At 71.4% G+C, this 112,782-nt stretch carries 104 protein-coding genes and 3 tRNA genes (1 of these 107 cut by a window edge); 63 read left to right on the top strand and 44 right to left on the bottom strand.

The genetic code is table 11. The annotated features are described in order from the left end of the window. The 4 genes from ACZ48Z_RS11350 to ACZ48Z_RS11335 form a co-directional block, all read left to right on the top strand. Positions 1–892: the end of an exo-rhamnogalacturonan lyase family protein gene (locus ACZ48Z_RS11350; protein ID WP_468735573.1), read on the top strand. The gene continues 1,832 nt to the left of window position 1, outside the view; the window shows 892 of its 2,724 coding nt (coding positions 1,833–2,724); the start codon falls outside the window, past its left edge; its stop codon occupies positions 890–892. Next, positions 889–1,971 (top strand): GDSL-type esterase/lipase family protein, encoded by a 1,083-nt coding sequence (locus tag ACZ48Z_RS11345; protein WP_468735572.1) that lies wholly within the window; start codon positions 889–891, stop codon positions 1,969–1,971. Before ACZ48Z_RS11350 ends, ACZ48Z_RS11345 begins: the two co-directional genes overlap by 4 nt. Continuing rightward, the gene (locus tag ACZ48Z_RS11340; RefSeq protein WP_468735571.1) at positions 1,955–2,671 is read left to right on the top strand and encodes a DUF6250 domain-containing protein; all 717 of its coding nucleotides are present in this window, start codon (positions 1,955–1,957) and stop codon (positions 2,669–2,671) included. Before ACZ48Z_RS11345 ends, ACZ48Z_RS11340 begins: the two co-directional genes overlap by 17 nt. A 145-nt stretch (positions 2,672–2,816) precedes the next feature. Continuing rightward, on the top strand, positions 2,817–3,602 hold the full coding sequence (locus tag ACZ48Z_RS11335) for an SGNH/GDSL hydrolase family protein (protein WP_468735570.1): 786 nt from the start codon (positions 2,817–2,819) through the stop codon (positions 3,600–3,602). A gap of 29 nt (positions 3,603–3,631) precedes the next feature. Here the strand turns inward: ACZ48Z_RS11335 and ACZ48Z_RS11330 are convergent, their stop codons facing one another. Both ACZ48Z_RS11330 and ACZ48Z_RS11325 read right to left on the bottom strand, forming a co-directional pair. Next, complete coding sequence (locus ACZ48Z_RS11330; protein WP_468735569.1) at positions 3,632–4,240, bottom strand: TetR/AcrR family transcriptional regulator; 609 nt, start codon at positions 4,238–4,240, stop codon at positions 3,632–3,634. Between the two features lie 52 nt (positions 4,241–4,292). Further along, a complete protein-coding gene (locus ACZ48Z_RS11325) occupies positions 4,293–5,471 on the bottom strand; it encodes a glutamate dehydrogenase (protein ID WP_468735568.1) in 1,179 nt (392 codons plus the stop codon). Between the two features lie 205 nt (positions 5,472–5,676). On the opposite strand from ACZ48Z_RS11325, the gene ACZ48Z_RS11320 reads away from it, so the two are divergent. From ACZ48Z_RS11320 to ACZ48Z_RS11295, 6 genes are all read left to right on the top strand, one after another. Further along, entirely contained in the window at positions 5,677–6,852 is a 1,176-nt protein-coding gene (locus ACZ48Z_RS11320) for an MBL fold metallo-hydrolase (RefSeq protein WP_468735567.1), read from the top strand. Between the two features lie 1,297 nt (positions 6,853–8,149). After that, positions 8,150–10,843 (top strand): sensor histidine kinase, encoded by a 2,694-nt coding sequence (locus tag ACZ48Z_RS11315; RefSeq protein ID WP_468735566.1) that lies wholly within the window; start codon positions 8,150–8,152, stop codon positions 10,841–10,843. 68 nt (positions 10,844–10,911) lie between these two features. Next, complete coding sequence (locus ACZ48Z_RS11310) at positions 10,912–11,346, top strand: roadblock/LC7 domain-containing protein (RefSeq protein ID WP_468735565.1); 435 nt, start codon at positions 10,912–10,914, stop codon at positions 11,344–11,346. Positions 11,347–11,348: 2 nt separating this feature from the next. Next, a complete protein-coding gene (locus tag ACZ48Z_RS11305) occupies positions 11,349–11,720 on the top strand; it encodes a DUF742 domain-containing protein (RefSeq protein WP_328753474.1) in 372 nt (123 codons plus the stop codon). Beyond that, positions 11,698–12,297 (top strand): GTP-binding protein, encoded by a 600-nt coding sequence (locus tag ACZ48Z_RS11300; protein WP_328752020.1) that lies wholly within the window; start codon positions 11,698–11,700, stop codon positions 12,295–12,297. The genes ACZ48Z_RS11305 and ACZ48Z_RS11300 overlap by 23 nt, the downstream gene beginning before the upstream one ends. Positions 12,298–12,358: 61 nt before the next feature. Further along, a complete protein-coding gene (locus ACZ48Z_RS11295; RefSeq protein ID WP_468735564.1) occupies positions 12,359–12,934 on the top strand; it encodes a GAF domain-containing protein in 576 nt (191 codons plus the stop codon). Positions 12,935–13,570: 636 nt separating this feature from the next. On the opposite strand, the gene ACZ48Z_RS11290 is transcribed toward ACZ48Z_RS11295, so the two are convergent. Genes ACZ48Z_RS11290 through ACZ48Z_RS11280 form a run of 3 tightly spaced genes read right to left on the bottom strand, consistent with a single transcriptional unit; the run spans position 13,571 to position 15,700 of the window. Continuing rightward, positions 13,571–14,179, bottom strand: coding sequence for a GOLPH3/VPS74 family protein (locus ACZ48Z_RS11290; RefSeq protein ID WP_468735563.1), 609 nt, complete (start codon positions 14,177–14,179; stop codon positions 13,571–13,573). 13 nt (positions 14,180–14,192) lie between these two features. Beyond that, the gene (locus tag ACZ48Z_RS11285) at positions 14,193–15,416 is read right to left on the bottom strand and encodes a YbfB/YjiJ family MFS transporter (RefSeq protein WP_468735562.1); all 1,224 of its coding nucleotides are present in this window, start codon (positions 15,414–15,416) and stop codon (positions 14,193–14,195) included. After that, positions 15,413–15,700, bottom strand: a complete 288-nt coding sequence (locus ACZ48Z_RS11280; protein ID WP_468735561.1) for a muconolactone Delta-isomerase family protein — start codon at positions 15,698–15,700, stop codon at positions 15,413–15,415. The genes ACZ48Z_RS11285 and ACZ48Z_RS11280 overlap by 4 nt, the downstream gene beginning before the upstream one ends. 116 nt (positions 15,701–15,816) lie before the next feature. Between ACZ48Z_RS11280 and ACZ48Z_RS11275 the strand changes: the two genes are divergently transcribed. From ACZ48Z_RS11275 to ACZ48Z_RS11235, 9 genes are all read left to right on the top strand, one after another. Further along, the gene (locus tag ACZ48Z_RS11275) at positions 15,817–16,746 is read left to right on the top strand and encodes a LysR family transcriptional regulator (RefSeq protein WP_468735560.1); all 930 of its coding nucleotides are present in this window, start codon (positions 15,817–15,819) and stop codon (positions 16,744–16,746) included. Positions 16,747–17,045: 299 nt separating this feature from the next. Further along, on the top strand, positions 17,046–18,074 hold the full coding sequence (gene tdh, locus ACZ48Z_RS11270) for an L-threonine 3-dehydrogenase (RefSeq protein ID WP_468735559.1): 1,029 nt from the start codon (positions 17,046–17,048) through the stop codon (positions 18,072–18,074). A gap of 19 nt (positions 18,075–18,093) precedes the next feature. Then, complete coding sequence (locus tag ACZ48Z_RS11265; RefSeq protein WP_468735558.1) at positions 18,094–19,287, top strand: glycine C-acetyltransferase; 1,194 nt, start codon at positions 18,094–18,096, stop codon at positions 19,285–19,287. 48 nt (positions 19,288–19,335) lie between these two features. After that, entirely contained in the window at positions 19,336–20,238 is a 903-nt protein-coding gene (locus ACZ48Z_RS11260) for a LysR family transcriptional regulator (protein ID WP_468735557.1), read from the top strand. 62 nt (positions 20,239–20,300) lie between these two features. Continuing rightward, the gene (locus ACZ48Z_RS11255; RefSeq protein WP_468735556.1) at positions 20,301–20,885 is read left to right on the top strand and encodes a helix-turn-helix domain-containing protein; all 585 of its coding nucleotides are present in this window, start codon (positions 20,301–20,303) and stop codon (positions 20,883–20,885) included. Next, positions 20,882–21,415 (top strand): GNAT family N-acetyltransferase, encoded by a 534-nt coding sequence (locus tag ACZ48Z_RS11250; protein ID WP_468735555.1) that lies wholly within the window; start codon positions 20,882–20,884, stop codon positions 21,413–21,415. The genes ACZ48Z_RS11255 and ACZ48Z_RS11250 overlap by 4 nt, the downstream gene beginning before the upstream one ends. Before the next feature lie 30 nt (positions 21,416–21,445). Next, positions 21,446–21,805: an MmcQ/YjbR family DNA-binding protein gene (locus ACZ48Z_RS11245; protein WP_468735554.1), complete on the top strand. Its 360-nt coding sequence runs from the start codon at positions 21,446–21,448 to the stop codon at positions 21,803–21,805. A gap of 103 nt (positions 21,806–21,908) precedes the next feature. Next, positions 21,909–21,982, top strand: a tRNA-Pro gene (locus tag ACZ48Z_RS11240). Positions 21,983–22,226: 244 nt separating this feature from the next. Further along, entirely contained in the window at positions 22,227–22,484 is a 258-nt protein-coding gene (locus tag ACZ48Z_RS11235) for a hypothetical protein (protein ID WP_468735553.1), read from the top strand. Here the strand turns inward: ACZ48Z_RS11235 and ACZ48Z_RS11230 are convergent. The 3 genes from ACZ48Z_RS11230 to ACZ48Z_RS11220 all read right to left on the bottom strand — a co-directional run bounded on the left by ACZ48Z_RS11230 (position 22,474) and on the right by ACZ48Z_RS11220 (position 24,519). After that, on the bottom strand, positions 22,474–23,484 hold the full coding sequence (locus ACZ48Z_RS11230; RefSeq protein ID WP_468735649.1) for a glycoside hydrolase family 43 protein: 1,011 nt from the start codon (positions 23,482–23,484) through the stop codon (positions 22,474–22,476). The two genes, ACZ48Z_RS11235 and ACZ48Z_RS11230, sit on opposite strands and share 11 nt — an antisense overlap. Before the next feature lie 65 nt (positions 23,485–23,549). Continuing rightward, positions 23,550–23,837, bottom strand: coding sequence for a DUF1905 domain-containing protein (locus tag ACZ48Z_RS11225; RefSeq protein WP_468735552.1), 288 nt, complete (start codon positions 23,835–23,837; stop codon positions 23,550–23,552). Positions 23,838–23,859: 22 nt separating this feature from the next. Next, positions 23,860–24,519 (bottom strand): TetR family transcriptional regulator, encoded by a 660-nt coding sequence (locus ACZ48Z_RS11220; protein ID WP_468735551.1) that lies wholly within the window; start codon positions 24,517–24,519, stop codon positions 23,860–23,862. A gap of 58 nt (positions 24,520–24,577) precedes the next feature. On the opposite strand from ACZ48Z_RS11220, the gene ACZ48Z_RS11215 reads away from it, so the two are divergent. The 3 genes from ACZ48Z_RS11215 to ACZ48Z_RS11205 all read left to right on the top strand — a co-directional run bounded on the left by ACZ48Z_RS11215 (position 24,578) and on the right by ACZ48Z_RS11205 (position 26,619). After that, the gene (locus tag ACZ48Z_RS11215; protein WP_468735550.1) at positions 24,578–25,255 is read left to right on the top strand and encodes a class II aldolase/adducin family protein; all 678 of its coding nucleotides are present in this window, start codon (positions 24,578–24,580) and stop codon (positions 25,253–25,255) included. Then, positions 25,252–26,181, top strand: coding sequence for a carbohydrate kinase family protein (locus tag ACZ48Z_RS11210; protein ID WP_468735549.1), 930 nt, complete (start codon positions 25,252–25,254; stop codon positions 26,179–26,181). The genes ACZ48Z_RS11215 and ACZ48Z_RS11210 overlap by 4 nt, the downstream gene beginning before the upstream one ends. Positions 26,182–26,289: 108 nt before the next feature. Beyond that, positions 26,290–26,619, top strand: a complete 330-nt coding sequence (locus tag ACZ48Z_RS11205) for a DUF2218 domain-containing protein (RefSeq protein WP_468735548.1) — start codon at positions 26,290–26,292, stop codon at positions 26,617–26,619. A 9-nt stretch (positions 26,620–26,628) separates the two neighbouring features. Here ACZ48Z_RS11205 and ACZ48Z_RS11200 read toward each other — a convergent pair whose 3' ends face one another. From ACZ48Z_RS11200 to ACZ48Z_RS11165, 8 genes are all read right to left on the bottom strand, one after another. Further along, complete coding sequence (locus tag ACZ48Z_RS11200) at positions 26,629–27,165, bottom strand: NUDIX hydrolase family protein (RefSeq protein ID WP_468735547.1); 537 nt, start codon at positions 27,163–27,165, stop codon at positions 26,629–26,631. A 2-nt stretch (positions 27,166–27,167) separates the two neighbouring features. Further along, entirely contained in the window at positions 27,168–28,355 is a 1,188-nt protein-coding gene (locus ACZ48Z_RS11195; protein ID WP_468735546.1) for an amidohydrolase family protein, read from the bottom strand. A 2-nt stretch (positions 28,356–28,357) separates the two neighbouring features. Then, positions 28,358–29,761, bottom strand: coding sequence for a glutamine synthetase family protein (locus ACZ48Z_RS11190; protein WP_468735545.1), 1,404 nt, complete (start codon positions 29,759–29,761; stop codon positions 28,358–28,360). A gap of 39 nt (positions 29,762–29,800) precedes the next feature. Then, positions 29,801–30,613 carry an SAM-dependent methyltransferase gene (locus ACZ48Z_RS11185; protein WP_468735544.1) on the bottom strand — a complete coding sequence of 271 codons (813 nt, stop codon included), beginning with the start codon at positions 30,611–30,613 and terminating at the stop codon, positions 29,801–29,803. An 88-nt stretch (positions 30,614–30,701) separates the two neighbouring features. Next, on the bottom strand, positions 30,702–31,403 hold the full coding sequence (locus ACZ48Z_RS11180; RefSeq protein WP_468735543.1) for a response regulator: 702 nt from the start codon (positions 31,401–31,403) through the stop codon (positions 30,702–30,704). A gap of 578 nt (positions 31,404–31,981) precedes the next feature. Next, positions 31,982–33,967: an FtsX-like permease family protein gene (locus ACZ48Z_RS11175; RefSeq protein ID WP_468735542.1), complete on the bottom strand. Its 1,986-nt coding sequence runs from the start codon at positions 33,965–33,967 to the stop codon at positions 31,982–31,984. A 15-nt stretch (positions 33,968–33,982) separates the two neighbouring features. Continuing rightward, on the bottom strand, positions 33,983–34,666 hold the full coding sequence (locus ACZ48Z_RS11170; protein WP_468735541.1) for an ABC transporter ATP-binding protein: 684 nt from the start codon (positions 34,664–34,666) through the stop codon (positions 33,983–33,985). Positions 34,667–34,685: 19 nt separating this feature from the next. Then, positions 34,686–35,054: a DUF4333 domain-containing protein gene (locus tag ACZ48Z_RS11165; RefSeq protein WP_468735540.1), complete on the bottom strand. Its 369-nt coding sequence runs from the start codon at positions 35,052–35,054 to the stop codon at positions 34,686–34,688. Between the two features lie 172 nt (positions 35,055–35,226). Between ACZ48Z_RS11165 and ACZ48Z_RS11160 the strand changes: the two genes are divergently transcribed. The 8 genes from ACZ48Z_RS11160 to ACZ48Z_RS11125 all read left to right on the top strand — a co-directional run bounded on the left by ACZ48Z_RS11160 (position 35,227) and on the right by ACZ48Z_RS11125 (position 43,749). Beyond that, complete coding sequence (locus ACZ48Z_RS11160; protein WP_468735539.1) at positions 35,227–36,372, top strand: sensor histidine kinase; 1,146 nt, start codon at positions 35,227–35,229, stop codon at positions 36,370–36,372. A 497-nt stretch (positions 36,373–36,869) separates the two neighbouring features. Beyond that, positions 36,870–37,502: a helix-turn-helix domain-containing protein gene (locus ACZ48Z_RS11155; RefSeq protein WP_468735538.1), complete on the top strand. Its 633-nt coding sequence runs from the start codon at positions 36,870–36,872 to the stop codon at positions 37,500–37,502. Positions 37,503–37,554: 52 nt separating this feature from the next. Beyond that, on the top strand, positions 37,555–38,880 hold the full coding sequence (locus ACZ48Z_RS11150) for a M24 family metallopeptidase (RefSeq protein ID WP_468735537.1): 1,326 nt from the start codon (positions 37,555–37,557) through the stop codon (positions 38,878–38,880). After that, complete coding sequence (locus ACZ48Z_RS11145) at positions 38,880–39,857, top strand: thiamine pyrophosphate-dependent dehydrogenase E1 component subunit alpha (protein WP_468735536.1); 978 nt, start codon at positions 38,880–38,882, stop codon at positions 39,855–39,857. Before ACZ48Z_RS11150 ends, ACZ48Z_RS11145 begins: the two co-directional genes overlap by 1 nt. Continuing rightward, positions 39,845–40,825, top strand: a complete 981-nt coding sequence (locus tag ACZ48Z_RS11140) for an alpha-ketoacid dehydrogenase subunit beta (RefSeq protein WP_468735535.1) — start codon at positions 39,845–39,847, stop codon at positions 40,823–40,825. The genes ACZ48Z_RS11145 and ACZ48Z_RS11140 overlap by 13 nt, the downstream gene beginning before the upstream one ends. Positions 40,826–40,847: 22 nt before the next feature. After that, positions 40,848–42,194: an amidohydrolase family protein gene (locus ACZ48Z_RS11135; protein WP_468735534.1), complete on the top strand. Its 1,347-nt coding sequence runs from the start codon at positions 40,848–40,850 to the stop codon at positions 42,192–42,194. After that, positions 42,191–43,063 (top strand): cupin domain-containing protein, encoded by an 873-nt coding sequence (locus ACZ48Z_RS11130; RefSeq protein WP_468735533.1) that lies wholly within the window; start codon positions 42,191–42,193, stop codon positions 43,061–43,063. The genes ACZ48Z_RS11135 and ACZ48Z_RS11130 overlap by 4 nt, the downstream gene beginning before the upstream one ends. Further along, positions 43,060–43,749 carry an SDR family NAD(P)-dependent oxidoreductase gene (locus tag ACZ48Z_RS11125; RefSeq protein ID WP_468735532.1) on the top strand — a complete coding sequence of 230 codons (690 nt, stop codon included), beginning with the start codon at positions 43,060–43,062 and terminating at the stop codon, positions 43,747–43,749. The genes ACZ48Z_RS11130 and ACZ48Z_RS11125 overlap by 4 nt, the downstream gene beginning before the upstream one ends. A 16-nt stretch (positions 43,750–43,765) precedes the next feature. Here the strand turns inward: ACZ48Z_RS11125 and ACZ48Z_RS11120 are convergent, their stop codons facing one another. The 5 genes from ACZ48Z_RS11120 to ACZ48Z_RS11100 form a co-directional block, all read right to left on the bottom strand. Beyond that, positions 43,766–44,560 (bottom strand): SAM-dependent methyltransferase, encoded by a 795-nt coding sequence (locus ACZ48Z_RS11120; protein ID WP_468735531.1) that lies wholly within the window; start codon positions 44,558–44,560, stop codon positions 43,766–43,768. Positions 44,561–44,740: 180 nt separating this feature from the next. After that, the gene (locus ACZ48Z_RS11115) at positions 44,741–45,073 is read right to left on the bottom strand and encodes a DUF3140 domain-containing protein (protein ID WP_468735530.1); all 333 of its coding nucleotides are present in this window, start codon (positions 45,071–45,073) and stop codon (positions 44,741–44,743) included. 30 nt (positions 45,074–45,103) lie between these two features. After that, complete coding sequence (locus tag ACZ48Z_RS11110; RefSeq protein WP_468735529.1) at positions 45,104–45,583, bottom strand: Dps family protein; 480 nt, start codon at positions 45,581–45,583, stop codon at positions 45,104–45,106. Then, entirely contained in the window at positions 45,580–45,858 is a 279-nt protein-coding gene (locus ACZ48Z_RS11105; RefSeq protein WP_468735528.1) for a WhiB family transcriptional regulator, read from the bottom strand. Before ACZ48Z_RS11105 ends, ACZ48Z_RS11110 begins: the two co-directional genes overlap by 4 nt. A gap of 44 nt (positions 45,859–45,902) precedes the next feature. Next, positions 45,903–46,712 carry an alpha/beta hydrolase gene (locus ACZ48Z_RS11100; RefSeq protein ID WP_468735527.1) on the bottom strand — a complete coding sequence of 270 codons (810 nt, stop codon included), beginning with the start codon at positions 46,710–46,712 and terminating at the stop codon, positions 45,903–45,905. Between the two features lie 148 nt (positions 46,713–46,860). Between ACZ48Z_RS11100 and ACZ48Z_RS11095 the strand changes: the two genes are divergently transcribed. After that, positions 46,861–47,634, top strand: a complete 774-nt coding sequence (locus ACZ48Z_RS11095; protein ID WP_468735526.1) for a sulfite exporter TauE/SafE family protein — start codon at positions 46,861–46,863, stop codon at positions 47,632–47,634. A gap of 118 nt (positions 47,635–47,752) precedes the next feature. Further along, on the top strand, positions 47,753–48,499 hold the full coding sequence (locus ACZ48Z_RS11090) for a cobalt-precorrin-6A reductase (protein WP_468735525.1): 747 nt from the start codon (positions 47,753–47,755) through the stop codon (positions 48,497–48,499). A 21-nt stretch (positions 48,500–48,520) separates the two neighbouring features. On the opposite strand, the gene ACZ48Z_RS11085 is transcribed toward ACZ48Z_RS11090, so the two are convergent. The 3 genes from ACZ48Z_RS11085 to ACZ48Z_RS11075 form a co-directional block, all read right to left on the bottom strand. After that, complete coding sequence (locus tag ACZ48Z_RS11085) at positions 48,521–50,611, bottom strand: MDR family MFS transporter (protein ID WP_468735524.1); 2,091 nt, start codon at positions 50,609–50,611, stop codon at positions 48,521–48,523. Between the two features lie 57 nt (positions 50,612–50,668). Further along, entirely contained in the window at positions 50,669–51,442 is a 774-nt protein-coding gene (gene cobF, locus ACZ48Z_RS11080) for a precorrin-6A synthase (deacetylating) (protein ID WP_468735523.1), read from the bottom strand. A 270-nt stretch (positions 51,443–51,712) separates the two neighbouring features. Next, entirely contained in the window at positions 51,713–52,228 is a 516-nt protein-coding gene (locus tag ACZ48Z_RS11075; RefSeq protein ID WP_468735522.1) for a DUF309 domain-containing protein, read from the bottom strand. 98 nt (positions 52,229–52,326) lie between these two features. Here ACZ48Z_RS11075 and ACZ48Z_RS11070 point away from each other — a divergent pair. The 3 genes from ACZ48Z_RS11070 to ACZ48Z_RS11060 all read left to right on the top strand — a co-directional run bounded on the left by ACZ48Z_RS11070 (position 52,327) and on the right by ACZ48Z_RS11060 (position 54,989). Further along, positions 52,327–52,400, top strand: a tRNA-Pro gene (locus ACZ48Z_RS11070). A gap of 187 nt (positions 52,401–52,587) precedes the next feature. Continuing rightward, a complete protein-coding gene (locus tag ACZ48Z_RS11065) occupies positions 52,588–53,634 on the top strand; it encodes a glycosyl hydrolase 53 family protein (RefSeq protein ID WP_468735521.1) in 1,047 nt (348 codons plus the stop codon). Positions 53,635–53,648: 14 nt separating this feature from the next. Then, positions 53,649–54,989: a right-handed parallel beta-helix repeat-containing protein gene (locus ACZ48Z_RS11060; protein ID WP_468735520.1), complete on the top strand. Its 1,341-nt coding sequence runs from the start codon at positions 53,649–53,651 to the stop codon at positions 54,987–54,989. Positions 54,990–55,019: 30 nt separating this feature from the next. Here ACZ48Z_RS11060 and ACZ48Z_RS11055 read toward each other — a convergent pair whose 3' ends face one another. Together ACZ48Z_RS11055 and ACZ48Z_RS11050 are read right to left on the bottom strand one after the other, a co-directional pair. Continuing rightward, positions 55,020–56,570 carry a serine/threonine-protein kinase gene (locus tag ACZ48Z_RS11055; protein WP_468735519.1) on the bottom strand — a complete coding sequence of 517 codons (1,551 nt, stop codon included), beginning with the start codon at positions 56,568–56,570 and terminating at the stop codon, positions 55,020–55,022. Positions 56,571–56,698: 128 nt separating this feature from the next. Then, complete coding sequence (locus ACZ48Z_RS11050) at positions 56,699–58,414, bottom strand: acyltransferase (RefSeq protein WP_468735518.1); 1,716 nt, start codon at positions 58,412–58,414, stop codon at positions 56,699–56,701. Positions 58,415–58,547: 133 nt separating this feature from the next. On the opposite strand from ACZ48Z_RS11050, the gene ACZ48Z_RS11045 reads away from it, so the two are divergent. Continuing rightward, entirely contained in the window at positions 58,548–59,210 is a 663-nt protein-coding gene (locus ACZ48Z_RS11045) for an NUDIX domain-containing protein (protein ID WP_468735517.1), read from the top strand. An 85-nt stretch (positions 59,211–59,295) separates the two neighbouring features. Next, entirely contained in the window at positions 59,296–60,279 is a 984-nt protein-coding gene (locus ACZ48Z_RS11040; protein WP_468735516.1) for an aldo/keto reductase, read from the top strand. 12 nt (positions 60,280–60,291) lie between these two features. Here ACZ48Z_RS11040 and ACZ48Z_RS11035 read toward each other — a convergent pair whose 3' ends face one another. The 3 genes from ACZ48Z_RS11035 to iolC all read right to left on the bottom strand — a co-directional run bounded on the left by ACZ48Z_RS11035 (position 60,292) and on the right by iolC (position 64,071). Continuing rightward, positions 60,292–61,077 carry a GntR family transcriptional regulator gene (locus ACZ48Z_RS11035; RefSeq protein ID WP_468735515.1) on the bottom strand — a complete coding sequence of 262 codons (786 nt, stop codon included), beginning with the start codon at positions 61,075–61,077 and terminating at the stop codon, positions 60,292–60,294. A gap of 35 nt (positions 61,078–61,112) precedes the next feature. After that, a complete protein-coding gene (gene iolD, locus ACZ48Z_RS11030; protein ID WP_468735514.1) occupies positions 61,113–62,987 on the bottom strand; it encodes a 3D-(3,5/4)-trihydroxycyclohexane-1,2-dione acylhydrolase (decyclizing) in 1,875 nt (624 codons plus the stop codon). Between the two features lie 106 nt (positions 62,988–63,093). Then, the gene (iolC, locus tag ACZ48Z_RS11025) at positions 63,094–64,071 is read right to left on the bottom strand and encodes a 5-dehydro-2-deoxygluconokinase (protein ID WP_468735513.1); all 978 of its coding nucleotides are present in this window, start codon (positions 64,069–64,071) and stop codon (positions 63,094–63,096) included. 292 nt (positions 64,072–64,363) lie between these two features. Here iolC and ACZ48Z_RS11020 point away from each other — a divergent pair, with 292 nt between their 5' ends. The 6 genes from ACZ48Z_RS11020 (at position 64,364) to ACZ48Z_RS10995 (ending at position 70,422) form a co-directional block, all read left to right on the top strand. Beyond that, entirely contained in the window at positions 64,364–65,383 is a 1,020-nt protein-coding gene (locus ACZ48Z_RS11020) for a sugar ABC transporter substrate-binding protein (protein ID WP_468735512.1), read from the top strand. Continuing rightward, complete coding sequence (locus ACZ48Z_RS11015) at positions 65,383–66,462, top strand: ABC transporter permease (protein ID WP_468735511.1); 1,080 nt, start codon at positions 65,383–65,385, stop codon at positions 66,460–66,462. The genes ACZ48Z_RS11020 and ACZ48Z_RS11015 overlap by 1 nt, the downstream gene beginning before the upstream one ends. Positions 66,463–66,469: 7 nt before the next feature. Further along, positions 66,470–67,384 (top strand): ATP-binding cassette domain-containing protein, encoded by a 915-nt coding sequence (locus tag ACZ48Z_RS11010; protein ID WP_468735510.1) that lies wholly within the window; start codon positions 66,470–66,472, stop codon positions 67,382–67,384. A gap of 1 nt (position 67,385) precedes the next feature. Beyond that, positions 67,386–68,288, top strand: a complete 903-nt coding sequence (locus ACZ48Z_RS11005; protein WP_468735509.1) for a sugar phosphate isomerase/epimerase family protein — start codon at positions 67,386–67,388, stop codon at positions 68,286–68,288. A 10-nt stretch (positions 68,289–68,298) separates the two neighbouring features. Next, positions 68,299–69,318 (top strand): Gfo/Idh/MocA family protein, encoded by a 1,020-nt coding sequence (locus ACZ48Z_RS11000; protein WP_468735508.1) that lies wholly within the window; start codon positions 68,299–68,301, stop codon positions 69,316–69,318. A gap of 132 nt (positions 69,319–69,450) precedes the next feature. Continuing rightward, a complete protein-coding gene (locus tag ACZ48Z_RS10995; protein ID WP_468735507.1) occupies positions 69,451–70,422 on the top strand; it encodes a hypothetical protein in 972 nt (323 codons plus the stop codon). Between the two features lie 70 nt (positions 70,423–70,492). Here the strand turns inward: ACZ48Z_RS10995 and ACZ48Z_RS10990 are convergent, their stop codons facing one another. From ACZ48Z_RS10990 to ACZ48Z_RS10975, 4 genes are all read right to left on the bottom strand, one after another. Further along, positions 70,493–71,542 (bottom strand): Gfo/Idh/MocA family protein, encoded by a 1,050-nt coding sequence (locus ACZ48Z_RS10990; RefSeq protein ID WP_468735506.1) that lies wholly within the window; start codon positions 71,540–71,542, stop codon positions 70,493–70,495. Between the two features lie 113 nt (positions 71,543–71,655). Continuing rightward, positions 71,656–72,660, bottom strand: a complete 1,005-nt coding sequence (locus ACZ48Z_RS10985) for a Gfo/Idh/MocA family protein (RefSeq protein ID WP_468735505.1) — start codon at positions 72,658–72,660, stop codon at positions 71,656–71,658. A gap of 83 nt (positions 72,661–72,743) precedes the next feature. After that, positions 72,744–73,520 (bottom strand): SDR family oxidoreductase, encoded by a 777-nt coding sequence (locus ACZ48Z_RS10980; protein WP_468735504.1) that lies wholly within the window; start codon positions 73,518–73,520, stop codon positions 72,744–72,746. A 51-nt stretch (positions 73,521–73,571) separates the two neighbouring features. Beyond that, positions 73,572–74,738 carry a phytanoyl-CoA dioxygenase family protein gene (locus ACZ48Z_RS10975; protein WP_468735503.1) on the bottom strand — a complete coding sequence of 389 codons (1,167 nt, stop codon included), beginning with the start codon at positions 74,736–74,738 and terminating at the stop codon, positions 73,572–73,574. A gap of 107 nt (positions 74,739–74,845) precedes the next feature. Between ACZ48Z_RS10975 and ACZ48Z_RS10970 the strand changes: the two genes are divergently transcribed. Further along, positions 74,846–75,865 carry a LacI family DNA-binding transcriptional regulator gene (locus tag ACZ48Z_RS10970; protein WP_468735502.1) on the top strand — a complete coding sequence of 340 codons (1,020 nt, stop codon included), beginning with the start codon at positions 74,846–74,848 and terminating at the stop codon, positions 75,863–75,865. Between the two features lie 185 nt (positions 75,866–76,050). On the opposite strand, the gene ACZ48Z_RS10965 is transcribed toward ACZ48Z_RS10970, so the two are convergent. Then, positions 76,051–77,205: a Gfo/Idh/MocA family protein gene (locus ACZ48Z_RS10965; protein WP_468735501.1), complete on the bottom strand. Its 1,155-nt coding sequence runs from the start codon at positions 77,203–77,205 to the stop codon at positions 76,051–76,053. A gap of 116 nt (positions 77,206–77,321) precedes the next feature. On the opposite strand from ACZ48Z_RS10965, the gene ACZ48Z_RS10960 reads away from it, so the two are divergent. Continuing rightward, positions 77,322–78,326 carry a LacI family DNA-binding transcriptional regulator gene (locus ACZ48Z_RS10960; RefSeq protein WP_468735648.1) on the top strand — a complete coding sequence of 335 codons (1,005 nt, stop codon included), beginning with the start codon at positions 77,322–77,324 and terminating at the stop codon, positions 78,324–78,326. Here ACZ48Z_RS10960 and ACZ48Z_RS10955 read toward each other — a convergent pair. Continuing rightward, positions 78,316–78,660 carry a cupin domain-containing protein gene (locus ACZ48Z_RS10955; protein ID WP_468735500.1) on the bottom strand — a complete coding sequence of 115 codons (345 nt, stop codon included), beginning with the start codon at positions 78,658–78,660 and terminating at the stop codon, positions 78,316–78,318. The genes ACZ48Z_RS10960 and ACZ48Z_RS10955 overlap by 11 nt on opposite strands. 123 nt (positions 78,661–78,783) lie before the next feature. Between ACZ48Z_RS10955 and ACZ48Z_RS10950 the strand changes: the two genes are divergently transcribed. After that, positions 78,784–79,296, top strand: a complete 513-nt coding sequence (locus ACZ48Z_RS10950) for a hypothetical protein (RefSeq protein ID WP_468735647.1) — start codon at positions 78,784–78,786, stop codon at positions 79,294–79,296. 73 nt (positions 79,297–79,369) lie between these two features. Here the strand turns inward: ACZ48Z_RS10950 and ACZ48Z_RS10945 are convergent, their stop codons facing one another. From ACZ48Z_RS10945 to ACZ48Z_RS10935, 3 genes are all read right to left on the bottom strand, one after another. Beyond that, positions 79,370–80,848, bottom strand: coding sequence for an MFS transporter (locus tag ACZ48Z_RS10945; protein ID WP_468735499.1), 1,479 nt, complete (start codon positions 80,846–80,848; stop codon positions 79,370–79,372). 104 nt (positions 80,849–80,952) lie between these two features. Continuing rightward, the gene (locus ACZ48Z_RS10940) at positions 80,953–82,155 is read right to left on the bottom strand and encodes a sensor histidine kinase (protein WP_468735498.1); all 1,203 of its coding nucleotides are present in this window, start codon (positions 82,153–82,155) and stop codon (positions 80,953–80,955) included. 138 nt (positions 82,156–82,293) lie between these two features. Then, complete coding sequence (locus tag ACZ48Z_RS10935; RefSeq protein ID WP_468735497.1) at positions 82,294–83,334, bottom strand: zinc-dependent alcohol dehydrogenase; 1,041 nt, start codon at positions 83,332–83,334, stop codon at positions 82,294–82,296. A gap of 270 nt (positions 83,335–83,604) precedes the next feature. On the opposite strand from ACZ48Z_RS10935, the gene ACZ48Z_RS10930 reads away from it, so the two are divergent. The 7 genes from ACZ48Z_RS10930 (at position 83,605) to ACZ48Z_RS10900 (ending at position 90,276) form a co-directional block, all read left to right on the top strand. Then, positions 83,605–84,129: a MarR family winged helix-turn-helix transcriptional regulator gene (locus ACZ48Z_RS10930; RefSeq protein WP_468735496.1), complete on the top strand. Its 525-nt coding sequence runs from the start codon at positions 83,605–83,607 to the stop codon at positions 84,127–84,129. Positions 84,130–84,572: 443 nt separating this feature from the next. Continuing rightward, positions 84,573–85,223, top strand: a complete 651-nt coding sequence (locus tag ACZ48Z_RS10925) for a GntR family transcriptional regulator (protein ID WP_468735495.1) — start codon at positions 84,573–84,575, stop codon at positions 85,221–85,223. A 48-nt stretch (positions 85,224–85,271) separates the two neighbouring features. Continuing rightward, the gene (locus tag ACZ48Z_RS10920; protein ID WP_468735494.1) at positions 85,272–86,021 is read left to right on the top strand and encodes a PIG-L deacetylase family protein; all 750 of its coding nucleotides are present in this window, start codon (positions 85,272–85,274) and stop codon (positions 86,019–86,021) included. A 67-nt stretch (positions 86,022–86,088) separates the two neighbouring features. After that, the gene (locus tag ACZ48Z_RS10915) at positions 86,089–86,796 is read left to right on the top strand and encodes a 4-carboxy-4-hydroxy-2-oxoadipate aldolase/oxaloacetate decarboxylase (protein WP_468735493.1); all 708 of its coding nucleotides are present in this window, start codon (positions 86,089–86,091) and stop codon (positions 86,794–86,796) included. Next, positions 86,793–87,884 (top strand): 4-oxalomesaconate tautomerase, encoded by a 1,092-nt coding sequence (locus tag ACZ48Z_RS10910; protein WP_468735492.1) that lies wholly within the window; start codon positions 86,793–86,795, stop codon positions 87,882–87,884. Before ACZ48Z_RS10915 ends, ACZ48Z_RS10910 begins: the two co-directional genes overlap by 4 nt. Next, complete coding sequence (locus ACZ48Z_RS10905) at positions 87,884–88,834, top strand: VOC family protein (RefSeq protein ID WP_468735491.1); 951 nt, start codon at positions 87,884–87,886, stop codon at positions 88,832–88,834. The genes ACZ48Z_RS10910 and ACZ48Z_RS10905 overlap by 1 nt, the downstream gene beginning before the upstream one ends. A gap of 134 nt (positions 88,835–88,968) precedes the next feature. Beyond that, positions 88,969–90,276, top strand: coding sequence for an MFS transporter (locus tag ACZ48Z_RS10900; RefSeq protein ID WP_468735646.1), 1,308 nt, complete (start codon positions 88,969–88,971; stop codon positions 90,274–90,276). 279 nt (positions 90,277–90,555) lie between these two features. Here ACZ48Z_RS10900 and ACZ48Z_RS10895 read toward each other — a convergent pair whose 3' ends face one another. Both ACZ48Z_RS10895 and ACZ48Z_RS10890 read right to left on the bottom strand, forming a co-directional pair. Further along, positions 90,556–91,497 carry an alpha/beta hydrolase fold domain-containing protein gene (locus tag ACZ48Z_RS10895; RefSeq protein ID WP_468735490.1) on the bottom strand — a complete coding sequence of 314 codons (942 nt, stop codon included), beginning with the start codon at positions 91,495–91,497 and terminating at the stop codon, positions 90,556–90,558. A 59-nt stretch (positions 91,498–91,556) separates the two neighbouring features. Next, on the bottom strand, positions 91,557–92,135 hold the full coding sequence (locus ACZ48Z_RS10890; protein ID WP_468735489.1) for a TetR/AcrR family transcriptional regulator: 579 nt from the start codon (positions 92,133–92,135) through the stop codon (positions 91,557–91,559). A gap of 176 nt (positions 92,136–92,311) precedes the next feature. On the opposite strand from ACZ48Z_RS10890, the gene ACZ48Z_RS10885 reads away from it, so the two are divergent. Together ACZ48Z_RS10885 and ACZ48Z_RS10880 are read left to right on the top strand one after the other, a co-directional pair. Next, the gene (locus ACZ48Z_RS10885; protein ID WP_468735488.1) at positions 92,312–93,739 is read left to right on the top strand and encodes an MFS transporter; all 1,428 of its coding nucleotides are present in this window, start codon (positions 92,312–92,314) and stop codon (positions 93,737–93,739) included. Positions 93,740–93,819: 80 nt separating this feature from the next. After that, positions 93,820–93,893, top strand: a tRNA-Pro gene (locus tag ACZ48Z_RS10880). Between the two features lie 59 nt (positions 93,894–93,952). Here the strand turns inward: ACZ48Z_RS10880 and ACZ48Z_RS10875 are convergent. Further along, positions 93,953–96,913, bottom strand: coding sequence for a GH59 galactosidase (locus ACZ48Z_RS10875; protein WP_468735487.1), 2,961 nt, complete (start codon positions 96,911–96,913; stop codon positions 93,953–93,955). 168 nt (positions 96,914–97,081) lie between these two features. On the opposite strand from ACZ48Z_RS10875, the gene ACZ48Z_RS10870 reads away from it, so the two are divergent. Further along, on the top strand, positions 97,082–98,896 hold the full coding sequence (locus ACZ48Z_RS10870) for an ABC transporter ATP-binding protein (protein ID WP_468735486.1): 1,815 nt from the start codon (positions 97,082–97,084) through the stop codon (positions 98,894–98,896). 11 nt (positions 98,897–98,907) lie between these two features. Here ACZ48Z_RS10870 and ACZ48Z_RS10865 read toward each other — a convergent pair whose 3' ends face one another. Genes ACZ48Z_RS10865 through ACZ48Z_RS10855 form a run of 3 tightly spaced genes read right to left on the bottom strand, consistent with a single transcriptional unit; the run spans position 98,908 to position 102,220 of the window. Continuing rightward, positions 98,908–99,957 carry a TolB family protein gene (locus ACZ48Z_RS10865; protein WP_468735485.1) on the bottom strand — a complete coding sequence of 350 codons (1,050 nt, stop codon included), beginning with the start codon at positions 99,955–99,957 and terminating at the stop codon, positions 98,908–98,910. A gap of 31 nt (positions 99,958–99,988) precedes the next feature. Continuing rightward, the gene (locus ACZ48Z_RS10860; protein ID WP_468735484.1) at positions 99,989–101,341 is read right to left on the bottom strand and encodes an MFS transporter; all 1,353 of its coding nucleotides are present in this window, start codon (positions 101,339–101,341) and stop codon (positions 99,989–99,991) included. 27 nt (positions 101,342–101,368) lie between these two features. Beyond that, a complete protein-coding gene (locus ACZ48Z_RS10855; protein WP_468735483.1) occupies positions 101,369–102,220 on the bottom strand; it encodes a glycosyltransferase family 2 protein in 852 nt (283 codons plus the stop codon). A 345-nt stretch (positions 102,221–102,565) separates the two neighbouring features. Here ACZ48Z_RS10855 and ACZ48Z_RS10850 point away from each other — a divergent pair, with 345 nt between their 5' ends. The 7 genes from ACZ48Z_RS10850 (at position 102,566) to ACZ48Z_RS10820 (ending at position 112,654) form a co-directional block, all read left to right on the top strand. Further along, on the top strand, positions 102,566–103,909 hold the full coding sequence (locus ACZ48Z_RS10850) for a sugar transferase (RefSeq protein ID WP_468735482.1): 1,344 nt from the start codon (positions 102,566–102,568) through the stop codon (positions 103,907–103,909). Positions 103,910–103,932: 23 nt separating this feature from the next. Further along, a complete protein-coding gene (locus ACZ48Z_RS10845; protein ID WP_468735481.1) occupies positions 103,933–104,988 on the top strand; it encodes a Gfo/Idh/MocA family protein in 1,056 nt (351 codons plus the stop codon). A 69-nt stretch (positions 104,989–105,057) separates the two neighbouring features. Then, positions 105,058–106,044, top strand: a complete 987-nt coding sequence (locus ACZ48Z_RS10840; RefSeq protein ID WP_468735480.1) for an NAD-dependent epimerase/dehydratase family protein — start codon at positions 105,058–105,060, stop codon at positions 106,042–106,044. Further along, entirely contained in the window at positions 106,041–107,180 is a 1,140-nt protein-coding gene (locus ACZ48Z_RS10835) for a DegT/DnrJ/EryC1/StrS family aminotransferase (protein WP_468735479.1), read from the top strand. The genes ACZ48Z_RS10840 and ACZ48Z_RS10835 overlap by 4 nt, the downstream gene beginning before the upstream one ends. Beyond that, a complete protein-coding gene (locus ACZ48Z_RS10830) occupies positions 107,177–107,866 on the top strand; it encodes an acetyltransferase (protein WP_468735478.1) in 690 nt (229 codons plus the stop codon). Before ACZ48Z_RS10835 ends, ACZ48Z_RS10830 begins: the two co-directional genes overlap by 4 nt. Beyond that, entirely contained in the window at positions 107,863–108,981 is a 1,119-nt protein-coding gene (locus tag ACZ48Z_RS10825) for a DegT/DnrJ/EryC1/StrS family aminotransferase (RefSeq protein ID WP_468735477.1), read from the top strand. The genes ACZ48Z_RS10830 and ACZ48Z_RS10825 overlap by 4 nt, the downstream gene beginning before the upstream one ends. A gap of 70 nt (positions 108,982–109,051) precedes the next feature. After that, a complete protein-coding gene (locus ACZ48Z_RS10820; RefSeq protein ID WP_468735476.1) occupies positions 109,052–112,654 on the top strand; it encodes a DUF4082 domain-containing protein in 3,603 nt (1,200 codons plus the stop codon). Positions 112,655–112,782 lie beyond the last annotated feature (128 nt).

Raw genomic sequence — 112,782 nt, 5'->3', positions numbered from 1 at the left:
CGTCTACCACCTGGGCAAGTGGGCGGGCCTCGGCACCCGCCACGGCGTGCAGCACTGGGCGGACAGCGCCAAGCAGGTCCGCATCTCCACGGCCGCCAACCGCCGCTTCTTCTACTTCCTCACAGGCGACGAACGCACCGGCGACCTGCTGAGCGAACTCGTCGACGTGGAGCTGACGTTCCTGGAGGTGGACCCGCAACGCAAGGTCCGCACCGACGGTTACGAGCCCGGCGACCGGCACGCCCTGTCGGTGGGCTTCGGCACCGACTGGGGCGGGGTGTCGGCGGCCTGGCTCACGGAATGGGAGCGGGGCGGCCCGGGCGCGGCCGAGGCGAAGGCGAAACTCGTCAACTCCCTGCGGACGATCGCCGCTCAGCCCAACGGCTTCTTCACGGGAACGGGTCTCCTCGACGCCGACACCGGCAAGTTCGCCGTGACGACCGACACGGCCGTCAACGTCTCGCATCTCAGCGCCGTCTTCGGGCTCGTCGAGACCAACAGCGAGATCGTCTCGCTGCTGGGCGACGAGGAACCGGAGTTCCGCGCGGCCTGGCTGAACTACGCGCAGTACTACAACGCCACCGACGCCCAGAAGAAGCAACTCACCGGCTCCACCTGGAAGTCGGCCCTGCCCGCCGCGCACTCGCGCATCACCGCGTACGCGGCTCAGCGCAAGAACGATCCGGCTCTCGCCACGCGCGCGTGGAACGAGTTCTTCACCGGTAACGACACCTACTTCCCGTCCAACGACTGGAACCCCGTCACGATCAAGACCCCGGCGGTCCTGCGGACCACGAAGGAGATCCCCTGGATCTCCACCAACTCCTCCGCCCAGTGGGCCCTCGCCGCGATCCAGAACCTGGCCCTGATCGGAGACCGGATCCCATCATGAGACGCACACTCCTGACCGCGGCGACCCTGGTCGGGCTGCTCGTCGGCGCGGTGCCACCCGCCGTCGCCTCCGGTGGCGACAACGTCGTGCGTCCCGACGACGGCCGTATCGCCTACGAGGGCCACTGGGGCCGGACCGCCGAGGCGGCCGTCACCGTCAACTCCGGTTCCAGGCTGCGCTTCCGCTTCACCGGCCCGGCCGTCCACGCCCTCTTCGACGTCTCGTCGATCACCGTGCCCGCGCAGATCTACGTGTCGGTCGACGGCGGCCCCAAGGAGGTGTACGCCGTCGGCCGGCCCGACCTGGAGATCAGGGCGGCCGGCCGTGGTCCCCACTCCGTCGAGATCTCCGTCAAGGATGTCTTCTCGCGGGCGAACCGGTGGATCCCGCCACTGGAGACCGGGGTGGTGCTGACCGGCATCCGTGGCCATCTGCTGTCTCAACATCGTGTGCAGAAAACTCAGTTGGCGTTCTACGGCGACTCGATCACCCAAGGCGTCATGGCCCTGTGCGACGTGAACACCTCCGACTGCGCGGACGGTACGGCCGCCTACCCCACCCTGGTCGCCGACGCCCTGCACGCCTCACTCACCCAGGTCGGGTTCGGGCGGCAGGGCGTGATCCGGACCGGCAACGGGGGAGTGCCCGCGGCGGCGGACGCCTACGGGTGGAACTACGCCGGTTCCAGGGCGGATTCGGACCGCCGGGCCGACGCGATCGTGGTGAACCAGGGCACCAACGACGCCGCGTCCGGGTCGGCCGAGTTCAAGGCCGCCTACCGTGCGCTTCTGACCCGGCTCCGGGCCGCCGCGCCGCACGCCCGCATTCTCGCCCTGCGCCCCTTCGACGGCACCCATGCAGTCGACATCGCGGCTGTCGTCGCCGAACTCGCCGATCCGCGCATCGAGTTCGTCGACACGACCGGCTGGCTCGACGCGGCGCAGGGCGACTTCAACGGCACCGTCCACCCGAGCGCCCAGGGCCACCGCAAGGCGGCCGAGCGACTGATCGACCTCATCTCGAAGAAGCCCGTGACCACCACCCCGGAAGGAACAGTCTCCAGTGACGACCACGCGTAGAGCCTTCGGAGCCCTCGCCGCCGGTGCCGCCCTGGCCGCCCTCGCCCCCGCGGCCACCGCGAACGCCTCGCCCCGCCACCGCCGTCTCATCGCCCACGACGACTTCCGCCACGGCCTCGGCCAGTGGGCCGTCGAACTGGAGCAGGGCGGCAGCGTCACCGCGAAGCGCGGGACCCTGGAGGTCGACGTACCCGCGGGCGCGACCATCTGGTTCAGGAAGCGGCTCGAAGGCCCGTACGTCATCGAGTACACCGCCACCCCCGTCTCCGCGGGCGGGGTCAACGACCGGGTCTCCGACCTCAACAACTTCTGGAACGCCGTCGACGTCCGCTCCCCGGACGACCTCTTCGCCACCCACAGGGGCGGGACGCTCGCCGAGTACGACTACCTGAAGACGTACTACTCCGGCTACGGCGCGAACTACAACACCACGACCCGGCTGCGCCGTTACGTCGGAGAGGCCGGAGTGCGGCCGCTGATCTACGACTACACCGAGCCGCTGCTCGTCGCCAACCGGCCGAACCGGGTGCGGATCGTCTCCGACGGTGCCACGGTGCAGTGGTGGAACAACGGGCGGCTCGTCTTCGACTACACCGACCCGGAGCCCTACACGAGCGGCCACTTCGCGTTCCGGACCACCTGGAGCCATTTCCGGATCAACGACTTCCGGGTGTGGCGGTCGCATCATGAACATTCCTGATGAGCGACCTATTCCAGGTTTGGCGAACACTTTAGAAGTGGCTTATCTCACCGCCCGTCAAGTGCTTCCTACGGTCGCGTAGGTCACATTCGAAGGTGAATCATGAACTGTTGTGGCAGACGATTCGAAGAATGACAGCAGATCAGTGATCGGGTCGTACGTGGCGCTGGGGGACAGCTTCACCGAGGGCGTCGGCGACCCCGGCCCCGACGGGGCGTTCGTCGGCTGGGCCGACCGGTTCGCGGTACTTCTCGCGGACCGGCGGCCCGAAGGCGACTTCAGGTACAGCAATCTCGCCGTGCGCGGGAAGCTGCTCGACCAGATCGTCGAGGACCAGCTTCCGCAGGCCGTGGAACTGGCACCGGACCTGGTGTCGTTCTGCGCGGGCGGCAACGACATCATCCGGCCCGGCACCGACCCCGACGAGGTCGCCGAGCGCTTCGAGCGGGCGATCGCCCGGCTCACCGCGGCGTGCGGCACCGTCATGGTGACGACCGGCTTCGACACCCGTGGCGTGCCCGTGCTCAAGCATCTGCGCGGCAAGATCGCCACGTACAACGGGCATGTGCGGGCCGTCGCCGACCGCTACGGCTGCCCGGTCCTCGACCTGTGGTCCCTGAAGACCGTCCAGGACCGACGGGCCTGGGACGGCGACCGGTTGCACCTCTCTCCGGAGGGCCACACGCGTGTGGCGCTTCGCGCGGGTCAGGTGCTGGGGCTGGAGGTGCCCGCGGACCCGGACCAGGCGTGGCCGCCGCTGCCGCCGCGGGGATCGCTGGATGTCCGGCGGGACGACGTGCACTGGGCGCGCGACTACCTGGTGCCGTGGATCGGACGCCGGCTTCGGGGGGAGTCCTCCGGGGACCATGTGACGGCCAAGGGTGTGCTGTCGCCGGACGACATCAAGACCCGGATCGCTTCGGTGGCCTGAGGACACGCGGGGACTGCGGCCGGACGCGGCTACGACGTCGGCGCCGCCTCCAGGCCCAGTTCCCGGGCCAGCGCCTCGTCCACCCACTTCTGGGCCCGGCTGCGGGGCACCGCCCCCGCGTAGGACGTCAGTTGGACCGCCAGCCCGTCCAGGAGAGCGGTGAGGCGCAGAGCCGTGGCCTCGGGGTCGGGGCAGTGGAACTCGCCTGCGGCGACGCCCTCGGCGATCACCTCTGCGAGCGCCGCCTTCCAGCGCCTGTCGAGGTCCCTGGTGACCTCCTGCAGTGCCGGTTCGCGCAGCGCCACCGCCCAGCCCTCGATCCACAGACGCCAGCCCTTGGCCTGGCCCGTCGGGGCGTACCAGCGTACGGCCGCCCGCAGCCGGCGCAGTGCGCTGGTGCGGCGGCCCAGCAGCTTGCGCAGATGGGCCAGGTCCTCCTCGGCGGCATAGGTGAACGCGGCGGCGACCAGCTTCTCCTTGGTCGAGAAGTGATAGAGCACCAGGGCGTTGCTCACTCCGAGCGCCGAGGCCACATCGGCGATCCTGACGGCCGCCACGCCCCGCGCCTCGATCTGCTCCATGGCGGCCCGCAGCAGCTCCTCGCGCCGCTCGGCGACCGTCAACCTCACTCTTGCCACAAGGTCACCCTATTCCGTCACCGAGAGTGGCACCGCTCGGCGGCGGACGAGGTCAGCGGTACCGGCCGAACCGCTCCGCGATCACCGGCAACCGGTCCGCGACCAGCGCGTGGGCCGCGGCGCGCGGTGAGGTGCCGTCCGCCTCCGCGCGGGCCAGCAGCTGCTCGACGAGGGCCCGCATGGAACGCCGTACGTGCGCGAACGCCTCGTCCGCGTCGGCGCCGATGTCACCGAACAGGGTCCACCACCACCAGGCGTTCGTCGCGGAGTTGACGACCACGTCCGGCAGTACGGTGACCCCGCGCGCGGCCAGCAGCGTCTCCGCGGCGGGCAGGACCGGCATGTTGGCCGCCTCGACGATCCAACGTGCCCGGATCCGCGCCTGGTTGGCGGAGTCGATCGTGTACGAGACCGCCGCGGGGACCAGTACCTCCGCGTCGAGTGACAGCCAGGCCTCGCCGGGCAGTTCGCGGTCGGTGGGACGCAGGGCCGCGCGGTCCACGGTGCCGTAGGGGTCCCTGGCGGCGAGCAGCGTCTCGACGTCGAGTCCCGAGGGGTTGAAGACCGTGCCCTTGATGTCGGCGACGGCCACCACGGTGAGCCCCGCGCGCGTGAGGAAGCGCGCGGTGGCGCCGCCCATGGTGCCGAGGCCCTGTACGGCCACGCGCGTGCCCTCGTACGGCACTCCGGCCCGGTCCAGGGCCGCCAGCAGCGACTCGGCCACCCCGCAGCCGCCCGCCAGTTCGCCCAGCCCGATGCCGTCCACCTCGACGGCGAACGCGTCCGCGAGCCGCTGCCGGGCCGTGGCCTCGTCGTCGAGCAGGGGGTAGACCGCCTGGATCGAGGAGACGAGGCCGGTCTCCGCGGCCGCCCGTTCCACCAGGTCCTGGCTGAGACCGAGGTCCTCGCCGGTCGTCCAGAAGCTCTCGATGTACGGCCGCACGGCGCGCAGGTAGCGCACGAGGACGCCGTACGCCTCGGGGTCGCGGGGGTCGCAGTCGATGCCGCCCTTCGCGCCGCCCAGCGGGACGTAACGGGCCTCGGGGTCGTAGTGCAGCGCCTCTTTCATGGTCATGCCACGGGCGAGCCCGGTGACCTCCTCCAGCGTGCAGCCCGGGCGCATCCGCAGACCGCCGCTGGCGACGCCCCGCACCAGCCGGTCGACCACGAGGAAGCCCTGGCGCCCGGAGACGTGGTCGGTCCAGGTCAGCGACAGCAAGGGGATGGTCACGCGGGCTCCGGGGGTGGACGGGCGGCTACTGAACGGGGGGTCAGTATTGGCATCGGCGTGCGCCCTGTCAACGTGATCCGCTCCTGCGGCGTCCTTACCTGTGTGAACCCGTGTGGCTCCGTGTGGACCCGTGACCGGACAGACCCCGGCATTGTCGGAGGGGCGGACCATAATGGATGCCTCAGCAATTCCATCTGGAGGTACCGTGACCGGTTTCCGTTCCCTGAGCTCCGGGCTCCGCGCGCTGCAGCCCGCGGCCTTCGGCGCGGATCCGAGCGGTGAGCGCATGGCGCGTATCCGCAGATCCCCCCACTTCAAGGACGGTGTCTTCCAGAACCCCGGTGGGACCCCCGCGCGGATCCGGCCCGACGGGCTGCTGGATTTCGCCAAGGTCTTCTTCGATGGCGACAGCCGGCCCCGCAGGGCCCCCGAAGGCCGGATCCCGGTGCACGCAACGACTCTCGCCGACCTCTCCAAGCCGCCCGTCACCGGGCTGCGGCTCACCTGGATGGGACACGCCAGCGTGCTCGCGGAGATCGACGGGCGGCGGGTGCTGTTCGACCCGGTATGGGGTGAGCGGTGCTCCCCGTTCCCCTTCGCCGGGCCCAAGCGGCTGCACCCCGTGCCGCTCCCGCTCGCCGCGCTCGGGCCGGTCGACGTGGTCGTCATCTCCCACGATCACTACGACCATCTGGACATGCCGTCGATCAAGGAACTGGCCGGGACGGACACCGTCTTCGCCGTGCCGCTCGGGGTGGGAGCCCATCTCGAACACTGGGGGGTCCCCGCGGACAGGGTGCGTGAGCTGGACTGGCACGAGTCGACCCGGGTCGCCGGACTGACGCTCACCGCCACACCGGCACGGCACTTCTGCGGCCGGGGCCTGCGGAACACCCAGCACACGCTGTGGGCGTCCTGGGTCGTCTCCAGCGGGGAGCACCGGGTGTATCACAGCGGTGACACCGGGTATTTCGACGGGTTCAAGGACATCGGTGCGTCCTTCGGGCCCTTCGACGCCACGATGATCCAGCTCGGCGCCTACTCCGAGTTCTGGCCGGACATCCACATGACGCCCGAAGAGGCCCTGCGGTCTCACCTGGATCTTCAGGGCGGGGACGCGGCGCAGGGGGTGCTGTTGCCGATCCACTGGGGGACGTTCAATCTCGCGCACCATCCTTGGGTCGAGCCCGCGGAGCAGACGATGTTGCTGTCCCACAAGGCCGGGGTCGCCATGGCCACGCCTCGACCGGGGGAGCCGTTCGAGCCGGGGGCGGTGCCGGCGGTCGATCCCTGGTGGCGGGGAGTGGCGAAGGTGCCGGCCGGCGGGTGGGACGCCCTGCCGACGGTGGCGGAGGAGGCGGAGGCTGTGGTCGAGCACTGACTTCGTTCTGCGGGTGCGGGTGCGGGTGCGGGTGCGGGAGTGGGAGTGGCCCGGCGGGGTGGGTTCTGGAGCGCCGCCCATGCCGGGCCTAGCGGTCCTGCCGGTCCGCGGGTGCTTGACCGGGTGGGTCTGCGGTCGGCGCGCAGGCGGGGTGCGCGCCGTGGATGCCGTGGTGTCGGGTTCGGTGGTGGACGGTCTGTCGGTCGTGGACGGTCGGTCGGGGGTGGCGGTGTCCTGGCGGGAGGTGCCGCCTAGTCCGTGTCGGGGGGTGGGGCGGCCTCGGCGGTCGGATTGCGCGGGGCCCTGAATTGTCGGGCCGCCCGGTCTGTGGGTGCTGCTCGACGGTGCGTGAACTCTTCGGCTCCGAGAGGCACTTGCCCGGGTCGCGGGGGCGCGTAGGTCACCGCTGGGCGTCAGCTGGGGTGTTGCTCCCGAGTGGGCGAGTGGCGGGTGCGGTCCGGGCCGAATAGTGCTGCCGCCGCTGCCGGTGGCTGCGTGTACCCCCCCCGTGGCCGTCGATGACGGAACGCGGTGCTTTGCTGGGCCCTCCATGCGCAGAACGTCAGTTCGTGACCGGTGGGCGACTTCGTCATGCGATCTCCCCGGCTGCGTGATGTCGCGTGGACGGACGCGTCGATTGTCCTCGCCGGAGCGGGAGTCGTGCCGTGGCTTGGTTACGACGAGGTCCGACACGCTCAGTGACATTCGGGAAGGCTCGGGCCAACGCTTCGAGCGGTCATTCATGGGCCTGTCGTGTTGCCGTATGTGCGGAAGCGACTGGCTGAACGAGCGGGACGCCTGGACGTCCGGTACTCCCGTCGCTTGTTCATGACCGCTTCTGACCAGGCCTGATCGGTATTCACTCGTTCGAGGGTGCCTGTCCGGTCGGCTTGTCGGTCTGTCGTGCGAAGCCTCATACCAGAGTGGGAAGCGCTTCGAGGGACTTTGTCAACTGCCCACCGCACATGATGCGTTGGCGACTACTGTGAGTGTCCGCCGGGCAACAGAGGGCCGAAGATTTCGGTTCTTCCGACCGGCACCGCAATGACGTACGCCCCACGCCCACGGCGCGGAGCCGCGAACCGGAGGAGGGAGTCGACGCCATGGGACCTCCTCCTGCCCGACCGCGGCCGGGAACCCGGCGGCGCCGGTGACCGACGATCACGCCGAGGCGGAACCCGCCCGGCACGGACGCAGCCGACAGCCCGCGGCAGCGCACGCCGGAGCCCGCAGGGCCGGGCACGTCAGCCCGGCCCCCTCCGGCCATCAGGACCGACGGACGAGTACAAGGACACCGATGTCTCACCTCCGTGCACCGGCCGCACGAGCAGACCGCCGCGAGGGCGGGCGACACGGGCGGCCGGTCGCCCGCCCCGCCACCTCGCTGCCGGAGACGCACATACGGCCGCAACTGCTGCGCCTGGCCGTGCTCCCACCGGTCGCGGTCGCCCTCAGCGGCTGCGCGGCCGTCCTGTTCACCGTTCGCTCCACGGGGGCCCAGCCCGGCCTCATCCTGTGGGGTGTCCTGGCCGGCGCGTTCTCGGTGGCGCTCGCGGGCATCCTGATCGCCGCCGTGGCCGCCGACCGCGCCGCCAGGACGGTGAGCGACCGCGTGGGCGCACTGCGCCGCAGCAGCGCGCGCCGCGAGGTCGATCTGCGGGCACTCGTCGAAGGGCTGCGGCGCGGAGAGGTCCCGCCGGGGCGCAGCCCGCGCAGCGGTCCGCCCGACGACGCCGACGACTTCGACCTGCTCTCCGCCGACCTGGCCCGGGCCCACGACGGGGCCGTCACCGCCGTCGTCCAGGCCGCCCAGCTCTCCAGCCAGGCCGGCAGCGAACAGAAGCTGGAGGTCTTCGTCAACCTCGCGCGGCGGCTTCAGTCGCTGGTGCACCGGGAGATCTCCATCCTCGACGAGCTGGAGAACGAGATCGAGGACCCCGATCTCCTCAAGGGCCTCTTCCACGTCGACCATCTCGCCACCCGGATCCGCCGCCACGCCGAGAACCTCGCCGTCCTCGGCGGTGCCGTCTCGCGTCGGCAGTGGAGCAACCCCGTCTCGATGACGGAGGTACTGCGCTCCGCCATCGCCGAGGTCGAGCAGTACTCGCGGGTCAAACTCGTGCCCCCGATCGACGGCACCCTGCGCGGGCACGCCGTTGCCGACGTCATCCACCTGCTGGCCGAACTCGTCGAGAACGCCACGGTGTTCTCGGCGCCGCACACCCAAGTGCTGCTGCGCGCCAACCTCGTGACCTCCGGGCTCGCCGTCGAGGTCGAGGACCGCGGACTCGGCATGCCCGTCGGCGAACAGCACCGGATGAACGCGCTGCTGACGGACCCGGATCAGGTCAACGTCGCCAGCCTGCTCGCGGACGGCCGTATCGGACTGTTCGTGGTCTCCCAGCTCGCCAAGCGGCACGGCATCCATGTCCGGCTCCAGACCAACATCTACGGCGGGGTGCAGGCGGTCCTCGTCGTGCCGCAGGCGTTGCTCGGATCGGCGCCGGGGGCGGTCGGGGCGCAACTGCCGGACGCTGCCGGGACGACCGGGACGACCGTACCCGCAACGCGCCCGGGACAGCCCGGGGCCGGCCATGAGGCACGGCACCGGGGGGCACCCGCGGAGACGCGTCCCGGGGCCGATCCGAACCGGCGCGAGTCCAGGGGTGCGGGGCCGGCCCTCATCGGCAGCGCGGCGCCGCCGGCGCAGGGCGCCGGGGCCTCGGCCAGCGGGCCGGGGGCGGTGTCCAACGGCAGCGTGCCCCCGAGGAACGGAAGTGGGCGCGGGCCGGGTGGCGCCGGTCGTGCGCCGGTCGAGGGCGGACGCGGGTCCGGGCGCGTCGGTGCGTCGGCGAACGGCATCGGGGACCTGCTGGACGGCGATGCGGCTGTCTCACATGGCGGTGGGCGCGAGGCTGCCGGCAGTGATTCACCGCCGAGCACCAGTGAGCCTCTCGTGAACGGTGGTTCGGGGGCGGCGAGTGGTGGCGGTGGCGCGCCGAACGGTAGTGGGGCGCGTTCCGGGCGTCCCCTGCCGCTGCCCGTACGCGGGGCCCGTGCGGAGCGGCCCAATCCCGCCGAGGCCATGCCCGGGATCAGGCCCGACGACCGGCGGCTGGTCGCGGAGCACCGGACCACGCCGCCCACCCCGCGCACCGGGACCGTGCGCGGCACCATGGGCAAGCCCCAACTGCCCCGGCGCCGCGCCCAGGAACACATCGCGCCCCAACTGCGCGGGGGGCCTGCGCCCAGGCAGGACACCGAGTACCTGGCCGACCACGACCCGGGGCTGATGGCGGCCTTCCAGCGCGGCATCAGCCTCGCCGAGACACAGCAGCAACTGGAGCCGACCTCCGGCGAACCGGCCACGCCCATGGTGCCCATGGTGTCGTCACGAGGGGTGCCGCACCTTACAGACGCTGACCATACGGGTCCGTCACCTATGGCCTCCGGCTACATTGACCCGCTGGCGCAGGGCTCGGCCCCTATGGCGTCCGGACACATGGACTCCTCGGCTCTGGGCTCGGCTGCCCATACGGCGTCCGCCCACATGGACCCAATGCAGATGGACCCAATGCACATGGACCCCATCCGCCTGGACTCCGCACACATGGGGTCCACCCACCCGGACCCCACGACCTCTGGTCCGGCGCACACGGATACGACCTACATGGGCAGCGGCGCCGCAGGCGCGACCACAGGGACAGGCCGTACCCACACCGGCCGCCCGGACGCCGGACGTACGGAGACCAGCCCTACGGACACCGGCTCCCTGTCCTTCGGGCTCTTGGAGTCCCGCCCCGCCCCGTCGCCGAAACCCTCCGCCTCCTTCGACTTCGACCTCGACGCGAGCCACACAGAGCCCACACCCACGACCGAGTCCTCCGCCATAGATGCCACCCCCATGGAGCGGCCCCACATATCCGAGGTGCACGGTCTCGACCTCGACCGCACCACCCCCCGGCACGACGGGAGCGCACCCGCCGGATGACCACCCCCGCGTACACCCCACCCCCCAGCGCTCCCGCAGACCTTCGTACCTCAAGGAGTCGATCCACCATGGCGAGCGAAGCGCCGACCGGCCATGTATCCGATCTCGACTGGCTGATGAGCGGCCTCGTGCAGCGCGTCCCGCACACCAGCAGCGCGGTCCTCCTGTCCTGCGACGGGCTCGTGAAGTCGGTCCACGGCCTCGATGCGGACAGCGCCGACCACATGGCTGCCCTGGCCGCCGGCCTCTACTCCCTCGGCCGCAGCGCGGGCATTCGTTTCGGCGACGGCGGAGACGTACGCCAGGTCGTCGTCGAACTCGACTCGACGCTGCTGTTCGTGACGACCGCGGGGTCCGGCACCTGCCTTGCCGTGCTCGCCGGCCGCGAGGCCGACGCGGCGGTGCTCGGCTACGAGATGGCGATGCTCGTCAAGAGCGTCCGCCCCTACCTGGTGACCGCGCCCCGGCAGCACGCCGTCGATTCCCCGGCGATGAGGCCTTGAGCGTGGCGGCGGCCGGCGACGGGCCCTGGCTCGACGATGCGGCAGGGCGGCTGGTGCGGCCCTTCACGGTCAGCAACGGCCGCACCCGGCCCACCATCGCGCTCGACCTTCTGTCGCACGTGATGGCCACCGGTGCCACCCCCCTCGGCTACCTCGGCCCCGAGCACGCGCAGGCGCTCGACATGTGTCGCGCGCCTGTCTCGGTCGCCGAGCTCGCCGCCCATCTCAAGCTGCCGGCGGTGGTCACCAAGGTGCTGCTGTCCGACCTGGTGGATTGCGGGGCGCTGACCACCAAGCCCCCCGAGTTCACCCACAACCCGACTGACCGGGCTCTTCTGGAGGCAGTGCTCGATGGACTACGACGACAACTCTGACCCGTTCCCCACCGCACTCAAGATCCTTGTGGCGGGCGGGTTCGGAGTCGGCAAGACGACCTTCGTGGGAGCGGTCAGCGAGATCGCCCCCCTCAGCACGGAGGAACTGCTCACCACGGTCAGCGCCGCGACCGACAGTCTCGACGGTATCGAGAACAAGGTCGAGACGACGGTGGCCATGGACTTCGGGCGTATCACCCTCGACCCGGAACACGTCCTGTACCTGTTCGGCACGCCCGGACAGGAGCGGTTCTGGTTCATGTGGGACGAGCTCTCCGAGGGCGCGCTCGGCGCGGTGATCCTCGCCGACACCCGCAGACTGGAGGACTGTTTCGCGGCGGTGGACTTCTTCGAGCAACGCGGCCTCGGGTTCATCGTCGCGATCAACGAGTTCGACGGGGGGTACCGCTACGACCCGGAGGAGGTCCGCGCCGCGATCGACCTTTCGCCGGAGATCCCCGTCGTGCGCTGTGACGCCCGGATCTCGAGTTCCGGCGTGCAGACCCTGCTCACCCTTGTACGACATCTCATCGCCCACAGCCCGGCACCCGCGCCGAGCCATGGCGCCCACATGTGACCCCCGCACACACCGCCTCGGAGCCGCATATGACCGACGTCCACAGTGACGGAATCCGCCCATGAGCTATGACCCACCGCGCCCGGCCGGTCGTCTGCTGCTCACCCCGGAGGACAAGGAGGCCCCGGACCGGGAGCGACGGCTGCGCCTGCTGGGACTGGGGGAGCATCCGGAACCCGCGCTCGACGCCTTCGCCGGGCGGCTCGCCGAGCACGCGGGCGCGCCGTACGCGATGGTCAACTTCGTCGGTGAGCAACGCCAGTTCTTTGCCGGTCTGCGGATCCCTGCGGCGAGGCCTCTGGCGGACAGTGGGGAGCCCAAGCCGGAGGTGGGCCGCTATATGGAGCGCGACCATGGGTTCTGCCCCCATGTGGTCGTCCGCCGCAAGGCGCTGGCTCTGGAGGACGTCCGTGACTACCCACGGTTCGCGGGCAACCCGGTCGTCGACGAGTTCGGCATCCGTTCCTATCTGGGCGCACCGCTCATCGACTCCACGGGGATGGTCCTCGGCACGGTGTGCGTGGCGGACGTGGAGCCGCGGACCTGGGGGAGGCCCGGTCTGGAGACCATCAAGTCCTCGGCGGCGGAACTCGTGGCACGACTGGAGCGGGGGGAGGCCGACGGGCTCCCGCTGTGAACGTCCCGTACGCTCTACGGCCCGCCCGCGTCGGCGCGCCGCCTGTCGTGGCCAGGTCCACGCGCTGCGGGCCTGGTCTCCGTTCCGCATGCCGCCTGCGCCGACGCGATGCGGCCCACGTCCGCGTCCTTGCGCCGCAGGCTGCGCCGCGTTTACGCGACGCCGGTCGCGCCCCACGTGGACGTGCGGCCTGCCACGCTCGCATCCGCGCGCCGAAGCCCGCACCCGCGCGCCGCAGGCCGCACCCGCGCCCACGCGCCGTCGGCTGTGCCCGCGTCGGTTCGCCGTCGGCCATGTCTGGACCCGTGCCTGCTGACCATGACGGCGTCCATGCGCCACTCACCACGCCCGTGTCCACGCCCGCGTCCACGCGCCGTCCGCCGTGCCTGCGGCGGTGCGACGCGTTTCGGTCCCGCGACCGTGCGACGCAGACCACGCCCGCGTTCACGTACCGCCCGCCGTGCCTGCGGCCATGCGACGCGTTCCGGCCCTGCCTCCATCCGCCACTGACCACGCCCGCGTTCACGCGACGCAGACCACGGCCGCGTTCACGTACCGCCCGCCGTGCCTGGGGCCATGCGACGCGTCCTGCCCCCGCCCCCTTGTCCGCGCCGACGCACCCGGCTCACCCGCCCGTCACACGCCTCCCCGCCAGAGGTTGTCGAACGCGGCGCTCTCGATCGCCCGGCGTTGGCGTACCGCCTCCAGTTCCATCACGGCGTCTCCGACGGCGGCCAGCACGGTCGTGATCGCCTCGCCGATGCGGTCCTCGCCGAACTCCGGCCCCTTGTCGTCGACGCCGGCGGCTGCGGCCAGGGCGGCGAGGACGGGCTCGCCCGAGGTCCGGCGTTCTGCGGCGCCGGTGCGGGCGGGTGAGTCGACCGGTACCGTCCGTCCCGCCCTGGGCGGGAACCGGCGGCCGTGCTCTCGGGTGACCAGTCCGGTCTTCTCCAGGTCGTCGACGTAGGCGGCGGAGAGCTCGCGGCCCCGGCGCCACAGCCAGTCCTCGACCGTCTCGTAGGGTTCCCGCCGGATGAGCGTGGCGGCGGCATCGTCCAGTAGCCGGTCTCCCGTGGCCGTCTGTGGGCCCGGCACGATCCGGTCGCCGTCCAGGGTGAGTGCCTCGGCCTCGACGAGGTCGATGACCTCGGCCCCCGCGAGCGCGAGCGACAGGTCGCCCTGCTCCACGGAACGGTCGGGCGGCACATCCAGAGCGACGATCGCGAGGTCCCGTGCGGTGGTCATGAGCGGCTCCACGTCAGTCGGCCGAGTGCGGGGCGAGGGCGCCGGGCCCGAGGTGCGTGGGCCGGGCGTCCTTGGTCGATTGTCTCCGCGATCCGCCCGCCGTGACCATGTGATGGGGGAATCCGATCCGGAGGACGACGGTCGCCGCGGCCGAGGCGAGCACCATGAGGGCGGCCAGGGACAGCGCCGAGCGGTAGCCGTCGTGGAGCAGCGGCGCCACGGCCGGCGGGCCGAGGAGCTGGCCGACGGAGTACCCGGCGGTCAGCAGCGCGACGGAGCGCGGGAAGCGCAGCTGGTTTCCGGTGGCCAGGGCGAGGGTGCAGATCCCGAGGAAGGTGGCGCCGAACAGCACCGCGGAGACCAGTGCGGCCACCACGCCGCCGACCAGGGCGGGCAGGGCGATGCCCGCCGCCTGGATCAGCAGGGCGGCCGACAGCAGACCGGGACGCGACCAGCGGCGCGCCAGCCGGGCCCACAACGCCGTCGACGGTACGGCGGCCAGCCCCACGAGCACCCACGCGGCGGCGCCGACCCGGCCGGGGGAGTGCTGCTCGATCGCGACGACCAGGAAGGTCCCGGCGACGATGTACCCGGCGCCCTCCAGGGCGTAGGCGACCAACAGCGTCCAGAACCAGCGGTGGGTACGCTCACCTGCCCTCGCGGCGGGACCGGAGGTGGCTTCCTGCGGCCGTAGCGTCCACGCACCGGCGGTGAGCAGCGCGGCCAGTGCCGCCGACGCCCACCACGCGGCCCGCCAGTCGGACGCCGTGCCCGGCACGAGGACCAGCAGACCGGACAGCGCGATCCCGGCGCCCACGCCGCCGAAGGCCCAACCGGACAGATGCGGCAGGTGAGTTCGCGGATGCTGCAGGAGCGAACCGGCCGCGACGACGAACACCAGGGCGCTGGCCACGCCGGCCACCAGCCGCAGGGCCGCCCACACCGTCGTGCTGTGGGTGAGGGGCATCCCCGCGAGGGTCGCGGTGAGCACGATCAGCGAGCCGCGCAGGACGGTGCGCGAGCGGACCAGGGCCGGGACGAGGATGCCCGCGAGCGCTCCGAGGAGGTAGCCGGCGTAGTTGGCGGTGGCCAGATCGGCCCCGGCGGCGGCGGAGAGCCCGGCGCGGGTCTGCATGAGGGGCAGGATCGGGGTGTAGACGAAGCGGCCGACGCCCATGCCCGCGGCGAGCGCGGCGGCGGCCCGGGCCACGTGCGCCCACGGCGACGGAGTGCTCATCGGGCGGGATCGTTGGGATGGGGCTCCAGCGGGGTGACCGTGAGGGTCATCCACGGGCGCAGCGGCAGCGTGCCGAGCACCTTCTCGTGAAGCTCCTCCTCGTCCGCGGCCCGCCACAGACCGATGCTGCGCAGCTCGCCGACAGGACGCCACAGACGGGCCAGGTGCCCCGCGTCGGCCAGCTCCGCGGCCCGGACGGCCTCGGCGGCGCGCCGGCGGTCGACCTCGTCCTGTCCGGTGCCCTCGGGGACGGTGGTGGTGATCTCGACCAGGAACTCCCGCATGATGTCCTCCACTCGGACAGCGCATCCGCTGATGCCCTCATCCTGGACCCGTCACCAGCGCCGATGCCACGACCGGTTGCCTCGCTGCTGAGAGGCGCAGCCTCGCAGCCCGTAGCATGGCGGGCGTGGAGCTGCGCCAGTTGCGGTACTTCGTCGCGGTCGCCGAGGAGCTGAACTTCGGCCGGGCCGCCGAGCGGCTGCTCATCGCGGGCCCCTCGCTCTCCCAGCAGATCAAGGCGCTCGAACGCGACCTGGGCGTGCGGCTGTTCGACCGGGACCGGCGCTCGGTCTCCCTCACCCCGGCCGGTGCCGCCCTGCTCCCGCACACCCGCGCCCTGTTGGAGCGCGCCGACGACCTGCGGCTCCGCGCGAGCCGGCTGTCCGGGTCGCAGGCGGTACGCGTCGGATACGTCAACTGGCTGCCACCGGACCTGACATCGCGAACAGCGGCGGTGGCGCAGGTGCATGTCGACGCATGGGTCGCGCCCTCGCACACCCAGGCCGCCCGGGTCGCCGACGGAAGCCTGGACCTGGCCGTGTGCTGGGTACGGACCGAGGATCTGAAACGGCTCGCTCTGCGGGCCGAACTCATCGGTGCGGACCGGCTCTTCGCCGTGGCCAAGGGCGCCGACACCGGTGACGTCCGGGCCCGCGACACCGATGTCCTGATCGACGACGACGTCACCGCCTGGGCGTCCTGGAACGAGTACGCCGAAGAAGCGGCGCGGGCCACCGGATCCCGTGCCGTGCCGATCTCCGACGGCGGTGTCACCGGACCTGCCTTCTTCGACCACGTCCGCCGCAGCAGCCGCCCGGTTCTCAACTGCCCCAAAGGGCAGACCACTTCGCTCCCTCCGGATCTGGTCCGCCGCGAGGTCGTCGCGCCGAGGATCTACTGGACCTGGTCCCTGGTCCGCCGTGAGAGCGAGGACCGGGCCGGGGTCCTCGCGGTCGTCGACGCCCTCCGTGACGCTGTGGGTGACCTGGGGATCCACGCCCCGGACGCCTGGCTGCCCGAGGACGACCCGCACGCCCTGGCGGACTGACCCCGCCCGACTGCCCCGCGACCACGGCAACGATCACCAGGACCGATCCGCGCCGCGTGCCCCGGATGCGGAAAGCGCGCTCCGCCAACCGCCACCGCACCCCACCGGACCCCGCCCGGGACGTACCGACACCTCGCCGCTCGTCCCGTGTGAAGCCCAGCTGTGGCTGCGCTTAAGAAATCCTCGATGGACCCGGACGGGTTCGTACGGCAGATTGCTGAGCGATTCCACCCCTCACCCGGCCGCGGGCTGCTTCCGGCATGCCCGCGGCCCGGGATCGCACCGACAGGAGCCGTCGCGTGAAGGCGCTGGTCAAGGAGAAGGCGGAGCCCGGGCTGTGGCTCACGGACGTCCCGGAGCCGTCCGTCAGGCCCGGTGACGTGCTGATCAGGGTGCTGCGCACCGGCATCTGCGGAACCGACCTGCACATCCGGTCGTGGGACGGCTGGGCACGGCGGACGATCAGCGCCCCGCTCGTCCTCGGGCACGAGTTCGTCGGCGGGGTCGTGGAGACCGGGCGCGACGTCACGGAGATCGGCATCGGCGACCGGGTGAGCGGCGAGGGGCACCTCGTGTGCGGGAAGTGCCGCAACTGTCTCGCCGGGCGACGGCACCTGTGCCGGGCCACGGTCGGGCTGGGCGTCGGCCGGGACGGGGCCTTCGCGGAGTACGTCGCCCTGCCCGCCGCCAACGTGTGGGTGCACCGGGTTCCCGTGGAGCTCGACGTCGCCGCGATCTTCGACCCGTTCGGCAACGCCGTGCACACCGCGCTGTCCTTCCCGCTGGTCGGGGAGGACGTGCTGATCACCGGTGCGGGGCCGATCGGCCTGATGGCGGCGGCCGTCGCACGGCACGCGGGTGCCCGCAACGTCGTGATCACCGACGTCAGCGAGGAGCGCCTGGAGCTGGCCCGCAAGGTCGGTGTGAGTCTCGCGCTGAATGTGTCGGAGACTCGGATCGCGGACGGGCAAAGGGAGTTGGGGCTGCGGGAGGGCTTCGACATCGGCCTGGAGATGTCCGGGCGGCCCGAGGCCCTGCGCGACATGATCGCCAACATGACGCACGGCGGCCGGATCGCGATGCTCGGTCTGCCGGCGGAGGAGTTCCCGGTCGACTGGGCCCGGATCGTCACCTCGATGATCACCCTCAAGGGCATCTACGGCCGGGAGATGTTCGAGACCTGGTATGCCATGTCGGTCCTCCTGGAGGGCGGCCTCGACCTCGCTCCCGTGATCACGGGACGCTATGACCACCGCGACTTCGAGGCGGCGTTCGCGGATGCCGCGAGTGGCCGCGGCGGCAAGGTCATTCTCGACTGGACCCACTGAACCTCTTTAGGGACTGATGATGTTCGACTCCGTGCGCGACGACCTGCGCGCCACCCTCGACGAGATCCGCGCCGCCGGCCTGCACAAGCCCGAGCGGGTGATCGACACCCCGCAGTCCAGGGCCGTGAACGTCTCCGCGGGCGGCCGCCCCGGTGAGGTCCTCAACTTCTGCGCCAACAACTACCTCGGCCTCGCCGACCACCCCGAGGTGATCGCCGCCGCACACGAGGCCCTGGACCGCTGGGGCTACGGCATGGCCTCGGTCCGCTTCATCTGCGGCACCCAGGAGGTGCACAAGGAGCTGGAGGCGCGGCTCGCCGCCTTCCTCGGCCAGGAGGACACGATCCTCTACTCCTCCTGCTTCGACGCCAACGGCGGTGTCTTCGAGACCCTCCTCGGCCCCGAGGACGCGGTGATCTCCGACGCCCTGAACCACGCGTCGATCATCGACGGCATCCGGCTGTCCAAGGCCCGCCGCTTCCGGTACGCCAACCGTGATCTGGCCGACCTGGAACGGCAGTTGAAGGACGCTTCGGACGCCCGCCGACGTCTGATCGTCACCGACGGGGTCTTCTCGATGGACGGCTACGTGGCGCCCCTCGGCGAGATCTGCGACCTGGCCGACCGCTACGACGCCATGGTCATGGTCGACGACTCGCACGCCGTCGGCTTCGTCGGCCCCGGCGGCCGCGGCACCCCCGAGCTGCACGGCGTCATGGACCGTGTCGACATCATCACCGGCACCCTCGGCAAGGCCCTCGGCGGCGCCTCCGGCGGTTACGTCGCCGCCCGCGCCGAGATCGTCGCGCTGCTGCGCCAGCGCTCACGGCCGTACCTCTTCTCGAACACGCTCGCCCCGGTGATCGCCGCGGCCTCCCTCAAGGTGCTCGACCTCCTGGAGTCGGCGGACGACCTGCGCATCCGGTTGCGCGAGAACACCGGCCTGTTCCGCCGTCGTATGGCCGAGGAGGGCTTCGACGTCCTGCCCGGCGATCACGCCATCGCACCCGTCATGATCGGGGACGCCTCCGAGGCGGGCCGGCTGGCGGAGCTGCTGCTGGAGCGCGGGGTGTACGTCATCGGCTTCTCGTATCCGGTGGTGCCGCAGGGGCAGGCGCGGATCCGCGTGCAGCTGTCGGCGGCGCACTCCACGGACGACGTGAACCGCGCTGTCGACGCCTTCGTGGCGGCCCGGGCGGAGATGAAGAGCTGACACGGGCTGACCTGACGGCGGTCTCGGACATATTGAGATAATCGATCCATGATCGAAGCGCGGCGGCTCCACATCCTGCGTGCGGTGGCCGACCACCGCACGGTGACGGCGGCTGCCGCCGCGCTGTACCTCACGCCCTCGGCGGTCTCCCAGCAGCTCACCGCTCTGGAACAGGAGACGGGGCACCGCCTCGTCGAGCGCGGCGCCAAGGGCGTACGGCTGACTCCGGCCGGTGAGATCCTGCTGTGCCACACCAACGCGGTCCTCGCCCAGCTGGAGCGGGCGGAGGCCGAGCTGGCCGCGTACAGCTCGGGCGCCGCCGGCACGGTCACCGTCGCCTCCTTCGCGACCGGCATCGCCCTGGTCGTGGCGCCCGCGGTGGCCCGCCTGGCCACAACAGCACCCGGAATCCACATCCGCGTCCAGGACGCGGAGGGCGACGCCAGCCTGCCCATGGTCCTGGACCGGCAGGTCGACGTCGCGGTCGCGGTCGAGTACCGCGGGGCTCCGCCGGCCGACGACCCCCGCCTGGCGCACGTGCCGCTGTACGCCGAGCCCTTCGACGCGGTCGTGCCGGTGAGCCACCGGCTCGCCGACGCGGGCGAGGTGCCGCTGGCGGAGCTCGCCAAGGACCCCTGGATCGGGCCCTACCCGGGCAACCCCTGCCATGACGTCGTGGTCCTGGCCTGCGAGAACGCCGGTTTCCAGCCGAGTCTGGAGCACTCCTCGGACGACTTCCGCGCGGTCGTGGCACTGGCGTCGGCGGGCGCGGGAGTGGCGTTGGTGCCGCGCTCGGCGCTGCGGGGGATGGACCTGGCGGGAGTGGTCGTACGGCCGGTGGACGGGCCGGCACCCACGCGGCGGGTGTTCGCGGCGGTACGGCGGGGAGCGGAGGCGCATCCGCTGATCCGGCCGGTGCTGGAGGCGTTGGGCGAGGCGGCGGAGGCGTAAGGGCGGGCGTATCGCCCTCACTCTCACTCCTCGTGTTTCATATCCGGGATATCATCCCGGATATGAAACACGATGTAGCCGACGGCGGAATGGATTCCGTCGACGCCAGGCTGGCCGCCAGGCTCGCCGTGCTGCGGACCGAACACGGCTGGTCCCTGGGGGAGTTGGCGGAACGCAGCGGGGTCAGCAGGTCCACGCTCTCCCGCGCCGAGCGGGCCGAGATCAGCCCCACCGCCTCGCTTCTGAACCGGCTGTGCGGGGTGTACGGGCGCACCATGTCGCATCTGCTCAGCGAGGTCGAGGCTGAGCCCGCGATGGTGGTGCGGTCCGCCGAACAAGCCGTGTGGGAGGACCGCGCCTCCGGCTTCGTACGGCGGTCCGTGTCGCCGCCGCACCCCGGGCTGCGCGGCGAACTCGTCGAGGGGCGCCTCGCCGCCGGCGCCGACATCGCCTACGACCGGCCCCCCGTGCCCGGTCTGGAACAGCACATCTGGGTGCTGGAGGGCGCCCTCGACGTCACCGCCCAGGACGTCCGTCACCAGCTCGGCACCGGGGACTGTCTACGGCTGCGCGTGTGGGGGCCGACGCGGTTCCGGTGCCCGGGGTCCGACGCGGTGCGGTACGTACTGGCGGTGGTTCTGCCGTGATCGTCACCAGCCTGAACGAGGAGCAACTTGCGTCCCGGACAGCCGAGTTGGCCGACCTGCTGATCGACACCGTGAGTGGCGGCGCCTCGATCGGATTCCTCGCACCCCTGGACCGGTCCACCGCCGTCGCCTGGTGGCAGGAGCGCCTGGCTGCGGTGGCCGCGGGTCATCTGACCGTCCTGGTCGCCCACGACGGTCACCGCGCGGTCGGCACGGTCGCCCTGGCCTACCCCGACAAGCCCAACTCCCGCCACCGCGCCGAGCTGGTCAAGCTGATGGTCCACAGGGACGCACGCGGCCGGGGTCTCGGGCACCGGCTCCTCGGCGCCGCGGAAGAGGCCGCAGCCGCGTCCGGAATCACCCTGCTCCACCTCGACACCGAGACCGACAGCCCCGCCGAGCGCCTCTACGGCTCGGCCGGCTGGACCAGGGCCGGCGTCATCCCCGACTACGCCGCCGATCCCACCGGAGTGCTGCGGCCGACGACGCTGTACTACAAGCGGCTGGGTGCGACCGCTCCCACCAGGTGATTGTCAGTGCGGACGGATACGGTGCCTGTCATGCCGGACGCCGAAGACGTACGCCGTGTCGCCCTGTCCCTGCCGGACACGACGGAGAAGATCGCCTGGAACATGCCCACGTTCCGGGTCGCGGGGAAGATGTTCGCCACGCTGCCCGAGGACGAGACCTCCATCGCCGTGCGCTGCCCGAAGGAGGAGCGGGACGAGCTGGTGCTGGCCGAGCCGGGGAAGTTCTGGATCGCCGACCACGAAGCGCAGTTCGCCTGGGTGCGCGCCCGCCTCGCCGCGGTCGAGGACGAGGAGGAGCTGCGGGACATCCTCGCCGACTCATGGCGCCAGGCGGCCCCGCCCCGGCTGCTCGACGTGTATCCGGAACTGGGGCGGCCGGGCTCCGACTGACGGCCCGGGGTTCGGCCGGGAAAGGGGTGCGCGACCACCGACCCGAGTGCGGTATGGTTTCTTTGCGCGTTCGGCCAGGGGAAACCCCAGGTCAGACAGGCACCGGGACGTGGCGCAGCTTGGTAGCGCACTTGACTGGGGGTCAAGGGGTCGCAGGTTCAAATCCTGTCGTCCCGACGGTGCGAAGGGTCTTCGCAGGCGAGAGCCTGCGGGGCCCTTTTTCGCGTGCTGTGGGATTGAGCCTCGTGCTGTGGGGCCGAGTCGTGCGCCGACCTCGGCGTAGGTCGGTCGGCGCACGGCCGTGACGTTGCCCGAGTGGCGGGCGGGACCTCCTATTCGCCCGACGGTGACGTCAACGGGACGCCCAGCGCCACCGGAGTGCCGAAGTTCGGGGTGCCGTCGGCGTTCCAGGTGAACTTCTGTGCCCTGGTGGTGCGGTTCCGGTCCAGAACCGGTGATCGTCTTCGGCGGAGCCGACTCGGGCGTCCCGAACCGGTCGCGCGGCGACGGGCTGACGTTCCTGGACGTGTTGCGGGCGCGGGCGCCCTTCGCGGCGGCGGCAGCTTTCATGCAGGAGGTACGCGCTCTCGCCGAAGTCTGGCTCTCCGCTGGGCTGTTGAGCGCCGCCGATCGGGACCGGGTGATCTCCGCCGCGCAGAACGCGGACCTCAGATGCTGATTTCGTCGCCGTCGAGGTCGGTGCACTGCCGCAGCACCCGCAGCTCGTCCCCTTCGAACCCCACCTCGTACAGCTTGCCCCGGGCGTTCTCGAAGGGACGGTGAAGGATCATCATCAGCCGGCCGTCGAAGGCCCGGAACAGCATGCCGTGCCCGCTGTCGTCCCGGACCAGCGGCCGGCGCTGCTCCCAGGGGCCGGTCAGCGCACCGGACCTGGAGACGGCGTAGGTCTGCACGTACCCACCGCTGACCGTGCCGTCCGCACCGGCCGTGTCCTTCTCGTACGTGGACCACAGCATGAGGAGGGCGCCGTCCGGGGTGCGGTGGAGCTGCGGGCCGTCGGTGACGTAGGGCGCGAGCTGGTGCGGTACGCCCGCGGGGATCTGCTCACCCAGCCAGAAGGCGTCCGATCCCTTGAACAGGAACACCGGATCGCCGATCGTCCCGGTCAGGTCCGGAGCCAGCCGGATTGCCTCGATGGTGCCGTCGACGGTCTGCAGCCACTCGTGCGCGTACACCATCCAGGGCTGCCCGGCCGGATCGACGTACAGCGTGCCGTCCAGGGTCATGAGATGCGCGGGCGGTGTGGGCCCGGTCGGGTCGACGACGTGGAACGGCCCCAGCAGGGAGTCGGACACGGCCGTGATCGTGCCGCGCGCATGGTTGGGCAGCTGAAAGGGTGTACCCCACCGGCCGGACGGCGGCACCGGAAGCGGGCTGTTCTCGTCGTGCAGGGTGGTGAACAGGTAGTACCTGCCCGCCCATGCGTGCACCTCCGGCGCCCAGCCGCCGTCACCCGCCCAGATCCCCTCCTGCTCACCGGTCCGGAACACCACGACCGGCCGCGTCCAGTCCCGCAGATCACGGCTGCGGTAGACCATCGTGCCGACGCCCTCCACCCCGGACACGGACGGCTCGTTGGACGTGTACAGGTAGTACGTCCGCGTCTCCTCGTCGGCGACGACGAACGGGTCGTGCAGCGGCATGTCGGGCAGGCGCATCGGCTCGGTCTGGATCACAGCTGAACGATACGTGGACGTGCTGACCGGGCGAGGTGCCGTGGGCGTCAGAAGCGGACCGTCAACTCCACACGCACGTCGTCCCCGACGGCCAGCCCCTGCGGTGTGCGCACCGCCTGCTTGAGCGGCAGCAGATAGCCGCCGTCCTTCGGGAAGAGCGACGTCGTGAACGTGACCTCGCCGATCCGGGCCTCGACCGGGATCACGCCCCAGCCGTACGTGGCCATCCGGGCCACCTCGCCGATGTCGGCGCACTCCTGCTCGGGCACGGGGACGAAGTAGAACGGCGCCGGGCCGCGCCATTCGATCACCCGGCCGGTGAAAGCGAGTCGCATGGGGCCCCGTCTCTCGGACACGTCAGGACACGTCGTACCGCGCCGCGATGTCCGTCAGATAACCACGCAGCAGGATCTTCGCCTCCTCCAGCAGCGCCGCGTCCCCCTTCGTGTCCCGGCGGAAGGCCTCCTGGGCGAGGACGTCGGCGGCGAGCATGGCGGCGTGGCAGACGCGGGCGAGGTTCTCGTCGTCCTCGGCGAGGTGCAGGGCGAGCAGGATGCGGCGGATCCCGTCGGCCATCCGGCGCTTGTGCTCACGGTCCGCGGCCCGGGTCCGCTCGGTCAGACCGTTGCCGAACCACAGGGCGCGGAAGCCGTGTTCGGTGCGGTAGATCTCGGCGTACGCGTCGATGAGGACGCCGACCGGGTCCGTCCAGCGCTCGGCGGACGCGGCCCGGACGAGCTCGTCCATCGCCGCTTCCAGCTTGGCGAAGTAGCCGGCTGCGAGCGCCTCGATGATCGCCCCGCGGTCGGGCAGGTACTGGTACAGGGACCCGACCGACACCCGCGCCTCGGACGCGATCCGGGTCGTGGTGAGCGACTCGACGCCCTCCTCGACCAGGATGCGTTCGGCGGCGTCCAGCACCCTGGCCAACCGGGCCCGGCTGCGGGCCTGTTGGGGCGTGCGGCGCAGCGACGCGATCCAGGCCGCCGAGTCGGCGTCCGGGGTGGGCTCACCCACGTGACAACCTCCGAATGTGAACGTGACTTTGTTTCAGGTTTAGGTTAGCGTCGCGCGCATGACCGACTCAAGCCCGGCGCTGGACCAGGAGCGGGCCGCCGTGGCGGACGCCTGCCGCCGTCTTGGAGCCGAGGGCCTGCTCATCGGTACGGCGGGCAACGTCAGCGTACGGGCCGGGGATTACGTGGCGATCACCGCGACCGGCGCGGTCCTCGCCGAGCTCACCCCGGACCAGGTGACCGTCGTCGACCTCGACGGCGAGATCGTGACCGGCAGTCTGCTGCCGACCTCGGAACTCGATCTCCACCTGGGCGTCTACCGCCGGTACGGCACCACCGCGGTCGTGCACACCCACGCCCCGATGGCCACCGCGCTCTCCCTCGTCCTCGACGAACTGCCCTGCATCCACTACCAGTTGCTGGCCCTCGGCGGCACCGTCAGGGTCGCCCCGTACGCCACCTTCGGCACCCCGGACCTCGCCGAGTCGGTCCTCACCGCCCTGGACGGCAGGGGCGCGGCACTGATGGCCAACCACGGGGCCGTCACCCACGCCCCGAGCCTGGACAAGGCGGTCGAGCACGCGCTGCTCCTGGAGTGGGCCTGCGGTGTGTACCAGCACGCGGCCGCGCTCGGGAAACCGCGCGCCCTCGACGAACAGCAGCAGATCGCGGTGATCGAGGCAGCCCTCGCCCGCAACTACGGCACCACGCAATCCGCTCAGGAGGGGAACCGATGAACGTCGTCACCATGGGTGTGCACGTACTGGACGTCCTGGTCCGGCCGGTCGAGGAGATACCCGAGGGCCAGGGCACGACCCTGGTCGAGGACATCCGCATGACCGCCGCCGGCACGGCCGCCGGCACCGCCCTCACCCTCGCCAAGCTGGGCGCCACGGTGCGCACCGCCGGAGCGATCGGCACCGACCCGACCGGCGACCTGCTCACGCAGCTCCTCGACAGGGCGGGCATCGACACCGCGCTGCTCGTCCGCCGCATCGACACCTCCACTTCCGCGACCGTCCTGCCCATCCGCCCCAACGGCGACCGCCCCACCCTCCACCTGCTCGGCGCCAACATCACCTACGGCCTCGACGACGTGCCCTGGGACGCGGTCGCCGAGGCGACCCACCTGCACCTGGGCGGTCCTGAGCTGATCGGCGCCGAAGTCGCCGCGCGCATCCTGGCGCACGCCAAGGACCACGGCGTGGTCACCTCGGTGGACCTCCTCGCCCCCGGCGAACTCGGCACCTTCGACCAGATCGAACCGCTGCTGCCGCACGTCGACTTCCTGCTCCCCAACGAGGACCAGGTCCTCGGCTTCAGCGAGGAACAGGACCTGGTGACCGGCGCGAAGAAGTTCCTGGCCGGCGGAGTGGGCCTGGTCGCGGTCACTCGCGGCGGCGACGGCGCCCTCCTCGTCACCGCCGAGGGCACGGAGACGGTCCCCGCCTTCGACGTCGAGGTCATCGACACCACCGGCTGCGGCGACGCCTTCTCCGCGGGGTTCCTGCGGGGGATCAGCCTGAACCGGACGCCCCGTGAGGCGGCCGTACTCGGCAGTGCCGCCGCGGCACTGGTGGCGCAGGGACTGGGCAGCGACCACGGCGAGTTCGACCTCGCGGAGGCCGACGAGTTCTCGATGACGCACAAGACGCGCGCCTGATCCGCACACCTCCCCGCGATCTGTGACGGGAGGGGAATGGGCCCACGGTGCCCGGTGTTGCGGGAGCATCGAGCCGTCCCGCAGCACCGCACCACAGGGAGTCGTCCCATGCCCCGCTCCGAAGCGCGCGTCGCCACCGACCGCCCGCACCGCTACGCCAAGCAGCTCGCCTCGCACCTGGGCCGCCGCAGCGAGACCAGCTGGGACGAGGACAGCGGTGCGGGCAGCATCGCCTTCCAGAACGGCGGCAGGGGCACCCTCACCGCCACCGAGGGAGCCCTGCTGCTCGCCCTGGAGACCGAGGCCGACCACCTCGACCTTCTGGAGGGCGTCGTCGGCAGCCACCTGGTCCGCTTCGGCAGCAAGGACGAACTGGTCGTCGAGTGGACCCGGGACACCGGCGAGCCCGGCACGACGCAGCGCAAGGACACCGACTGACGGGCGGCCTCAGACGACGCAGCCCACGTGGGCCAGCGCCTGCTTGAGCAGCACCCCGTGACCGCCGGGCATCTCGCCCCTCACCGCCGGTGACAGGGCCTCCTCCGGGCTGAACCACACCAGGTCCAGGGCGTCCTGACGGGGCCGGCAGTCACCGGCCACCGGGACGACGTAGGCGAGGGACACCGCGTGCTGCCGCGGGTCGTGGTACGGCGTGACCCCGTGGGTCGGGAAGTACTCCGCCACCGTGAACGGCTGGAGCGAGGCCGGGACCCGGGGCAGCGCCACGGCTCCCAGGTCCTTCTCCAGGTGGCGCAGAAGGGCGTCCCTGACCCGCTCGTGGTGCAGGACGCGGCCGGAGACCAGCGTCCGGCTGACCGTTCCGTCGGGGCCGATACGCAGCAGCAGGCCGACGCTGGTGACTTCGCCGCTGTCGTCGACGCGCACGGGCACGGCCTCGACGTACAGGATGGGCATCTGGGCGCGCGCCTGCTCGAGGTCGTCGGCGCTCAGCCAGCCGGGCGTGGTTTCGGTCAAGTCAGACATTGCTAGATCATACTTTCCGGGGACGGCGGGCGCTGAGTCGCGCTCGCCTGGTGGGACGGGGGCGGGGCAGGAAGTCCGTAGAGGCGGCGGGCGTTGTCGCCGCTCGTCCAGGCCGCGACGCGCAACGCGTCCGGCAGGCTCAGCTCGTCGGCGTCCACCCGCTCCTGGAGCAGTCCGGCCAGTCCGTGCCGGAAGGACAGCGCGCCGAGCAGATGGAATTCGGCCACTCCGTACGCGTCGGAGCTGTACAGCAGCTTGCGGAACGGCGTGATCTCCAGCGCCTCCGCCAGGATCGCCCGGGACCGCGCGGGGCCGACGTAGTGCAGGGTCAGACCGACATCCAGGTACACCTGCTCGAACACCGCGGCCAGATAGGCGGCCTGCCGCTGATACGGCCAGCAGTGCAGCAGCAGGACCGGGATGGTGCCCGCGGTCAGGTGCAGCCAGTCCGTGAGGTGGGTCGGGTCCACACGGTGCATCCGGATGTCGCTGTCCCCGAACCCGGTGTGCAGCTGCAGCGGCAGCCCCAGATCCACGGCGGTCCACAGCAGATGCCGTACGAGCACCGGATCGGCCAGTCGCCCGCCCCGGGCCAGCCAGCCGGCGGCGGCACGGGTGACCTCCTCGTCCGAGGGACGCGCCGGGTCCAGGTCGAAGCCGGTCCGGTAGGCCGCCACGGACTTCACCGCGACCACGCCCGGGCGCCCCACCGCCTCCAGACAGGAAGCGCGGAACACGTCCGCGTACGCGTCGGGCTCCACGCCCCGCGCCGCCACCGCCTCCGCGACACCCTCCAGCCGTACGATCTCGTACGCCGTCCCGCCCGCGGCCTCCGCCAGCTGCGCCGGAGTGGTGAGACGTTCCGCCGCGTACCCGGTGTCCACGCAGAACACGTCCGTGCCCGCGGCGGTCAGGAAGCGGCGGTTGACCTCCCGCGCGCCGAGCTCGGCCCGCCGGGCCAGATACTCCTCGGGCGGCGCGTGCCGCGGCAGATCCAGCAGGGGAGCGCAGTGCCGACGCACCGCCACGCCGACCGGGCTGTCGAAGGGGGAGATCCCCGGCCAGACCGCGCCCTCGGTGATCAGTGACGCGAAGCCCGCCCCGTCGAGGCCCTCGGTGACCACCCCGTGGCAGTGGTGATCCACCAGCCGGGCGGCGCCGAGGGCCTCGTGGACGGCGTGCGCGCTCATGGTCAGTACGTCCAGCGGTAGGCGGCCGCGATCTGCTCGTCGTCCAGCTCGGCCACCGAATCGACCTCGCCGAACCGGACGGCGACCACGGCGTCGGCGAGCACCGGGCCGAGCGCGGCCCGCAGTCGTTCGTCGGCACGGAACGCCTTGACCGCCTGGGAGAGGGAGGTCGGCAGCCGTCGTACGCCCGCGGCGGCCGCCGCATCGGCCGCCAGCAGAGCCGGGTCCCCGGTGATCTCCTGGGGCAGCCGGGCGGACGAGGTCAGGCCGTCGAGTCCGGCGGCGATCAGGCCGGTGAACGCCAGATACGGGTTGGCGGCCAGGTCGACCGGCTTCAGCTCCAGGTTCGCGGCCCGGTCGGTCAGGCCCACCGTGCCGGTGATGATCCGCACGGCCGCCTCCCGCGTCTCGCGGCCCCACGCGGTGAACACCCCGGCCCACTGGGACGGCTTGAGGCGCAGATAGCTGGCCGGGCTGGGCGCGGTCAGAGCCGTGAGCGCGTGCAGGTGGGCGACGACGCCCGCCACGAACGACTCGGCCTCGGGCGTCATGCCGTAGCGGCCCCTGCCCGAGGAGTGCAGGTTCACGCCCTCGCGCCAGGCGGAGAGGTGCAGATGGCCGCCGTTGCCGACGCCCTCCGCGAAGACCGACGGGGCGAAGGAGACGACGAGCCCGTGCCGCTGGGCCACCGCCCTGATCGTCTGCCGTACGAGCACACTGATGTCGGCCGCCGCCACCGGGTCCAGGGCGGCCGTCGAGATCTCGAACTGCCCGGCCGCGTACTCGGGGTGCAGCTGCTCGACCTCGATGCCCTGCTCGGCGCAGGCCGCCAGCAGGTCGGCCGCGTAGTCGGAGAGCTCCACCTGCCGGGTGGCGCCGTACGCCGGTCCCGACACCGCGGGCACGAAAGCGCCGTCGGCCGCCGGGCCCCGGCCCACCGCCCACTCGATCTCGACGCCCGCCTTGAAGGTGATCCCGTGCCGCTCGGCCGCCTCGGTCACGATCCGCCTGAGAGCCGTGCGGGAGCACCCCGGATGCGGTGCGCCCTCCTGGGTGATCCTGTCCACCGGCGCCCACGCCCAGCCGGGCTGCCCGGCCAGTGCCACGAGCCGGTCGAGGTCGGGATACAGGCGCAGGTCGCCGTCGGGGGAGCCCAGGGTGTCGGTGGTGACGATGGAGTCGTTCGCCAGGAAGGTGTCGAACACCGGGGACATGCCCACGCCCCAGGCCGCGGCGGAGGCCAGCTTCGCCGTGGGGATCGTCTTCACCCGGCAGACGCCCGCGGTGTCGACGTAGGCCAGGACGATGCCGCGCACCCCTTGGTCGGCCAGGTCCTCGGAGAGCGCGCCGGCGCGCTTCACGTCACCGGGACGGCCGCCGGGGACGGGATCGGCAAGGGTGGTCATACGTCCTCCACGACGGGCTCGGCTGGTTCGGATCCCGCGTCAGGGTTTCACGGCCACCGCGCCGAACTGCGGTACCACGACCGGGGTTCCGGACTCGGCACGCCACTGCGAGCAGGAGACCAGACCGGGTTCGAGGAGGTCGAGGCCCTCGAAGAACGTGGCGATGTCCTCGCCGCTGCGGGCGGTGATCGGCGGAGTGGCGTTCTCGTTCCAGAACTTCATCGCCGGGATCTGGCCCTCGCCGCCGAGGTCGGCGTCGAACGTGGGGTGCGTCAGGGCGAGATGGCTGCCCGCGGGCATCGCGGCCATGATCTCGCGGGCGATCCGCCGCGCCTCCTCGGTGTCGAGGACGAAGTTGAGGATGCCGAGCATCATCACCGCGACCGGCTTGGTGAAGTCCAGGGTCCGCGCGGCGCGTTCGAGGATGGCGGCCGTGTCGTGGACGTCGGCGTCGATGTAGTCGGTGACGCCCTCCTGGGTGCTGGTCAGCAGGGTGCGGGCGTGGACCAGGACGATCGGGTCGTTGTCGACGTAGACGATCCGCGACTCGGGGGCGATGCGCTGGGCGATCTCATGGGTGTTGTCCACCGTCGGCAGCCCGGTGCCGATGTCGAGGAACTGCCGGATGCCCCGCTCCTCGGCGAGGAAGCGCACCGAGCGGCCCAGGAACCAGCGGTCCGCGCGGGCGATCTCCCGGATGATCGGGAACATCCCGGCGACGTGGTCGCCGACTCCCTGGTCGACCTCGTAGTTGTCCTTGCCGCCGATCCAGTAGTTCCACACGCGCGCGTTGTGCGCCACACCTGTGTTCAGCCTCGCCGACGCACCCGAGGGGGTGTGGCTGTCGCTCACGACTGTGCTCCTTCTCGTGCCTTCGGGCGTTGCCGCCATTGTGCCGCCCGATGATCAGCGTGTCCCGGAAACGGGAGTGACTCAGCCCTCAGTCCTCAGGCCGCGCGTGGCCGTTCTGCCAGGCCCAGGCCGCGATCTCGACGCGGTTCCGTGCGGCGAGCTTGAGCTGGACGCTGGAGAGGTGGGTCTTGACCGTGGAGAGCGACACATACAGTTCGGCGGCGATCTCGGCGTTCGTACGGCCGAGGGCGACCAGGCGGACCACGTCGAGCTCACGGTCGGTCAGGGGTTCGGTGACCGGCGCCGGACGAACCGCGACGACCGGTTGTGGCGCCGCGTCGGCCGTGAGGTGACGCAGCAGGCGCACGGTGACCGAGGGGGAGACCAGCGAGTCACCGGCCGCAGCCGCGCGGACCGCCTCCGCGAGGAGCGTGGGTCCGGAGTCCTTCAGCAGGAATCCGCAGGCCCCGCCGCGCAGCGCGCCGTAGACGTACTCGTCCAGGTCGAAGGTGGTGACCACGACCACCCGCATCGGGTCGGCGACCTCGGGCCCCGCCAGCATGCGGGTCGCCTCCAGCCCGTCCAGTCTCGGCATCCGGATGTCCAGCAGACAGACATCGGGCCGCAGCTCCCGCGCCAGCCGCACCGCCGCCTCCCCGTCCGCGGCCTCGGCGACCACCGTGATGTCGGGCTGCGCGTCCAGGAAGAAACGGAATCCGGTACGGACCATGTCCTGGTCGTCGGCGATCAGCACGCGGATGGGCGCGGCCGGCGGGGTGGGGCTCGTCATGGGTCGATCATGCCTCAGGTGCGGTGGGGGGAGGGGTGGGTGCGGTGGCGCCGGGGCGGTGGGGGAGGTGTGAGTGCGGTGGCGCCGGGCGGTGGGGCAGGTGTGGGTGCGGTGCCGCCGGGACGGATGGTCCGGGGTGTTGTCCGAGCTCGGTGCGGGGCGGGGTGCCTGGGGTGAGCGGCGGCACCCCTGGACCGCTGTTCCTGGCGGGAGTTGTCGGCGGACACGGGCTGCGTCCCGCCCCACCACGCCGTACCGGAGAACGCTGTTTGTGGGCGGAGGGAGGGTGGTTCCGGTCGGCCCGCCTCCTCCCACGGCGAACCGGCTCGCGGTCTTGGTCCGGCCTCGCGGTCTTGGTCCCGGCCTCGGTCCCCCGCTTCCGGTCTCGACCCTGGCCCTGGTCCTGGGCCCGGCCCTGGTCTCGGCTCTGGTCTCGGTCTCGGTCTCAGCTTTGGTCTCGGCCTCCGTCCCGGCTCCGGCTCCGGCCCCGCCCCGCCCCCCGCCCCGGTCCCGGCCCCGCCCCGGCCCTGGCCTGCGGTGTCGTTTCCGACGGACGTCGGTTGCTCTCGGGCCGTGATTCAGGCCGTGTTTCTCGCCGCGTCCTCCGTCACTCTTCGCAGCAGGGGGCGGCTGCCGCCGATCGCTGCGAACATGGCCAGCGCGCCGACGGCCACGCAGACCGCGAGTTCCAGTGCGCCGGTCACGTCGAGGGAGGCGCCGAAGGCCTTGTTGAGCCGGTATGAGGCGTAGACGCCCATGGCGGTGGTGCCACCGGCCAGGACGACCAGGGGGATCACCGTCTCGCGGGCCCGGGCCCGGTCCAGCACCTTCAACGGGGTGCCGGCGAGGCGGAGGAGGCCGTAGATCCGGCGCCGGTCCAGGACGCCCGCGGCGGCGGTGAGGCCGGCGGACGTCGTGGCGACGAGGAAGCTGAGGGCCAGCGTCGCCGTGCTGACCTCGGCGAAGCGGCCGATGGCCGAGCGGTCTCCCGCTGTCGCGTAGTCCTGGGTGTACGGGAGGCGTCCCGGGTTCGCGTCGGTGAGCGCGGTGACGGCGGTGTCGAGCCGTGCCCGGCCGCCGCCGGTGATGTGGGCGATGACGCCCGGCGTGCCGCTGAGCAGCCCGTCCCAGTCGTCCTCACCCACCGTGCGGACGCTCGCGTCGATGCCGGCGTCACGCAGGAGCGTACGGACCTCGGAGGCCTGGGCACCCGCCACGGCCACCTGGTCCCGGTGCTCGGAGCCGTCCGTGCCGATCATGCTCACCGCGAAGAACCCCGCCGCGAACCCGGCCAGCACCAGACCGCTGACCGTACGCCAGGCGCCACGGGGGTCATCGCTCAGGCGGCGGCCCGCCAGCAGCGTCGCCGGGCGGCGGGCGAAGCGGCTCACCAGCCGGCCGACCCGGTCCACCACCCACGGCCCGAACAGCCAGAACGCCCCGTAGAACAGCAGGAGCAGAACGACCACCTGCCGGGTCGACACCTGGCCGCCGGTGGAGCTCCAGACGTAGATCAGGACCGCCACGAACAGTGCGAACCGGATCCAGCGGGTGCGCCGGGGATTCGCCTGCTGGGCGACCCCCAGCGGCGAGGTCGCGACCTGGCGCAGCATCGACACCGCGCTGACCGTGATGAGTCCGGTGACCGCGAGCACCACCGCGGCCAGCCACGGCAGTCCCACCCACAGCTCGCCCGTGTACCAGCCGCCGATGCCGTACGGGACCTCGGCGAGCAGGGGCAGCAGCACCCCGTACAGCGCCGCACCCGTCAGGGCGCCGGCCGCGCCCAGCGCCGCGGTCTCCAGCGCGGTCATCCCGACGATCTGCCGCGGGGTCGCCCCGGCCAGCCGCAGCGCGGCCAGCTGCTGTTCGCGCCGGGCCGCGCCCAGCCGCCCGGACGCCGCGGCGAGCACCACCACCGGCATCACCAGCAGGGCCGCACCCAGCAGCGCGGTCGGCTGGTCGGTGTAGGTGAACAGACTCCGGTGCGTGCCGGAGAATCCGGTGATCTCGGCACGCGCGGCCTGGTCGATGTCGTACACCGAGGAGTCCGCGGCCTTGTCGGACACCGCCGGATCGGTCGGGGCCCGTCCGACGACGGCCACCAGTTCGTCCGGCGAGGCCAGACCGGCGGTGCCGATCGTGCCGTACGACGACACCTTCGGGAAGCGGTCGGCGAGCTGGTCCGCGGGCAGCCTGTGCAGCAGCGAGGCCAGGGCCGGGGAGACGTACACCGACCCCTTCGCCGGGAAGGCGTCGAGGCCGGGCGGGGCGGGGGTCCCGGGGCGCCCGGCGAGCTGGGCGAGGGAGACGACGGTGACGGGCGCGTGGCGTACGTACGTCGTCGCGAGTGCTTGGACGGCGGTGCCGTGCTTCGAGGGCTCCGGGGTCCGCCAGGCGGTGCGGTCGGCTCGGGTGCCGGAACCGAGGGCGGCGGCGAGCATCACCAGCAGCACGAACGCGCCGACGGCGGCGGCACCGGCCGCGAGCAGCCGGCTCTGCAGTCCGCGGCGGCCGGAGGACCGCACGAGGTGCCAGGTCAGGGAAGGGACGAGGGAACGCATGACATCTCCTGCCGCTCAGGCGACCGTGTACTGGGTGTGGCCGCTGATACGGCCGTCGCGGACCTGCAGGACGCGGTCGCAGTGGGCGGCGACGTCCGCGTCGTGGGTGACCATCACCAGGGCGGCGCCCGAGTCGCGGGTCACGGACGTCAGCAGCCGGACCACCTCCGTGCTGGTGGCCTGGTCGAGGGCGCCGGTCGGCTCGTCCGCGAAGACCACGTCCGGTTCGACTGCCAGGGCGCGGGCGATCGCCACACGCTGCGCCTGGCCGCCGGAGAGCTGCCCGGGTCTGCGGTGGGCGAGGCCGTCGAGGCCCAGGGGCGCGAACCAGCGGCGGGCCCGCTCGACGGCCTGTCTGCGGGGCATGCCCTCCAGCATCAGCGGCAGTGCCACGTTCTCGTCGGCGGGCAGCTCCGGGAGCAGCTGACCGGACTGGAAGACGAACCCGAAGCGCCTGCGGCGCAGCGCGCTCAGCAGGTTCTCGCCGAGCCGGTCGATGCGGTCGTTGCGCAGCAGCACCTCGCCGCCGTCGGGGCGGACGATGCCCGCGAGAGTGTGCAGGAGGGTGGACTTGCCGGAGCCCGACGGGCCCATGATCGCCAGCGATTCGCGCTCGCCGACCTCGACGTCCACCCCGGCGAGCGCGGTGGTGGTGCCGTACTTCTTGACGAGGCCGTAACCGGCCAGGACGGTGTTCATGACGTGAGCCGGTCCTCTGCTAGCGGTCGAACTTCCAGGTGACGGACGTGCCCGAGGCCTTGACCACGGTGACGGGTATGTCGACGGACCCGCCGTCGCTCTTCTTGCCGGTGCAGGTGACGGAGGCGCCGGCGACGGCCTTCAACCCGCTGGGACAGGTGACGTCCGAGACCTTCACCCCCACCCAGGGCAGCGGGTGGTACTTGCTCTGGGTGCGGCCCTCGACGACGTACGCGGCGAGCGCCTTGTGACCATCGACGGTCGCCGTGCTCCGGGCGTCCAGCGCGGTGGTCGACTCGGTACCGGCCAGAAAGTGGCCGCCGAGTCCGACCACGACGGCCGCTCCGGCCACCGCACCGACGGTGCCGACGACGTACTTGCTGTGCATCACGTGCTCCTGAGGACAGGGGAGGAGGGGTCTCCCGGGGAAGTGGCTCCACCCTCGCCCGCGGGACCGGGCGCCCGCCTCGGCCGAACGGCCACGGTTCCGGGCCCGGCGCGGCGGTGCCTCGACCGTTCGGCCGATCCCGGCGCCGTCGGCTGCGCATACCGTGATCGGCATGAAGTCCGTTTCCGTCCGTGGCTGCGTAGGGGGCGCAGGTTTCGGTGCCCTCGTCGCGGCGGCCGTCGTCGACCTCCTCGCCTCCGGCGCCGACAACGGCGTCCACTGGCCGCAGGTGGCCGTCCTGCTGCTCGGCGCCGCCGCCGTACTGTGGCCGGCCCACCGGCGTCCCCCCTGGCTCACCCCGCAGGTGCGCACGGCCGCACCGGCCGTGGCCTCCCTCCTGTGCACGGTCGATTCGGTGGTGCGGTCCGGCGCCGACTTCGGCCCGGGTGAGCCGGCCATCCTGCTGTGCCTGCTGTTCATCGCCGTACGGCACTGTCCGCGCAACGCGGTGGTGGCGTGCGCGTCGCTCGACGGGGGCGCCGTGCTCGCGCTTCCGGTACGGCCGTTCCTGCACGAGTCGGACATCATGCTGGCGTACATGCTGGTCGGGCTCGCCCTGGTGGGGCTGACCGTGGCGTTCGCGGCGTATCTGCGCTCGCAGGACTACCGGCGGACCGTCGCCGTCAGCGAGACCCGGCGCTCGGAACGCCTCGCCATCGCCGCCGACCTGCACGACTTCGTCGCCCACCACGTCACCGGCATCCTGGTGCAGACCCAGGTGGCGCGGATGATGGCGGACAACGACTCCGACGACCTCGACCCCGTGCTGGCCGGCATAGAGCGTGCCGCGACCGAGGCGCTCGCCTCGATGCGCCGCACGGTCGGCGTGCTGCGCGACACCGACGACGCGGCGGACCGCCACCCGGTGGGCGACCTCGCGGGCATCGCCGGACTCGTCGACGGATTCGCGAGCCCCGTCCAGAAGGCCACCCTGCTCCGCGGCCCCGCCGTGTCCGACGCGCTCCCGCACGAGGTCCAGGCGGCGGCCTTCCGTGTGGTGCAGGAGGCGCTGACCAATGTACGGAGGCATGCGGGCGACGCCACCCAGGTCACCGTCGATCTGCGGTACGAGGAGGCCCGCCTGGGGGTGACCGTGTCCGACGACGGTCGCGGCGGCAGCCAGTTGCCCGCCGCGGCCCACGGGGGCGGGTTCGGGCTGGTCGGCCTCAAGGAGCGAGTGACGGCGCTGGGCGGGGAACTGCACGCGGGGCCGCGGGCCGGACACGGGTGGGAGGTGCGAGCGGTCTTCCCGGGGTGACGCGAGCGGTCACCGCCGGGTGCCCCGGTGCGGTCGTCTCCCGGCGGGGCCACGGCTCCTCATGGGTGACGGCGGTCTTCGCTGGACAGGGTGGTCGGTCATCGCCGGGTCAAGCGGGTGGGGTCTTCCCCTCCCCTGGGTGGGGCCGTGGCTTGTCAGGGGTTAGGCGGGCGGTCTTGCCGGGGCACCGCGGGCGGTCTTCGCCTTGTGACCCGGTGCGGTCGTCTCCCGGCGGGGCCGCGGCCCGTCCCGGGTGACAGCCGTCTTCTCCGGGTGCGCGCGGTCATCGCCAAGTCGGGCGGCCGGTCGTGCCCCGAGTGGGGCGAGCCGTCTTCCCGGGTGACGCGGGCGGTCCCGAGTGGGGTGAGCCAGCTGCCCCGGGTGACGCGAGCGGTCCCCCCGAGTCGGGGCGCCGTCCGTCCCGCGTGGGGCGGGCGCTCTGTTCCCGGTGGGGTGCCGGGATGTTCAATGGGGCTGAACAAGAGAGGAGCCCGCCCGTGTCCCCTGCCCCCGTGCCGTCCGTCGGCGCACGCATCCGGCAGGCGCGTCTGGAGCGCGGCCTGGGTCTGCGCGCCATGGCCCGTGAGGTCGGCGTCTCCGCGAGCCTGGTCTCCCAGATCGAGACCGGGAAGAGCCAGCCGTCGGTGAGCACGCTGTACGCCATCACCACGGCTCTCGGCATATCCGTCGAAAGCCTCTTCGAGGTCCGGGAGGCCGCCGCGACGGCGAGTTCGGCACCGGTCGTGCACGCCCTGGCGGCCTTCGCCGCCGACCCCGGCCGACGGATCGGCCCCCTGGTCACCCCCGGTGAGCGGGAGGTGCTGGAACTGGATTCCGGAGTCGTGTGGGAGCGGCTCGGGCACGTGCCCGGCACGGACGTCGACTTCCTGCTCGTCACCTATCGGCCCGGCGGCTCCTCCTCCGGCTCGGGGGGCCTGATGCGGCACGGCGGCACGGAGTACGGCTGTCTGACCTCGGGCGAACTCGTCCTCACCCTCGGTTTCGACGAGCAGGTCCTGCACCCCGGGGACGCCGTCTGCTTCGAGTCCACCACCCCCCACCGCTACCGCAACGACGGCGACGAACCGGCCGTGGGCGTCTGGTTCGTGACAGGCCAAAGTGTTCAGTGACACTTGACACTCCCCGCGGACGGTCGTTGACTCGATGGTGGGGGTGGTCGCGATGGCGATCCGCACTTACGGCCCCAATGCCGTCGACTGGGAAGAGCGCGTCGACCTGGACCGGCTGCGCCGACAGCGCCTGGCCCGGCTGCACGACACGCTGAACCGTTCCGAGCTGGGTGCCGTGCTCAGCTTCGACTTCGCCAACATCCGCTACATGACCGCCACGCACATCGGTACCTGGGCGATGGACAAGCTGATCCGCTTCGCCCTGCTGGTCCGCGGCGGCGAACCGGTCGTGTGGGACTTCGGCTCCGCCGCCCGCCACCACCAGCTGTACAACCCCTGGCTCGACCACGGCGACGGCAAGGACGGCCCGCCCACCGGAGCCCGCGCCGGCATCTCCACCCTGCGCGGCGCCTTCCACCCGGACGCCGGGATCGCCGAGGACGTCGCCGCGAAGATCGCCACCGAGCTGCGCGCCCACGGCCTCGCCGGTGAACCGCTCGGCGTCGACGTCGCCGAGATGCCCGTCCTGGCCGCCCTGCGCGCCGAGGGCATCGACGTCGTCGACGGCCAGCAGGTCTTCCTGGAGGCCCGCCGCATCAAGACCGGCGACGAGATCTCGCTGCTCGCCCAGGCCTGCGCGATGGTCGACGCGGCCTACGAGGAGCTCTACGGCTACCTGCGTCCCGGCGTCCGCGAGAACGAGTGCGTCGGACTCGTCAGCAAGGTCCTCTACGACCTCGGCAGCGAGTACGTCGAGGGCGTCAACGCCATCTCCGGGGAACGCTGTTCACCCCATCCGCACGTCTACAGCGACCGCCTGATCCGCCCCGGCGACCCCGCCTTCTTCGACATCCTGCACAGCCACCTCGGCTACCGCACCTGCTACTACCGCACCTTCGCCGTCGGCAGTGCCTCCCGCGCCCAGCGCGACGCCTACGTGCGCTGCCGGGAGTACATGGACGAGGCGATCTCCCTGGTCCGGCCGGGCGCCACCACCGCCGACATCGTCCGGGTGTGGCCGCGCGCCGAGGAGTTCGGCTTCGCCGACGAGACGGCCGCCTTCGCCCTCCAGTACGGCCACGGGGTGGGCCTGTCGATCTGGGAGAAGCCCATCTTCAGCCGTCTGGTCTCCCTCGACCACCCCGAAGTCCTCGAAGCGGGCATGGTGTTCGCCCTGGAGACCTACTGGCCCGCATCGGACGGCTGGTCCGCCGCCCGGATCGAGGAGGAACTGGTCGTCACCGCCGACGGCTGCGAGGTCATCACCAAGTTCCCCGCCGAGGAACTGCTGGTGGCGGGCCGCAAGTACTGGACGGTGGGCGGCGAGCTGAACACCCGCCGTGAGTCGCAGTCGCATCTCAACAACGGGAAGCACTGATGGAGCCGGCCGAACTCCTCACCCTGTACGAGCAGATGGCCCTCATCCGCCGTACGGAGAAGGCCGCCCACGACCTCTTCCTCCAGGGCCTGGTCAAGGGCACCACCCACCTCGCCGCCGGCCACGAGGCGATCGCCGTCGGCGCGAGCGCCGCCCTGCGCGACGACGACTACGTCTTCGCCACCTACCGCGGCCACCACCACGCGCTTGCCCGGGGCGCCACCCCGGAGGAATGTCTCGCCGAACTCATGAGCAGGGCAACGGGGTTGTGCAAGGCCAAGGGCGGCTCCATGCACCTCACCAAGGCCGACGCGAACATGCTCGGCTCCTACGCCATCGTCGGCGCCCACCTCCCGATGGCGGTCGGCGCCGCCTGGTCCGCCCGGCTGCGCGGCACCGGACAGCTCGCGGTCGCCTTCTTCGGTGACGGCGCCACCAACATCGGCGCCTTCCACGAGGCGCTCAACCTGGCCGCCGTATGGAAGCTGCCCGTGCTGTTCGTGTGCGAGAACAACCTGTACATGGAGTACACGCCGATCGCCGACGTGACCGCGGTGCCCCGGCCCGCCGCCGACCGGGCGCCCGCGTACGGCATCCCCGGCGAGGTCGTCGACGGCAACGACGTCGTCGCCGTACGGGAGGTGGTGGCACAGCTGGCGCGGCGGGCCCGGGCCGGAGACGGGCCCGCCGTGCTGGAGGCCGTGACCTACCGCCACTTCGGGCACAGCCGGACCGATCCGGCGACCTACCGCCCGGCCGAGGAGGTCGAACGCTGGCTCAGGCACGACCCGTTGGACATCGCGCGGGGCCGGCTGACCGAGGCCGGGGTGCCCGAGGAGACGGTCACCGCGGCCGACGAGCGCGCCCGTGAGGCCGTACAGCAGGCCGTCGAGGCGGCGAAGAGCGCGCCGCCACCCGATCCGCGCGAGGCGTTCACCGACGTATGGGCCGACGGAGGTGCCGCATGGCGGACGTGATCACGTATCGCGAGGCGGTCGTCGAGGGCATCGCGCGGGAGATGCGCCGGGACCCGGCCGTGGTGTGCCTGGGGGAGGACATCGGCGAGGCCGGCGGGGTGTTCAAGACGACCGCCGGGCTGTTCAAGGAGTTCGGACCCGAGCGGGTGTGGGACACGCCGATCTCCGAACAGGCCATCGTGGGTGCGGCGATGGGCGCCGCCATGACCGGGATGCGGCCCGTCGCGGAGATCATGTTCTCCGACTTCCTGGCCTGTTGCTGGGACTACCTCGCCAACGAGATACCCAAGGTGCGCTACATGACGGGTGGTCAGGTCACCGTGCCCCTCGTCGTTCGCACCGCCAACGGCGGTGGGCTCGGTTTCGGCGCCCAGCACTCCCAGGCGACCGAGAACTGGGCGCTGACCGTCCCAGGGCTGAAGATCGCGGCGCCTTCCACGCCGGCCGACGTGGTTGGGATGATGGCGGCGGCGATCCGCAGCGACGACCCGGTCGTCTTCTTCGAGCACAAGGGACTGTTCGCCACCAAGGGCCCACCCGCACCGCGCGACCACGTCGTCGAGTTGGGCAGGGCGGCCGTCGTGCGTGAGGGCGCCGACGTGACGCTGGTGGCGCTCGCGTCGATGGTGCCGGTCGCGCTGAAGGCGGCCGCACTCCTCGCCGCGGACGGCATCGACGTCGAGGTCGTCGACCTGCGCTCACTCGTCCCCCTCGACATGGCCACCGTCCTCGCCTCGCTCGGCCGGACGTCCCGGCTGGTCGTCGTCGAGGAGAACCCGTACCAGGGCGGCTGGGGCGCCACCGTCGTCTCCGTCGTCGCCGACGAGGGGTTCGGGCTGCTGGACGCGCCGGTGCGGCGGGTGGCGGGGGAGTGCGTGCCGCTGCCCTTCGCCGACGCGCTGGAGGAACAGGTCATTCCCACCGTCGACAAGGTCGTGGCGGCCGTCAGGAGCCTGGCCGCGTACTGAACACCCCTGAGGAGGAAGCGCGATGACCCGTCGGACACTCCTTCGTGCCGGACACGTGCTCTCGATGGACCCCGTCGTCGGGGACCTGCCGAGGGGGGACGTCCTCATCGAGGACGGCAGAATCACGGCGGTGGACCGCGAGATCAGCGCGGACGCCGAAGTCCTCGACATGACCGGCCGGATCGTCATCCCCGGCTTCGTCGACACCCACCGCCACACCTGGGAGGCCTCGATCCGCAATGTGGCGCCCGACGCCACCCTCGACGACTACTTCGTCGACATCCTCGACACCTTCGCACCCCTCTACACACCCGAGGACGTGTACGCCGCCAACCTCGCGGGCGCCCTGGAATGCCTCAACGCCGGCATCACCACGCTCGTCGACTGGTCCCACATCAACAACACGCCCGAGCACCCGGACGCGGCGATCCGGGCCCTCACGGAGAGCGGCATCCGCGCCCAGTACGCGTACGGCAGCGCCAACACCTCACTCGCCGACTACTGGTTCGAGAGCAAGATCGCGATTCCGGGCGACGACGTACGCCGCATCCGCACCGAGCACTTCGCCTCCGACGACGGCCTGCTCACCCTGGCCCTGGCCACCCGCGGGCCCGGGTTCTGCGTCAACGACGTCGTCACCTCCGAATGGGCCCTGGCCCGCGAGCTCGGCATCCCGATCACCGTGCACGTGGCCATGGGACGGCTTGCCGGCCGCTTCGGCATGGTCAAGCAACTCCACGACCTCGGCCTCCTGGGCCCCGACACCACCTACATCCACTGCTGCCACCTCAGCGAGGAGGAGTGGCGGCTGGTCGCCGACAGCGGCGGTACGGTCTCCATCGCGCCGCAGGTCGAAACGCAGATGGGGCACGGCTGGCCGCCGGTGATGAAGGCGATCGAGCACGGTCTGCGGCCGTCGCTCAGCATCGACGTCGTGACCACCGTGCCCGGCGACATGTTCACCCAGATCCGCGCGGCCTTCGGCGCCGAGCGTGCCCGCGTCAACGCGGCCAGCTGGCAGGCCGACACCCCGGTCCCCGAAACGATGTTGACGGCACGTCAGATGCTGGAGATCGCCACCCGCAACGGCGCCCACGTGGCCGGCCTGGAGGACCGCACCGGCTCGCTCACCCCGGGCAAGCGCGCCGACATCGTCGCCATCGACGCGACCGCCCTGAACGTGGCCCCTGTTCACGACGCCGCCGCAGCGGTGGCACTGAGCGCCGACGTCTCCAACGTGGAGACCGTCATCGTCGACGGGATCGTCCGCAAGCGCGACGGCAGGCTCACTGCCGACGCGGCGCGCGCCCTGCGGCTCGTCGAGGAGTCCCGCGACCGGCTGCTGGCCGCCAAGGAGGCCCGGGCGTGACCCGGCACCTGGTGCGCCGTGCCGACGACACCCCGGAGCCGGCGTACGACGAACACGGCTACCGGCGACGGGAGTTGGTCGGCGAGGGCGACGGCAGCTCGCACACCGGTTTCGGGGTGTGCGAGCTGCGCCCCGACGGCGTGGTCGCGGCTCATGTGCACTCGTACGAGGAGAGCTTCCACGTCCTCGACGGGACCGTGATCCTCGATGGGCCCGAGGGGTCGTATCTGCTGGAGGAGGGCGACTACGGGCTCCTGCCGACCGGCGTCCCGCACGCCTGGCGGGGCGCCGGGGACGGTGTCGCCCGCTGGGCGGACATGCTGGCGCCCGTACCGAGGGCCAGGTACGGGTACGACACCCAGACGGTGCCCTCCTGGCCCCTGCGTGAGCCCGTGCGCATCGACGTCCGCGACCCGCGCACCCGGTCCTTCGGCCATTTCGAACCCGCCCAGATGGATCCCGGCAAGCAGTCCCAGGACCTGCTGGCGGTGTCGGCCAGCATGCGGACCGCGCTGCTCGTCTACAGCGGGATCACCGTGAAGATGATGGTCGACGGCGATCTGGGCGCGGTGGCCTCGACGATGTTCATGGTGCAGTACGAGCCCGACGGCGTCGCGGGCGCCCACGACCATCCCTTCGAGGAGACCTATCTGTTCCTCGAAGGCGAGGTGGACGCGGTCTTCGACGGCACGCGGTACCGGCTCGGTCCGGGCGACTGCGCCTGGGCGGGCGCCGGTTGTGTGCACGGCTTCGCCAACGCCGGTGACGGGCCGCTGCGTTGGCTGGAGACACAGGCACCGCAACCGCCGGTGCGGCACTCGTACCGGTTCACCCGGGACTGGGATTACCTGAGGGAGGCGTCCCGATGAGCAGCGTCGTGGTGATCGGCGGGACCTCCGGCATCGGGCGGGAGTTCGCCCGGGTGCGCGCGGCACGGGGCGACGAGGTGGTGATCACCGGGCGCGATGCGCACCGTACCGACACCGCGGCCAAGGAGATCGGCGCCCTGGGACTCGCCCTCGACCTCGCCCGGCCCAAGGGGATCGCCGACGCGCTGAGCGACGTGGGACACGTCGACCACCTCGTGATCGCGGGCGTCTCCCGCGACGAGAACCGGGTGAGCGACTACGACATCGACGCGGCCGTCCACCTCGTCACGCTCAAACTCGTCGGCTACACCGAGGTCGTGCACACCCTGCGGTCCCGGCTGCACGACGAGAGCGCCGTCGTGCTGTTCGGCGGCCAGGCCAAGGAGCGCCCCTATCCCGGCGCGACGACCGTGGCCACCGTGAACGCCGGGGTGACCGGGCTGACGCACACCCTCGCCGTCGAACTCGCTCCCGTCCGGGTCAACGCGATCCATCCCGGTGTGGTGGGGGACAGCCCCTACTGGCGGGCAAAACCGGAGGAGGTCCTGGCGGGAGTGCGGGCCAGGACACCGACGGGACGGCTCGCGACCGTGGCCGACGTGGTGGACGCCGTCGACTTCCTGCTGCGCAACGGCTCCGTCAACGCGGTGGGGTTGAGCGTGGACGGCGGATGGCTGCTGGGATGAGGGCAGGCCTGCGGGCTCAGCGCTTGATGCCGACCGCCCCGTACAGCGACACCGGCTCGCCGTCCTCGCGTTCGTCCGGGCGCCACCGCGACAGAGACACGACCCCTGGCTCCAGCACCTCAAGTCCCTTGAAAAGGCGGCTCACTTCGTCGTGCGAGCGGGCCACGAGGGTTACCCCGCTCGCCGTGTACGCCGCGATGCCCGCCTTCACCCTCTCCGGATCGAAGTCCGCCGTCATCGCCGACAGCACCAGACAGCTGCCCGGGGCGAGCGCGCCCACCAGCTTGTCCACCAGCTCCTGGGCGCCGTCCTCGTCGGAGACGAAGTGCAGCAGCGCGACCAGCGACAGCGCGACGGGCTGCTCGAAATCGATGACGGCCGAGGCCCCCTGGAGGATCCGCTCCGGCTCACGGGCGTCGGCCTGCAGGTAGTGCGTCGCCCCCTCCGGCGTGCCGTGCAGCAGGGCCGCCGCATGGGCGAGGACGATCGGGTCGTTGTCGACGTACACCACCCGCGCGTCCGGTACGGCGGACTGGGCGATCTGGTGGAGGTTGGGCTCGGTGGGGATGCCGGAGCCGATGTCCAGGAACTGGCGGATTCCCGCCTCCCGTACGACGACTCGCGTGGCCCGCTCCATGAACCGGCGGTTGGCCCGCGCCTGCCGGGGAGCGTCACCCTGGGCCGTGATCCGCCGTCCGAGCTCCTCGTCGACGGGGTAGTTGTCCTTGCCGCCGAGGAACCAGTCGTACACCCGTGCCGAATGCGGCCTGCTCGTGTCGATCCGCCGGCCGGCCGACTCGGTCCCGGTCACACACGGCTCCTCTGCTCGATATCGGCACTGTGTGCGAGCAGTGTGCCACGATCACCCGGCACGGAGGCCGTCTTCGGCCACCTCGCCGCCGTTCGCCGCACCCGTCAGAAAACACGACAGCACCAGCAGCCGGTACAGGGGCTGCTGGTGCTGTTTCGCGGGTGGTCGGACCCGACCGCCTCACGCCTTGGCCGGGTCGTGCCCGAGCGACATCAACCGGCGCCGGCGGCGGGTCTCCTCGGCCTCGGGTTCGTGTCCCACGTCGGCCTCCGCGGTGACGGTGTCCACGACCTCGTACATCACCTCGAGGTCGGCGTCGGTCAGGTCCGTCCGCCGCTTCTGGAGGATCGCCAGGACATGCTGTCCCGTCGGCTCGCCCGCGTGTTCCGGCAGCGGCTCCGCGGACTCGTCGGTGTCGACGACCCGCAGCCAGGCGGCGAGTTCCTGAGAGGTCATGTTCACCGCACGGTGGAAGTCCTCCCACAGCGCGTCGAGTTCGAGGGCGTCGGTCATCGGGGATCCCTTCCTTCCGTACGTCCGCCGTCAGTCCTTGGGCCAGTTCTCCGCGTCGAACATCCAGCGCTGCTTCTCCAGTTCCGCGGTGATCCCGATCAGCAGGTCCTGGGAGACCGGGTCGGCCTTCTCGGTCGCCTCGATGCGCTCGCGCAGTCGGACGATGGCCGCCGTCAGGCACTCGACCATGACCTCGACGACGTCGGTGTCCCGCACCCAGCCGTTCTTCGGGCTGGGCAGCGTGAAGGCGGACGCGATCGTCTCCGGCCGGCCGTCGGGCGGCAGGCCGAGCGCGGCGGCGCGCTCCGCGACCGTGTCGGAGAAGTCGCGGGCGGCCGTGACCACCTCGTCGAGCTGGAGATGGATGGAACGGAAACGCGGCCCCACCAGGTTCCAGTGGGCCTGCTTCCCGATGAGGGAGAGCCCGACGAGATCCACCAGGGTGCTCTGCAGCGCGTCCCCGGTGACCTGACGGGCGTCGTCGGGAAGGGTGCTCTTCATGACAGTCATACGGTGCTTCTCCTTCCGGCGTCGGCCGTGGACGTCCGGGTGCGGTCCCTGGACGTCCGGAGCAGTGCGTCGCGTTCCTCCTCGCAGGTCCCGCCCCACACACCTGCGGCCTGTCGGCTGCTGAGGGCGTAGGACAGACACTGGACCGACACCGGGCAGCGGGCGCAGACGCGTTTCGCGGCCGCCGCGTCCCGCAGCGCCGGTCCCTGTGTGCCCACGGGAAAGAACAGCTCGGGGTCCTCTCCCACGCAGGCAGCTCGACGCAACCACTCCATGGAGGCGCGGGTGCCCTGGGCGAACCCCCGCAAACGGCGTCGTCTCAGCGTGTGAGCACAGCGTCGATGAAGTCCGTCACATCCGCGAAGACGGCCGCCCTGTTCGTCTCGTTGAACACCTCGTGCCGGGCACCGGCGTAGATCCGCTCGGTGAACCGCTCGCCCCTGATCTCCTCGACGCCGACCCGGCTTCCGGCGAGCGGGACGAGCCGGTCGTCGTCGCCGTGCAGCCACAGAAGCGGAAGCGGGCCCACGTCACCGCCCCGGGACACGGCCTTCAGGGTGCGGGCGAACGACTCCACGGTCGGCCGCTTCATCGGCCCGTGCCAGACCAGGGGATCCGCCACGTAGGCCGCGCCCACCTCCGGATCGCGGGAGAGCGAGGCCGGGCTGATGGGCGTGGCGGGGATCTCGTCCAGGGCGAGCAGCGCCCCCGGCAGCTCCCAGGCACCGATCACCGGCCCCGACAGCACGAGAGCGGCGAGCTCGGCGCCGTACCGCTGGGCGAAGCGGGCGGCGATCAGGCCGCCCATGGAGTGCCCGATCATGACGAGCGGTACGCCGGGGTGGGCGCCCCCGACCAGGTCGGCCACCGTGTGCACATCGGCGACCACGTCCTCGAAGTCCTCGATCAGGACCCGCTCGCCGGCCGATTTCCCGTGGCCGGTGTGATCCGGCCCGAAGACGGCCGCGCCGTGCGCCACGAGGACCTCGGCGAGTTCCCCGTACCGGCCGATGTGCTCGCCGTAACCGTGCACCACGAGGGCCACGTACCGCGGCCGGTCGTGCGGCCACTCGCGCACGGCGAGGGTGCCGTGGGTTCCCGTGAGGGAGTGTTCCCGGGAGCAGGTCATATGTCCTCCGGCTGCGTCGTGGTCCGAGATCGGCGAGGCTCGTCGAAGCCCTCCGGCTGTCCTTCCCACCGTCGGCCCGATCAACAGGACCACAAGGCGAGACGACACTTACACCACCCCGCTGCCTGCACCTACCATCGGTCTCCGCATGAACACCATGACCCTCTGGCACATCTCCGGCTGGCAGTTCGCCGCGCTCGCCGCCGCGGCCGTGCTCGTCGGCTTCTCCAAGACGGCCGTGAGCGGGGCCAACACGGTGAGCCTCGCGATCTTCGCCGCCGTGCTGCCGGCCCGTGCCTCCACCGGCGTGCTGCTGCCCATCCTGATCGCCGGGGACGTGCTCGCGGTGCTCACCTACCGACGGCACGCCCACTGGCCCACGCTGTGGAAACTGTTCCCCGCGGTCGCCGTCGGCGTGGTCGCCGGAACGCTGTTCCTGGAGTGGGCGGACGACGGGATCGTACGGACGTCGATCGGCGCGATCCTGCTGCTGATGGCCGGAGTCACGGTGTGGCGCCGCCGCACGGCCGACGCGGAGGAGGACCCCGACTCGGTCGCCACCCGGACCGGCCGCGTCAAGGCCCGTTCCTTCGGCGTCCTCGGCGGGTTCACCACGATGGTCGCCAACGCCGGCGGCCCGGTGATGTCGATGTACCTGCTGTCGGCGGGCTTCCGCAAGCTCGGCTTCCTCGGCACCTCGGCGTTCTTCTTCCTCATCGTCAACGTCTCCAAGGTGCCCTTCAGCGTCGGCCTCGGCCTGATCGACGGCCACTCGCTGTTGCTCGACCTCGCGCTCGTGGCGTTCGTCGTGCCGGGCGCGTTCCTGGGCAAATGGGCGGTGAACAAGATCAACCAACGGCTCTTCGAGCAGCTGGTGATCGCGGCGACGGTGGTGGGCGGCGTGCAGCTGCTGATCGGCTGACACCGCGCAGGTGACGTCGGCGGTGGTCACTGCGGGTCCTCATGGACCCGTCGGCGCTCGCTGCCGGACCGGCCACCCACCGTGCCGCCCGTGCTCCCGGCCTCGTACGCTACCCGCCATGTCCCCGCACGTCCTGATCCTCGGCGGCACCACCGAGGCCCGCGAACTGGCCGCCGCGCTCACGGCCCGCCCGGGAGTACGGGTCACCACCTCCCTCGCGGGACGTGTGACCCGGCCGGGGGGCATCGCGGGGGAGCTACGGATCGGCGGGTTCGGCGGAACTCAGGGACTGGCCGAGTGGCTGCGCCACGAACACGTCGACGCCCTGGTCGACGCCACGCACCCGTTCGCCCGCACGATCACCGCCCATGCGGCGGACGCGGCCGAGGCGACCGGCGTGCCCTCGGTGGTGCTGCGCCGCCCGGGCTGGCGGCCAGGACCGGAGGACCGCTGGCACCCGGTCGGCTCCCTCGACGAGGCCGCGCAGACACTGCCGGGCCTCGGCCGGCGGGTGTTCCTGACCACCGGCCGCATGGAGCTCGCCGCCTTCGCCCACCACACCGGCCTGCACTTCCTCGTACGGTCGGTGGAGCCGCCCGAGCCGCCGATGCCCCCGCACACCGAAGTGCTCCTGGCCCGCGGCCCGTTCACGCCGGCCGACGAGTCGGCGCTCCTCCGGAACCACCGCATCGACGTCCTGGTGACCAAGGACAGCGGGGGAGCGGCGACGTCCGCCAAGCTCACGGCCGCCCGTGAACTGGCCCTGCCCGTGGTGGTCGTACGCCGACCGCCGCTCCCGGACGGCGTGACCGCGGTGCCCGACGTGGCGGCGGTGGTGCAGTGGCTGGGCGACAACGCGTCGTGACGCGGCCCGCCGTACGAGGCGTCACGACGTGGTGCTGCCGGCCAACTCCCTTGCCCGCTGCGGCAGTCCGCTGTTGAGGTCCTCCACCAGGAGCCGCTTCGCGATCGTGTCCACCGCGGCCCGCAGGTCCGTGCCCGACGGGCGGCCGAGGTCCCGCTGAACGCGTTCCGCCAGCCAGGAGCCCCACGCCTCACCGATGACCCGGGCCTCGCGTGCGCCTCCCTCGGTGTGCGAGAACAGGGTGCCGTCGCGGGTCAGATAACCCTCCTCGACCATTCGGTCGAACACCGGCAGCAGCACCTCGGGAGGCAGATGGCGGCGCGCGGCGATCATGCCGAGGCCGGCATGGCCGACCATCCGCGTGTGCAGCTCGACCTGCATCACGGCCCAGGCGCCGGCGACATCGAGCCGTGTGTCCGAGTCCGTCATGATCCGGCGCACCGTACTCCGGTCCGTACCGCCGATGATCTTCGCCACGGCGGTCTCCAGCAGCCGCTGCGAGTCCGCGCCGGACGGTGACGCGAACCCCTCGCCCAGGTCGGTCGAACCGGCCCGCGCGCTGTCGCGCAACTCGACCTGCTTGAGGAACAGAGCGACGACGAAACCCAGGCCGGCGACCGGCACGGTCCACAGGAAGACGGTCTGGATCGTGTCGGCGTACGCGTCGATGATCGGCGCGGCGACGGCCGACGGGAGACCGTGCAGCCCGTCCGGGCTGGTCGCCGCTCTGGTGACCGCGGCCGGGTCCAGGCCGTCGCCCGCTTGCACCGCGGAGGCGATGCCCTCCTTGAGATGGGAGGTCAGGGAGTTGGTGTAGATCGTGCCGAAGACCGCGGTGCCGAAGGAACTGCCCAGCGTCCGGAAGAAGGTGACGCCCGAAGTGGCGGTGCCGAGGTCGGCGTACTCGACGGTGTTCTGCACGGCGATGGTCAGGACCTGCATGCACAGTCCGATGCCGGCGCCGAGCACGAACATGTACAGCGACTCCAGCCAGGTCCCGGTGGACGGCCCCATCAGGGACATCAGGAACAGCCCGAGCGCCATCACCAGGGAGCCCGCGATCGGGAAGAGCCGGTAGTGCCCGGTCTTGCTGACCACATTGCCGCTCACGACGGACGCGATGAGCAGGCCGATCACCATGGGCAGGGTCCGCACGCCGGAGATCGTGGCCGAGTCGCCGTCGACGTACTGCAGATAGGTGGGCAGATACGTCATCGCGCCCAGCATCGCGAAGCCCACGATGAAGCTGAGGATCGAGCAGACCGTGAACACCGGGTTCGCGAACAGCCGCATCGGCAGCATCGGTTCGGCCGCCCGGGTCTCCACCCAGCAGAACAAGCCCAGCGCGACCGTGCCGCCGATGAACAGGCCGATGATGACGCCCGAACCCCACGCGTACTCGTTGCCGCCCCAACTCGTCGCCAGGATCAGGGCGCTGGCACCCACCGCGACGAACGCGATGCCCAGATAGTCGATCACGGGGCGTACGGCCGACTTCACCACGGGGATGGTGCGCGCGGCCGCGAAGACCACCACGATCGCGATCGGGACGTTGACGTAGAACGCCCAGCGCCAGGTCAGATGGTCGGTGAACAGCCCGCCCAGCAGCGGCCCGATCACCGTGGCCACCCCGAACACGGCACCGATGGCGCCCTGGTACTTGCCGCGCTCACGCAGCGGGATGACGTCGGCGATCAGCGCCATCGCCGTCACCATCAGACCGCCCGCACCGACGCCCTGCATCGCCCGCCAGACGATCAGCAGCGTCATGTCGGAGGCGAGCCCGCACAGGAACGAACCCGTGATGAACACGATCGCCGAGACCTGGAAGACCACCTTGCGGCCGAACAGGTCACCGAACTTGCCGACCAGCACGGTCGAGACGGTCTCCGCGAGGAGGTACGACGTCACGACCCACGACATGTGCTCGGCGCCGCCGAGATCCGACACGATCGTCGGGAGCGCGGTGCCCACGATGGTCTGGTCGAGAGCGGCGAGCAGCACCCCCAGCATGATCGTCACGAAGACGACGTTGCGGCGCCGCGCATCCAGCACGGGCGGCGGGGAGGCGGCGGGCGGTGCGGTGTCCGCGGATTCCTCGGCGACTGTCACAAGGGCACGATCACACCGCTGGGCCATCCGTGCATGCCGGACGGTCCGGCCGGGTGGCTACCCCCGCCGCGGGTTCCGGCGCAGCAGATACGTGTCCATGATCCAGCCCTTGCGCTCCCGGGCCTCGGCCCGCAGCCGCTCGATCCGGGGCGCGGCCTCGGCGATCGGTCCGGAGGCGAGGATCTCGTCCGGCGTGCCTATGTAGGCACCCCAGTAGATGTCGATGTCCTGGTCGGCGTACGCCCGGAAGGCCTGGTGGGCGTCGAGCATCACCACCACGTCGTCCACCCCCTCCGGGAAGCCCTCGGCGAGACGCCGGCCGGTGGTGATCTGGACGGGCCGGGCGACCCGGTTCAGACCGGTGCGGTGCCGGGCGACGAGCGCCGACACACTGCTGATGCCCGGCACGACGTCGTACGCGAAGGACACCGAGCCCCGCTCCAGGATCTCCTCCAGAACGCCCAGCGTGCTGTCGTACAGCGCCGGGTCGCCCCACACCAGGAACGCGCCGCTCTCCTCCTCGCCCAGCTCCTGCGTGATCAGCCGCTCGTAGATGTCGGCGCGGGCGCTGCGCCAGTCCCCGACGGCAGGGGAGTAAGCGGTGCCGTCCGCACGGCGGTCCCGCTCCGGATCCCGGGCCTCGACCACGCGGTACGACCCCTCGGGCAGGTGCGCGTCCAGCATGTCCCGGCGCAACCGCGTCAGGTCGCTCTTCACCTCGCCCTTGTCCAGGACGAAGAACACGTCCGTGCTCCGCAGCGCCCCGACCGCCTGGAGGGTCAGCTGCTCGGGGTCTCCCGCGCCGATACCGATGACATGAATCTTTCGCACACCCCGAGTCTGCCGCACGCCACTGACAGCGCGTGCACCGCGTCCTTCGGCGCCGTTCGCGAGGCCGGGGCGCGCCCGTCACCGACGTGCCCGTGTCCACCGGCACTAGGGCCCTTCTGATGGATCTCCGCGGCGTCGCGACGCCCGGCACGCCCCCTCGCCGCACGGCGCGAAGGGCCAGGTGGCTCCGCCACATGACCCTCCACACCGCACGCCGAGCGCACGCACCGAACGCCGCTCCTTCTCCCACGGAGATCCATCAGAAGGGCCCTAGCCCCGCAGCCGCGGTGCCCGTGCCGTCGCGTCGATGCCCGTGGCGGTGTCCTCCACGGATCGCGCGAGTCGCCGGGCCCAGTCGGTCAGCCCGGCCAGGTCCATCCCGTGCGGCCGCGCCTGCCCGGTCTGCGACGTCCACTCATCCAGCGCCCCGGCGCCCCGCCGCAGCAGCCGCGCACCGCCGGTGACGTTCCCGCGGGCCGCGTGGGTCAGCCCCACGGCGAGCTGGGCCAGGCCTCGCCACAGGGCGCGCTCCTCGTCCGGGCCCGACTTCCAGGCGTCCTCGAAGACCTCGTGCGCATGGAAGGGGCGCCCGGCGTCCAGCAGCTCCTGGGCCTCGGCCACGGTCTCCAGCGGGCTGCGCACCACGCCCTCCGGCTGTCGGGCGACACCGTCGGCGCCGTACGGCAGGGGCCGCCCGAGCCCGTCCCGCGGCCGGGCGTTGCGCGCCCGCCCCTCGCCGTCCCGGTCCCGCGCGTCCGCCTGTCGTCCTGAGGATGTACTGGCCATACGTCGATTGTCGCGCGCCCGGTGCCCGCGTCGGCCCGGCCCCCGACGTGGGGTAAAGTTCCGTACGCGTGTCCCCGGTACGTCCCGGGGCAGCGCACCGGGACGTGGCGCAGCTTGGTAGCGCACTTGACTGGGGGTCAAGGGGTCGCAGGTTCAAATCCTGTCGTCCCGACGGTGCGAAGGGTCTTCGCAGGCGAGAGCCTGCGGGGGCCCTTTTCGTGTGTCCGGTGCTCATGGGGTCGTCCGCACCGGGGATCGGTGATCACCGCCGGAGGTTTCGGACTCGGCGGCAACCTCGCTGGAGCCGACGGCGACCTACGGGCGAACCTTCGGATGACGGACGACCTGAGGATCCCCCCATGACCGACACCGAACGAAACGAACCCACCGGATTACGGCGGCGCAGCGTGCTGCTCGGCGCGGCGGCCGGCGCGGGCGCGCTCGCCCTGGGCGCCGGCCCCCTGGCGACCCCGGCGCAGGCCGCCTCCTTCGTCAGGGGCGCCGACGTCAGCTGGCTGCCGCAGATGGAGGCGCAGGGCTACTACTGGAACAACGCCGCCGGAGTGCGGCAGGACCCGTTCACCGTCCTCAAGGGCTACGGCATCGGCGCGATCAGCCTGCGGACCTGGGTCAACCCCTCCAGCGACCCGGCCGACGGACACTGCTCCATCGAGGAGACCGCGCAGCTCGCGAAGCGGGCCAAGGACGCCGGGATGCAGGTCCTCGTCGGCTTCCACTTCGGCGACACCTGGAACTCGGTCGGCGTGCAGAACCCGCCGGCGGCGTGGGCGAACATGACCTACGGCCAGATGCTCGACGCCATGTACGACTACGTCCACCACGCGTGCAACGTCATCAAGTACTACGGCGTGACCCCGGCCTGGGTGAAGATCGGCAACGAGACCAACTCCGGTATCTGCAAGCCGGTCGGCAGTGTCAGCCGCCCCGCACAGATGACGGGCCTGCTGAACGCCGCGTACGACATGTCCAAGAGCGTCTTCCCCAACACCCCGGTGCTGGTGCACCTGGCGCAGCCGCAGAACCTCACCGGCGTCCGGACCTTCCTCGACGCGTACGCGGCCAACGGCGGGAAGTGGGACATCACCGGCCTGTCCTCCTACGCGCAGGGCGGCAACGTGCCCGTCGTGCTGGCCAACATGAAGACCATCCAGTCGAGTTACGGCAGGCCCGTCATGCAGGTCGAGTACGGCGGCCCGGTCGGCAAGCCGGCCCAGGTGCGCGACTCGCTGCGGGCGTTCATCACCGGGCTCCAGGGCTTCGGCGGCCTCGGCACCTTCTTCTGGGAGCCCGAGGGCTACCCCTCCTTCAACAACTACAACAGCTCGGCCTGGGACGAGGGCACCCACCGGCCCACGGCGGCCATGGACGGATTCCTCGGCGCATGAACACGGAGGCAACGATGAGTTCTGTCCAGCTCGTGGGGCGGGCCCTGCTGATCACGGCGGTCGCCCTGAGCCCCCTCGCGATCCCCGAAGGTTCGGCGGCGGTGAGCGACGCGGCGGCCGCGACCGCCTACTACGTCGCCCCCGGCGGCAACGACAGCGCCGCCGGAACACAGTCCGCTCCCTGGGCGACGATCGCCCACGCGCAGGCCGCCGTCCAGCCCGGTGACACGGTGTACCTGCGGGGCGGCACCTACCGCTACGCCCGCGCGAACAGCACCTGCACGAGCCGGACGGCCAGGGTGGACGCCATCACCCTGAACAGGAGCGGCAGTTCGGGAAGCCCGATCCGCTACTGGGCCTACCCGGGGGAGAAGCCCGTCTTCGACTTCTCCGGCATGACGGACGACTGCCGGATCAAGGGCTTCGACGTCACCGGCAGCTGGATCCACCTCAAGGGCCTTGAGGTCACCGGGGTCCGCCAGAACAACAACCTCAACCACGAGTCCTGGGGCATCTGGATCTCGGGCAGCAACAACACCTTCGAGCAGATCGACACCCACCACCACATGGGCCCCGGTCTGTTCATCCAGAACGGCGGCGGCAACCTCGTCCTCGACTCCGACGCGCACGACAACTACGACACCAACTCCTCCAACGGGGCAGGGGAGAACGCCGACGGGTTCGGCGCGCACATCTCGGCGGGCAATCCCGGCAACGTGTTCCGGGGCTGCCGTGCGTGGTGGAACGCCGACGACGGCTTCGACCTCATCAGCGCCTACTCGTCCGTGACCATCGAGAACTCCTGGGCGTGGCGCAACGGGTACAAGCCGGGAACGACCACGGCGGCCGGCAACGGAACCGGCTTCAAGGCGGGCGGCTACGGGGGCGTCTACGACGCCGGCGCCGTCAAGCACACCGTCCGCACGTCGGTGGCCTTCCTCAACAGGGCATCGGGCTTCTACGCCAACCACCATCCGGTCGCCAACGACTACTTCAACAACACGGGTTACGGCAATCACCCCGACTTCAACATGCTGGGGATCGACTCAGCCGGCGCCGCCGTCGGCCGGGGCACCCTGCGCAACAACCTCGCCTACACCGGCACGTTGACGTCGAACATGACCGGCACGAGCGCCGCGAACAACTCCTGGAACCTGGGCGTCGCACTGTCCGACGCGCAGTTCCAGAGCGTGTCGACATCCGGCTGGGACACGGCCCGCCAGGCCGACGGCAGCCTGCCCGTGCCGCCCGCCCTGCGCCCCGCGGCGAACAGCACCCTGATCGACAAGGGCGTCGGTGTCGGGCTGCCGTACCGGGGACAGGCGCCGGATCTCGGTGCCTTCGAGGTCTCGTGAGGTGAGTGCCCGCCGCGTGCGGCGGTCGGGTCAGGGCTGTCCGCCGGTGCCGAAGTGGCTGCCGGTCACCTCACCGTCCTCCGTGACCGCCGCCGCGACGCACCGGAAGACCCGCAGACCCTCGGACCACTGGGTGGCGGACGGCGGAATGATGTCCACGTTCCATTCGGCGGCGGCCTTCGCGCCGGCGGCGTTCATGGAACGCTCCCTGACCTGCCGCGAGCACAGCGCCTTCACGTCGGGATGCCTGATCAGGTCCCGTGCGTTGTTCGTCATGCCGTCCGCGGGCAGCGGGGCGACGGCGAACGTCTCCCACACATGGCTGGTGTGGCAGTCCGCGGCGCTGACGGTCACGCTGCCCGAGATGTCGGTGATACCGCTCCAGCACTCGGGAGTGAGGACACACCGCCCGCCGACGCCCCCGACCCCGGCGGCGGGGCAGTTCTCCGTGGTCGTCGCCACACCGCCGAAGGCGGCCTTCTCGCCGGAGGCGGCCCGGCCGGAGCCGCCGGACGGGGACGCGGTCGCCGAGGGTGAGGTGTCCGCCTGCTGGTACTCGTTCACGACCACCGAGACGGACACGGTCACCGAGACCGCCACCGCGGCGAGCCCGGCGACCAGCCACGGCCGCCGCCCCTTCGTCTCGCCCACGGTCGGCGCCCCGGGCGGCACCGGCGGCACGGTGTCGTGAGGGGCCGGCGGATACGGCGACGAGGGCGCGTCCCGGTGCGCGGGGACCGTGTTCACGGTCGGGCCGCCGTCCAGGTCCACCGCGGCCAGGGCGTCACGCAGCACCGCGGCGTCCTGCATGCGCCGCGCCGGATCCGCCGCCAGGGCGTGCCGCAGCACCTCGTTCAGGGGCTGTGGTACCCCGGGCAGGTCGGGGTAGGGCCAGGTGTGCCGCACGATCAGTTCGGCGAGGCCGAGTTGGCTGCCGTCCTGGGGGTGGTAGGGCGGGCGGCCCAGCAGGAGGGCGTAGACCGTGGCGGCGAGGGAGTAGACGTCGCCGGCCGGTGAGGGTTCGGCCAGGTGGAACGCCTCGGGCGGCGCGTAGGCGGGGGTGAGCGCCTCCCGGGTGACCGACAGTTCGCGGTCGGGCCGGGGCATGGCCGCGAGCCCGAAGTCGGCCAGGGCGACACCGCCGTACCGGTTGACCAGGATGTTGCCGGGCTTGATGTCACGGTGCAGCACACCGGCGGCATGGGCCGCGGCGACCGCGTCGGCTATGCCCACGCCGACGTCCCGTGCCTCCTTGAGGGGCAGCGGGCCGTGCCGGTGCAGACGGTCGCCCAGGGAGCCGCCCGGGCACAACTCCAGCACCATGTAAGGGCGGTTGTCGGCGAGCACCCCGGCGTCGTACACCGGGACCACGTGCGGATGGCCGGACAGCTGCCCGGCCGCGGTGACCTCCCGCAGGAAACGCTGCCGGTCCCGGGGCGAGGTCAGCATCCTGCTGTCGACCTTGAGTGCCACCTCCCGGCCCACGGCGAGCTGCCGCGCCCGGTACACGGTGGCGAAACCGCCCCGGCCCAGGGCTTCCTGGATCGTGTACCCCGACAGTTCCACGTCGTCGAACCGCATCGTGCCGTCAGCCCCCAGCGCAGACCACCCGCGGCAGAACATCCGCTCGGGGACGGCGCGACTCTAGCCCAGGGCTCCGACAGCGGTGCGAACTCCCCGACCCGCGCGAGACTGACGGGAGCGCGGGGTCAGGTGTCGCGCGGGACCGGTTCGGGGCGGTGGATGCCGCGCGGGCGGTAACCGAGTTCGTCGGCACGGCCCAGCAGGTCGGCGAGGTACCAGACGATGGCCAGCCACATCTCCGTGCCCTGGAGTCCGGGCTCGGGTCCCGGACCGGCGGTGCCCGGGCCGAAGCCGAAGCCCCGGCCGTCCTGCCAGCGCGGCAGGGCCACGGCCAGCTGCCGCTCGGCCCAGTCACGGATCTCGCCCGAGCGGTAGCCGTCGGCGCCCCGGCCGAGCTGCCGCGTGCTCAGCCACAGGGGATGGGCGACGTCGAGCACGTTGCAGGCGTTCTCCCGTCCGGGACCGAAGTGCCGCGCGTCCCGCGCATGGTCCAGTACCGCGTCCACGACCCGCTCCGGATACGGCACCGGAAGCCCGAACTGGGCGAACGATCCCCGCGTCAGCCGGTAGTAGCCGTTGACCACCTGAAGCCTGCCGGCCCCGGCCGAGGGACTGCCCCACATCCCGGTCCACGGGTCGGCCCGGGTCAGCAGCCAGCCGAACAGTGCTTCCAGCGTCGCGTCGCCGCCGTGCCCCTGCCGCAGGTTCCCGTGGGCCGCCGTGGCCCAGGAGTCGACCCACGCCCCGGCGCCCCACGCACCCGTCTCCCACGGCAACGCATTCAGCCGCGCGACGAGTTGACTGGCCGTCATGTCCCGTACGCCGGACACCGGATGAGGGAACCCGGCGCCCAGCAGGTCGAGGGCGTAGCCGACGCACAGCACGTGATAGAGCGCCGGTCCCGCACCGATGAACCCGTCCCCGTCCACGACGGGCGACGGCTCGCCGAACTCCGGCACGAGACCGCTCTTCGGATCCTGGAGCCCGCTCAGCCGCTCGACGTGCTCGTCCGCGGACAACTGCTCCGGCACGGACCCCAGCAGCAGGTCGGCGATCTCCACGGCGTCGCAGTGCGCCCGCACGGTGGGGGCGGCACCAGGCCGGTCGACGTACCGCTCGCCGTCCCGGCAACGGTCGAGAAGCTCCGCGGCCTGGGCACGGGCGGCGTCGGCGAAGGCGGCCAGGGCGCCGGTGCCGGAGCCGGTCACCGGGCGGACCGCGGACGTACGGCGGCCCTCCCTGCCCGCTGCGCCGCCGGTGACCGCCGTCCCCGCCTCCCGTCGGTCCCGCAGCACCCGCGCCGGATTCCCCGCCGCCACCGACCACGCCGGCAGGTCCCGCGTGACCACGGCACCCGCCCCGACCACGCAGTGATCACCGATGCTGACGCCGTCCACCACGACCACGTGCGAGCCGATCCACACGTCGTCGCCGACCCGGATGCCCCGACTGGTGAGCGGCTGCCGGTGAACGGGCCGGTCGGGCGCCATGGTGTGGTTGAAGCCGAGCAGCGAGGTGTGGGCGCCGACACGTACCCCGTCGCCCAGTTCGACGGTCCCGCGCACCGTGGTGAACGGGTTGAGCGTGCAGTCCGAACCCGTGCTCACCTCCCCGGTGACATAGGCGTGCGCGGCGATGTAGGAGTCGCCGCCGAGCCGCAGCCGGTCCGGGAACACCGCCGCGGACCCGGCGACGTAGCACCGCTCCCCGATCTCGGTGTCGCCGCCGATGTTCTGCTGCACCTCCCGTTGCGCGACGCGCTGCTCCTCGGTGGCCTCCTCGGCGAAGAGCCAGGGGCAGTGGTCGAAGTGGCGTGCGGACTGCTGCCGGCGATGATCCATACCCGCACGCTAAGCAGTGCCGTACAGGCAGCGGAAGAGGTAGCGCACGCGACGCGGCCGGCCCCGAAATGGTAGAAGCGGGCATGACCAACTCGCACCACTCCCGCTTCTCCCTCCGCCCGGCCGGTGCCCGATGACCGAGGGCGTCGACACCCCCGACAGCCGCGGCCGCACCGGACTCGACCGCACCGGCCTGGACCTGACGGGCAACCCGCGCGTCAAGGTCCGGGACGTGAAACTGCTGTCCAGCCACTGGTACGTCGAGCGGGCCACGACCTTCGACCTCCAGCGCGCCGACGGCACCTGGAGCACCCAGCAGCGCGAGACCCACGACCGCGGCAACGGCGCCACCATGCTGCTGTACGACACGGACCGCGAGACGGTGCTGCTCACCCGCCAGTTCCGCTTCCCGGTGTATGTCAACGGGCACCCCGACGGACTGTTGATCGAGACCCCGGGCGGCCTGCTCGACGACGATGACGAGCACCCCGAGATCGCCGTGCGGCGTGAGGTGGTCGAGGAGACCGGGCACACCATCGGCGAGGTCCGGCACGTCTTCGACGTCTACATGAGCCCCGGCTCGGTCACCGAACGCGTCAGCTTCTACGCCGCCGAGTACGCCCCCTCCACCCGCACCCACGAGGGCGGCGGCCTCGACGAGGAGGGCGAGGACATCGAGATCCTCGAACTGCCCTTCCGCAGGGCCCTGGAGATGATCCGCGCCGGGGAGATCACCGACGCCAAGACCATCATGCTGCTCCAATGGGCCGCGCTGGACGGCCCGTTCGCCAAGTGAGCGCGCGGGGCCTTGACTTGGAGTGCGCTTCAAGATGAAGACTCCCGGGTGTGCCCGAAGACGGGTGCACACGGGAGGAATCATCATGAAGTACCGCACCATCGGGACCGATCCGGCGACCCGCCGCGAGGTCAGCGTCCTCGCCCTCGGCGCGATGCTGTTCGGCTCACGGACCGACGAGAAGACCGCCTACGCCGTCCTCGACCGCTATGTCGAGGCCGGCGGCACCTTCATCGACACGTCCGACAACTACGCCTTCTGGGAGGACGGCGGCCAGGGCGGCCAGAGCGAGGAACTGCTCGGCCGGTGGCGGCGCAGCCGCGGCATCGGCGACGAGATCGTCATCGCCACGAAGCTGGGAGCCCGCCCCCTGGCCCCCGGCACGAGCTACGTCGACAACGCGGAGGGACTGTCGGCGAAGGTGATCCGCGAGGCCGCGGAACGCAGCCGCGAACGCCTGGGCGTGGCCAAACTGGACCTGCTCTACGCGCACATCGAGGACCACGAAGTCCCGCTGCGGGAAACGGTCGAGGGATTCGCCGAGCTGGTGGCCGAGGGCACCGTGGGCCTGCTGGGCGCGAGCAACCACGCGATCTGGCGGGTCGAACGGGCCCGTGCGCTCGCCGCCGCGGCCGGGCTCCCCGGCTATGAGGTCCTCCAGTACGCGCACAGCCATCTGCGGCCCCGCACCGACATCCCCGACGCGCTGTTCCCCGACGGGAGCCTCGGCCACGCGGGCGCGGAGCTGCTGAGCTATCTGCGGGCCGAGCCCGGCCTGACCCTCGTCGCGTACTCGCCGCTGCTGAAGGGCGCCTACACCCACCAGGACCGGCTGCCCCCGGACTTCGACCACCCGGGCACCCCGGCCCGTCTGAAGACCCTCGGCGAGGTCGCGAAGGAGACCGGCGCGACCGTCAACCAGGTCGTGCTGTCCTGGCAGATCGGCGCCGGCCTCCCGATCGTCCCCCTCGTCGGCATGTCGTCCGTGGCCCAGCTGGACGAGAACCTGGCCGCCGTCGACCTGGAACTGACACGGGAGCAGCGGGACCGGCTGGACGCGGCCCGCTGAACCCGCCGCCCCTCAGGGCCTGACCAGCAGCTGGAAGTCGAACGCGTACCGCGAGGCCCGGTAGATGTGGGTGCCGTACTCGACCGGGCGGCCCGTGTCGTCGTAGGCGGTGCGCTGCATGGTCAGGACCGCGGCGCCCGCCTGTTCGTCGAGGCGGGCGGCCTCCTCCGGGGTGGCGGAACGGGCGCCGATGGTCTGGCGGGCGCTGTGCAGGGCGATGCCGGCGGTGCGCAGCATGCGGTAGAGACCGGTGGACTCCAGACGGTCGTCGTCGAGGTGGAGAAGGGTCGTGGGGAGGTGGTTGCACAGCAGGGCCACGGGCTCGCCGTGCGCCAGCCGCAGCCGCTCCAGCAGGGTGACCTCGCTGTTCTCCGGGACGGACAGCGCGGCCGCCACCTCGGCGGAGGCCGGCACGGTCTCGTTGCGGACGACCCGCGTCGCCGGACCCTGTCCCGCCGCCTCCAGGTCGTCGTAGAGGCTGCTGAGTTCCAGGGGGCGCTTGACCTGGCTGTGCACCACCTGGGTGCCCACGCCGCGCCGGCGGACCAGCAGGCCCTTGTCGACCAGGGTCTGGATGGCCTGGCGGACGGTCGGGCGGGACAGGCCGAGGCGGACCGAGAGGTCGATCTCGTTGCCCAGGAGGTTCCCCGGGGCGAGTGCCCCGTGCTCGATCGCCTCCTCCAGCTGCCGGGCGAGCTGGTAGTACAGCGGCACCGGACTGCCCCGGTCCAGGGCGAAGTCCAGGGCGTCGAGCGCGGGGACCGTCGCGGCACGTGAGGTGTCGCGGAGCTTCGCCATGGGGGTACCTCCCTCAAGGGGTCGGGGGCGGGCCATCACAGGTGGGTGCGGCGGGCGGCGGTCTGACGGTCGTACTCCGTACGGGCCCTGACGGCGGCCTCGCGTGAGGCCGTCTGCGCCACCGGTACGTCCCACCAGGCCTCCGCTGGGGGAGCGGTCGGAGTCGCGGTGTCCGTCTCGACGTAGACGCACGTCGGGCGATCCGAGGCGCGGGCCGTGGCCAGGGCCTCGCGCAGCTCCCGCACGGTCTTGGCGCGCAGTACGTCCATGCCGAGGCTCGCCGCGTTGGCCGCCAGGTCGACCGGCAGCGGGGCGCCGCCGAAGGTGCCGTCGGCGGACCGGTAGCGGTACGCCGTGCCGAAGCGCTCGCCGCCCACCGACTCCGAAAGGCCGCCGATGGAGGCGTACCCGTGGTTCTGGATGAGGACCAGGTTGATCGGCAGGCCTTCCTGGACCGCGGTGACGAGTTCCGTCGGCATCATCAGATAGGTGCCGTCGCCGACCAGCGCCCATACCGGGGTGTCCGGGGTCGCCTGCTGGACGCCGATCGCCGCCGGGATCTCGTAGCCCATGCAGGAGTAGCCGTACTCCAGGTGGTACTGGCGGGGGCTGCGGGCCCGCCACAGCTTGTGCAGGTCGCCGGGGAGCGAGCCCGCCGCGTTGATCACCACGTCCTCGTCGCCCACGACCGCGTCCAGCGCGCCCAGCAGCTGGGTCTGGGTGGGGACGGCGTTGTCGTCCTCGGCGTGGAAGGCCCGCGTCACCACCTGCTCCCAGCGCTCCTTGCCGGTGCCGTACTCGGCCTCGTAGGCCGTGTCCACGCGATGGCCTTCGAGCGCCGACGCCAGCGCTTCCAGACCTGCCCGCGCGTCGCACACGAGCGTCCTCGCGGCCAGCTTGTGGGCGTCGAAGGCGGTGATGTTGAGGTTGAGGAAGCGGACGTCCGGGTTCTGGAAGAGGGTGCCGGAGGCCGTGGTGAAGTCGGAGTAGCGCGTACCCACGCCGACGACCAGGTCCGCGGTGCGGGCGAGGTCGTCGGCGACCGCGGTGCCGGTGTGGCCGATGCCCCCCAGGTCGGCGGGGTGGTCGTGGCGCAGGGAGCCCTTGCCGGCCTGGGTGGAGGCGACCGGGATGCCGGTGGCGTCGACCAGGGCCTTCAGTGCCTCCTCGGCCTCGCTGTGGTGGACTCCGCCGCCCGCGACGATCAGGGGGCGGTCGGCGGCCCGGATCGCGCGTACCGCCTCGGCCAGCTCCACCGGGTCGGGCGCGGGGCGCCGTACCCGCCACACCCGCTCGGCGAAGAACTCCTCGGGCCAGTCGTACGCCTGCGCCTGCACGTCCTGGGGGAGGGCGAGAGTGACCGCGCCGGTCTCGACCGGGTCGGCGAGGACCCGCATGGCCTGGAGGGCGGAGGGGATCAGCGCCTCGGGGCGGTGGACGCGGTCGAACCAGCGGGAGACCGGGCGCAGGGTGTCGTTCACGGAGACGTCGGCCTCCGTCGGGTGCTCCAGCTGCTGGAGGAGCGGGTCGGCGGCCCGGGTGGCGAAGTAATCACCCGGAAGGAGTAGTACGGGCAACCGGTTGATCGTCGCCAGGGCCGCGCCGGTCACCAGGTTGGTGGCGCCGGGGCCGATCGACGTCGTGACCGCCTGGGCGGACAGCCGGTTCAGCTGGCGGGCGTGGCCCACGGCCGCGTGCACCATCGCCTGCTCGTTGCGGCCCTGGTGGAACGGCATCGCGTCCTCGCCCGCCTCCAGGAGGGCCTGGCCGATACCCGCCACGTTGCCGTGGCCGAAGATTCCCCAGGTCCCGGCGATCAGCCGGTGCCGTACGCCGTCCCGTTCCGTGTACTGGACGGCGAGGAACCGCACCAGGGCTTGGGCGACGGTCAGGCGGGTGGTGGTGCTCATCAGGACTTCTCCGGTGCCGTGTCGAGGGGGAGGTGGGGGAGGTGGGGCGGGTCGTGCCACGGACTGCTGTCCGGGTGTCTGTCGAACGGGTCCGCCGCCCGGCGGGTCACGACGGGACGCCGTCGAGGAGGTGCTCGACCTCCGCCGGTGTCGGCATCGCGGACGAGCAGGCGAGGCGGGCGGCGACGTGTGCGCCGGCCGCGTTGGCGTACCGGACGGTCCGCTCCAGTTCCCAGCCGGACAGCAGGCCGTGGCACAGCGCGCCGCCGAACGCGTCGCCCGCGCCGAGACCGTTGACCACCTCGACCGGGACCGGGGGGATCTCGGCCGTGGTGCCGTCGCGGTGCGCGGCGAGGACGCCCTTGGGGCCCTGCTTGACGACGGCCAGTTCCACGCCCGCGGCCAGCAGTGCCTCGGCGCAGGCCCGGGGCTCGCGGACCCCGGTGGCGATCTCGCACTCGTCGAGGTTGCCGACCGCGACGGTCGCGTGCCGCAGGGCCTCGGCGTAGTAGGGCCGGGCCTCCTCCGGCTCGTGCCGGGCCGTGCCGTTCCACAGCGCCGGACGCCAGTCGAGGTCGAAGACCGTGGTCCCCGTCCTGTCGCGGCACTTGAGGGCGGCCAGCGTCGCCGACCGGCTCGGCTCCTCGCTCAGACCGGTGCCCGTGATCCAGAAGATCCGGGCCGCGCGGATGGCGAAGTAGTCGAGCTCGTCGGTGTGTATCTCCAGGTCGGGGGCCTTGGGGCGGCGGTAGAAGTACACCGGGAAATCGTCAGGGGGGAAGAGCTCGCAGAAGGCGACCGGCGTCGGAGCGGAGTCCACCGGCGTCACCCAGCGGTCGTCGACGCCGAGCTCGGTGAGGGTCTGGTGGAGATAGGTGCCGAAAGGGTCGTCACCGGTACGGGTGATGACCGCGGCGGAGCGGCCGAGGCGGGCTGCGGCGACCGCGACATTGGCGGCCGAACCCCCGAGGAACTTCCCGAAGGACCTGACCTGGGCCAGTGGCACCCCCGCCTGCAGCGGGTAGAGATCAACTCCGATTCGGCCCATACTGATCACGTCGAACTGCTGAACCGGTTCGGTCATGCGCGACGCTCCTCGATCCGACCTGGGGACGTGCGGGCCCGAAGGGCCTGCTGCAACCCCAGGTGTAGGACTCGGAGGGCAACACTGTCAATAGTTTGTACTTACATTCGGACCTGCTCGTGAAATGATGTCTTAACAAAGTATTGACAGCGGACGCGCTCGGGGATTGGATTCCGTCCCAACGCAGTTGCGTGATGTCGCGGCCCCCGACCCGGAACCCCCGGTCCCGGGCCCTGGATCCCACCCCCTTTCCCGACGTTCTCCCCCGTCGCACAGTGAGGTGCAAGGAAAGATGGACCGCTCTTCTCTCTCCCGCTCGCGGAGATTCGCTCCCGCCGTAGCCCTGGCCGCGGCCGCGGCACTGACGCTCGCAGGCTGCTCAAGCAGCTCCGGCGGCAAGAAGTCCGAGGAGAGCTCGGACGGCGCCTCCGCGGGCAAGGCCACCACGCCCCGGATGACGATCGCGCTCGTGACCCACCAGTCGCCCGGCGACACCTTCTGGGACATCGTCCGCAAGGGCGCCGAGGCCGCCGCCGCCAAGGACAACGTCAAGCTGGTCTACTCGGCCGACCCGAGCGCGGGCGGCCAGGCCAACCTGGTGCAGAACGCCATCGACCAGAAGGTCGACGGCATCGCGATCACCCTCGCCAAGCCGGACGCCCTCAAGGACGTGGTGGCCAAGGCGAAGGCGGCGAACATACCCGTCGTCGGCCTCAACTCCGGTGTCAGCGACTGGCAGAAGCTCGGCCTGATGGAGTTCTTCGGCCAGGACGAGACCGTGGCCGGTGAGGCGCTCGGCAAGCGGCTGAACGAGGAGGGTGCCAAGAGTGCCGTCTGTGTCATCCAGGAGCAGGGCAACATCGGCCTCACCCAGCGCTGCGACGGTGTGAAGAAGACCTTCTCCGGCAAGTTCCAGACGCTGAACGTCAACGGCGCCGACATGCCGTCGGTGAAGTCGACGATCACCGCCAAGCTCACGCAGGACAAGTCCATCGACTACGTCGTCGCCCTCGGCGCGCCCATCGCGCTGACCGCGGCGCAGGCGACGTCCGACGCGAGCAGCAAGGCGAAGATCGCCACCTTCGACCTCAACAAGGACCTGACGGGCGCCATCAGCAAGGGCACCATCGCGTTCGCCGTCGACCAGCAGCCCTACCTCCAGGGCTACCTGGCGATCGACTCGCTGTGGCTCTACAAGAGCAACGGCAACTACATGGGCGGTGGCGAGCAGCCGGTCCTGACCGGCCCGGCCTTCGTCGACAAGTCCAACGTCGACGCGGTGGCCAAGTACGCCGCGAAGGGCACCAGGTGATGGGTATGACCCAGCACGCCGAGCCGGCGGTGAGCTCACCGCCGGCCCCCGGCCCGGGCACGGTGAAGGACGGGCGGACCGCTGAACGGCCCCTGGCGCTGCGCCTGTTGGCCCGCCCCGATGTGGGTGTCTTCCTGGGCGCCATGGCGGTGTGGGTGTTCTTCCTGATCGCCGCGCCGCCGGTCCGCGAGGGCCACTCGATGGCGACGATCCTGTACCAGTCGTCGACGATCGGGATCATGGCCCTGCCGGTCGCGCTGCTGATGATCGGCGGGGAGTTCGACCTGTCGTCCGGCGTCGCGGTCATCACCTCGGCCCTGACGGCCAGCATGACCGCCTTCCAGCTCACCATGAACGTGTGGGTGGGCGTCCTCGCCGCCCTGATCGTGTCGCTGGCGGTGGGCCTGTTCAACGGCTGGATGGTGGTCAAGACCGGCCTGCCCAGCTTCCTGGTCACCCTCGGCAGCTTCCTCATCCTGCAGGGCGCCAACCTCGCCGTCACCAAGCTCGTCACCGACAACGTCGCCACCGACGACATCAGCAACATGGACGGCTTCGGGCAGGCCAAGAAGGTCTTCGCGTCGTCCTTCGACGTGGCCGGCGTCCAGATCAAGATCACGATCGTGTACTGGCTGGTGTTCGCCGCGATCGCCACCTGGGTGCTGCTGCGCACCCGCTACGGCAACTGGGTCTTCGCGGTCGGCGGCAACAAGGACTCCGCCCGTGCGGTGGGTGTACCGGTGACGTTCACGAAGATCTCGCTGTTCATGCTGGTCGGCCTCGGCGCCTGGTTCGTCGGCATGCACAACCTGTTCTCCTTCAACACCGTGCAGTCCGGCGAGGGCGTCGGCCAGGAGCTGATCTACATCTCCGCGGCCGTGATCGGCGGCTGTCTGCTGACCGGCGGCGCCGGCTCCGCGATCGGCCCGGTGTTCGGGGCGTTCATGTTCGGCATGGTCCAGCAGGGCATCGTCTTCGCCAACTGGAACCCGGACTGGTTCAAGGCCTTCCTCGGCGTGATGCTGCTGGGCGCCGTCCTGATCAATCTGTGGGTCAGCCGCACCGCGACCCGGAGGTAACCCCGCTATGACCACTGAAGAAACCGGCACCCACGGCGCCATCCTCGCCGACACCCCCGACACCGACACCGGCGACGGGGTGATCGTCGAACTGCGCAACGCAGGCAAGTCCTACGGCAACATCCGTGCCCTGCACGGGGTCAGCCTGAAGGTGCATCCCGGCCAGGTCACCTGCGTGCTCGGTGACAACGGCGCCGGCAAGTCCACCCTCATCAAGATCATCTCGGGACTGCACCAGCACACCGAGGGCGAGTTCCTCGTCGACCACACCCCGGTGCGCTTCTCCACCCCGCGTGAGGCGCTGGACAAGGGCATCGCCACCGTCTACCAGGACCTCGCAGTGGTCCCGCTGATGCCGGTGTGGCGCAACTTCTTCCTCGGCTCCGAGATGACCAAGGGCCCCTGGCCCGTGCGCCGTCTCGACATCGAGGCGATGAAGAAGACCGCCGACCACGAACTGCGGGAGATGGGCATCGTCCTGGACGACCTGGACCAGCCCATCGGCACCCTCTCCGGGGGCCAGCGCCAGTGCGTGGCCATCGCCCGCGCCGTCTACTTCGGCGCCCGCGTCCTCATCCTCGACGAGCCCACCGCGGCCCTCGGTGTCAAGCAGTCCGGCGTCGTCCTCAAGTACGTGGCCGCCGCCCGCGACCGCGGCCTCGGGGTCATCTTCATCACCCACAACCCGCACCACGCCTACATGGTCGGCGACCACTTCAGCGTGCTGCGCCTGGGCACCATGGAACTGTCCGCCTCCCGTGAGCAGATCACCCTGGAAGAACTCACCAACCACATGGCGGGCGGCGCCGAACTCGCTGCCCTCAAGCACGAGTTGTCCCAGGTCCGAGGTGTCGACACCGAGGCCCTCCCGGAGGCGGCGGACCTCGCCGTCCCCGTGGCCGGCGGCGAGGGGAAGTCCTGACATGGCGGCCTCCCTCGACCGCATCCGTGTCGGTTCGGCCCCCGACTCGTGGGGCGTCTGGTTTCCGGACGACCCGCAGCAGGTGCCCTGGGAACGCTTCCTGGACGAGGTCGCCGAGGCGGGCTACTCCTGGATCGAGCTGGGTCCGTACGGCTATCTGCCGACCGACCCGGCCCGGCTCACCGACGAGATCGCCAGGCGTGACCTCAAGGTCTCGGCGGGCACCGTCTTCACCGGTCTGCACCGCGGCCCCTCGGTCTGGGAGGCCACCTGGGAGCACGTCAGCCAGGTCGCGGCGCTCACCCAGGCCATGGGTGCGGAGCATCTCGTCGTCATCCCGTCCTTCTGGCGCGACGACAAGACCGCCGAGATCCTGGAGCCGGCGGAGCTGACCCACGAGCAGTGGGCCCACCTGACCAAGGGCATGGAACGGCTCGGCCACGAGGTGAAGGAGGCGTACGGCCTGGACATCGTCGTCCACCCGCACGCCGACACCCACCTCGACACCGAGGACCACGTCGAGCACTTCCTCGACTCGACGGACTCCGACCTCGTCAACCTCTGCCTGGACACGGGCCATTACGCCTACTGCGGCGGCGACAGCGTCAAGCTCATCGAGACCTACGGCGAACGCATCGGCTATCTGCACCTCAAGCAGGTCGACCCGGAGATCCTCGCGGACGTCGTCAAGAACGGGGTCCCCTTCGGCCCGGCCGTGCAGCGCGGAGTGATGTGCGAACCGCCCTCCGGCGTACCCGAGTTGGAGCCGGTCCTGGTCGCGGCACAGCAGCTCGGCGTGGAGCTGTTCGCCATCGTCGAGCAGGACATGTACCCCTGCGAGCCGGACAAGCCGCTCCCCATCGCGGTGCGCACCCGAAAGTTCCTGAGGTCCTGCGGCGCCTGAAGGGACGACCATGACCGAGCGAGGCACCCTGCGCGTCGCCGTCATCGGCACCGGCAAGATGGGCGCCGACCACGTCCGCCGCATCCACGAGGTCGTCAGCGGAGCCCGGGTGAGCGCCGTCGTGGACGTCGACGCGGAGCGCGCCGAACGCATCGCGGCCCGCGTCGACGGCTGCACCGCCTACACCGACCCGGCCTCCGCGATGGCGGCGGCCGACGTCGACGCCGTCCTGATCGCCTCACCCGGCCCCGCCCACGAGGCGGCGCTGATCCAGGCCTTCGAGCACGATCTGCCGGTGCTGTGCGAGAAGCCGCTCACCCCCGACGCGGCCTCCGCGCTGCGGGTCCTGGAGGCCGAGCGGCGACTCGGGCGCCGGCGCGTCCAGGTGGGCTTCATGCGGCGCTACGACGCCGAGTACATGAAGCTCAAAGCCCTGCTGGACACCGGCCAGTTGGGGCGGCCGCTCATGCTGCACAACCGGCACCGCAACGCCGCGAGCCCGTCCTTCTTCACCAGCTCCATGCTGATCAGCGACTCCGTGGCCCACGAGACCGACGTGACCCGCTGGCTCCTCGGACACGAGATCACCGCGGTCACGGTACTGCGCCCGACCCCGTCGGCGAACGCCCCCGACGACCTCCAGGACCCGCAGTTCGTCGTCTTCGAGACCGACGGCGGCGCCCTCTCCGACGTGGAGATCTTCGTCAACTGCGGCTTCGGCTACCAGGTCCGGGCCGAGGCCGTCTGTGAACGCGGCACCGCCCGCATCGGCGACGGCCACGCCATGGTCACCGACATGGCGGGGCGATGGGGCGGCACCATCGCCCAGGACTTCGTCGAACGCTTCGCCGACGCCTACGACCGCGAGGTCCAGGCCTGGGTCGACGCCACCCGCCGGGGCGAGGTCACCGGCCCGAGCGTCTGGGACGGCTACGCCGCGGCCGCCGTGTGCGAGGCGGGCGTGCGCTCGCTGACCGAGGGCGGCCGGGTGCCGGTGGAACTGGTGGAGCGGCCCGCGCTGTACGGCTGACCCCGGCCCGCGCGGGGGGAGTTCGGCGAAGTTCCCCCATGCTCGCTACGTACCCCGTGAATCGCGGCCCCGGCGGGACCCGCTGTGCGACCATGACGCGGCTGTCCTCGGCGGGGCGGCGAGGGGGTGCGTATGGGGCTCGTAGGGATACTGCTGCCGTTGCCGCGCGCGGCGGCCAGGCTGGCGCCGGAGAAGGCCGGAGGGCTGCTCGGCGCCGGTCTGCTGCACAGTGTGACGCCCGGCCGGGTGGCGCTGTGGCCGCCGTCGCCCACCCGGAGACTGGCCTGGGCCGAGGAAGCCGTCGCGGTGTACGGCTCACTGGCCGACGGGGCCGACGGGCTCCGCCGCGCCCAGGCCCTGCGCGCCTACGCGCTGCTGCTCAACGACCGCCAGGACGAGGCCTGCGCGGCGGCCGACGCCGCACTGTCCTCGCCGGACGCGCCCCGGTCACCGGCACTGACCGCGTTCGCCGTACACCTGCGGGCGCAGGCACTCACGGACGCGGGACGGATCGAGGAGGCCGAGGCGGCGGCCCGGGAGGCCGTGGAGCTGTACCGCGCCCACCCCGTCCCGGGGCGCGGGGAGCGGTCCTTCGGCACCCTGTCCGGCGCGCTGCGGACGTACGGGCTGGTGCTCGCCGCGGCCGGCCGTGCGGAGGAGTCCGTGGCCGTGTACGAGGAGTGCGCCGCGCTCCTCGCCGCCATGTCGCTCAGGGAATCGGCGCGCGTCGCGCTGGTGCGGCCACGGGTCCTGGCCGAACTGGTCGGCGGGCTCACCCGGTTGGAGCGGTACGAGGACGCGCTGGGCGTGGGCCCCGAGGCCAGGGAGGCCGCGCGGGGCGCCGTCGCCTGGACCGTGCCCGCGATCGTCCTGCCGCTGCGGGTACGGCTCCTGATCGACCTCGCCCGCTGTCACAGCGCCACCGGCGACCCGGCGGAGGCCCGAGCCCGCGCCGGGGAGGCGGTGGCCGAGGCCCGCAAGCCGCACGGCACGAGTGTGCTGCCGTCGGCTCTGGACTGCCTCGCCGACGTGCTCGGTGAACTCGGGCAGACCGAGAAGGAGTTGAGCACCCGGCGCGAACTGGCGGAACTGCGCGACGCCTGAGGCGTGTTGGGGTAGCCCCGCCTGCCCGGCGGGCGGACGGGCCCACGTTCGGAGCACGCCCTCGGCGGTGTCACCGCACCGCCTCCGAACGCGGCCGCGGCTCGAACCCGGCCGCCCGGTAGGCGGCGTCGATCAGCGTCATCGTCGTCAGCGCGTCGTCCGCGTCCAGCGGCAGCGGCGTACCCCCGCGCACCCGGTCCGCGAACGCCTCCAGCTGGTAGGTGTACGACGACCGGGTGCCGAGCCGCTCGGTGCGCTCGCCGTCGGCCGTGCGCACCACGACCCGGTCGTCGCGCTGCGGCAGCACGAAGTTCGGCGCGAGCACCTCGCCCAGGGAACCGACGATCCGGCAGCTCATCTCCAGCCGGTCGTACGCCATGTGGCAGCGCGCGGACCCGGTCGCGCCGCCGGGGAAGGCCAGGTCGGCGTCCAGCCACTCGTCGACCCCCGGCGCCGCCGCCCTCCCCCAGACTCCGTCCGGGGGGACCCCCATCTCGCTTCGCTCCCCGCCGCGCGCGGCCACCAGCTGCGGTGCGCCGCCCGCCCACGGCGCCAGCATGCGCAGCGCGTGCAGGCTGTAGCAGCCGAGGTCCATCACCGCGCCACCGGCCAGTGGCAGCGACCAGCGCGGGTCGGTGTCCGGGGGCGCGGGGATCGCCACCAGGGCCTCGGCGTGCCGCAGTTCGCCGATCTCACCGCTCCCGAGGATCTCGTGCAGCCGCCGGGTGAGCGGGTGGAACAGGTAGTGGAAGGCCTCCATGAAGACCGTCCCGGCCTTCGCGGCCGCCTCCCGCACCTCCACGGCCTCCTCGGCGTTGCTCGCCGACGGCTTCTCCGACAGGACGTGCTTGCCGGCGGCGAGCGCCGCGAGATTCCACGGCCCGTGCAGGCCGTTGGCGAGCGGGTTGTAGACGACCTCGACCTCGGGGTCGGCGATCAGTTCGGCGTACGACCCCGCCACCCGCTCCACACCGTGCCCGGCCGCGTAGGCCTCGGCGCGGGACCGGTCGCGCGCGGCCACCGCGACGACCCGGTGGCCGAGCGCCCGGGCCGGGCCGATCAGCGAGCTCTCGCTGATCCGCGCGGCTCCCAGCACTCCGATGCGCAGCGGTTCGCTCATGTCGGGGGTTCCTCCTCGTTGGTGCGGGACGGTGACCGTGAACGGGCGCCGGGAGCGGAGCGTTCACACACCTGTGCCCCGGGGCCTTGTGCACCCGGGACACAGGGGAGGGGTCAGGCGGAGCGGACCTCGGCGATCGTCACCGGGCGGTGCTCGTGCAGCGACAGCGTGCACGCCTCGGCGATCCAGCCCGCCTCCAGGGCGTCCGAGATCGTGCACGGCGAGGGCCGGGTGCCGGCCACGACCTCGGTGAACGCGGTGAGTTCGGCGCGGTAGGCGGCCGTGAAGCGGTCCATGAAGAAGTCGTGCGGGGTGCCCGCGGGGAAGGTCACACCGGGCTCGACCGAGCGCAGCGGCAGCTTGTCCTCCAGGCCGACCGCGATGGAGTCCGTGAAGCCGTGGATCTCCATGCGGACGTCGTAACCCCGGGCGTTGTGACGGGAGTTGGAGATCACCGCGATCGTGCCGTCGTCGAGAGTGAGGAGCGCGCCGGTGGTGTCGGCGTCGCCCGCGTCCTTGATGTAGTCGGCGCCCCGGTTGCCGCCGACGGCGTACACCTCGACGACCTCGCGGCCGGTCACCCAGCGGATGATGTCGAAGTCGTGGACCGAGCAGTCCCGGAAGATGCCCCCGGAGGCGGCGACGTACGCGGCCGGCGGCGGGGCCGGGTCCAGCGTCGTCGAGCGCACGGTGTGCAGCTTGCCCAGCTCACCGCTCTGCACGGCGGCCCGGGCGTTGACGAAACCGGTGTCGAAGCGGCGGTTGTAGCCGATCTGGATCGGCACGTCACTGCCCTCGACGGCCCTGAGGACCTCGACGCCCTCGCTCATGTGCTTGGCGACGGGCTTCTCGCAGAAGACGGGGATGCCGGCCTCGACGCCCGCCAGGATCAGCCCCGGGTGGGCGTCCGTCGCCGCCGCGATCACGATGCCGTCCACGCCGGCGGCCAGCAGGGCCTCGGGCGAGTCCACGACCTCGCCGCCGAACCGCTCGGCGGCGGACTTGGCGGCCTCCGCGAAGGGGTCGGTGAGGACGAGCGACTCGACGGCGTCGAGTCCGGAGAGGGTCTCGGCGTGGAAGGCGCCGATGCGGCCGAGGCCGAGGATTCCGATGCGCATGGGGGTGCAGCTCCTAGAAAGCGGTACGTGCGAGCGGTTTTTTCGAGGGAAACGCAGAGAGCGGAGAGCGGGGAAGGGGGAGGTCAGTCGAGGCCGCCGAGGACGTTCTGGTCCCAGTCGATCACCGATCCGGTCACCACGCCCGACCGGTCGGACAGCAGGAGGACCACGAAGTCGGCGATCTCGTCCGGCTGGCCGAGCTTGCCCATCGGGAGCCGGGCGGCGGCCTCGTCGAGCCAGTCGTCACCGGCGCCGTGGAAGGCCTTCTGGGTGGCGTCCTCGCCCTCGGTCGCCGTCCAGCCGATGTTGAGGCCGTTGATCCGGACCCGGTCCCAGCGGTGCGCGTGCGCGGCGTTGCGGGTGAGGCCGATCAGACCGGCCTTCGCGGCGACGTAGGGAGCGAGGAACGGCTGCCCGCCGTGCGCCGAGGACGTGATGATGTTGACGACCGTGCCGGGTGCCCCCCGGCCGACCATGTCCGCGACCGCCGCCTGCATGGCGAAGAACGGCGCCTTCAGGTTGATCGCGATGTGCTGGTCGAACAGCTCGGGCGTGGTGTCGAGGAGCGTGCCCCGGGAGGTGAGCCCGGCGGAGTTCACCAGGCAGTCGACCCGGCCGTACGCCTCGACGACCCGCGTGACGGACGCCTTGGCCTGCTCGGCGTCGGCGAGGTCGGCGCGGACGAACATCGCCTTGCCGCCGGCCGCCGCCAGCTCCGCCACCAGCGCCTCACCGGGCTCCGGCCGGCGCCCGGTGACGGCCACGACCGCCCCCTCACGGACGGCGGCCCGCGCGATGGCGGCACCGACGCCCTGGCTGCCGCCGTTGACGAGGACGACCTTGTCGTCGAGAAGTCCCATGAATGTGCCAGTCCCTTTCGGATGTCGTACCGACCTGCCGCCCGTGGCGGGTCAGCTGATGCGCCGGTCGGCACCTGCCCGCAGCGCGTCCCGCAGCACTCGCGCGATCCAGCCCTCGGCGAGCGCCCGTCGTACGAGGTCCGCCTGGGAGGGCGGGGCCAGGCCGTCGACCGGTGGGTCGCTGTCGAGGTTGGTGGGGAAGGGGTAGCCCTCGGCGCTCGCGGCGATCACGTTGTCGAGCCACTCCGCGTCGGCACCCTCCGCCTTGCGCCGCAGCAGCACGGGGTAGACGGCGTTCGACACCGCCTCCCGGTCCACGGTCTCCATGGCCCGCCCGAACGCCGAGGACACCTGGAGCAGGTTGACCATGCGCCGTACGTCCGTGGTGCGGTTGGTCCCGGCCGCGTGGAACAGCGCCGGGTTGAAGAACACGGCGTCGCCCTTCGCGAGCGGCAGCTGGACGTGGTGCTCCTTGAAGTACGCCTGGAACTCCGGCCGCCGCCACGCCAGGTAACCGGGCTCGAACCGCTGCGAGAACGGCAGGTACAGCGTGGGCCCCGACTCGACCGGCATGTCGCAGTGCGCGACGGCGCCCTGGAGCGTCAGCACGGGGGAGAGGCGGTGCACATGCGCCGGATAGGCCGCGGCGACCTCGTCGGAGAGGAAACCGAGGTGGTAGTCGCGGTGCACGGTCTGGGCGAGGCCGCCCGGGTTGACCACGTTGACCTGCGAGGTGACCTGGTAGCCCGGGCCGAGCCAGGCCTCGCAGACCAGGGCGACGACGGGGTTGGCGTAGTAGTCGGCGAACGCCGAGGGGTCGTAGAGGGCCGCCTTCTCCAGCGCGTTCCACACCCGCTCGTTGGCTCCGGGCTTCGCGAAGTGGTCGCCCGCGGTCGTGCCCGCCGCATACTGCTCGCGGATCAGTGAGTCGAAGACCTCGGTGAACCGGTCGACGACCGCGTGATCGGCGAACGCCCCTTGGAGGACCACGACCCCGGGGCCGTCGGTCAGGGCCCGCACCAGTTCCTCCTGCACGTCCCGGCGGTCCTTGGCGCCGAGGACACGCTCGGCGTCGTACAGCAGGACGTTCCGCTCCGCACCGGCGGCGTGCGGGTAGTCGGCGGGGTCGGCGGTCCGCTCGACGAGCGTGCGGAAGGAGTCGAGGTCGCAGTCCTGCTCGGACAGCCAGGCGCGGTGGTGTACGGCGGTGAAGGACATCGGCGTCCTCTCGGTGACAGGGGCGACTCAGCGCTGTCATTCTTGTCATGACAAACGCGTCGAACAACCAGCAGGCGGCCATCAAAAACCCCTCAAGGAGCAGACTCGTGGGACACCCGTTCCCGATCCGGGAAATCGCACGACAGGCGGGGCTGAGCGAGGCCACCGTCGACCGGGTCCTGAACGACAGGGGCGGCGTCCGGGCGAGTACGGCCCGCGAGGTCCAGCAGGCGATCACAGACCTGGACCGGCAGCGCACCCAGGTCCGGCTGGTCGGCCGCACCTTCATGATCGACATAGTGATGCAGACGCCGGAACGCTTCTCCACGGCCGTGCGCGCCGCTCTGGAGGCCGAGCTGCCCGCCCTGCACCCCGCCGTCGTGCGCTCCCGCTTCCACTTCCGCGAGACGGGCCCGGTGGCGGAACTGGCGAAGACCCTCGACCGGATAGCGCGGCGCGGCTCGCAGGGCGTGATCCTCAAGGCCCCGGACGTCCCCGAGGTCACCGCGGCCGTCGGCCGGCTCGCCGAGGCGGGCATCCCCGTGGTCACGCTGGTCACCGACCTGCCCTCCACCGCCCGCCTCGCCTACGTCGGCATCGACAACCGGGCGGCGGGAGCGACCGCCGCCTACCTCATGGGCCAGTGGCTCGGCGACCGCCCCGGCAACGTCCTCACCAGCCTGAGCAGCGGCTTCTTCCGCAACGAGGAGGAGCGCGAGATGGGTTTCCGCAGCGGCATGCGCACCCGGCACCCGGATCGCAGCGTCGTCGAGATCGCCGAGGGACAGGGCCTGGACGCCACGCAGTACGACCTCGTGCGGGCCGCCCTGGAGCGGGACCCGGAGATCCGCGCGGTGTACTCGATCGGCGGCGGCAACATCGCCACCCTGCGGGCCTTCGAGGACCTGGGCCGGGAGTGCGCGGTGTTCGTGGCCCACGACCTGGACCACGACAACGACCGCCTGCTGCGGGAACACCGGCTGTCCGCCGTGCTCCACCACGACCTGCGGCAGGACATGCGGGAGGCGTGTCAGATCGTGATGCGGGCGCACGGGGCGTTGCCGCCCGCGGGGGTGACGGCACCTTCGGCGATACAGGTCGTCACGCCGTACAACATGCCGTACTAGGTACCGGGGCGGCCTTCTTCCCGCGGGCACCCGGCGATCGCCCGCTTCTCGGCTTCCCGTACGGCACCGGATTTCCGGCGCGCAGGTCGGCGGGCGCGGGCGGGGCGGTCACGAGCGCCCCGGCGCTCCGGGCCCGAACGCCGATTCCGGGGTCGTCGCCGCGCGTCACTCCACCCCGGGGACCGTCACACCGACACCTCCACCCACGAACGGCTCTCCGCGGACCGGGACATGGCGTCCAGTACGGCGGCGCTGTGCACGGCGTCCTGCAACGTGGCCCCGTACGACGTGTCCTCGGCGATCGACCGCAGGAAGCGGTACGCCTCCACGACCTTCAGGTCGTCGTAGCCCATGGCGTTGGCCGCGCCCGGCTGGAAGGCGCCGAACTCCCCGTCTCCCGGGCCGACATACGTGGTGCTGACCGGCTGGTCCTGGTACGTCGTCCCGCGGCTGACACCCAGCTCGCCCATGCGGCGGAAGTCCCAGAACACCGCGCCCTTCGTGCCGTGCACCTCGAAGCCGTAGTTGTTCTGCTCGCCGACCGAGACCCGGCAGGCCTCCAGGACTCCCCGGGCGCCGGAGGCGAAGCGCAGCAGACAGTTGACGTAGTCCTCGTTCTCGACCGGCCCGAGCTCTCCGGTCGCGAGGGTGTGCCCGGCGGTGGCGCCGGTGGGGCGGGCGCGCTCCGGCAGGAAGATCGCGGTGTCGGCCGTCAGCGAGACGATGTCGCCGAGCAGGAAACGGGCCAGGTCGGCGCCGTGCGACGCGAGGTCGCCGAGCACTCCGCTGCCGCCGCGCTCCCGCTCGTAACGCCAGGTCAGGGCACCTTGCGGGTGGGCCGCGTAGTCGCTGAACAGCCGGACGCGGACATGCGTGACCGTCCCGATCTCCCCGGCGGCGATCAGCTCACGGGCGGCCTCGACGGCGGGCGCGTTGCGGTAGTTGAAACCGACCGCGCTCCGCACCCCCATGGTGGCTGCCGCGTCGGCCACCGCCCGGGCGTCCGCGGCGGTCAGGCCCACCGGCTTCTCGATCCAGATGTGCTTGCCCGCCTCGGCCATCGCGACACCGATCTCGCGGTGCAGGAAGTTCGGGGCGGTGATGCTGACGGCCTGCACGCGCGGGTCGGTGACGACCTCACGCCAGTCGCGGGTCGTGGAGGCGAACCCGAACTGCGCCGCGGCCTCCTCGGCCCGTCCCGGGACGTCCTCGGCGACGGTCACGAGCCGCGGACGCAGGGCGAGCCCGGGGTAGTGGTGCGGGACACGGGCGTAGGCCTGGCTGTGCACCCGCCCCATCCAGCCGAATCCGACGACGGCGACGCCCAGCGTGTCCACCATGACTGACAGCCCCTCTTTGGACCGGTCCATATTCTGTCCAGGTCACCTTGGGTGCCGTCTCCGCAAGCTGTCAACCCTTTGACAAGCCGCACCGGGCCATGGAACGGTCCATGCTCATGAGACCGCCGACGATCCGCGATGTGGCCGACCGGGCCGGTGTCTCGAAGTCACTCGTCTCGCTCGTCCTGAGGGGTTCCGACCAGGTGCGCCCGGAGAAGCGGGAGGCCGTGCTGCGGGCCGTGCGCGAGCTCGGCTACCGCCCGAACGCCGCCGCCCGCAGCCTCAGCGAGCAGCGCACCCGCACGGTCGGCGTCCTCCTGAACGACCTGCGCAACCCCTGGTTCGTCGACCTGCTCGACGGCCTGAACTCCCTGCTCCACGACAACGGCCTGCGCATGCTCCTGGCCGACGCCCGCCTCAACCGCCGTACCGGACAGGACCCGGCCGGTCCCTTCCTGGACCTCGGCGTGGACGGCCTGGTCGTGGTCGGCACCCTGCCCGACCCCGCCGCGCTCGGGCCGGTCGCCGAGCGCCTCCCCGTGGTGGTGGCGGGCGCACGCGAGCCGCACCTGCCGGGCGTGGACGTCGTCGCCAACGACGACGAGCGCGGCGCCCGCCTGGTCACCGAGCACCTGATCGGCCTCGGTCACCGGCGCATCGCGCACATCGCCGGCTACGGCGCGGTCGGCGAGCTGCGCCGGCGCAGCTTCGAGGCGGCCATGCGGGCGCACGGCCTCGCGGGGGAGGCGGTCGTCGAGGCGAGCGACATGACCGAGGAGGGCGGCTACCGCACCACGGTCCGGCTGCTGAGCCGCCCCGACCGGCCGACCGCCGTCTTCGCCTTCAACGACATCGCCGCCATCGGCGCGCTGTCGGCCGCCGAGGAACTGGGCCTGGCCGTCCCGCGCGACCTGTCCGTCGTCGGCTACGACAACACGAGCATCGCCCGGCTGCGCCACGTCTGGCTCACCACCGTGGACAACGCCAGCCACGAGGTCGGCCGCCGCGCGGCACGCTGTCTGCTGGACCGGTTCGAGGGGCGCGGCGGAGCGGGCCGTACGGATCTCGCCGCCCCGGCGCTCGAGATCCGGGGGACGACGGCGAGCCCGCTCACAGATTGATCGCGTACGCCTTCCGCAGTGTCTCGTGCACCGTCCAGGTCGTCCGGTCGCCCTCCCGCAGCACGGCCATGTCGCCGGGCCCCACCCGCAACGTGGGGCCGCCGTCGACCTCGATGGTCGCCGAACCGCTGATCACGACGAACAGCTCGTCCGCCTCCGTGTCGGTGACGACCCCGGGGGTGATCTGCCAGATGCCGCGGATCTGGCGGCCGTCCTCCGACTCCCAGACCACCTTCCCGGTCACCTCGGGAGTCCCGGAGACGATCTGCTCCCGGGCGAGGGGCTCCGAATCGAGCTCGGCGTCGGGGATGTGGAGTACGAAGCTGTGGTCCATGAAGCGACCCTAGCCGGGCCGTTCCCGACCCGGCCGTCGACAGTGTGCGCAGTGTCGGCGCAGGTGGCAGGACACTTCGTCGTGGACTGGCGGCGTGCCTCGCCCCAGGTGATCGTGGAGGGCATGGCGGACACCGAGTGTGCCGCGGCCCGGCCGCACCTGCACGACACCCGTGAGGCCGTCCTCTTCGGCGGCGTCTACGGCTCGGTCCTGGCCTGCTCCATGGTCGCGGCCCTCACCCAGTACGGGCACACCTCCCGGGACAGCCGCAGCTACGACGCCCTCTGGCTGCTGGTGACCGCCCTCGCCTCCGCCCTCGCGCACGGCTACGCCCACTACATCGCCGAGCGCGCCCCGCACCGCCGCTGGGACGCCCTGCGCGTCCTCGCCGACGAGTGGCCCCTGGTCGCCGCGGTCCTGCCGACGGTTCTCCTGCTGGCCGGCGCCGGCTGGGGCTGGTGGCCGGCGAACGGCGTCGAGTACGCGGCCTTCGTCCTCAACATCACCCTCCTGTTCACCCTCGGCCTGGTCACGGCCCGCTGGTCGCACCGGCCGTGGGCCGTCGCGGTGACCATCGGGGTGGTGGACGCGATGCTGGGAGTGGTGGTCGTGGTGGCGAACGCCCTGATCAAGTAGGCGTACGGAGCCGGAGTCGTGCATGCCGGACGGCCGCCACCCCGAAGAAGGGTGACGGCCGTCCGGCCCGGGCCTACGCCTTGGCGGTGACGTCCGAGGGCTCCACCGGACCGTCGGCCGGAGCGTCCTGCGCCGCCCGCCGCTGACGCGGAATGAAGGTCGCGGCGAGGAAGGCGAGCAGTGCGGCCCCGGCACCGATGGCCATGACGACCTTGAAGCCGTTCTCCGAGGGCAGCGCGACCCCGCCGAAGTCGGTGGTCATCTGGGCCAGGATCACGCCGGCGAGAGCGCTGGCGAAGGAGGTGCCCAGTGACCGCATCAGGGTGTTGAGGCTGTTGGCGGCACCCGTCTGGGTGGGGTCCACGGCACTCATGATCAGGGCGGGCAGCGCGCCGTAGGTGAAGCCGATGCCGGCGCCGATGATGCAGGAGACCAGGACGAGGTGCCAGACCTCGGACATCAGGACGATGTTGAGGCCGTAGCCGGCGGCGACGATCAGGGCGCCGATCATCAGGGTGACCTTGGGGCCCTTGGCCTTGGTGACGCCCGCGGAGACGGCGGACATGGCCATCATGACCAGGCCCTGCGGGGCCAGCACCAGACCGACGGTCAGCATCGACCTGCCCAGGCCGTAGCCGGTCTGCGAGGGCAGCTGGAGCAGCTGCGGGAGCACCAGGGACATCGCGAACATCGAGAACCCGAGGGCCACCGAGGCGAGGTTGGTGAACAGCACCTGCGGCTTCGCGGTCGTACGGAGGTCGACCAGCGGCTGCGTGCTGCGCAGCTCCCACCGGCCCCAGCTGAGGAAGATCACGACCGCGGCGATGCCGAGACCCAGCGTGGAGGCGCTGGTCCAGCCCCAGTCACCGCCCTTGGAGACGGCCAGGAGCAGGGAGACGAGACCGGCCGACAGGCCCATGGCGCCGACCAGGTCGAAACGGCCTCCGGCGCGCACCTTCGACTCGGGGACGACCAGCAGTACGAGGGCGAAGGCGACGGCGCCGAGGCACGCGGAGACCCAGAACAGGATGTGCCAGTCCCACTTGTCGGCGATGAACGCGGCGGCGGGCAGTCCCACCGCACCGCCGACCCCTAGCGAGGCGCTCATCAGCGCGGTGGACCCGGCGAGCCGGTCGGCCGGCAGCGCGTCCCGCATGATGCTGATGCCGAGCGGTACCACCGCGGCGGCGAGGCCCTGCAGGGCACGTCCGATGATCATCGGGACGAGGGAGTCGGCGAGGCCGCAGACCACCGAACCGGACACCAGCAGCACGATGCTGAGCAGCAGCATCCGGCGCTTGCCGAACATGTCGCCGAGCCGTCCGACGACCGGGGTGGCCACGGACGCGGCGAGCAGGGTGGCGGTGACCGCCCAGGCGGTGTCGGAGGCCTCGGCGTTCAGGAGCTTGGGGAGCTCGGGGACGATCGGGATGATCAGGGTCTGCATCAGCGAGACGACGATTCCGGCCAGGGCCAGCACCGCCACCACGGCGTTCGGCTTCGGCGGGGAGAACGACCCCGCTTCGGCGGGTCGGGCAAGGGCGTCGGACATGGCTGGGGCCTCCGTCGGGACAAAGGAGTTGCTTGACTTACTCAAGTGAATCGTAATTGATTGAGTTAAGCAAGTTCAATCTGCTGTGGTCTGGGCGACACGGCTCAGACGGCCGGTTCCGCCACGCGGTACGGCAGTTCGACGACCACCTCGAAACCGCCCTGCGGACGGTGCCCCGTCCGGATCCGGCCGCCTGCCGAACGGACCCGCTCGGTCATGCCGATCAGGCCGTAACCGCCGCCGGGGGAGGGGGAGTCGGCGTACGCGGTGCCACCGTCGGTGACGGACATGAGCAGGCTGTCGGCGCGGTGGACGAGCCGTACCTCCGCCGTGTCGACGGCCGCGTGCTTGGTGACGTTGGTGAGGGCTTCCTGGACGACGCGGTACGCCGTGAGGTCGGCACCGGCGGACAGGGGTCTCGCCGTTCCCTCGGTGATCAGGGTGACCGTGAGCCCGGTAGGGCGGAAGGAGGCGGCGAGTTCCGGCAGCCGGGCGAGTCCCGGGGTGGGCTCCGGTGTTCCGTCGCTGTCGGTCGCGTGATCGGTGTCATGCCGCAGCAGGCCCACGGTGGCCTTGAGCTCGCGCAGCGCCGACGAGGTGGTGCCGGCCAGCTCGGCGGCGATCCTCCCGGCGTCGCCGGGCCGTGCGGGCAGCAGGCGGCCGACCGCGGCGGCCTGCATGTTGGCCAGCAGGAGGTGGTGGGCGACCACGTCGTGCAGATCACGGGCGATCCGCATCCGCTCGGCGGTGACCCGGTGCCGGGCCTCCTCCTCCCGGGTGCGCTCCGCGTGCTCGGCCCGGGCCTGCACGGCTTCCAGGTAGGCGCCGCGAAGCCTGGTCGTGGTGCCGAGGGCGATGGGCAGCAGCAGCCAGGCGGCGGGCCCGAGCAGCTTGAGGATCAGGGGTTCGTCACCGGGACCGGCCGGCACGGCCGCCGAGATCAGGCAGACGATGCCCGCGAGCGCGAAGGTGTTGGCGGTCCTGCGGTCCGTGCGCAGGGCCAGACCGTAGAGAGCGGTCATGAGCGGACCGAGCAGCAGAACGGTGACGATGTAGCCCAGCGCGGACACGACCGTCGCGCAGACGATGGCCACGGCCGTGGTGACACGAGGCCGGCGCCGGCGCCACAGCAGCGCCGTGCACGCGACCCCGGTCAGCAGCACCCCGGGCCACCAGCTGACCACGGGGTCGTCGCCCGGCAGGGTGACGAGGCTCCCGGGAAGGGAGCAGACCAGGAGGGCGAGGGGCAGGGCCGTGTCGCAGCGGCCCGGACGCTCGCGGGGAAGAGCCCGCGGGTTGTCGATCATGGGGTGGGGGTCCCTGTTCACTCCGGTGCGTCCACTGCCGCGCGCTCGCGCGCCTGGAAGGGGCGCGGGGAACCGTGCCACCAGCCACACGAAGCCGCGGACGCCGGAAGACGCATCGTGGCACTGTCTGCGGCGTACCTACGCCTGGTCGCCGTCGAAGGTCACGACGACCTTCTCCGCGGCCCCGGGCGTCAGCGCCAGCTCGAACGCCCGCCCCACCTCACCGAACGGCACCCGGTGGCTGATCAGCTTCGAGAACCGCTCCCTGTGCTCCACGAGTTCCGCGGTGACCTCGAAGATCTCGGTCGGATACCCCTGCGAGGCGATGAGCGTGAGCTCGCTGCGCAGCATGCCGCCGAGGTCGACCTCCCCCTTCTTCTGTACGGCGACCATGACCAGCTTCGCGTGCCACTTGGCGTTGGCGATCACGGAGTTGAAGACCGCGGGCGCCCCCGCCGCGTCGAGGTAGATGTCCGTGCCGACCCGCGGCTGCCCCAGGGCGTTGACGGCCGCCCCGTGCAGCTCCGTCAGCCGGGCCGTGAGGTCCTCCGTGGCGGAGTTGACGACCGCGTCGGCGCCGACCGCCAGCGCGGTCTCCAGCCGCTCGGGGATGATGTCGACCACGGTCACGTGCTCCACGCCCCGCAGCTTCAGCCAGATCGCGGCGCCCAGACCGATGGGCCCGGCGCCGAACACGACCACCTTGTCCGAGGGCTTCGCCCCGGAGCGGTTTACGGCGTGCCGGGCGACCGCCATGGGTTCGTTGAGGGAGGCGACGTCGAAGGGCATGTCGTCCGGGAAGACGGCGACGCTCGTGCCGACCTCTGCGTTCTCGATGAGCACGTACTCGTCCATGCCGCCGATGTCGCCGCCGCAGCCGATGATGCCCGAGGGCACGCCCTGCGGGTTGACGACGACGCGGTCGCCGACCTTCAGACCCTGCACCTCGGCGCCCAGCGCGACGACCTCGCCGGCCGGCTCGTGGCCGAGCGGGATGGCCCGCATCGATCCGTCCGCGCCGGCGGGCATGCCGCCCATATGGAGGAAGAAGGTGTCCGTACCGCAGATCCCGCAGGCCCGGATCCGCACGAGGGCGTCCTTGGGGCCGGGTGCGGGCTGCTCGACGTCCACCACGTCGACCTTGTCCTTCGCGGTGCGGACGGACTTCATCGTGGCCATGGGGTGTCTCACTTTCCGGAGTACTGAGAGGCGGTGCTGAGGAGTTGTGCCACCGGGCCCGGGCGGCGGACAGGGGGGAGTGGTCCGCCTCCGGGCCCGGCGACCGCGCCTTTCCCCTGTCCCCACAGGTTGGGCGCGAGGGCCCGCGTCCGCTCAACGCGGGCCCCGTCCGTGTCGCCTTGCTTGACTTAGGCAAGCACGTGCGAGTTACTTAAGTCAAGCAATCATCTGGATATTGCTTAAGTTAGGCAACTACGCCGAGGGGGCGCCATGCCCGCACAGGATCCCGCGTCGGCAGTAGCCGTGTCGGCGAACGTGGTCGAGATCGAGCACGTCCTCAGCCGGATGACCTATCTGGCCGGGAGGGCCCGGCAGCACGAGCGGCTGATGGCGGCGGCCGGCCTGGACCTGGACCGGGCCGCGGTGGCCATCCTGCGCAACATCGCCGCGAGCGATCCGGTACGGCCCGGGGTGCTGGCGGTCCGGCTCTCCGTGGAGGCCTCCCACGTCACCCGCCAACTCGGGCAGTTGGAGCGGAGCGGGTACGTCGTGCGGATCGCGGACCCGGACGACCGCCGGGCCCAGCGCGTGCAGCTCACGGACGCGGGCCTGGCCGCGGTGGAGCGCATACGGGAGGTGAGCCGTCAGGGAGTGGAACTGGCCCTCGCGGACTGGGCGCCCGAGGAGCTGGAGCACCTCGCCGTGCTCTTCCGCCGGATGGTCCACGACTTCCTCGCCCACACCGAGACCCCGCTCGACCTCCCGGCCCGGACGCCCACCACGAGCCCCGCCTGACCGGTCCCGCCATGCACGTGAACGACGCGGGTGCGCCCCGGTCGCCGCTCCGCGGCAGCGGACAGTTCGTCTTGGTCGCCGGCGCGACGGACACCGGTCTCGAGGGCGTGGCCTGCCTGGCGTGACACCGGTTCCACCCGGGCCGACCGAGAAGATCCGGCGCTGATCCACGCCCGCGGCGGCTCCGGCTGCCGGGTCGGCCACGGGGCGCCCGGGTCGTACGCCCGCCCTATGCGTCACAGGTCCCGCGGCTCGCTGCTCGCGTCCCGCGGCCTCGCGGTGAGGACGCTGACCCGTGTGCCGCCGTGGTCGGCGCGGTCGCCGTCGTCCCGCCCGTTCCGCCTGTGGAGGCGAGCCGTGTGGGCGATACGGCAGACAAAATTGTTGACAATCTTGTTTGGCTAGATTTAGGTTCGACAGGCACTCACTCAGGGAGGGCAACGATGCCGAAAGAAGCCCGTCCGAGCACCGGAGAGCAGGCCAAGCAGCATGCGTTCGCGCAGCTGCGGCAGGCGATCCTGCACGGCGAGATGGCACCGGCGCAGCGGCTGGTGGAGAACGAGCTCGCCGAGCAGTTCGGGGTGACACGGGCCAGCATCCGGGCCGCGCTCATCGATCTGGAGGCCCAGGGCCTCGTCGAGCGGATCCGCAACCGGGGTTCCCGGGTGCGGGTGGTGACCGTCGAGGAGGCGGTCGCCATCACCGAGTGCCGCATGGTCCTCGAAGGACTGTGCGCGGCCAAGGCGGCGACCCTGGCCAGCGACGAGCAGCTCGCCGAGCTGACCGAGCTGGGCACGGCGATGACCAAGGCCGTGGCAGACGGCGAGCCGGTGACCTACTCCGAGCTCAACCAGGAGCTGCACGCCACGGTGCGGGAGTTCTCCGGTCAGCAGACCGCAGTGGATCTGCTGGAGCGGCTGAACGCCCAACTGGTGCGGCACCGATTCCAGTTGGCGCTGCGGCCGGGACGCCCGCAGCACTCCCTGAACGAGCATCTGGCGATGATCGAGACGATCAGGTCCAGGGACCCGCAGGCGGCCGAGAAGGCCGTCCGCGCCCACCTCGCCAGCGTGATCGAGGCGCTGCGCGACTGAGCCGCGCGAGGCGGGCGCACATCTGTCGACGCCAAGGAGATCCGAGTGATGACGCAGTCAGGCGCGCCCGCCGACCCACGTTCGACCCTTGTCATCACCGCGCACGCCGGGGACTTCGTGTGGCGTGCCGGCGGTGCCATCGCCCTGTCCGCCGCCCGCGGTGAGAAGGTCACCATCGCCTGTCTGACCTTCGGCGAGCGCGGGGAGTCCGCCAAGGCCTGGCGCGAGGGCAGGACACTCGACGAGATCAAGGCGATGCGCCGGGACGAGGCCGAGCATGCCGCCGCCACCCTGGGCGCCGAGGTCCGCTTCTTCGACGCCGGCGACTACCCGCTGGTCGCGACCGCCGAACTGACCGACAGACTCGTCGAGGTCTACCGGGCCACCCAGCCCGACGTCGTGCTCACCCACCCGGTCGAGGACCCGTACAACGGTGACCACCCGGCCGCCAACCGTATGGCCCTGGAGGCCCGTGTGCTGGCGCAGGCCATCGGTTATCCGGGCGAGGGCGAGATCATCGGCGCCCCGCCGGTCTTCTACTTCGAGCCCCACCAGCCCGAGATGAGCGGCTTCAAGCCCGAGGTCCTCCTCGACATCACCGAGGTCTGGGACATCAAGCGCAAGGCCATGGAGTGCCTCGGCGCCCAGCAGCACCTGTGGGACTACTACACCGACCTCGCCGTGCGCCGGGGCGTCCAGCTCAAGCGCAACGCGGGCCCGAACCTGGGCCTGGCCCACAAGACCATGGCCGAGGCGTACATGCGCCCCTACCCGCAGATCGCGAAGGAGCTGGCGTGAGCGAGCTGAGGTGCAGCGGAGGCTGGGGGTCCGCGGAGCGAAGCGGAGCTCCGCAGAAGGAGGAAGCATGAGGAGCGGCGTCATCGTCACCAACCCGCCGAAGGCGCAGCTGAAGGACGTCGACGCGCTGGCGCGGTACGGCGTGGCCACCGTCAGCGAGGCGATGGGCCGAACGGGCCTGCTGGGCCCGGACGTCCGCCCCGTCCAGCAGGGCGTACGGGTCGCCGGGACCGCCGTCACCGTGATCGGCTGGCCCGGCGACAACCTCATGATCCACGCGGCCGTCGAGCAGTGCGGCGAGGGCGACATCCTGGTCGTCACCACCACCTCGCCGTGCACGGACGGCCTGTTCGGCGAGCTGTTCGCCACCGCCCTGAAGCAGCGCGGGGTGCGCGGTGTCGTCACCAGCACCGGTATCCGCGACACCCAGGAGCTGCGCGACATGGGCTTCGCCGCCTGGTCCCGCGCGGTCTCCGCGCAGGGCACGGTCAAGGCCACGGGCGGCTCGGTCAACGTGCCGATCGCCATCGACGGCCAGGTGATCAACCCCGGTGACGTGATCCTCGCCGACGACGACGGCGTCGTGGTCGTCCCGCGTGCCAGGGCCCGGGAGGCGGTGGAGAGGTCCGAGGCCCGAGAAGCCAAGGAGGCCGCCACCCGCGCCGCCTTCGTCGGGGGCCAACTCGGCCTGGACCGCTACGGATTGCGGGACACTCTGAAGCGGCTCGAAGTGGAGTACCGGACGTACGAGGAGTACGAGGGAGAGCGGCCGTGACCCCGCTGCCCGAGGAGGTGCCCTGTCTGCTGATGCGGGGCGGCACCTCCAAGGGTGCCTACTTCCTCGCCGCCGACCTGCCCGCCGAACCCGCCCTGCGCGACGACCTGTTGCTGCGGATCATGGGCAGCCCGGACGAGCGGCAGATCGACGGACTGGGCGGTGCGCACCCGCTCACCAGCAAGGTCGCCGTGATCTCGGCGTCCGCCGATCCCGCGGCCGACGTCGACTACCTCTTCCTCCAAGTCGCGGTCGATCGGGCTGAGGTGAGTGACCGTCAGAACTGCGGGAACATCCTCGCCGGTGTCGGTCCGTTCGCCGTCGAACGCGGACTCGTCCCGGCGGGGGAGCAGGAGACCTCCGTCCGGATCCGCATGGTCAACTCCGGCGACCACGCCACGGCGACCTTCCCCACGCCCGGCGGCCGGGTGGACTACACGGGGGAGGCCGGGATCTCGGGCGTGCCGGGCACGGCCGCACCCGTGGTCATCGAGTTCCCGCCGGGCGCGGGGGAGTTGCTGCCCACCGGAAACGCCGTCGACGTCATCGACGGCGTCGAGGTGACCTGCGTGAACAACGGCATGCCGACCGTCCTCATGGCGGCCACCGCGCTCGAGGTCACCGGCTACGAGCCGCCCCGGGACCTGGAGGAGGACGTGGCCCTGGCGGACCGCCTGCGCACCATCCGTCTGGAGGCGGGCCGCCTGATGGGCCTCGGCGACGTGTCCGACGCCACCGTCCCCAAGCTCACGCTGCTCGCCCCGCCCCGCGACGGGGGTGCGGTCACCACCCGCACCTTCATCCCGGTGCGCTGCCACACCTCCATCGGCGTCCTGGGCGCGGCCGGCGTTGCCGCGGGCCTTCGGATCGACGGCGGCGTGGGCGCCCGGCTCGCGGTGCTCGATCCCGGGAGCGACCGCATCCGCATCGAACATCCCACCGGGTTCCTGGACATCGAAAGCAGCCTCGGGACCATTTCCGACGGTCTGCCCCGCGCTCGCCGGACCGCCGTGGTCCGTACGGCCCGAAAGATCTTCGACGGCACCGTCTTCCCCAGGGCCGTCGTCCCCCTCACAGGAGGTCGCTGATGACTCCGCCGCTCGGCGACATCGCCCATATCGGTCACACCCAGCTCTTCACCCCGGACCTGGACGCCAGCGTCGCGTTCTTCACCGACTATCTGGGCCTCACCGTCAACGGCCAGGACGGCGACACCGTCTATCTGCGCACCTACGACGACTACGAGCACCACAGCCTGGTCCTCACCGCCCGCGAGCAGCCCGGCCTCGGCCGGCTCGCCCTGCGCACCTCCAGCGAGGAGGCCCTGCACCGCCGTATCAGGGCGAACGAGGACGCGGGCGGCACCGGCACCTGGGCCGAGGACGAACCCGGCCTCGGCAAGCTCTACGTCACCCGCGACCCGGACGGCCACGAGCACGCCCTGTACTGGGAGAGCGAGTACTACCGCTGTCCCGACGCGCTGCGGCCCGCGCTGAAGAACCAGCCGCAGGCCAAGCCCAACAGGGGGGTCGGCGTACGGCGGTTGGACCACGTCAACTTCCTCGCCGCCGACGTGCTCGCCAACGCCGAGTTCCAGCAGAACATCCTCGGCGCCCGGCCCACCGAGCAGATCCGGCTGGACAGCGGGAAGATCGCGGCGCGCTGGCTGACGTACACGAACAAGTCCTACGACGTCGTCTACACCTCGGACTGGACCGGCAGCGAGGGCCGGCTGCACCACATCGCCTTCGCGACCGACACCCGTGAGGACATCCTGCGGGCGGCCGATCTCGCCATCGACACGGGCGTGTTCATCGAGACGGGCCCGCACAAGCACGCCATCCAGCAGACGTTCTTCCTCTACGTCTACGAACCCGGCGGCAACCGGATCGAGTTGTGCAACCCGCTCACCCGGCTGGTCCTCGCGCCCGACTGGCCGCTCGTCACCTGGACCGAACAAGAGCGCAAGAAGGGGCAGGCCTGGGGGCTGCAGACCATCGCGTCCTTCCACACGCACGGGACGCCACCGGTGGCTTGAGCTGCGCTTTCGCGAGCCATACCTGGATTGTCGATGAGATTGTTGACAAAAGCGTTGACACCTCGGGGTTGGTTCCTTAGCGTCTGGCGCACCAAGCACGAGAGGTAACCAACGATGTCTTCCTCCCCTCCCCGCTGTCCGCTCGCAGCAGCAGACTGGCCCTCCTGGTAGTCGGTCTGTGCTGGCTGGCGGTGCTGTTCGACGGTCTCGACATGTTCGTCTACGGCTCGGTGCTGCCGCACCTGCTGGAGACGAAGACCTTCGGCCTCACCCCCGACACCGCCGGTGACCTTGGCAGTTACGCCACCTTCGGCATGCTGGTCGGCGCCCTGACCGCCGGCACGATCGCCGACCGGGTCGGCCGCAAGAAGCTGATGGTCGGCTGCGTGATCCTCTTCTCGCTCGCCTCCGGCCTGTGCGCGCTGGCAGGCGGCGTCGAGGTGTTCGGCCTCGGCCGGACCCTGGCGGGCGTCGGCCTCGGCGGCCTGCTGCCCACCGCGATCAGCATGGTCTGCGACTACGCCCCGCGCGGCCGCGGCGCCATCGTCATCGGCCTGCTGATGACCGCCCACCACGCGGGCGGCATCCTCTCCGCCTATGTCGCCAAGTGGCTCATCGACCCGGTCGGCTGGCGCGCGGCGTTCTGGGTCTGCGTGCTCCCGCTGATCTTCGCCCCGTTGCTCGCCAAGTTCCTGCCCGAGTCGCTGAGTTTCCTGGTCGCGAAGGGCCGCGGCGCCGAGGCCGCGACACTCGCCGAGCGCTACGACGTCGAACTGCCCGCAGCGGCAGACAAGAAGACCGCCGCCGACCGCTGGGACGCCCTGCTCAACCTGTTCCGCGCAGGCGAGTGGGTCCAGACCCTGCTGTACTGGATCGCCTCCTTCGGCGGCCTCCTCCTCGTCTACGGCGTCGCCACCTGGCTGCCCACCCTGATGCGCACCGAGGGCTACGCGCTCGGCGACGCCCTGTCCTTCGTGGTCGTCTTCAACCTGGGCGGCATCGTGGGCATGCTGGTCGCGGGCCGGGCCGCCGACCGGTTCGGCGCCCCGCGCATCTCGGCCCTGTGGTTCGCGCTGACCGCTGTCGGAGTCTTCCTGCTCAGCGTCCACATGGCGCAGACCGTGACCATGATCGTCGTCTTCCTCACGGGGGTCTTCCTCAACAGCGCCCAGACGATGATCTACGCGACCGTCTCGATCCGCTCCACCCCGGACAACCGCGCCACCGGCGTCGGCTGGACCTCGGGCATGGGCCGCTTCGGCGCCGTCTTCGGCCCGTGGCTCGGCGGGCAGCTCCTCGCCTCGGGCAACGGCGACCGGGGCTTCACCGCCTTCGCCGTCGCCGGCCTGTCGTCCATGGTGTTCATCGGCATCGCCGCCCTGCGCAGCTCCAGGCAGGGGACGCCGACCGAGAGCGGGCAGAGCCTGGTCGGCGCCCACTGACCCGCCGGGGACGAGGACGAACGCCGGTCACCGCGAGGACGCGGGAGCCGGCGTTCGGTGCGAGGCGCGACGCCGGAGGCGCTGCGCGGTGACCGGCAGGGCCGTCAGGTGTGCACTGCGAGGTGTGCTCTTTGAGGTGGGCAGGCGGGCGTCACGCCAGCTGCCGTGTCCGGAGAGATCCGCCCCGCCGAGCCGAGGAACCGGCCGCGTGGGGGACCCCCACATACCGGATCCGTCCGCAGCGCCCGCACCCGCTCACGAGGAAAACGGCCCGAGCCGTCAGCCGGTGCTCTCCCGAATCCGACGGGCGATCAGCGCGTAGGAGACGCGGGCCTTGTCGTCGTCCTCCCCGTCGTAGCCGTGATCGGCGTCCGGAACGTCGAAGTGCTCCACCAGCGCCCCCACCGCGGAGAGCCGCTCCGCATAGCGGGCCCCCTCCGCGCGCAGCAGATCGTGTGCCGCGGTGATCACCAGTGCCGGCGCGATCCCCGTGAGGTCCGCCGTGTCCGAGACATGCGCCGGTGACACCAGCCGGTCACTGCGCAGCCGGGCGTCCGGTACGTACGACGAGTCGAAGACGTCCGCCATCCAGGGCCGCAGCATGGGCTTGGTGATGGCCGCCTTCTTCTCCCGTGCCCCTGTGGCCAGGTCGAGCGGTGGATAGTGCAGTACCTGAAGCGCGAGGGCGGGGCCGCCCTCCTCCAGGGACTGCCGGGCGGCCGCCGCCGCGAGCCCGCCGCCCGCGCTCTGACCGCCCACGGTGAGCCGGTCACCGTCCCAGCCCTGCTCGCCACCGTGCTCGGCGACCCAGCGCACCACCTCGTAGGCCTGCCGGGGCGGCCCGGGGAAGGGGTGCTGAGGAGCGACGACGTACTTCACGTTGACGACCACGACGCCCGCCTCGGCGGCCAGGAAGCGGCACAGTCCGTCGTCGATTTCCGGCATCGACATGACGTATCCGCCGCCGTGGAAGTTGACGTGGACGGGCGGGTTCACGGTGCCGGGCGCGGGCGCGGGCGCGGGCGCGTACACCGTCACGGGGGCCGGGGCCACCGATGTCGGAACCGTCAGCTCCCGGGTGTCGCGAGGGAACTCCGGGAAGCGGGCGAGGCGGTCGCCCGTCGAGCCCGGGCCGTGCGCCCGGCGGCTCGCGAGAGTGACGGCGCGCTGCATTGTCTTGGCGGCGAGAGAGGCCACCGCGGGCCTGGCCAGGAAGGACATGCGGCCGAACGTACTTGAGTCAGGCAAGGAGGAGCCAGGCGGGTCCTGCCTGGTGGGATTCAGCGGGACGCGCGTACCCCGTCGAGGGCGATGGACAGGACCCGGACGCGCTGGGCGTCGTCGTCGAAGGCTGTCGCGGTGATGCCCGAGACCATGCGCAGCAGGTCGACGAAGTCCATGTCCTTGCGGGCCTCGCCCGCCTCCTGGGCCCGCTCGAACAGCGGCCCGCCCGCCGCGTACATCGAGTCCCGGCAGGCGGCGAAGATCTCCGACTCGTCGTTGAGGGCCTCGCGCACGGCCCGCTTGGTCACCATGTAGCCCGCGAAGCGGTCGAGCCATGCCGTCAGGGCCTGCCAGGGCTCCTGGTCGGCGACCTCCAGGGCCACCTGCACCAGGGTGTTCACCTCGTCCGCGTAGACGCTCTCGAAGAGATGGCGGCGGGTGGGGAAGTTCCGGTACAGCGTGCCGATGCCCACGCCCGCGCGCCGTGCGATGTCCTCCAGGGACGCCTCCGAGCCGTGCTCCGCGAACGCCTCCCGGGCGGCGGCCAGCAGGGCGTCGTAGTTGCGGGCGGCGTCCTTCCGGTGGGGCCGCCGGGACGCGACGATCTCGCTGACGGGGAACGACGGGGCGGTCACGGCTGCCTCCCGGTAATGAAACGGAGGTGGACCTCCGGTACGGGTTGAAGCGGAGGTGTGCCTCCGCTAGAGTGGAGGCGTACCTCCACTTTAGCAGTCGAGGTATCTCATCGCCCTTTCCGCGACCGCTTCCCAAGAGGCTCCGGCCGCACCCCGTTCGTTCGGAGAGGCTCTTCATGCCCCGCAAGTCCACCCGCCTCACCTTCGCGGTCCTCGCGACCGGTGCCGGCGTGTTCTCCATGCTGCAGTCGCTGATCGCGCCGGCCCTGCCGACCGTCCAGCACGCCCTGCACACCTCGCAGTCCACCGTGACCTGGGTGATGACCGCGTACCTGCTGTCCGCCTCGATCTTCACGCCGATCCTCGGCCGCGTCGGCGACCTGATCGGCAAGAAGCGCACACTCGTCGCCGTCCTCATGACGGTGGCCGTCGGCTGTCTCCTCGCCGCCCTCGCGCCGAGCATCGGCGTCCTGATCGCCGCCCGGGTCGTCCAGGGTGTCGGCGGCGCCCTGTTCCCGCTCTCCTTCGGCATCATCCGGGACGAGTTCGCCGCGTCCCGGGTGAGCGGCTCCATCAGCAACCTGTCCGCCGTGATCGCCGCCGGCGGTGGCGTCGGCATGGTCGCCGCCGGTCCCATCGTGACCGCGCTCGACTACCGCTGGCTGTTCTGGATCCCGGTCGCCATCGTGATCGCCGCCACGCTGATCGCCGTACGCTATGTGCCCGAGTCGCCCAGCAGGGCGCAGGGGAACGTCAATTGGCTCGGCGCGGTCCTGCTGTCCGCGTGGCTGGTCGCGCTGCTGCTGCCACTCAGTCAGGCGGCCCGGTGGGGCTGGGGTTCGGCCCGGGTGATCGGGTTGTTCGGTGCGGCCGTCGTGCTGTTCGCGCTGTGGCTGTACTCCGAGGCCCGCTCCCGCAGCCCGCTGATCGACCTGCGGGTGATGCGCCTGCCGGCCGTGTGGACCACCAACACCGCGGCGCTGCTCTTCGGCGCCGGAATGTACTCGATCTGGTCCTTCCTGCCGGGCTTCGTCCAGACACCGTCGTCGGCCGGATACGGCTTCGGCGCGAGCGTCACCGCCGCCGGGCTGCTCATGCTGCCGATGCTGGTGGCGATGTTCCTCTCCGGCGTGCTCAGCGGCCGGCTGGAGCCGGTCGTCGGCGCGAAGGCCCTGCTCACCACCGGTGCCGCGCTGGGCGCGGTGGCCTGCGGATTCCTCGCCCTCTGGCACGACGAGCGGTGGCAGATCGCCGTGGTCGCGGGCCTGTTCGGCCTCGGCATCGGACTCGCCTTCGCCTCCATGGCCAACCTGATCGTGGGCAGCGTCCCGGCCGACCAGACCGGCGCAGCGACCGGAATGAACGCCAACATCCGCACCATCGGCGGCTCCATCGGCGCGGCCGTCACCAGCGTCCTGGTCACCGGCCACCTGCAGCCCTCGGGTCTGCCGTACGAGTCCGGATACACCCACGGCTTCACCCTGCTGGCCGTGCTGTGCCTGGCCGCGGCGCTGGCCGCCCTGCTCGTTCCGGTACGGCGGGCCGCGCGCCGGGTGGTCGCGGGGGCCACGGACGTCCGCGAGACCGTCACCACCGGGGGCTGACCTCTGCCAGTCGGTCCGGTCGCGCGTGTGGGGTAGGGTTTACCTGCGCGATCACACGGAACACCCGTGGGGAACGCGACCGGGACGTGGCGCAGCTTGGTAGCGCACTTGACTGGGGGTCAAGGGGTCGCAGGTTCAAATCCTGTCGTCCCGACTTGCATACGTGCAGGTGAGAGGCTGTTTCGAGGTGACTCGAAACAGCCTCTCGGTCGTTCAGGCCTCCGTGCGCACCAGCCCCCGGTACGCCTGGTCGAGCCTGGCGGTGATCTGCTCGACCCCGATGGTGTCAAGCCCCTTCTGGCCGGTCGCGGCAGTCCTGGCGGCCGAGCGCGCGGTGGCGAACAGGGCCCATGAGCCGGCCGTGTAGTCGTCCTGCGACGGGCTGCCGATCGCCTTCAGTGCGGCCCGGAGCGCGGTCGTGTCGACCCGTCCGTCCACGTCGCCGGACAGCGCGGTGAACCCGTCGAGCACGATCTTCCCGGACTTGAGGGTGAACGTCGCCGTGTGCCGTCCGTCGCGCAGGCCGCGCAGTGAGTACGTGGCCTGGCGCTTGTCGGTGGCGGTGGTCCTCGCGTCCCGGGCGACCGGCCTGCCGTCCACGGAGACGTCGAGGACCGCGCTGCCGTCGTTGCCTCCGATCACGTCGATGCCCGTACCGGAGAACGGGACGGTGACGGTCGCGCCCGCCGTGGAGGCGGTCGACGTCGAGCGGTACCAGTTCATCGCGTCCCCGAGGGCGGCGTTCCGGCTCCAGGTGCCGTCGTAGGAGACCGTGCTGTCCATGTTGTCGGTCAGCGCGGTGGCGTACGGGGTGTATCCCGCGACCTTCTCGACCTTCAGGTCGTCGAACGCGGTCCGGTGGAAGTCCGTGCCGAGCTTGACGCGGCCCTCGGTCGCGGGCGTCGGGTCCTGGTAGACGGCGACGGGCTGTCCGTCGACGTACGCGGTGATGTTCGCGCCCTTTGCCTCGACGGCGAGGCGGTAGGCGCCGGACGCGGCGACGGTGCCGGTGCGGATCGCGGTGCCGTACTCGTAGAAGGTCCAGGTCCCGGACGGGCCGATCCCGATGCTGTACGCGGCGTCGGTCGCCGCCATTCCCTTCTGCTGGCGTACGCCCAGGGTGGCGAGGCCGCCGGCCGGGTCCGGGAAGGAGACGTCGACGGAGGCCCGGTAGTTCTCCCAGCGGAAGTCGCCGACCGTGGTGTTGGGGGTGTTCCGGTTCCAGGCGCCGGTGTCCTTCATGGACTGGTCCAGGTACTGGTACAGCACGTTGTCGCCGTTCCCGTCCTTGCCGACCTCCCACGCACCGGTCTGGTCGACCAGGTAACGGGGCTGGTTGCCACGGGACTTGAGGTACGGCTGGGACACCTTGCGGGCGCCGTCGTCCGTGCCGACCCGGACCCGGCCCTCCTCCTCGTACCCGAAGTCGTCGGCGTACAGGACGTTGTCACGGGTGTCGTGCCTCTTGCCGGACGCGTCGGTGTCGAGCACCGTGCGGGCCGACGAGGAGGGCAGGCGCTGTTGCGTCGCCTTGTCGTGGCTGCGGTCGAGCGTGGTGAACGTGACGATCGAGCGCGGGGCGACGGTGTAGGTGTAGAAGCCGTCGGTGTCCGGGCCGATCTGGGCCGCGAGGTGCTTGAAGTTGGCGTCGTAGGCCTGACCGGGGTCCGCCGCTCGGGTCTCCCAGACCTCCATGGTGGGGTCGCCGCCCAGGTCCATGTTCTCCGCCTTGATGCGGTAACTCCTCGTCCGGTCGCTGTCGTTGACGGCGATCGTGGAGAAGTCCCGCTTCTTCGGGTCGGCGAGCGTCATGTAGCTGGGGGCGCCGTTCGAGCCGTCGACGTTCTCGGTGCCGCTGACCCCGCTGTAACTGGCCTCCGGCACGGTGCGCCAGATGCCGGCCGTGTTGGTGTCGTTCTCCCAGCCGGTCTTCGCGAACTGCGTGAAGTGCTGCATCACGTACACCGCGGCGTCGTAGTGGATGTTCCCCGACCACGGGTCGCGGGCGCTGACCAGCTCCTTGTGGCTGTACTGGGCGCCCTCGTAGAAGGCCCCGATCGCCGGCTGGAAGATGTAGTGCGTCCGCTTGGAGTTCGCGTAGCTCTTCACGGACCGGTTGGCGATGTCGAGCGCGCTCTGTACGCCGCCGATCCCGGTGCTCGCGCCGCCCGGTCCCTCGGTGTTGGCCACCCGGTAGTCCGTCCAGCCGAAGGAGCCGACGCCCTCGCTGTACCAGACCTCCTTGTCCTGGCCGGTGGCGTTGTCACCGGTCGCCAGCTTCGTGTAGGGGCGGTACGTGGAGCTGCCGGGGGCTCCGTCGAGCCGGTCGTCGGTGGTGTAGTGGTAGCCCACCGCGTCGACCATGCCGAAGAGTTCGGTGTCCGTGAGCATCGCGGGGCCGATGTTCTTCGTGGTGTTCTCGTCCGAGGCGACGATCTTGATGTCGTGGTACGCCTTCGCGGCCGTCGTCTGCTGACCGGGCGTCAGACCGTAACGGAGGTCGGTGAAATCAGTGTCGTTCGTCAGCGCGTTCTTGTACCACTTGACGAAGGAGATGTCCGGTTTCGTGGTCTCGTTGGTGTCCGGATTGACGTAGTCGACCATGTACCCGTACTTCTCGTACGCGTCGAGGATCGTCTCCTTGTACCACTTGTACATCTCGTCGGTGCCGGTGCCCTTGTTCCACTCGGTCTGGACCCACTGGGGCATGACCCAGCGCAGGATCGACACCTTGAGGTCCGGGTTCACCGTCTTGGCGTCGGCGGCGAGTTGGAAACCGGGGGAGCGGGACGCGTCGGCGAGTTCGTCGGCCGTGCGCATGGTCGCCGGATCGGAACCGGTCGACGTGTTCGTGTCCGAGCCCATCTCCACCTTGACGTGGTTGATGAGCGGGTTCCTGCCGCCGAACAGCACTCTGACCAACTGCCAGTAGCGATCCGGGTGTTCCGCCTTGTAGTCCATCAGCAGATTGCTCGTGCTGTTGCAGCTGAGCAGGCCGAGGCCCTTGTAGGTGAGACCGTTCACGTTGTCGGCGCGTACGTCGTTCCCGTCGACCACGACCTGAACGGGGTCGTCCGCCGAGTGGGCGGCCGGTGCCGTGACCACCCCTGCCGCCAGAGCCATCGTGGTCGCCGCGGCGAGGGACGCCCAGCCGAGTCTTCGCTGCATACCCATTCGGGGGACCGTAGGTGGCAAGCGCTTTCTGCGTCAATCCCCTTGCGTCACTCGAGAATTGACTCTTCCCGGGGGCCGTCATCTGCCGGAAAACGCGTGGACTGCGAAGTCTCCGTCACGGGACACTGCCGAACTCGGAACGCAACTCCCCCTACACACAGGGTAAGCATGCAGACGTCAGAGCTACAGAAGGTTCCGCCGCGCAGGGGCGCGGTTCTCCTCGCACTTCGTTACTACGGACGGGAGTTGGCCCGTCTGCGGTGGCTGACCGCGCCCGCCATGCTGCTGTCGGCGCTGGGCAGCACCGGCATCAACTACATCGCGCCGCTGATCGTCGCGAAACTCGCCGGCGACATCGCCGACGGCGGCGAGTTCACCGTCGGTTCGGCGCTGCCGTACGTCCTCGGGTTCGCCGGTGTCCTGCTGCTCGCCGAATCACTGTGGCGGGTCGCCCTGCACTGTCTGAACCGTCTCGACGCGCTCGGCATCGAGCACCTGTACGTGATCGGGATGGACGAACTGTTCGCCAAGGACGCCACGTTCTTCCACGACAACTTCGCCGGGTCGCTGACCAAGCGCGCCCTGAGCTTCGCCACCCGTTTCGAGCCGTTCGTCGACACCCTGGCGTTCCAGATCGTGGGCAGCCTCGTGCCGCTGCTGTTCGGCTCGGTCGTGCTGTGGCGCTACGACCCGCTGCTCGTCGTGGGCCTGCTGGTCATGATCGCGGTGACGGCGCTGTGCGCGGCGCCGCTCATCCGGCGCCGCCAGAGCCTCGTCGCCGAGCGCGAGGCGGCGGTCGCCCGGGTGGCCGGACACGTCGCCGACAGCCTGATGAACATGGACACGGTCCGGGCCTTCGGCGCCGAGGAACGCGAGGCCGCCGAACACCGCTCCCGCGTCGCGGCCTCACGCCGGCTCACCCTCAGGTCGTGGGACTACGGCAACCTGCGCATCGACACCTTCGTCGCGCCGATGTCGGTGCTGACCAACGCGCTCGGCCTGCTCCTCGCGGTCGGCCTCGGCGGGGGCGAGCACGGCGTGGAGGCCGTCGTGGTCGCCTTCACCTACTACTCCAACGCGACGCGGATCATGTTCGAGTTCAACCAGATCTACCGCCGCCTGGAGAGCTCGATGACGGAGGCCGCGCAGTTCACCGAACTGCTCCTGACCCCGCCGACCGTGCTCGACCCGTCGTCCCCCGAGCCGCTGCTGCCCGGGGCCGCCGACGTCCGCTTCGAGCGGGTGAACTTCTCCCACGCGGGCGCGGAACCGCTCTTCGAGGGGCTCGACCTGGTCGTGCCCGGCGGAACGAAGGTCGGCCTCGTCGGCCGCTCCGGCGGCGGCAAGACCACGCTCACCCGGCTGCTGCTGCGGATGACGGACATCGACGGCGGCCGGATCATGATCGGCGGCCAGGACATCAGCAGGCTGCGCCAGAGGGACCTGCGCAGCCTGATGGCGTATGTGCCGCAGGACCCGGCGATGTTCCACCGCACGCTGCGGGACAACATCGCCTTCGCCCGGCCGGACGCCACCGACGCCGAGATCCGTCGCGCCGCCGAGGCGGCGCACGTCACGGAGTTCGCCGACGCGCTGCCCGACGGCTTCGACACCCTGGTGGGCGAGCGCGGCGTCAAACTGTCCGGCGGACAGCGCCAGCGCGTCGCGCTCGCCCGCGCGATCCTGCGCGACGCCCCGATCCTGCTGCTCGACGAGGCGACCAGCGCCCTGGACTCGGAGAGCGAACTCCTGGTCCAGGAGGCGCTGTGGCGGCTCATGGAGGGGCGGACGGCGCTCGTGGTGGCGCACCGGCTCAGCACGGTCGCGGGCATGGACCAGCTCGTCGTCCTCGACCGCGGGCGGATCGTCGAGCAGGGCAGTCACCAGGAACTCCTCGCGCTGGACGGCCCGTACGCGAAGCTGTGGCACCACCAGTCGGGCGGCTTCCTCGAAGACGACCCCGTGGAGGTCGAGTTGCGCTGAAGCGGAGTCCGTCACAGGGGCGCCGGCGACGACGCCCCCGCGATCAGCAGGCGGGGCGTGCCCGTGCCGTCCGCGGGCACGCTCCACAGGTCGCTGCTGCCGACCTTGCCGTCGGTGGGCAGGGCGTAGGCGACGGTCCTGTCGTCCAGCCAGGTGGCCTGGTCGTCGACGCTGTGGCGTTCGGCGAGCGGGGTCTCCTTGAGGGTGCTCAGGTCCAGGACGTACTCGTGCCAGAGGGAAGTGCGCGACAACACGCGCTTCTTGAACGCCACCCGGGTCCCGTCGGGGGAGAGCGAGGGGCACTCCACGTTCTCCAGCAGGGTGGTGACCGTCCTGCGGGAGAGCGAACCCCGCACCAGATACGTCTTGCTGCCGGTGTTGAGGGTGGCGTAGAACGTGTCGTCGTCCGAAGCGAAGGTGACACCCCAGAAGTTGACGTCCGCCGCCCGGTACGGCTTGCCGTCCAGGACGACGGAGAACGTCTCCAGGCTCGGCGTGAGCTTCATCGTGCGGGTGTCCAGGACCGACGTCCGGGTGGAGAAGAACGCGGAGGAGTACGACTCGCCCGACACGAACACGGTCCAGGCGACGAAGCGGCCGCTGGGGGAGACCCGGGCCCGGCTGGGGGTGCCCGCGAGCGCGTAGGTGTGCCGGGTGCGCAGGTCGGCGTCGAGCAACAGGGCGCGGTTGCTCTGCTTGAGGACACCGGGGTTGGACTGGAGGCAGATACCGGTGCCGGCCGCCGCGTAGAAGCGCGCGCACTTGAGGTCCGAGGCGGTGCGCCCGGCCTTCGGGTCGGCGGACGGGACCGAGGCGACCGCGGTGCGGTGGGGTCCCGAGGCCGCGTTGACGAACGCCAGGCGGTTCTTCTGGCCGAGCGTCAACCTTCCGGTGCTGACGGCGGGGCCGCCCGCCTGCGGCCGGTTCGCCCGGTCCGCGCGGTCGGCCGCGTGCAGGACCACGGCGGTTCCCACGCCCGCGAGCAGCAGGACCGCCGTGACGAGGACGATCAGGCGGCGGCGTAGCGGTGTCATCTGGACCTTCGTCGCTGTCGTGGTCATCGGGTTCCGTGGAGGCTCGTGGCTGACATGGTCATCGGGTGGCGCGCGTCGGCCGCAGCACCCTGCCCGCGACGGCGGCGCAGCACAGCAGGCCGATCGCCGACGCGGCCAGCGCCGGGCCGTCCCCCCACACCGTCCAGGCGGCGCCGAAGGCCAGCGAGCAGCAGAAGCGGGCCAGCGCCTGGCTGGTGCCGACGATGGCGAGACCGCTGGCGCGCAGCTGCTCGGGCACGATGTCGGCGAGGGCGGCCGGCAGGACGCCGTCGGTGGCGGCGTAGAACATGCCGTGCAGGGCGAGGACGAGGAAGGGGAGGGCCGGGGTGGCCGGGGCCCACAGCAGGAGGGCGTAGCCGGTCAGCAGGGCCAGGTGTCCGGCGAGGAACACGGTGTGCCGCCCGACCCGGTCGGCCAGCGCGCCGACGGGCACGGCCAGCAGCAGGAACACCACGGCGGTGCCCAGCGGCAGCAGCGTGAACCACTGCTCGGCGATGCCCGCCCGCCGTTGCAGGAGCAGGTAGACGAAGGCGTCGCTGACGGTGGTCAGGCCGAGGAGCGCGGCGCAGCCGGCGAGCGCGCGCAGCCGGGGGATGCGCAGGAGCGCGAGTGCCTCACGGACGCGGACGGGGGGCCTGCCGTCCGCGGCGCCGGATGTCTCCGAAGGCCGTTCGCCGTCCGCGGCAGCGGTTTCGGGCAGCGGGTCGGGCCGGTCGACCTCCGGTGCACCTGGTGCCCGGTCCACCCGCGCGCCGCGCTGTCGGCCCGGCACGAACAGCACCAGTACGACCACCCCGAGCACCGCCACGCAGGCGCTCACGCCGAAGACCGCGTCGTAGCCGTCGGCCGCCGCGCTCAGGATGAGGAAGGCCGTCAGCGGGCCGAGCATCGCGCCGGTGGTGTCCATCGCCCGGTGCACACCGAACGCCCGGCCCTGCTTCTCGGACGAGGTGGACAGGGAGATCATCGCGTCCCGGGGGGCGGTGCGCAGACCCTTGCCGGTGCGGTCCAGGGCGAGGACCGTGCCGAGCGCGCCGATGCTGCCCGCGAGCAGGAGCAGCGGTTTGCACAGCGCGGACAGGCCGTAGCCGAGCCCGGCCAGCAGTTTGTGGTTGCGTATTCGGTCGGCGAGGTGGCCGCCGGTGAGCTGGACCAGCGCGCTGACGCCGTTGTAGACACCGTCGAGGGTGCCGAAGGCCAGCGGACTGAAGCCGAGCGTGCTCACGAGGTAGAGCGGCAGGACGGCGGTGACCATCTCCGAGGAGATGTCGGTGATCAGGCTGACCGTGCCCAGGACGAGCACGACCGGGGCGACCCCGGGCCGAGGGCCGCGTCTTCGGCCCTGGTGGGTGTCCGCCCCCGACGGCGTCGAGCGGTCCGTGAGGTACATGTTCGGGAACTCCGGATCTGGTGCGCTTCAGTTCTGTCTGCTGCTCTCGTCCCGCAGCCAGGTGCCGAAGTCCTGTGCCCGGATGGCCTTCGCGGCCCCGCGCCGGGCGACGACCGCCGCCGCGAGGAAGACTACGACACCCGTGAGCAGCCTCGGCTCCCCGCGGACCAGGGCGATCAGATCGGCCTTGCTCGTGCGGGCCGAGGCCTCTTCGGGGCTCTGGTGCTGCTGCTCGACCTGGGTCGTGGACACCGTCGCCCGGATCCGCCGCTTCATCAGATCCGGCCATGCTCGCGGGGGCTGGACCACGACCCGGGCCGTGTCGACCACGCGCCGTTCCTCCGGTGCGAAGGCCAGGGAAGCGGCCAGGTCGTCCGCCATCAGCGGGGGCAGCGCGGCGATCCGGGCGTGCCCGGCCTTGGAGACCGCGATGACGCCCCGGCCGAACAGCCCCTCGCGTACGGCGGGCAGCCGCTGCCACACCCGGTAGTAGGCGCGCACCCGCCAGGCACAGGCGGCCAGCGGAATCTGCCGCTCCGGCGCGGTCGCGAGAACGCCGGAGGTGTCGTCGTCGAGGGGTTCGGTCAGCGCCCGTACGTCGGCGCTCCCGATCACGACATCGGCGTCCACATAGAGGCGCGGGAAGCCGCGCGCATGGTCGTCGCCCGCCCGCAGGGCGGCGTGCTTGGAGGGCACGGGGATCTCGACCACCCGTACCCTCGGACCGCGAGCGGCGGCGACCCGCGCGGTGTCGTCCGTGCAGCCGTTGCACACGACCACTATGTCTGTCTCGTCCTCCGGGGAATCGGCCAGAAGTGAGTCGAGGAGCCGGCCTATGACTTGCGCCTCATTGTGGGCCGGGATCACGATGCTCGTCACCTGGGCAGTATGCAGTCGATGTCACTATTGCGATGTGTGTTTCGTCCAACTGTTCCCGTGACTGCGTCCGGTGGTCTAGATTGAGGGCCGCCGAACCGGTTTGGGTGGGAGACATGAGGTACTTGCTCCCCATCCATGCGGACATGTGGCGGTTGGGGAACCGCTAAGGCTTCTTCGTTTGCAATTGCCTTTGTGCTGGGGGCGCATCGGTGTTCCGTCAGAAGTAACCGCGCACGTCGTGGGGGGCGCATGACCATTGAGGTCACGCATGAGCAACAGCTTGTGGAACGCAGGACTCCGCAAGGTCGCCGAAGACCTTGGGAGCAGAGGTACCGGATAGCTCTGTTGGTCGCGGACAGCTTCGCCGCTGTTGCCGCGGCCTTCGTGATCCACGCGGCGTACGGCCGCTGGGCGGTGGCCCTGGTGCTGCCTCCGACGTGGATCGTGGTCATGGTCGCGCACCGCTCCTATGACCGCAGCGCCATGGGGATGGGTGCCGAGGAGTACCGACGGGTGCTCCGCGGGGCCATCGCACTGCCGGCGCTTGCCGCGGTCGCGCACTGGTCGTTCACCCACGATTCGGGCCTCCTTCATGACATGACCATGGCCGCGATACCCGCCGCTGTCCTGGCCGTGCTGGTCCGGTACGCGCTCCGCCGTCGGCTGCACCGGCGATGGGCCAGGGGTCGGGGCCGCAGTGCGACCCTGCTGGTCGGTCCCGCACACGCCGTAGCGGAGCTGGTCGCCGTCCTGCAGCGCGGCGGTGCCCAGGAACTCCGGGCCGCCGGCGTGTGCCTGAGCGATCCGAGCGACGCGGCGGAGGTCCGCAAGCTGGGGATCCCCGTCCTCGGCGGTGTCGACACCATGGACGACGTCATCCGGACGATGGGCATCGGCACCGTGGTGGTGCTGCCCGCGCCCGAGTTCGACACCTCCGCCCTGCGCCGGATGTCCTGGACCGCGGCCGCGCGGGGCGTCGACTTCCTGCTGGCGCCCGTCCTGTCCGACGTGTCCGCCTCCCGGCTCGCGGTACGGCCCACCAACGGGGTGCCGCTGGTGCGGGTCCAGGCACCGAAGCTCTCCCGTGCCTCCCGCCTGCCCAAGGAACTGCTGGATCGTTCCTGCGCGGTCCTGCTCCTGCTCCTGCTCGCCCTGCCCCTGCTGCTGATCGCCCTGCTGGTCCGCCTGGACAGCTCCGGCCCCGCGCTGTTCCGACAGCAGCGGGTGGGCCGCTACGGCGACCACTTCACCATGTTCAAGTTCCGCACCATGCGGCCCGACTCGGAGTCCCTGAAGGCGGAGCTGGAGCACCTCAACCAGAACAGCGACGGACTGCTGTTCAAGGTGAAGGGGGACCCGCGGATCACCCGGGTCGGCTCGTTCCTGCGCCGCAGCTCGCTCGACGAACTGCCGCAGCTGCTCAACGTGGTCAGGGGCGACATGTCGCTCGTCGGACCCCGTCCACCGCTTCCCGAAGAGGTGGACGAGTACCCGGCGGAGGTCAAGCGCCGGCTGCTCGTGAAGCCCGGACTCACCGGACTCTGGCAGGTCAGCGGCCGCTCGGACCTCCCCTGGGAGGAAGCGGTCCGGCTCGATCTCGCATACGTGGACAACTGGTCGACCAGCCTCGACCTGTCCATCCTGGCGCGCACCACGACAGCCGTGGTGCGCGGAACGGGGGCCTACTGATGGACCGAAGGAAGAGGAATGACGTGACGCAGACCAGTGAGCCGCTCGGGGTCGCGGTCGTCGGGGCCGGCTACTGGGGGCCCAACCTCGTCCGCAACTTCCAGGCCAGCGAGCAGTTCCGGCTGCGCTGGCTGTGCGACCTCGACGTGGACCGCGCCCAGCGGGTCCTCGGCGGCTACTCGACCGTCCAGGCCACCTCCGACTACGCGGCCGTACTCGCCGACCCGTCGGTCAACGCCATCGCGGTGGCCACGCCCGCCGGGACCCACCTCGACATCGCCCTGGCCGCCCTGCGCGCCGGGAAGCACGTCCTCGTGGAGAAGCCGCTCGCCGCCACCTACGCGGACGGGATGCGCCTGGTCGCCGAGGCGGAGGAGCGCGGCCTCACCCTGATGTGCGACCACACCTACTGCTACACGCCCGCCGTGGGCCGGATCAGGGACCTGGTCCACTCCGGTGAGCTCGGCGAGGTCCACTTCGTCGACTCGGTCCGCATCAACCTCGGGCTCGTCCAGAAGGACATCGACGTCCTGTGGGACCTCGCCCCGCACGACCTGTCGATCCTGGACTTCATCCTCCCCGCGGGCGTCGAACCGGTGGCGGTCGCCGCCCACGGGGCCGACCCGATCGGCGCCGGACAGGCCTGCATCGCCTATCTGACGCTCACCCTCAACACGGGGGCCATCGCCCACGTGCACGTCAACTGGCTGTCACCGACCAAGGTGCGCACCACCATGGTCGGCGGCTCCAAGCGCACCCTGCTCTGGGACGACCTCAACCCCCTCCAGCGGGTCGCGGTCTACGACCGGGGCGTGGACATGGCCGCACCGCAGGAGATCGGCGCGGACGAGCGCCGGGACATGCTCATCTCCTACCGCTCCGGAGACATGGTCGCGCCCGCGATCGGCGAGAAGGAAGCGCTGCGCAGCATGGTCGACGAGTTCGCCGACTCGATCAGGACGGGCCGCGCGCCGCTGACCGACGGCCGGGCGGGCCTGCGGGTGCTGGACGTCCTGGAGGCGGCCTCCCGGAGCCTGGAGTTCAAGGGCGCGGTCGTCGGCCTGCGCGCCGGGCGCTGAGTGAGAACACCCGCCGAACCAACCGGCGGAGTCAACCAAGCGATGCAATTCCCTGAGAGGGCACAGCAGTTGAGCAGCGTACGTGGCAAGAAGATCCTGGTCACCGGAGGAGCGGGCACGATCGGCTCCAATCTGGTCGACCTGCTGGTCCAGGGCGGCGCCCGCGAGATCGTCGTACTCGACAACTTCGTGCGCGGGCGGCGCGCCAACCTCGCGCAGGCGCTGCCCAGCGGCGTCGTGGACGTCGTCGAGGGCGACGTACGGGACGTCGAGACCGTGCGGAAGGTCACCGAGGGCGCCGACCTGGTGTTCCACCTCGCCGCGATCCGCATCACCCAGTGCGCGGAGGAGCCCCGGCTCGCCAACGAGGTCCTGGTCGACGGCACCTTCAACATCCTGGAGGCGGCGGCCGAGGCCGGCGTCGGCAAGGTGATCGCCTCCTCCTCGGCGTCCGTCTACGGCATGGCCGAGGTCTTCCCGACGACCGAGCGCCACCACGCCTACAACAACGACACGTTCTACGGCGCCGCGAAGGCCTTCAACGAGGGCATGCTGCGCAGCTTCCACGCCATGTCCGGACTGGACTACGTGGCGCTGCGCTACTTCAACGTCTACGGCCCCCGGATGGACATCCACGGCCTGTACACCGAGGTGCTCATCCGCTGGATGGAGCGCATCGAGGCGGGCGAACCGCCGCTGATCCTCGGCGACGGAACGCAGACCATGGACTTCGTCGACGTCCGGGACATCGCCAGAGCCAACATCCTGGCCGCCGAGTCGGACGTCACCGACGAGGTGTTCAACGTGGCCAGCGGCACGGAGACCTCCCTGCGCGAACTCGCCGACGGGCTCCTCGAGGCGATGGGCGCCGAGGGCCTGGAGCCGGTGCACGGACCCGCCCGCTCGGTGAACTCGGTGGTGCGCAGACTCGCGGACACCACCCAGGCCACCGAACGGCTCGGGTTCACCGCCGAGATCGACCTGCGCACGGGCCTCAAGGACCTGGTCCAGTGGTGGCGCGCCGAGCGCGCCGGCGCCGAGGAGGCCGGCAAGTGAGCACCGACCGCATCCCCGTGATGATCCCCTGGCTCGGTGAGGAGGAGGCCAAGGCAGCCTCCGACGCGGTGCTGTCCGGGTGGGTCGCCCAGGGCCCCCGGGTCGTCGCCTTCGAGAAGGCCTTCGCCGAGCGGGTGGGCGCCGAGCACGCCATCGCGGTCAGCTCGTGCACCACCGCCCTGCACCTCACCCTCGTCGCCCTCGGCGTCGGCCCCGGCGACGAGGTCGTGGTGCCCTCGCTGTCGTTCATCGCCACCGCCAACGCCGTACGGTACGTCGGCGCCGAGCCGGTGTTCGCCGACGTCGAGCTCGCCACGGGCAACCTGACCCCGGCCACCGTGGACCAGGTCCGCACCCCTCGCACCAAGGCCGTCCTCGCCGTGCACCAGGGCGGCGTACCGGCCGATGTGCACGCCCTGCGCGCCGCCTGCGCCGACTGGGACCTGCCGCTGGTCGAGGACGCCGCCTGCGCCATCGGCTCCACCGTCGGCGGGAAGCCCGTGGGGCACGGCGCGCTGCTCGCCGCCTGGTCCTTCCACCCCCGCAAGGTCGTCACCACCGGCGAGGGCGGCATGGTCACCACCGACGACGCCGAGTGGGCGGCGCGGCTGCGCCGGCTGCGCGAGCACGGCATGAACGCCTCGGCGGCGGAACGCCACGCGAGCAACAAGCCGGTCCTGGAGAGCTACCTGGAAGTCGGCTTCAACTACCGGATGACCGACATCCAGGCCGCGGTCGGCCTGGTCCAGCTCGGCAAGCTCGACACGATGATCGCCCGCCGCCGTGAACTGGCCGCGCGCTACGACGCGTTGCTGCGCGACATCCCGGGCCTCACCGCCGTACGCGACCCCGCGCACGGGCAGAGCAACTTCCAGTCCTACTGGGTGCTCCTCGGCGAGGACTTCCCCGTGGGCCGGGACGACCTGCTCGCCGCGCTCGCCGACGCCGGGGTCTCCGCCCGGCGCGGGATCATGGCCGCGCACCGCGAACCCGCCTACGTGGACCACCCGAGCGTTCCGCTGCCGGTGACCGAGCGGATCAGCGGCGACTCGCTGATCCTGCCGCTGTTCCACACGATGACCGAGGCCCAGCAGGACCGTGTCGTCGCGGCGCTGCGTGAACAGGCCCGAAGATGAACGCACTTGTCATCGTCGGCGCGGGCGGATTCGCCCGCGAGACCGCGCAGGCCGTCAGGGACACGGGCGAGTTCAAGCTGCTCGGGCACCTCGACGACAACGCGAGCCTGCACGGCACCGACGTGGACGGCGTACCCGTGCTCGGCGGCTGCGACCTGGTCCACGACCTGCCCGAGGCGCGGGTCGTGGTCTGTGTGGGCAATCCGCGGGACTACGCGGCCCGTGCCCGCCTGGTCCGCCGGCTCGGCCTGCCCGCTGACCGCTACGCCACCGTGATCCACCCGACGGCCGTGGTGTCGGCGACCTCGACGATCGGCCCCGGCTCGGTCCTGCTGGCGCACTGCGTCCTGACCGCCGCCGTGCGGGTCGGCGCGCATGTCGCGGTGATGCCGCACGTCGTCCTCACCCATGACGACGTGGTCGAGGACTACGTCACGCTCACGTCCGGCGTCCGCCTGGGCGGGGGAGTGCGGCTGGAGCGAGGGGCCTACCTGGGCTCCGGCGCCCTGGTGAGGGAGGGCGCGACGATCGGGGCCTGGTCCCAGATCGGCATGGGAAGTGCCGTGCTCGACGACGTCCCGCCGGGCGAGGTCTGGGTGGGGAGCCCGGCCCGGCGGCTGCGGGAAGCGGGTTCGCCCGCACTGGAAGAACGTGCGACACCGACAGTGGGGGGACCGCTGACATGAGCCAGATACCGCTTGTCGACCTCAAGGCGGCCCACGAAGAGGTCGCCGACGAGGTACGGGCCGGATTCGAACGGATCCTGGCCAACACCGCGTTCGTCGGCGGCGACGAAGTACGCCGGTTCGAGCGCGAGTACGCCGAGTTCGGCGGGGTCACGCACTGCGTGGGCGTCGCCAACGGCACCGACGCCGTCGAACTCGCCCTGCGCGCGAGCGGGGTGGGCCCCGGCGACGAGGTCGTCGTGCCCGCCAACACCTTCATCGCCACCGCGGGGGCCGTGGCCAGGATCGGCGCGCGGCCGGTCCTCGCGGACTGCCTGCCCGACAACCTCCTCCTCGACCCGCAGGCCGCCCTGGACGCGGTCGGCCCCGCCACCCGCGCGGTCGTGCCGGTCCACCTGTACGGGCAGATGGCCGAGGTCACCGCGCTGGCGGCTCAACTGCCCGACCACGTCAAGGTCGTGGAGGACGCCGCCCAGTGCCAGGGCGCCACCCGCGACGGCCGCGCACCGGGCAGCGGCGGGATCGCCGCCACCAGCTTCTACCCGGGCAAGAACCTCGGCGCCTACGGCGACGCGGGCGCGGTGCTCACCGACGACCAGGAACTCACCGACCTGGTACGGGCGATCGCCAACCACGGCGGCGTCGCCAAGTACCGCCACGACGTCCCCGGGTTCAACAGCCGCCTGGACGGACTCCAGGCCGTCGTCCTGCGCGCCAAGCTCAAGCGGCTGGCGGACGGCAACGCGGCCCGCCGGGCGGCAGCCGCCCGCTACGACGAACTGCTCGCCGACCTCGCCGCCGCTGGACAGATCGTGCTGCCGACCACGGCACCCGGCAACGTCCACGTCTGGCACCTGTACGTCGTCCAGGTCGCCGGCGCCGACCGCGACGACATCGTCGGCAAGCTCAACGCCGAGGGCATCGGCGCGGGAGTGCACTATCCCGCCCCGGTCCATCTCACCCCCGCGTACCGCCATCTCGACCACACCCGGGGCGACTTCCCGAACGCCGAGAAGGCCGCCGAGCGGATCCTGTCGCTGCCGCTCTATCCCCAGATCACCCCCGACCAGCAACAACGGGTCGTGGGCACGCTCGCCGAAGCGCTCCGAGGCTGATCGGCCCCCTCACCACAGGCCTCACCCCGACCCCAGGGTCGGTCCTGCACAGCACCGCTGAGAGGTACACATGAACAGATGGAGCAGACGGCTCCGGGGCGGCCGCCTCGCCGTCATTGCCGCGTTGATATGGGCGGTGCTCCCGCAGGCCGGGATCGCCCAGGCGGCGTCCGACCCCTGTGGAACGGGCTCGAACCCGATCGTCTGCGAGAACTCCAAGACGGGCAGCCCCATGTCCGACTGGTTCTCGCCCAACGCCTACGGTGACATCCAGGGGTTCTCCACCAAGGAGAGCGTCCAGGCCGGTGACACCGTCCAGTTCAAGGTCCAGTCCCCGGTCGCGTACCACGTGGAGATCTACCGGCTCGGCTGGTACGGCGGCGACGGTGCCCGCCTGATCTCCACCGCGGCCCAGACGGCCGTCAACTACCCGGCCAACTACACCACCAAGGCCGCCGCCTGCACCACCAAGAGCAGCACCGGGCTGGTCGACTGCGGCAACTGGCCCGTGACGGTGAACTGGACCGTGCCCAGCGACGCCGTGTCCGGTCTGTACATCGCCAACCTGACGCAGAACAACGGCGACGGCCTCATGCCGTACCCGTTCATCGTCCGCAAGGACTCCAGCACCTCCGACGTCGTCGTGCAGACCAGTGACCAGACCTGGCAGGCCTACAACGACTACGGCGGCCAGGACCTCTACGGCGGCACCGGGCCCGCGCCCGACGGCCGCGCCTACGAGGTCAGCTACAACCGGCCGCTGGACATCGGCGGCGACAACGGCATCTACGGCTCCGAGTTCATGATGCTGTCCTGGCTGGAGCGCAACGGCTACGACGTCAGCTACCTCTCCGGCGTGGACGTGTCGTCGACGAACGGCGCCACCCTGCTGAAGAAGCACAAGGTGTACCTGTCGTCCGGGCACGACGAGTACTGGACGCAGAGCCAGTACAGCAACGTCCTCGCGGCCCGGAAGGCCGGCGTGCGGCAGGGCTTCTTCAGCGGCAACGAGGTGTTCTGGAAGACCCGTCTGACGCCCAGCATCGACGGCACCAGCACCGCTGACCGCACCCTGGTCTGCTACAAGATGACCAAGATGGCCCAGAACAACGGCATCGCCGACCCCAGCGGTCAGTGGACCGGCACCTGGATGGACCCGACGAGCACCGACTACGGACAGGCCTACCAGCCGCCGAACATCCTCACCGGATCCATGTTCACGGTGAACGGCTACCGCTCCGACGCGATCACGGTGCCCGGCTCGTACGGCAAGAACCGGCTGTGGCGCAACACCTCCATCGCCAATCTCACGTCGAGCCAGACCGCGACCTTCCCCACCGGCACCCTCGGCTACGAGTGGGACAGCGACATCTCCAACAGCACCAGACCCAGCGGCGCGATCGACCTGTCGTCCACGACGGTCGACATCACCGACGGGAAGTACCGCCTCGACTGGGGCAACATGTACGGCAACGGCACCGCGACGCACAACCTGGTGGAGTTCCGTGACCAGGACTCCGGAGCCCTGGTGTTCGGCGCCGGGACCGTGCAGTGGTCGTGGGGCCTGACCAACCTGCCGACGTACGACCCCGCCGACGTCGTCGTCACCGAGGACTCCCGGATGCAGCAGGCGACGGTGAACGTCCTCGCCGACATGGGCGTCCAGCCGCTGTCCCTGCAGAGCAACCTCGTCGCGGCCACGGCCACCACCGACAGCACCGGACCGGCCGTCACCGTGACGAGCCCGGCCTCCGGAGCCACCGTCCCCGCGCTGAAGCCCGTCACCATCAAGGGCACCGCCTCCGACTCGGGCGGCGTGGTGGCCCGCGTGGAGGTCTCCACGGACGGCGGATCCACCTGGAACGCCGCGACCGGTCTCAGCTCCTGGACCTACACCTGGACCCCGACGACCCCGGGCTCGGCGTCGGTCAAGGTCCGCGCGGTGGACGACAGCGTCAACATCGGCGCCACCACCACCCTGCCCCTGACCGTCGGCCCGCAGGCCTGCCCCTGCACCATCTGGCCGGCCTCGGCCGTCCCCGGCACCGTCAACGGGGGTGACGGCAGCTCGCTGGAGCTCGGCGTCAAGTTCCGTACCACGGTGGCCGGTTCGGTCACCGGCGTCCGCTTCTACAAGTCGGCCGCCAACACCGGTACCCACACCGGCAGCCTGTGGAGCGCCTCCGGGACCCGCCTGGCCACCGGTACCTTCACCAGCGAGTCGGCCTCCGGCTGGCAGCAGCTGAACTTCTCCACCCCGGTGACGGTCAAGGCCAACACCACTTATGTCGCCTCGTACTTCGCCCCCAACGGCGGATACTCCTACGACGGCGGCTACTTCTCCGGCAAGGCCGCGGGCCTCGCCCCGCTCACCGGGCTCCAGTCCGGCACCGACGGCGGCAACGGCGTCTTCCGCTACAGCTCCACGAGCGCCTTCCCCAACTCGGAGTCCTCGGGCAGCAACTACTGGGTGGACGTGGTGCTGGACACCTCGACGGCCAGCACGACCCCGCCCGCCGTCACCTCCACCTCACCGACGTCCGGGGCCACCGGCACATCGATCACGGCACCGGTGTCCGCGGTCTTCGACCACGCCATCGACGCCGACAGCCTGTCGTTCACCGTGAAGGACCCGGACGGCAACACCGTGCCGGGAACCAAGACCCTTCCCGCGTCGAACAAGGCGACCTTCACCCCGTCCACCGAACTGGCGCTGCACACCACGTACACCGCGTCCGTGCAGGCCTCCGACCTGTGGGGCAACGCCATGGCGGCCCCGGTGACCTGGAGCTTCACCACCAGTTCCCAGCCGCCGGCGGTCACCTGCCCCTGCACGCTGTGGAACTCCTCCGCCACGCCGGCCACCGCCGCCGTGACCGGTGACGGCAACTCGGTCGAACTGGGCACCCGGTTCACGTCCTCCGCGGACGGCTGGATCACCGGCGTCACGTTCTACAAGGGCGCGACCAACACGGGCACCCACACCGGCAGCCTGTGGTCCGACGACGGCACGCTGCTTGCGACCGGCACCTTCACCACCGAGTCGGCCTCCGGCTGGCAGACGATGACGTTCGCCACCCCGGTGGCCGTCACCGCCGACACCGGCTACGTCGCCTCCTACCACGCGCCGAACGGCAACTACGCGGTGGACGGCGGCTACTTCACGGCGGCCCACCAGTCCTATCCGCTGACGGCCACGGCCGACACGAGCGCGCACCACAACGGGCTCTACCGGTACGGCAGCACGGCGGCCTTCCCCAACGGTTCCTACGGATCCGCGAACTACTGGGTCGGCCCCGTCTTCACCGCCGACGACCCGAGCGCGTCCCTGGCGACGGCCAACGCCTCGGAGGTGACCGCGTCCTCGCTGGCGCACACCGCCGACGCGACGAGCCCCCTCGTCACCACCCTGCCCGCCTCGACCAAGCTGTCGTCCGTCACGGCGACCGTGACCATCGTGAGCGGTTCCAAGGCCGCCAAGAAGCTCCACGTCACGGCCGTCACCTCCTACAACCGGGCCACCCACAAGGTGTCCGTCCACCTCTCCTCGCCCCTGCCGGACGGCACCCGGTTCAAGGTCAACGTCAAGGCCCAGGACAAGAAGCGCCACACGGTGAAGTCCCAGACCTGGACCCTGACCAGCAAGACGACCGTCCGCAAGAAGAAGAACTGACCGATCAGAACCCACCGGTGGTGGGGGGGGGGGGGGGGGGGGGGGGGGGGGGGGGGGGGGGGGGGGGGGGGGGGGGGGGGGGGGGGGGGGGGGGGGGGGTGTCGCTTTCCTGGCGAGGGAATCCCCCG

The organism is Streptomyces sp. NPDC031225 (genome assembly GCF_055570355.1).
The sequence above is the reverse complement of the archived record's forward strand: the minus strand, read 5'-3'. Positions and strand labels throughout refer to the sequence as shown.

Bases quoted from the DNA above. Each gene is read 5' to 3' on its own strand.
- ACZ48Z_RS11345 (WP_468735572.1), top strand. From the start codon at position 889: ATGAGACGCACACTCCTGACCGCGGCGACCCTGGTCGGGCTGCTCGTC.
- ACZ48Z_RS11315 (WP_468735566.1), top strand. From the start codon at position 8,150: ATGTCTCACCTCCGTGCACCGGCCGCACGAGCAGACCGCCGCGAGGGC.
- ACZ48Z_RS11310 (WP_468735565.1), top strand. From the start codon at position 10,912: ATGGCGAGCGAAGCGCCGACCGGCCATGTATCCGATCTCGACTGGCTG.
- ACZ48Z_RS11300 (WP_328752020.1), top strand. From the start codon at position 11,698: ATGGACTACGACGACAACTCTGACCCGTTCCCCACCGCACTCAAGATC.
- ACZ48Z_RS11295 (WP_468735564.1), top strand. From the start codon at position 12,359: ATGAGCTATGACCCACCGCGCCCGGCCGGTCGTCTGCTGCTCACCCCG.
- ACZ48Z_RS11290 (WP_468735563.1), bottom strand. From the start codon at position 14,179: ATGACCACCGCACGGGACCTCGCGATCGTCGCTCTGGATGTGCCGCCC.
- ACZ48Z_RS11285 (WP_468735562.1), bottom strand. From the start codon at position 15,416: ATGAGCACTCCGTCGCCGTGGGCGCACGTGGCCCGGGCCGCCGCCGCG.
- ACZ48Z_RS11280 (WP_468735561.1), bottom strand. From the start codon at position 15,700: ATGCGGGAGTTCCTGGTCGAGATCACCACCACCGTCCCCGAGGGCACC.
- ACZ48Z_RS11275 (WP_468735560.1), top strand. From the start codon at position 15,817: ATGGCGGGCGTGGAGCTGCGCCAGTTGCGGTACTTCGTCGCGGTCGCC.
- ACZ48Z_RS11265 (WP_468735558.1), top strand. From the start codon at position 18,094: ATGTTCGACTCCGTGCGCGACGACCTGCGCGCCACCCTCGACGAGATC.
- ACZ48Z_RS11260 (WP_468735557.1), top strand. From the start codon at position 19,336: ATGATCGAAGCGCGGCGGCTCCACATCCTGCGTGCGGTGGCCGACCAC.
- ACZ48Z_RS11255 (WP_468735556.1), top strand. From the start codon at position 20,301: ATGAAACACGATGTAGCCGACGGCGGAATGGATTCCGTCGACGCCAGG.
- ACZ48Z_RS11245 (WP_468735554.1), top strand. From the start codon at position 21,446: ATGCCGGACGCCGAAGACGTACGCCGTGTCGCCCTGTCCCTGCCGGAC.
- ACZ48Z_RS11230 (WP_468735649.1), bottom strand. From the start codon at position 23,484: ATGCGCCTGCCCGACATGCCGCTGCACGACCCGTTCGTCGTCGCCGAC.
- ACZ48Z_RS11225 (WP_468735552.1), bottom strand. From the start codon at position 23,837: ATGCGACTCGCTTTCACCGGCCGGGTGATCGAATGGCGCGGCCCGGCG.
- ACZ48Z_RS11215 (WP_468735550.1), top strand. From the start codon at position 24,578: ATGACCGACTCAAGCCCGGCGCTGGACCAGGAGCGGGCCGCCGTGGCG.
- ACZ48Z_RS11210 (WP_468735549.1), top strand. From the start codon at position 25,252: ATGAACGTCGTCACCATGGGTGTGCACGTACTGGACGTCCTGGTCCGG.
- ACZ48Z_RS11205 (WP_468735548.1), top strand. From the start codon at position 26,290: ATGCCCCGCTCCGAAGCGCGCGTCGCCACCGACCGCCCGCACCGCTAC.
- ACZ48Z_RS11200 (WP_468735547.1), bottom strand. From the start codon at position 27,165: ATGTCTGACTTGACCGAAACCACGCCCGGCTGGCTGAGCGCCGACGAC.
- ACZ48Z_RS11195 (WP_468735546.1), bottom strand. From the start codon at position 28,355: ATGAGCGCGCACGCCGTCCACGAGGCCCTCGGCGCCGCCCGGCTGGTG.
- ACZ48Z_RS11190 (WP_468735545.1), bottom strand. From the start codon at position 29,761: ATGACCACCCTTGCCGATCCCGTCCCCGGCGGCCGTCCCGGTGACGTG.
- ACZ48Z_RS11180 (WP_468735543.1), bottom strand. From the start codon at position 31,403: ATGACGAGCCCCACCCCGCCGGCCGCGCCCATCCGCGTGCTGATCGCC.
- ACZ48Z_RS11175 (WP_468735542.1), bottom strand. From the start codon at position 33,967: ATGCGTTCCCTCGTCCCTTCCCTGACCTGGCACCTCGTGCGGTCCTCC.
- ACZ48Z_RS11170 (WP_468735541.1), bottom strand. From the start codon at position 34,666: ATGAACACCGTCCTGGCCGGTTACGGCCTCGTCAAGAAGTACGGCACC.
- ACZ48Z_RS11165 (WP_468735540.1), bottom strand. From the start codon at position 35,054: ATGCACAGCAAGTACGTCGTCGGCACCGTCGGTGCGGTGGCCGGAGCG.
- ACZ48Z_RS11160 (WP_468735539.1), top strand. From the start codon at position 35,227: ATGAAGTCCGTTTCCGTCCGTGGCTGCGTAGGGGGCGCAGGTTTCGGT.
- ACZ48Z_RS11150 (WP_468735537.1), top strand. From the start codon at position 37,555: ATGGCGATCCGCACTTACGGCCCCAATGCCGTCGACTGGGAAGAGCGC.
- ACZ48Z_RS11145 (WP_468735536.1), top strand. From the start codon at position 38,880: ATGGAGCCGGCCGAACTCCTCACCCTGTACGAGCAGATGGCCCTCATC.
- ACZ48Z_RS11140 (WP_468735535.1), top strand. From the start codon at position 39,845: ATGGCGGACGTGATCACGTATCGCGAGGCGGTCGTCGAGGGCATCGCG.
- ACZ48Z_RS11135 (WP_468735534.1), top strand. From the start codon at position 40,848: ATGACCCGTCGGACACTCCTTCGTGCCGGACACGTGCTCTCGATGGAC.
- ACZ48Z_RS11125 (WP_468735532.1), top strand. From the start codon at position 43,060: ATGAGCAGCGTCGTGGTGATCGGCGGGACCTCCGGCATCGGGCGGGAG.
- ACZ48Z_RS11115 (WP_468735530.1), bottom strand. From the start codon at position 45,073: ATGACCGACGCCCTCGAACTCGACGCGCTGTGGGAGGACTTCCACCGT.
- ACZ48Z_RS11110 (WP_468735529.1), bottom strand. From the start codon at position 45,583: ATGACTGTCATGAAGAGCACCCTTCCCGACGACGCCCGTCAGGTCACC.
- ACZ48Z_RS11105 (WP_468735528.1), bottom strand. From the start codon at position 45,858: ATGGAGTGGTTGCGTCGAGCTGCCTGCGTGGGAGAGGACCCCGAGCTG.
- ACZ48Z_RS11100 (WP_468735527.1), bottom strand. From the start codon at position 46,712: ATGACCTGCTCCCGGGAACACTCCCTCACGGGAACCCACGGCACCCTC.
- ACZ48Z_RS11095 (WP_468735526.1), top strand. From the start codon at position 46,861: ATGAACACCATGACCCTCTGGCACATCTCCGGCTGGCAGTTCGCCGCG.
- ACZ48Z_RS11090 (WP_468735525.1), top strand. From the start codon at position 47,753: ATGTCCCCGCACGTCCTGATCCTCGGCGGCACCACCGAGGCCCGCGAA.
- ACZ48Z_RS11075 (WP_468735522.1), bottom strand. From the start codon at position 52,228: ATGGCCAGTACATCCTCAGGACGACAGGCGGACGCGCGGGACCGGGAC.
- ACZ48Z_RS11065 (WP_468735521.1), top strand. From the start codon at position 52,588: ATGACCGACACCGAACGAAACGAACCCACCGGATTACGGCGGCGCAGC.
- ACZ48Z_RS11060 (WP_468735520.1), top strand. From the start codon at position 53,649: ATGAGTTCTGTCCAGCTCGTGGGGCGGGCCCTGCTGATCACGGCGGTC.
- ACZ48Z_RS11055 (WP_468735519.1), bottom strand. From the start codon at position 56,570: ATGCGGTTCGACGACGTGGAACTGTCGGGGTACACGATCCAGGAAGCC.
- ACZ48Z_RS11050 (WP_468735518.1), bottom strand. From the start codon at position 58,414: ATGGATCATCGCCGGCAGCAGTCCGCACGCCACTTCGACCACTGCCCC.
- ACZ48Z_RS11045 (WP_468735517.1), top strand. From the start codon at position 58,548: ATGACCGAGGGCGTCGACACCCCCGACAGCCGCGGCCGCACCGGACTC.
- ACZ48Z_RS11040 (WP_468735516.1), top strand. From the start codon at position 59,296: ATGAAGTACCGCACCATCGGGACCGATCCGGCGACCCGCCGCGAGGTC.
- ACZ48Z_RS11035 (WP_468735515.1), bottom strand. From the start codon at position 61,077: ATGGCGAAGCTCCGCGACACCTCACGTGCCGCGACGGTCCCCGCGCTC.
- iolD (WP_468735514.1), bottom strand. From the start codon at position 62,987: ATGAGCACCACCACCCGCCTGACCGTCGCCCAAGCCCTGGTGCGGTTC.
- iolC (WP_468735513.1), bottom strand. From the start codon at position 64,071: ATGACCGAACCGGTTCAGCAGTTCGACGTGATCAGTATGGGCCGAATC.
- ACZ48Z_RS11020 (WP_468735512.1), top strand. From the start codon at position 64,364: ATGGACCGCTCTTCTCTCTCCCGCTCGCGGAGATTCGCTCCCGCCGTA.
- ACZ48Z_RS11015 (WP_468735511.1), top strand. From the start codon at position 65,383: ATGGGTATGACCCAGCACGCCGAGCCGGCGGTGAGCTCACCGCCGGCC.
- ACZ48Z_RS11010 (WP_468735510.1), top strand. From the start codon at position 66,470: ATGACCACTGAAGAAACCGGCACCCACGGCGCCATCCTCGCCGACACC.
- ACZ48Z_RS11005 (WP_468735509.1), top strand. From the start codon at position 67,386: ATGGCGGCCTCCCTCGACCGCATCCGTGTCGGTTCGGCCCCCGACTCG.
- ACZ48Z_RS11000 (WP_468735508.1), top strand. From the start codon at position 68,299: ATGACCGAGCGAGGCACCCTGCGCGTCGCCGTCATCGGCACCGGCAAG.
- ACZ48Z_RS10995 (WP_468735507.1), top strand. From the start codon at position 69,451: ATGGGGCTCGTAGGGATACTGCTGCCGTTGCCGCGCGCGGCGGCCAGG.
- ACZ48Z_RS10990 (WP_468735506.1), bottom strand. From the start codon at position 71,542: ATGAGCGAACCGCTGCGCATCGGAGTGCTGGGAGCCGCGCGGATCAGC.
- ACZ48Z_RS10985 (WP_468735505.1), bottom strand. From the start codon at position 72,660: ATGCGCATCGGAATCCTCGGCCTCGGCCGCATCGGCGCCTTCCACGCC.
- ACZ48Z_RS10980 (WP_468735504.1), bottom strand. From the start codon at position 73,520: ATGGGACTTCTCGACGACAAGGTCGTCCTCGTCAACGGCGGCAGCCAG.
- ACZ48Z_RS10975 (WP_468735503.1), bottom strand. From the start codon at position 74,738: ATGTCCTTCACCGCCGTACACCACCGCGCCTGGCTGTCCGAGCAGGAC.
- ACZ48Z_RS10965 (WP_468735501.1), bottom strand. From the start codon at position 77,205: ATGGTGGACACGCTGGGCGTCGCCGTCGTCGGATTCGGCTGGATGGGG.
- ACZ48Z_RS10960 (WP_468735648.1), top strand. From the start codon at position 77,322: ATGAGACCGCCGACGATCCGCGATGTGGCCGACCGGGCCGGTGTCTCG.
- ACZ48Z_RS10955 (WP_468735500.1), bottom strand. From the start codon at position 78,660: ATGGACCACAGCTTCGTACTCCACATCCCCGACGCCGAGCTCGATTCG.
- ACZ48Z_RS10950 (WP_468735647.1), top strand. From the start codon at position 78,784: ATGGCGGACACCGAGTGTGCCGCGGCCCGGCCGCACCTGCACGACACC.
- ACZ48Z_RS10945 (WP_468735499.1), bottom strand. From the start codon at position 80,848: ATGTCCGACGCCCTTGCCCGACCCGCCGAAGCGGGGTCGTTCTCCCCG.
- ACZ48Z_RS10940 (WP_468735498.1), bottom strand. From the start codon at position 82,155: ATGATCGACAACCCGCGGGCTCTTCCCCGCGAGCGTCCGGGCCGCTGC.
- ACZ48Z_RS10935 (WP_468735497.1), bottom strand. From the start codon at position 83,334: ATGGCCACGATGAAGTCCGTCCGCACCGCGAAGGACAAGGTCGACGTG.
- ACZ48Z_RS10930 (WP_468735496.1), top strand. From the start codon at position 83,605: ATGCCCGCACAGGATCCCGCGTCGGCAGTAGCCGTGTCGGCGAACGTG.
- ACZ48Z_RS10925 (WP_468735495.1), top strand. From the start codon at position 84,573: ATGCCGAAAGAAGCCCGTCCGAGCACCGGAGAGCAGGCCAAGCAGCAT.
- ACZ48Z_RS10920 (WP_468735494.1), top strand. From the start codon at position 85,272: ATGACGCAGTCAGGCGCGCCCGCCGACCCACGTTCGACCCTTGTCATC.
- ACZ48Z_RS10915 (WP_468735493.1), top strand. From the start codon at position 86,089: ATGAGGAGCGGCGTCATCGTCACCAACCCGCCGAAGGCGCAGCTGAAG.
- ACZ48Z_RS10905 (WP_468735491.1), top strand. From the start codon at position 87,884: ATGACTCCGCCGCTCGGCGACATCGCCCATATCGGTCACACCCAGCTC.
- ACZ48Z_RS10895 (WP_468735490.1), bottom strand. From the start codon at position 91,497: ATGTCCTTCCTGGCCAGGCCCGCGGTGGCCTCTCTCGCCGCCAAGACA.
- ACZ48Z_RS10885 (WP_468735488.1), top strand. From the start codon at position 92,312: ATGCCCCGCAAGTCCACCCGCCTCACCTTCGCGGTCCTCGCGACCGGT.
- ACZ48Z_RS10875 (WP_468735487.1), bottom strand. From the start codon at position 96,913: ATGGGTATGCAGCGAAGACTCGGCTGGGCGTCCCTCGCCGCGGCGACC.
- ACZ48Z_RS10870 (WP_468735486.1), top strand. From the start codon at position 97,082: ATGCAGACGTCAGAGCTACAGAAGGTTCCGCCGCGCAGGGGCGCGGTT.
- ACZ48Z_RS10865 (WP_468735485.1), bottom strand. From the start codon at position 99,957: ATGACCACGACAGCGACGAAGGTCCAGATGACACCGCTACGCCGCCGC.
- ACZ48Z_RS10860 (WP_468735484.1), bottom strand. From the start codon at position 101,341: ATGTACCTCACGGACCGCTCGACGCCGTCGGGGGCGGACACCCACCAG.
- ACZ48Z_RS10830 (WP_468735478.1), top strand. From the start codon at position 107,177: ATGAACGCACTTGTCATCGTCGGCGCGGGCGGATTCGCCCGCGAGACC.
- ACZ48Z_RS10825 (WP_468735477.1), top strand. From the start codon at position 107,863: ATGAGCCAGATACCGCTTGTCGACCTCAAGGCGGCCCACGAAGAGGTC.
- ACZ48Z_RS10820 (WP_468735476.1), top strand. From the start codon at position 109,052: ATGAACAGATGGAGCAGACGGCTCCGGGGCGGCCGCCTCGCCGTCATT.